This is a genomic window from Pseudomonas sp. C1C7, from assembly GCF_013359595.1.
Taxonomy (GTDB): domain Bacteria; phylum Pseudomonadota; class Gammaproteobacteria; order Pseudomonadales; family Pseudomonadaceae; genus Aquipseudomonas.
This window is the reverse complement of record NZ_JABFMP010000031.1, coordinates 1-83,442: the sequence shown is the minus strand read 5'-3', so window position 1 is coordinate 83,442 and position 83,442 is coordinate 1. Positions and strand designations below refer to the sequence as shown.

The following is an 83,442-nucleotide window of genomic DNA, read 5'->3' as shown; positions in this document are numbered from 1 at the left end:
GATAGGCGAAACCATGGCGGCTGCGCAAAACATGCTCGACGATTTCCGGCACCGACTTGTGCTGGTAGATGCGGTATTGCCGACCCTTGTCGAGCAGGGCCAGACGGGGTTGCAGGGTGACTTGGTAGCGCGCTTCGTCGCGGGAGGCGGACAGGCGTTGCAGGCCAGTGATCACGCCGTGCAGGGTGCGCAGGGGTTTGATCTCGCGCGGCTTCTCCCAGGCGAACACCGGCCGGTTGGTGGGTGGCGGGTGCAGGCTGAAGCGGGCTTGCCTGCCGAGCAGTTGTTCGGCGGCCAGGTCCTGTTCAGTGCTGGTGAATTCGATGTGGTAGAGGAAGGGTTGGCTGAGGTGTTCCTGGCCGTCGAAGGCGAGGATGTCGAGTGGGGTGTCGAGGTTCTCGACCCAGAGTTTGTGGCGGGTGTGGTCGAAGAAGATGGGCAATGGATTGTTCAAGTTGAAACCTCCCTGGAAAGTTCAGGGAGGCTTCATTTCCACCCTGTTTGAGCGCTCGAAAAGCTCTCAAAAAGTAACGAGGGGTGGATATGGGAAATGTCTATATCGCGCGTAGGATCCGTCTCTATGTCTTAGCGCCTTAGCTGTAGGATTTTTCTACTTGTTGTCGAAGATGTCTCTCCTGGGTTGAAAATCGATGATCGCAGCCTCGCTTCGTTCGACAGCTCCTACAGAAAATCAGACCACATCCACCCCGACATGAATCGCATCATGCCGCCAGAACTCCAGATCGCAGTCGATCAGCCGTTCGTGCTGATCGTAATTGACCCGGGCAATGCGCAACCCCGGACTGCCCACCGACACCCGTAACGCCGCGGCCGCGTCCACCGACAAGGCCGTCGGCACGATCTCGAAGCGCACCCGCCCGTAATGCAGGTCGTAGTGCCGCGCATACAGCTCGGTGATCGACTGATTCAGATCGAGCTCTAGAATTCCCGGGAAATACTGCGGGTTCAGGTAGTGCTCGACGTACAGCACCAGCCGCCCATCGATGCGCCGTGAGCGGCAGATCTGGATCACGCTCGACAGCGCCGGCAACTGCAACCAGGCGCAGACCGCCGCCGATGCCGGCTGCAAGCGCGCAGAAATCACCTCGGTGGAGGGCACTCGCCCCTGGGCACTGACCATGGCGTGAAAGTGGCTGCGCTGCATCAGGTTGTAAGCCAGGCGCGGCGGCGAGACGAACCAGCCACGGCGCTCTTCGCGATAGATCTGCCCCTGAGACTCCAACTGCAACAAAGCCTCGCGCACCGTGATCCGCGTCGTCCCGAACAATTCACTGAGCTTGCGCTCGGCCGGCAATTTGCTGCCCGGCGCCAGCAAGCCGTGATCGAGTTGCTCCTGCAACACCTGGCCAATGGCGGTCACCGCTTTTGTTGCCTCATCACGCATCAATGTTACCTATCTGGACTAGACCAGCACCGTTGCGGGGCAGCACCACGCGAAAAACGGGCTTTTTGAACATCCTGCAAGCGTAGGCAGTGCAGATGACTGTGATGTGACAAACAACCGAACGGTCGTGCGTTCACTGCGCGTCAAAGCTTGCAATTAATCGGCCAGGCCCCTTGCACAGCGGGGGTTTGCCGATGGTCTACGCTTACCGGACACCCGCCAGTGCCGGGCAAATAAACGCCGATCCGGGCGACGAACGACATCAAAGTGTCATCGAGGGCCCTTAGATTGGCTCAGGTATTGCTGACCTAGACCAACCACAAACCGCAATCGCAGCGTTGAACACGACCCAAGGAGCTTTGGAATGAAAAAGTTTTTCCTGGCATCACTGTTAGGCTCGACCATTGCCATGTGCACCGCCGCCATGGCGGCAGACGATTTGAAAACCCTGGAAGCCGCTGCGAAAGCGGAAGGCGCCGTCAACAGCGTCGGCATGCCCGATGACTGGGCCAACTGGAAAGGCACCTGGGAAGACCTGGCCAAGAAATACGGCCTCAAACACATCGACACCGACATGAGCTCGGCTCAGGAAATCGCCAAGTTCGCTGCGGAAAAAGACAACGCCAGCGCCGACATCGGCGACGTCGGTGCCGCCTTCGGCCCGATCGCGGTTAAGCAGGGCGTGGTGCAACCTTACAAGCCGACCACCTGGGATCAGGTTCCGGACTGGGCCAAGGACAAGGACGGCAACTGGGCACTGGCCTACACCGGCACCATCGCTTTCATCGTCAACAAGAAGCTGCTGCACGGTTCCGAAGTGCCAACCAAGTGGGCTGACCTCAAGGGCGGCAAGTACAAGGTGTCCATCGGTGACGTGAGCACCGCGGCCCAGGCAGCCAACGGCGTTCTGGCCGCCGCACTGGCCAACGGTGGCGACGAGAAGAACCTGCAACCGGCACTGCTGCTGTTCGCCGACATCGCCAAGCAGGGTCGCCTGTCGATGGCCAACCCGACCATCGCCACCATGGAAAAAGGCGAGATCGAAGTCGGTGTGGTCTGGGACTTCAACGGCCTGAGCTACAAGGCCAAGATGGCCAACCCGGATGACTACGTGGTGCTGATCCCGTCCGATGGCTCGGTGATTTCCGGCTACACCACCATCATCAACAAATACGCCAAGAACCCCAACGCCGCCAAGCTGACCCGCGAATACATCTTCAGCGACGCCGGGCAGATCAACCTGGCCAAGGGCAACGCCCGTCCGATCCGCGCCGAGCACATCACCCTGCCAGCCGACATCAAGGACAAGCTGCTGCCGAACGAGCAGTACAAGAAAGTTACGCCGATCAAGGACGCGGATGCGTGGGAGAAGACCTCCAAGGCACTGCCTCAGAAGTGGAACGAAGAAGTCATTGTCGAGATGAAGTAATGCTTCATCTGTAGGAGCGAGGCTTGCCCGCGAAGAGGGACTGACATTCAACATTTGTGTTGATTGCAAGTCCGCCTACGCGAGCAAGCTTCGCTCCTACAGGTTTCGATTCCTTAATGTTCGCGGAGTGTTTGCCCCTATGAAGCACAACGTCATCCTTGTCGTGCTCGACGGCCTCAACCATGAGGTCGCCCGTCACGCCATGGGGCACCTGCAGGCTTATGTCGGCGCGGGACGCGCAGCGCTCTACAAACTGGAGTGCGCATTGCCGGCCCTGTCCCGACCGCTGTACGAATGCATCCTCACCGGCGTGCCGCCGATCGAGAGCGGCATCGTGCACAACAACGTTTCGCGCCTGTCCAACCAGCGCAGCATTTATCACTACGCCACCGACGCCGGCCTGAAAACCGCTGCGGCGGCCTACCACTGGGTCAGCGAGCTGTATAACCGCTCGCCGTTCGTGGCAGCCCGGGATCGCCACACCGACGATCCGCAACTGCCGATCCAGCACGGGCATTTCTACTGGAACGATCATTACCCTGACTCGCACCTGTTCGCCGACGCGGAAAACTTGCGCCTGCGCCATGCGCCGAACTTCCTGCTGATTCACCCCATGAACATCGACGACGCCGGGCACAAGCACGGCCTCGACACGCCGCAGTACCGCAACAGCGCGCGCTCGGCGGACATCATCATCGCCGACTACCTGCAAGGCTGGCTCGACGCCGGTTACCAGGTGCTGGTGACCGCCGACCACGGCATGAACAACGATCGCTCCCACAACGGCCTGCTGCCTGAAGAGCGTGAAGTGCCGCTGTTCGTCTTCGGCGACGCCTTCAGCCTCGATGCCGGGGCGGCGCCGAAACAGACCGACATCTGCGGCACCGTCTGCGAACTGCTGGGCGCGCCCCACGACAAACCCGTGTGCCGGGAGCTGCTCAAGTGAATGCCATGACTCGCGGCAAATGGCTGGCGGCCTTGTGCCTGGTGCCATTCGCCCTGTTCTTTTTCGTGTTCGAAATCGCCCCGCTGCTGTGGGTGATGATCAACAGCCTGGAATCGGAAGAATTCGGCTGGGGCCTGGCCAACTTCACCAAAATCTTCAGCTCGAAGTTCTATCTGCAGGCGATCCAGTACAGCCTCGAGATCAGTTTCTGGTCCAGCGTGTTCGGCATCATCATCGCGGTGCTCGGCGCTTACTCCCTGCGCCGGGTCGACTCGAAGCTGCGCAACTTCGTCAACGCCTTCGCCAACATGACCAGCAACTTCGCCGGCGTGCCCCTGGCGTTCGCGTTCATCATCCTGCTGGGCTTCAACGGCAGCTTCACCATCATGCTCAAGCAGGCCGGTCTGATTCAGGACTTCAACCTGTATTCGAAGACCGGGCTGATCATTCTCTACACCTATTTCCAGATTCCCCTGGGCGTGCTGCTGCTCTACCCGGCCTTCGATGCCCTGCGTGAAGACTGGCGCGAATCCGCCGAACTGCTGGGCGCCAGCGGCTGGCAGTTCTGGCGGCACATCGGCCTGCCGGTGCTGACCCCGGCACTGCTCGGCACCTTCGTGATCCTGCTGGCCAACGCCCTCGGCGCGTACGCCACGGTGTACGCCCTGACCACCGGCAACTTCAACGTGCTGCCGATCCGGATCGCGGCGATGGTCTCGGGCGACATCTCCCTGGACCCTAACCTGGCCAGCGCCCTGGCCGTGGTGCTGGTGGCGTTGATGACCCTGGTGACCGTCGTGCATCAGTTGCTGTTGAAGAGGAGCTACCATGTCTCGCGCTGAATCGGGCCCAGTCGCTGTCTATCACCGGGTCGTGGTCTATCTGCTGTTCGCCATCCTGTTGCTGCCGCTACTCGGCACCTTCATCTATTCGATCTCCAGCAGCTGGTCGGCCACCATCCTGCCCAGCGGCTTCAGTATCAAATGGTATGTGCAGCTGTGGAGCGATCCGCGTTTTCTCCACGCTTTCGGCCAGTCGCTGCTGGTGTGCATCGGCGCGCTGATCCTGTCGGTGGTGCTGATTCTGCCGCTGTTGTTCGTGGTGCATTACCACTTCCCGAAACTCGATGCGCTGATGAACATACTGATCCTGCTGCCCTTCGCGGTGCCGCCGGTGGTGTCGTCGGTGGGCCTGCTGCAGCTCTACGGTTCGGGGCCGTTCGCCATGGTCGGTACGCCATGGATCCTGATCGGTTGCTACTTCACCGTGGCGCTGCCCTTCATGTACCGGGCGATCACCAACAACCTGCAGGCGATCAATCTGCGCGACCTGATGGACGCCGCCCAACTGCTCGGCGCCAGCACCTTTCAGGCTGCGATCCTGGTGGTGCTGCCGAACCTGCGCAAGGGCCTGATGGTGGCGCTGCTGCTGTCGTTCTCGTTCCTGTTCGGCGAGTTCGTGTTCGCCAACATCCTCGTCGGCACCCGTTACGAAACCCTGCAGGTCTACCTCAACAACATGCGCAACAGCAGCGGCCACTTCACCAGTGCGCTGGTGATTTCCTACTTCTTTTTCGTACTGGTCATGACCTGGGCGGCCAATATCTTGAACAAGGACAAAAGCGAATGAGCTATGTCAGCGTCCAACATCTGCAAAAGAATTACGCCGGCACCACGGTGTTCAGCGACATCAACTGCGAGATCCAGAAAGGCGAGTTCGTCACCCTGCTCGGCCCGTCCGGCTGCGGTAAATCCACGCTGCTGCGCTGCATCGCCGGGCTGACGCCGGTGGACGGTGGCAAGATCCTCCTCGACGGTGTCGACATCGTGCCCCTGAGCCCGCAGAAGCGCGGGATCGGCATGGTGTTCCAGAGCTATGCGCTGTTCCCCAACATGACCGTGGAGCAAAACGTCGCCTTCGGTCTGCGCATGCAGAAGGTCAACGCCGACGACAGCCAGAAACGCGTGGCCGAAGTGCTGCGATTGGTGGAGCTGCAGGACTTTGCCACCCGCTATCCCCATCAGATGTCCGGCGGCCAGTGCCAGCGCGTCGCCCTCGCTCGCTCGCTGGTAACCCGCCCGCGGCTGTTGCTGCTGGATGAGCCGCTGTCGGCGCTGGATGCGCGGATTCGCAAGCACCTGCGCGAGCAGATCCGTCAGATCCAGCGCGAACTCGGCCTGACCACGATTTTCGTCACACACGATCAGGAAGAAGCCCTGACCATGTCCGACCGGATTTTTCTGATGAATCAGGGAAAAATCGTACAAAGCGGCGACGCCGAAACCCTCTACACCGCCCCGGTGGATGTGTTCGCCGCCGGCTTCATCGGCAACTACAACCTGCTGGACGCCGAGAGCGCATCGAAGCTGTTGCAGCGGCCGATCAACCACCGCATCGCGATTCGCCCGGAGGCGATCCAGCTGAGCCTCAACGGCGAGCTGGACGCTCAGGTGCGCAGCCACAGCCTGCTGGGCAACGTGATCCGCTATCGGGTCGAGGCCCGGGGCGTGGAATTGGTGGTGGACGTGCTCAACCGCTCGGGCGCCGATCTGCATCCCGATGGTCAGCGCCTGGCGCTTTCCATCGATCCGACAGCCCTGCGTGAGGTGGCTTGAGAGCAGCTGCAAGCTTCAAGCTTCAAGCTTCAAGCTTCAAGTCGTACACTGCTCGGCAACTCATCCCATTCTTGCAGCTTGAAGCTCACAGCTTGAAGCTGCTCTCACCGAGAGCCCCCCATGTCCCTGGCAATTTTTGATCTGGACGAAACCCTGATCCACGGCGACTGCGCCTCGTTGTGGAGCGAACAGATGGTCCGCCTCGGCTGGGTCGACGGCGAATCCTTCCTGCGTCGCGACAAGGAACTGATGGATGCCTACGGCAGAGGACATCTGGCGATGGAGGACTACATGGCCTTCAGCCTGGAACCCTTGATCGGCCGCACACCAGCAGAGGTCGAGCACCTGGTCGGCCCCTGGGTGGAAGACTTCATCGAACCGATCATCTTCAGCGACGCCACCAAGACCATCGCCGCCCATCGCAAGGCCGGCGACCGCATCCTGGTGATCTCGGCCTCGGGCGTGCACCTGGTCGCCCCGATCGCCGAACGGTTGGGCATCGACGAAATCCTGGGGATCGATCTGGAAGTGGTAAACGGTTTTTACACTGGCAAGACCGTCGGCACCCTGACCTACCGCGAAGGCAAAATCACCCGGTTGCTGGAATGGCTGGATGCCGAAGAAGAAAACCTTGAGGGCGCGAGCTTCTACTCCGACTCACGCAATGATTTGCCGCTGTTGCAGAAGGTGGACTACCCGCACGTGGTCAACCCTGACCCGACGCTGCGTGAGCAGGCCGAGAAGGCGGGCTGGCCGATCCATCTCTGGAAATAGCTATTACAAAACCCTGTGGAAACACTAAACCCTGTGGGAGCGGGCTTGCCCGCGAAGAGGCCGGTACATCCAACATCAATGTCGGCCTGACTGACGCCATCGCGGGCAAGCCCGCTCCCACAGTTTTTTGCCCACAGCTTCTGACGGTGTCAGCCCAGACTCGAATCAATCACCAACACCACCTTCCCCGCCACCGTATTGCTCGCCAACTCGGCAAACGCCGCATCGGCCTCTTCAATCGGGAAGGTTTTGGCCAGTTGCGGACTCAAGCGCTTTTCAGCAAACAACGGCCACACATGCTGGCTCAGATCACTGAACAGATCCGCCTTGAACTGATCACTGCGGCTACGCAAGGTCGAGCCCAGCAGTTGCACGCGCTTGGACAGAATCTGCGCCAAATCCAGCTTGGCCTCGCGCCCCCCCATCAACCCGATCAGCACCCAGCGCCCGTCACCAGCCAGCAGCTTCACGTTCAGCGCCGCATAATGACCACCCACCGGGTCGAGAATCACATCGAACGGCCCCAGCCCGCGCAGTGCCTCCATATCATCCGTGCGCACCACGCCGCCCTGGGCGCCGAGCGCTTCGCAATAGGCCAGGCGCTCGGCAGAGCCGACACTCACCCAGCACGGGTTGCCAAACGCCTTGCACAGCTGAATGGCGGCTGAACCGATGCCACTTGCCCCGGCATGCAGCAATACTTTCTCGCCCGGTTTGAGCGCCGCCAGTTGAAACAGATTCAGCCACACCGTCGCATAGACTTCCGGCACCGCAGCGGCTTCGGCCAGCGTCATTTCGTCGGGAACCGGCAGCACGTGCCGTCCGTCGACGACCACCTCTTCGGCCATCCCGCCCCCGGCCAGCAAGGCGCAAACCCGATCGCCCACCTGCCAGGAAGAGCCCGGCCCGACCTCGCTGATCACCCCCGAACACTCTAGACCGAGCACCTCGCTGGCACCCGGTGGCGGTGGATACAGACCGGCCTTCTGCAACAAATCGGCGCGATTGAGTCCCGCGGCCGCCACTCGAATACGAACTTGCCCTGCATCGCATGCAGGAGCGGGCTGTTCTACCCACGCCACTTGACCGTCAACGCCTTGCAATGCTTTCACAGTGCCTCCATAGTGAGTCTGGACTGAGCCCGAAGCGCTAGCGCCGGGCTTTTTGCATTATGCGACCGGCTCTTGTGGAACCGGCGACTTCAAAGACGGCCTAATATGCGTTATCAATTGTCCCCGCGTCGAATCAACATGAAGCGTTTGTTCCCCAGCACTGCCCTCGCCCTTTTCATCGGTATCGGCCTGCTGCCGTTGTCGAGCAGCTCCTTTGCAGCCAACAGTTGGGACAAGCTCCAACCCGATCGTGACGAAGTCATCGCCAGTCTGAATGTCGTGGAACTGCTCAAGCGCCACCACTACAGCAAGCCGCCGCTGGACGATGCGCGCTCGGTCATCATTTACGACAGCTACCTGAAATTGCTCGATCCGTCGCGCAGCTATTTCATGGCCAGCGACATCGCCGAATTCGACAAGTGGAAGACCCAGTTCGACGACTTCCTCAAGAGCGGCGACCTCAACGCCGGGTTCACCATCTACAAGCGCTATCTGGACCGCGTAAAAGCGCGTCTGGACTTCGCCCTTGCCGAGCTGAACAAAGGCGTCGACAAGATCGACTTCACCACCAGGGAAACCTTGCTGATCGACCGCAAGGACGCCCCTTGGCTCAAGTCCACCGCTGAACTCGACGACCTGTGGCGCAAGCGCGTCAAGGACGAGGTTCTGCGGCAGAAGATCGCCGGCAAGGATCCCAAGCAGATCCAGGAAACGCTGATCAAGCGCTACAAGAACCAGCTGGCGCGACTGGACCAGACCCGTGCCGAGGACATCTTCCAGGCGTACATCAACACCTTCGCCATGTCCTACGATCCGCACACCAACTATCTGTCGCCGGATAATGCGGAAAACTTCGACATCAACATGAGCCTGTCCCTGGAAGGGATCGGTGCCGTGCTGCAGAGCGACAACGATCAAGTGAAGATCGTGCGCCTGGTGCCGGCAGGCCCGGCGGACAAGACCAAACTGGTCGCCCCGGCCGACAAGATCATCGGCGTTGCCCAGGGCAACAAAGAAATGGTCGACGTGGTGGGCTGGCGCCTGGACGAAGTGGTCAAGCTGATCCGTGGTCCGAAAGGCACCGTGGTGCGCCTGGAAGTGATTCCGGCCAGCAACGCGCCGAACGACCAGACCAGCAAGATCGTGCCGATCACTCGCGAAGCGGTGAAGCTCGAAGACCAGGCCGTGCAGAAGTCGGTGCTCAACCTCAAGCAGGATGGCAAGGACTACAAGCTCGGCATCATCGAGATCCCGGCCTTCTATCTGGACTTCAAGGCGTTCCGCGCCGGTGATCCGGACTACAAGAGCACCACTCGCGATGTGAAGAAGCTGCTGACCGAACTGCAGAAAGAGAAAGTCGACGGCGTGGTCATCGACCTGCGCAACAACGGCGGCGGCTCCCTGCAGGAAGCCACCGAGCTGACCAGCCTGTTCATCGACAAGGGCCCGACCGTGCTGGTGCGTAACGCCGACGGCCGTGTCGACGTACTCGAAGATGAAAACCCGGGCGCCTTCTACAAAGGCCCGATGGCGTTGCTGGTCAACCGCCTGTCCGCCTCGGCTTCGGAGATTTTTGCCGGCGCCATGCAGGACTACCACCGCGCACTGATCATCGGCGGCCAGACCTTCGGCAAGGGCACCGTTCAGACCATCCAGCCGCTGAACCATGGCGAGCTGAAACTGACCCTGGCCAAGTTCTACCGCGTATCCGGCCAGAGCACCCAGCACCAGGGCGTACTGCCGGACATCGATTACCCGTCGATCATCGACACTAAGGAAATCGGCGAAAGCGCCCTGCCGGAAGCCATGCCATGGGACACCATCAAGGCGGCGATCAAGCCTGCGGTCGACCCGTTCAAGCCGTACATCACTCAACTCAAGTCCGAGCATGACGTGCGTACGGCCAAGGACGCGGAATTCGTGTTCATCCGCGACAAGCTGGCCCTGGCGCAAAAGCTGATGTCGGAAAAAACCGTCAGCCTCAATGAAGCCGAGCGTCGTGCGCAACACGCCGACATCGAAGCCAAGCAACTGGCCATGGAAAATATCCGTCGCAAGGCCAAGGGCGAAGAGCCGCTCAAAGAGCTGAAGAAGGAAGACGAAGACGCCGCGGCGGCCGAGCCGGACAAGGTCAAACCGGAAGACGACGCCTACCTGAGCGAAACCGGGCGTATCCTGCTGGACTACCTGAAACTCAACACGGCGGTGGCCAAGCACTGAGATGATGGCAATTTAGTGCTGACGCTCCCCGGATCGTCATCAAACAGTCATCATCCTGTCGTGAAATAAAGGACTGGGCATGCTCTCTTAACAAGAGCCCGCCCGGTCCTTTTTTTATCGCCAGAGAACGCCATGACCACAACCGAACAGCTGAGTGCGTTGAGCTCAATTCTGACTCAAGGCGGTTTGCACAGCCTGTTCCAGCCGATCATCAGCCTCTCTGAACGACAGATTCTGGGCTACGAAGCCCTGAGCCGCGGCCCGTCCAACAGCCCGCTGCATTCCCCCATCGCCCTGTTCGCCGTCGCCCGCCAGGCCGGTCGCCTGAGCGAACTGGAAATCGCCTGCCGACAGACCGCCTGCCGCCGTTTCAGCGAACAGCAACTGCCCGGCAAACTGTTCCTCAACGTGTCGCCCGAATCCCTGCTCGAGTCGTCGCATCAGCCCGGCCGGACCCTGCAACTGCTGCAGGACTACGGGATTCCGCCGAGTCAGGTGGTCATCGAACTCACCGAACAGACGCCGATCGACGACTTCCAGTTGCTGCAAAACGCGCTGCATCACTACCGGGCGATGGGGTTTTCCATTGCGCTGGACGACCTCGGTGCGGGCTATTCGAGCCTGCGCCTGTGGTCCGAATTGCGCCCGGATTACGTGAAGATCGACCGGCATTTCATCGACGGCATTCATCAGGATGCGCTCAAGCGCGAATTCGTCGGCTCGATCCTGCAGATCGCCAAGGCGTCACGGGCGCAGGTGATCGCCGAAGGCATCGAATTGCCGGAAGAACTGGCGGTGCTGACGGAAATGGGCGTCGATCTGGTCCAGGGTTATCTGCTCTGCCGCCCCCAGGAACATCCATCACGGGATGCGCGCAGCCTGATGCCGAGGCAGGACAACACCTCAGTGGTCCTGAGCGAAGAAGCCAGCGACCTCAGCGCCCTGCTCAACGATCAGCCCGCCGTGGGCCGCGATACGCCGACGGCGACCGTGCTGGAAGCCTTCCGCCGCCAGGCCAACCTGAACTCGCTGGCGGTGCTGGACGAGCACGGCCAGCCCTGTGGCATCGTCCATCGGCATTCACTCTCGGATGCCCTGCTCAAGCCGTTTGCCACCGACCTGTTCGCCCGCAAGCCCATCAGCCGTTTGATGAGCGATGACTTTTTGGCCGTCGAGATGAGCCAGTCGCTGCAACAGGTCAGCCGCCTGATCACCAGCCGCGCCCGGCAGCGTATCGAAGAAGATTTCATCATCACCCTCAACGGCGGCTATCTGGGCCTTGGCCGGGTAATCGATGTGCTCAAGCTGATCACCGAACTGAAGATCCAGCAGGCCCGCTACGCCAACCCCCTGACCCTGCTGCCGGGCAACGTGCCGATCCAGCAATGCCTGACGCGGCTGCTGCAACAGCAAAGGGAGTCGGTGATCTGCTACGTCGACATCGACAGCTTCAAGCCCTTCAACGACATCTACGGTTACGGACGAGGCGACGAAGTGCTGCTGTGCCTGGCGCAGTGCCTGAACGACCGCGTCGACCCGTCCCGGGATTTCGTCGGCCATATCGGAGGTGATGATTTCCTGCTGGTGCTCGGTCCGGAGGATTGGCGCAAACGTTTGAACCAGCTGCTGGAGGACTTCCAGGGCCAGTGCCGGCGCTTCTACCGCAGCGAACACCTCGAAGCCGGCTGCTTCATCGCCCCCAACCGCCAGGGCGTGCGCCAGGAGTTTCCACTGTTGTCCCTGTCCATCGGCGTGGTGCATTTGCACCCCGATACCTGCACCACGATCGATGCCAGCCAACTGGCGGAAATGGCTTCCCAGGCCAAGCATCACGCCAAGAATGTGCCGGGTTTCAGCGTGCATGTGATTGATAGCCTGGTGGCGTCGGTGCGTGAGGTTGAGGCGCTGGAAGGGCATCGCTGACCGGCCTGACGCCTTCGCGGGCAAGCCTTGCTCCTACAGGGTTTGTGGAGTGTCAGGCATTTTGATGCTGGATGTGCCGGCCTTTTCGCGGGCAAGCCCGCTCCCACAGGTATTGCGCTGTCACAGGCTTCACTCGGTCCCTGTGGGAGCGAGGCTTGCCCGCGAAGAGGCCGGTTCAATCGACACAAACATCCGGCTCTAACTACTCGGTAGCCATCCGCCGCAACCGCCGCCTCACCACATCCAGCACATCACACCCATCGCGCAACGGAATGGCGAGCAGCAGGGCAAAGTCGCTGAGGATGAAGGATTCGCATTCGATCGAGCCGCGCATGGAGAGATTCTCCAGGACCTCCGTCACGGCACGGATTCGATAGCTGGCCGCGTCCATCAGGGCATCGAGCGGCGCGTGGGTGTCGACGAACAGCGTGGGCATGTCGTTGCAGTTGCCGGTCATGGCCATGTAGCGGTTGTCGGGGTTGGGGCTTGGCTTTTCGTAGGGTGGATCGGGAGTCAGTGTTTTCATCGATTTATTCCTAACGTAGAGATGGATGACGCCCACCATCGCTTCCACGCAATGGGTGGCGGCTGTGCACAGGTGTGGAAGACCGGGACGTTAGGCACCCGGCGCGCTCGAAAGCGCCCCGCGCACAGCCACCATGAAACATCGACGATAGAACGCCGAACTGGCGGCACTTGATGCGCCTAACGATAGAGGGCTTCCACACCCTGCCACTGAATGTGCAGTGACATCCCAAAGGCTATCGTCGAGCATCACGCTCCACCAGTTCATGAACTTCGCTACAACTTGAAGGAAACCTCCTACGACGCCGAGCGCGACGGACTTTGCTGGCATTCAGAGGGAAAAGAAGTCAGACAGGGATGAAGATCGCGTAGGGCAATTCGCCAAAGCGCAAACGGTTCGTAGGAATCCGCCCAAATCCCACAGATCATTCAGAGCAATCGCCGTTACTTCATCGAGTCCCGGGCAGCCAGTTCTTCGAGTTTGATCTGCGCCAACGGATGCCCGGCCTTGACCGCAATGCTCCAGAAGCGTGCCGCTTCAACGGGATCGGGCGCCTTGCTGGGGCTGCCGGCGAGGCTGATCACCCCTACCTGGTAGGCCGCCTTGCCATCGCCGGCCAATGCCGCCAGGCGCAGCAGGCGAATGCCTTCTTCCCGGGCGCCCAGGCCGACGCCGCGAAAGGTCAGGATGTGGCCATAGAAGCTCTGGGCGTCGACATCGCCCAGGTTCGCCATGCGCGCGAACTGGCCTTCCATCCAACTCCAGACACGGGGCTGTCGTACGAACCATGGCCAATGAAACAGCCGGCGCGCCAGCCAGTAACCGACCCGCGCCTTGAGTCGCAGAAACACTCAGGCCTCCGCCGATTCGGGGTACTCGTACTCGAACACCCGCACCACCTCCGAGGCATGCCAGGACGCCGCAGCGACCCCGTCGGACGGCCCGGAAAACCGCCCCAGGCGCTCGACACATTCAAAGAAGCCGGTGCGCGGCAAACGACTGGCGCCCTGGCTGATCACCAGCGAACTGCGCAATGGCTGTTCGGCCCGGGCGTCCAGCGCCGCCAGATGCTCCAGCGCGGCGGTCAGGGTCTGCATGGCCGGCGTGGGCAGCTGCAAACGCTCAAGCAGCGCCCGATAAGTCAGGAGGTGACGCTGACGGCGCGCCTGATCCAGCTCGCCCAGCAATCCGTCCCAGTGTTGACGACTGATGCGTACGCTCACGATTCTTCCCTCCACCCCGGCACCGTCATTTCCCAGGCCAGACTGCGACGAATCGCGGCGTCGGGCTGACGCTCGCCACTTTCGATCATGGCCAGATATGACGGGCTGATGCCTACCGTGCGGGCGAGCGCCTCAATGGCGATGCCCTTCCCTTCGCGCAAACTGCGTAATTGATCAAGACCTGGAAGAATCGGGTCCTGGGTCGTCGACTGCGGAGCCGGTGCAGCAGCCGGATGCGACGGTGTTTCGTTGATGCCTGCTGCCTTGAGTAACGCCTGATACTGAGCCCACGGCAGAACCGCATATTCGGGTTCGCCTTCGCGTGTAATTATCTGAATATCCATGACTACCCCGTAGGACAAAAACACTTAGCGAGTCGGCACTTTTCCCTAGAAGTGTAATCCTAACAGCGGCTAAGGTCGCGGGGAGTATCTATATCTGGATCAGGGTTGAGCAACTTAGCGCTTTTTCGGCCCCTGAAGCTGAAGTTGTTCGGGAGTTGCAGGCAGGCGTTCCACGACTACGAGCTTTTCCGGCGACTGGCGTTTGCGCCAGAGGCGAAAGGCTGTGAGTTCATCGTCCAGGACTTTCATCAGCCAACCCAGTACGGCGATGTCATCGAGCATGCCGAACATGGGCAGGAAATCCGGAATCGCATCCACGGGACTGAGGAAGTACATCAGCCCCGCCACCACCGAAACGATCGCCTTGGGACTGATCGCCCGATACTCGCCACGCCAGTAGGCAAGGCAAAGTGCCTGCAACAGGCGCAGATCGTCCTTGAGCTTACCCAGCCGATTACCTTGGCTTGCGCCCTTGGCGGCCACGGCGAACAGCAGGGTCGGCAAGCGCCCACGTGCCAGCAGGCGTCCGGCCAATGGCAGGAAACGAGCAAAATTCCAGGGTGCTTTCATGGGATCCTCCCGCTGAAATGTTATCCACACAAATTGTGGATAACCTTGTGAACAGAGCTGCATTTCACGGCTGAAAGCCCCGCAGCATAAGGGCTGAGCTTAGATCGGGCGTTTTTTACTCATCAAAAAAACCCCAATATTTCATTGACTTGACGGTCAGACGCGGTTAACCGGTCCTACATTGGCTAGGACTTCAGCCTACAGCATCTGTTCGTTTTGTTTACCTTTGCCTAACGTCAGATACAACAACGCCCCGCATGAGCGAGGCGTTGTTTTGAAGCAGGCGCCTATTACTTGGCGACTTCTTCTTTGCTTGGATCTTTGATCGCCAGCAGTTCCAGGTCGAACACCAGCACCGAGTTGGCCGGGATTGCCGGGCTTGGGCTCTGTGCGCCGTAAGCCAGTTCGCTTGGAATGTACAGCTTGTATTTCTCGCCAACGTGCATCAGTTGCAGGCCTTCGACCCAACCCGGGATCACACCGCTGACCGGCAGATCGATCGGGCTGCCGCGCTCGACGGAGCTGTCGAAAACGGTGCCATTGGTCAGCTTGCCGGTGTAGTGAACGGTCACTACGTCAGTCGGCTTGGGCTGAGGACCATCGGCTTTCTTTTCAACTTCGTATTGCAGGCCGGAAGCGGTGGTCACGACACCTGCTTTCTTGCCGTTTTCTTCGAGGAATTTCTTGCCGGCGGCTGCCGACTCTTCACTCATCTTGGCCATGCGCTCTTCGGCACGCTTTTGCAGTGCGGCGAAGGCTTCGACCAGTTCTTCGTCCTTGAGCTTCTGCTCTTTCTTGCCGACGGCGTCTTCGATGCCCTGGGCTACAGCTTTGGAATCCAGATCATCCATGCCTTCCTGAGCCAGGCTCTTGCCCATGTTCAGGCCAATGCCGTAGGAAGCTTTTTGCGCCGGGGTTTTGAGCTCTACGCTGGTTTGCGAGTCGCAACCCGCGAGTACCAGGCTAACCAGGGCCACCGCCGCCGCCAACCGATGCTGTTTCATGCTATTTCCTTGTTCATTCGCCTATAAGGGCAATCGAGTAAAGTCGCGAGCTTATCAGGCGGCCACGACCAATGGCTACCGGCATAAGAGACGTATATTTGCGATAAGTTCAGGTGTTTAAACGCTTTTCGCAGTGTAGATGATGAAACTTCTGTCATCTGACTCTGACAGGAAAAGTTTCGCAACCCGCCAATCTGGCGTGATGGCCACTTGCCGCTCAACTTGTGCTCAGGCATAACGGAAGAATAAATCGACAAGGATGTTCATCTTGCGCCTCTTCTTCCGCTTGCTGATTCTGATCGCAGTTCTGCTTGGCGTTGCTCTGGCGGTGATCCTGTATTACGTCGCCAACCCCAAGCTACCGCTCTGGACCCCGCCCCAGCAGGTGCATTACCTGGATCAGTGGAGCGCGGACGACCGCCAGACCTATTACTTCACCCCTCAGGGCACGCAGGTCAAAGGCTTGCGTTATGACTGGTTCACGGCGCTCGAATTGCCGTTCTCGCAGAACCGTTTTGCCGCGCCGGAGTATCTGGCTCGTTTCGGTTTCCTGATCGACCCCAGCCAAAAGCCTACAGAAAACAACCCGGGAAATTTGCCGGTCGGCTTCGCGCGCCATCAGAATCCCGGCAGCACGGATACATTTCTGGATATTACTTGCGCCGCCTGCCACACCGGCGAGCTGCGTTTCAAAGGTCAGGCGGTGCGGATCGACGGCGGTACCGCGCAGCACGTTTTGCCTTCCAGTGTCCCGACATTGAAAGGTGGCAGTTTCGGACAGGCTTTGGTCGCAAGCCTGGTGTCGACTTACTACAACCCCTGGAAATTCGAGCGTTTCGCCCGCAAGGTCCTGGGCTCCGACTACGACGCGCGCCATGAGCAACTGCGCAAGCAATTCAAACACTCCCTGGATACCTTCCTGAAAGTCGCCTGGAACGACACCCACCGCGGGCTCTACCCGACAGAAGAAGGCCCGGGACGCACCGACGCGTTCGGCCGCATCGCCAACGCCACCTTCGGCGACGCCATTTCCCCGGCCAACTATCGCGTGGCCAACGCCCCGGTGGACTATCCGCAACTGTGGGACATGTGGACATTCGAATGGGTGCAATGGAATGGCTCGGCCAAGCAACCCATGGCGCGCAATGTCGGTGAAGCGCTGGGCGTGGGCGCCACGCTTGATTTCTTCGACAAGAACAGACAGCCGCTGACGGGCGATGACCGTTACCCGTCCAGCGTTCGTGTGCGCGACTTGCACCTGATCGAACAAACCCTGCAACGCCTGGAACCACCTGCCTGGCCGGAAGCGCTGCTGGGCGCCATCGACAAGCCCCTGGCCGCCAAAGGCCGCGCCCTGTTCAGCGAAAACTGCGCCGGCTGCCACGTCCCGCCCGTGACCCAGGGTGAAGGGCGCTACGTACAGCACCTGAAAATGATTCCGGTGGAACACATCGGTACCGATCCGAATGCCGCCGACAACATCGCCAACCATCGCTATGACCTGACGGCGCTGCAATGGAATCAGCAGGAACTGGCAAACCTGGACGTCGAGCCCAAGCCCACCGCGCCGCTGGACCTGAGCCAGATGTCGGTGGCCAAGGGTCTGGCTTACGTCACGGCTTTCGTGGAGAACCGCGCCTATCGCGACGCGGGAGTTACCCCGGCCGAGCGCCCGGACATGGACGGCTTCGGCCTGCCGATCGGTGTCCGCGAACTGCGCGCGTACAAGGCTAGACCGCTGGCCGGCGTGTGGGCCACCGCGCCGTTTCTGCACAACGGTTCGGTGCCGAGCATTTATCAACTGCTCTCGCCGCAGGATGAACGCGCGACCACGTTCTACACGGGCACCCTCGAATACGATCCGCTGCATCTGGGCTATCGCACGGAAGCCTTCACCAACGGCTTTGTGTTCGACACGCGCATCAGCGGCAATCACAACAGCGGTCACGAGTTCCGCGCCGGCAAGCTCGGCAACGGCGTGATCGGCCGTCTGCTGGAACCGCAGGAGCGCTGGGCGCTGATGGAGTACCTGAAAGTGCTCGGTGGCCCGCTCGAGTCGCAATTGCCGTGACCTTTAATACGCTGCAAAAGGATGACCGCATGTTGAAGTCCCTCTGGCTGCGCCTGGGCGCCTTTCTCGGCAAGACGCTGCTCTGGCTGCTGGGGCTTGGATTGCTGGGCTGGGCGTTGGCAACGGCGTGGTTCGCCTGGCAACACCGCGGACCGGTGTCAGCCCAGGAACTGATTCCCGAGGGTGAGGCGGAGATGACCCAGGGAATCATTCAGACCGCCGTGCGCATCGTCGATCAGCACAGGGAAAACACCCGCTATCTGCGCGATGCCCATGCCAAGGCCCACGGCTGCGTGAAGGCGCAGGTGCAGGTGCTGCCGGATCTGGCGGCCGAGATGCGCCAGGGGGTGTTCAGTGAACCGGGGAAAATCTGGCAGGCGACCTTGCGCCTGTCCAACGGCAACGCCTACCCGCAGTTCGACAGCATCCGCGATGCCCGGGGCATGGCGATCAAGCTGCACGATGTGCCGGGCAAGCAGCTACTGAGCGATCAACCTGCGCGTCACGAGCAGGATTTCGTGATGTTCAGTCATCCGAACTTCTTCGTCAGCGATGTGGCCGAGTATCGTCAGAACGTCGCGGCGCAGGCCGATGGCAAGAAGATCATGGCGTTCTTTCCGGGCTGGGACCCGCGCAGCTGGCAGGTCCGTCATCTGTTTATCGCCCTGGCCACGCTCTCCCCTGCCCCGGACAGCCCGACCCGGACCACCTACTTTTCGGTGTCGCCCTACAAGTTCGGCGAGGCCAATGCGAAGTTCCGGGTGATGCCCGACCCTGACAGCTGCCCGGCCTACACGCTGCCGGCGCAGAATCACAAGCTGCCGAACTTTTTGCGCAGTGCGTTGAATCAGCAGTTATCCACAGACCGCACGCCCGCCTGCTTCGTGCTGCAGATCCAGCGCCAGGACGCGAACAAGTACATGCCGATCGAGGACACCAGCATTGAATGGCGTGAGAGTGATGCGCCGTTCGAGACGGTTGCGCGAATCACATTGCCGGCGCAGGACTTCGATTCACCGGCGCAGAACCTGCAATGCGACAATCTGTCGTTCAACCCATGGTTCGGCATAGAGGCGCATCGGCCCATTGGCGGGATCAATCGGCTGCGCAAGGCGGTGTATGAGGCTGTGAGCGATTACCGGCATGCGCGTAATGCCGAGCAGTAAATGCACCGCGCCTGACTCTGTGGGAGCGAGCATGCTCGCTCCTACAGATTTATCGAATTCCAGACAGCAAAAAGCCCGCACTAGGCGGGCTTTCCGTGTGGTGACCTGGCGTTCAGTGTTCCAGGTTACCGAATATGGCGCAGCGGACGGGACTCGAACCCGCGACCCCCGGCGTGACAGGCCGGTATTCTAACCGACTGAACTACCGCTGCGCGTAACACTGAATGCGAATGGTGGGTGATGACGGGATCGAACCGCCGACATTCTGCTTGTAAGGCAGACGCTCTCCCAGCTGAGCTAATCACCCTTCACGTTCGGTGTGGCGCGTATTCTACGGAGCGACCCTACCTCTGGCAAGCACTTTTTCAATTAATTTTTTCATGCCTTCCAAAGGCTTAGAGAAGGGTTGGCCTATGGCACGGCGAAGACAATAATGCCCCCCTTTGTATAAAGGAGAGAGTCACCCCATGTGGTTCAAGAACCTGCTTATCTATCGCCTGACCCAAGATCTGCCTGTTGATGCCCAGGGGTTGGAATCTGCACTGGCCACCAAACTGGCGCGCCCATGTGCAAGCCAGGAGTTGACCACCTACGGTTTCGTCGCCCCCTTCGGCAAGGGCGAAGATGCGCCCCTGGTGAATGTCAGCGGTGATTTCCTGCTGATCAGCGCGCGCAAGGAAGAACGCATCCTGCCGGGTAGCGTGGTGCGTGACGCGGTAAAGGAAAAGGTCGACGAGATCGAAGCCGAGCAAATGCGCAAGGTCTATAAAAAGGAACGCGACCAGATCAAGGATGAAATCATCCAGGCTTTCCTGCCGCGCGCCTTTATCCGTCGTTCCTCGACCTTCGCCGCCATCGCGCCGAAACAGGGCCTGATCCTGGTCAACTCGGCCAGCCCGAAACGCGCCGAAGACCTGCTGTCGACCCTGCGTGAAGTGATCGGCACCCTGCCGGTACGTCCGCTGACCGTGAAAATGGCCCCGACCGCGACCATGACCGAGTGGGTCACCACCCAGCAGGCCGCGAACGACTTCTTCGTGCTGGACGAGTGCGAACTGCGCGACACCCACGAAGACGGCGGCATCGTGCGCTGCAAGCGCCAGGACCTGACCAGCGAAGAAATCCAGCTGCACCTGAGCACCGGCAAAGTAGTCACTCAACTGTCACTGGCCTGGCAGGACAAGCTGTCCTTCGTGCTCGACGACAAGATGGTGGTCAAGCGCCTGAAGTTCGAAGACCTGCTGCAAGACCAGGCCGAACAGGACGGTGGCGACGAGGCTCTGGGGCAGCTGGATGCCAGCTTCACCCTGATGATGCTGACCTTTGGCGATTTCCTGCCGGCGCTGATTGAGGCGTTGGGTGGTGAGGAGACGCCGCAGGGTATCTGATCAACCCTTGATCGGCGGCTGTTTTAAAAGATCGCAGCCTTCGGCAGCTCCTGCATGGGATTCGCATTTCCCTGTAGGAGCTGCCGCAGGCTGCGATCTTTTTTTGTGAGCAGCGTATGCTTAGCTCCCTAACGCTTTTCACATAACAAGGATCAAGCCATGCGTGCATTGGCAGCACTGAGCCGTTTCGTCGGCAATACCTTCGCTTACTGGGTTCTGATTTTCGCCGTCGTGGCGTTTCTGCTACCGGCCTGGTTCATCGGCCTCAAGGGCGCCATCGTGCCGCTGCTGGGCGTGGTGATGTTCGGCATGGGCCTGACGCTCAAACTCGAAGACTTCGCCGCAGTCGCCCGACACCCGTGGCGCGTGGCCCTGGGCGTGGTGGCGCATTTCGTGATCATGCCCGGCGTGGCGTGGTTGCTCTGCCAGGCTTTCCATTTGCCGCCGGAAATCGCCGTCGGCGTGATTCTGGTCGGCTGCTGCCCGAGCGGCACCTCGTCGAACGTGATGACCTGGCTGGCCCGTGGTGATCTGGCGCTGTCGGTGGCCATCGCGGCGGTGACCACCCTGCTCGCCCCGGTGCTGACCCCGGCGCTGATCTGGCTGCTGGCGTCGGCCTGGCTGCCGGTGTCGTTCATGGAGTTGTTCTGGTCGATCCTGCAGGTGGTACTGCTGCCGATCGTGCTGGGTGTCGTGGCCCAGCGCCTGCTCGGTGCTCGCGTTCGCCATGCGGTGGACGTGCTGCCGCTGGTGTCGGTGGTGAGCATCGTGATCATCGTCGCCGCCGTGGTGGCCGCCAGCCAGGCGAAGATCGCCGAATCCGGTCTGTTGATCATGGCCGTGGTGATGCTGCACAACAGCTTCGGTTATCTGCTGGGTTACTTCACCGGCCGCCTGTTCAAGCTGCCGCTGGCCCAGCGCAAATCCCTGGCCCTGGAAGTCGGCATGCAGAACTCCGGTCTTGGTGCTGCGCTGGCCAGCGCACACTTCTCGCCGCTGGCGGCGGTGCCGAGTGCGTTGTTCAGCGTCTGGCACAACATTTCCGGCGCCCTGCTCTCCACCTATTTCCGCCGCATGAGCGAGAAAGACGAGGGTGAAATTGCCGGTCAGCAGGCCACTGACTGATCCGAAAACTTGATCCCCGGATTAATGCTGGGCACTCTATGGCGCAACGCGAGGACGACCTCGCAGCTCTGACGAGTCATTAATCTGGGGACGACCCCGTCAATCGATGGAGGTTTGCATGTCCTGGATCATTCTGTTTTTCGCCGGCCTGTTCGAAGTCGGCTGGGCCGTTGGCCTCAAATACACCGACGGCTTCAGCCGCCCTCTCCCCACCGCCCTCACCGTTGCCGCCATGGCGATCAGCCTTGGCTTGCTGGGTCTGGCCATGAAGGAATTGCCGCTGGGTACGGCCTATGCGATCTGGACCGGCGTGGGTGCCGTGGGTACGGTGATCGCCGGGATCATTCTGTTTGGGGAATCGATGGCGCTGGTGCGGTTGGCCAGTGTGGCGTTGATCGTTGCCGGGTTGGTTGGGCTCAAGGTCAGCGCTTAGGCCACTGGCCTCTTCGCGGGCAAGCCTCGCGCCTACAGGGCAACCACAAAACCTGTGGGAGCGGGCTTGCCCGCGAAGAGGCCGGTCCTGTCACCGACTATCGGACGGTGCCACGCAATTCCCCCACCAACACCTGCAACCTGGCAGGCTGCGCCGCGTCCACGGCCACCGCCTCTCCCGCCACCACAGTCACCCGCGACCACAACCGACGAAACAGCCCCTTGGCCGGATCGCGGCTGAAGAAACTCCCCCACAATCCCTGCAACGCCAAGGGAATCACCGGCACCGGCGTCTCCTCGAGAATCCGCGTCAGCCCGCCCTTGAATTCGCTGATCTCGCCATCGGCGGTCAATTTCCCTTCAGGGAAAATGCACACCAGCTCGCCTTCCTTCAGATAACGGGCAATGCGGGTGAAGGCCTGCTCGTAGATCTGGATATCTTCCTGACGCCCGGCAATCGGAATCGCCCCCGCCGTGCGGAAAACAAAGTTCAGCACCGGCAGGTTGTAGATCTTGTAGTACATGACAAAGCGAATCGGCCTGCGCACCGCGCCGCTGATCAGCAGGGCATCGACGAACGACACGTGGTTGCACACCAGCAACGCCGCGCCGTCATCCGGGATCAGCTGCAGGTTGCGGTGTTCCACGCGATACATGGAATGGCTGAGCAGCCAGATCATGAAACGCATGGTGAACTCGGGGACGATTTTGAAGATGTAGGCGTTGACGCCGATATTCAGCAAAGACACCACCAGGAACAACTGCGGAATCGACAGCTTGGCCATGCTCAGCAGGATGATCGAGACAATCGCCGAGACCACCATGAACAGCGCGTTGAGAATGTTGTTGGCGGCGATCACCCGCGCCCGCTCGTCCTCGGCGGTGCGCGACTGGATCAACGCGTACAGCGGCACGATATAGAAACCACCGAACACGCCCAGGCCGAGGATGTCGAGCAGCACCAGCCAGGCGTGGCCGAAACCGAGAATCTCGATCCAGCCGTGCCCGGCCGCACTCTCGGGAATTGCGCCGGAGTGCCACCACAACAGCAGGCCGAACACCGTCAGGCCGAACGAGCCGAACGGCACCAGGCCGATTTCGACTTTGCGCCCGGACAGCCTTTCGCAGAGCATCGAACCCACGGCGATGCCCACCGAGAACACCGTGAGAATCAGAGTTACGACCGTTTCGTCACCGTGCATCCACTCCTTGGCATAGGCCGGGATCTGCGTCAGGTAAATCGCCCCGACAAACCAGAACCAGGAGTTGCCGACGATCGAGCGCGATACCGCCGGCGTTTGCCCGAGGCCCAGCTTCAGCGTCGCCCAGGACTCACTGAAAATGTTCCAGTTCAGGCGCAGTTGCGGCGTCGCGGCCGCCGCCCGTGGAATGCCGCGACTGGCCAGGTAGCCGAGAACGGCGATGCCGATGATCGCCGTGGAAACTACCGGCGCGTAATGAGTGGAGGACATCATGATCCCGGCGCCGATGGTCCCCGCGAGGATCGCCAGGAAGGTGCCCATTTCCACCAGGCCGTTGCCGCCGACCAGTTCGTCTTCATGCAGTGCCTGGGGCAGGATCGAATACTTCACCGGGCCGAACAGCGCCGAGTGGGTACCCATGGCGAACAGCGCCAGCAGCATCAGCGACAGGTGATCGAACATGAACCCCACCGCGCCCACCGCCATGATGGCGATTTCGCCGAGCTTGATCAGACGGATCAGCGCATCCTTGGCGAACTTTTCCCCGAACTGCCCGGCCAGCGCCGAAAACAGGAAGAACGGCAGGATGAACAGCAGCGCGCACAGGTTGACCCAGATCGAGCGGTCACCCTCGATCGCCAGCTTGTACAGAATGGCCAGGATCAGCGACTGCTTGAAAATGTTGTCGTTGAAGGCACCCAGTGACTGGGTCACGAAGAACGGCAGAAAGCGCCGTGTGCGCAGCAGGTTGAATTGCGAGGGGTGACTCATCGTCCATGTGTCCCTGATTGAGGTAGCAGGTGGCGAAGTATAGAGAGCAGCGTGAATACGTTGATTGGAACGCTTCACGCTGACTCAGGGCCACACATTACCCAATCTTCGACGATTTTATTTCTTCAATCCTGCAATGCACGGCGAGACGAACAGCTCACCGCGCCATGCGCCTTGCAGCGTGCGCTTGCCGACGATCAGCCACATCACCGCCAGCAGGGTCACCAGCACACAACCGAAGACACTGAAAAACGTCAGGTGCAGGGTGCTGGCCAGTTTCAGCGTTGCCAGCGAATAGACGCCCAGGGGGAAGGTGAAACCCCACCAGCCGAGGTTGAACGGAATGCCGGCGCGCAGGTATTTCAGGGTGATCAGCACGGCCATCAGCATCCACCACAAGCCCAAGCCCCACAGCGTGATGCCGGCGACCAGCCCCGTTCCGGCGGCGATTTCACCCACGCCCGGCAAGCCATTGGCGGCGAAGATCGCCGGCGCGTCAGCGCCCAGCAGCAACATCCCCAGCGCACCGGTACCGATCGGCCCCAAGGCCAGCCAGCTCGAAGCGGCCATGTTTTCGTGGGGCAGTTTATGCAGGGCCATGCGCAGCAGCAGAATCGTCAGAATGCTGAACGCCACCGGCAGGGAAAACGCCCAGAGCACATAGCTGGTCACCAGCATCACCAGTTGCCCGTGGGCATCGGCCAGGTGCGGCGCCAGCAGGCCACCGCTGGCGGCCGCCACTTCCGCCGCCACCACCGGCAACAGCCACACGGCGGTCATCTGGTCGATGCTGTGCTCCTGGCGGGTGAACATCATGAAGGGAATCAACACCCCGCACGCCAGGGACAACGCCACATCCAGCCACCACAAGGTTTCAGCCAGGGAAATCACACCCTCGCCCCAGCGCGGCAGGCCGAACACCAGAAAACCGTTGATGATGGTGGCCAGGCCCATGGGAATGGTGCCGAAAAACATCGAAACCGTGGAATGCCCGAAAATTCGCCGTGCCTCATCGAAAAACAGCACCCAGCGCGCGGTGTACAGCGCGGTGAACAACAGGAACAAGCCGATGTTGAACTGCCAGAGGCCTTCGGCGATGGCGTGTAGTACGGGACTGGCTACCGGCAATTGGGCCAGGGCCAGGGCCAGCACCCCGGTGCCCATGGTGGCGGCGAACCAGTTGGGCGTGAACTGGCGAATCACTTCCCGCGGGTGTTGCAGGTGGGTGAGCGGCTTGATGCCGGGTTTGGCGGTGTTGGTGCATGTCATGGTGGGCTCCTGTCCTCTGGTGAGGTGGAGCCCATCATAGATCCGAATCGAATATCGATATAACGGGTAATTTCTCTATAAGTTATCGGTTTTGCAGATAAAACAGATTTAGCTGAATCCGACCTGCATTTACAGGGTCAACCGGCACTGCTGCAAATATTGGCGGCACGCTGACGCATCATCGCCAGCAACGCCCCCAGCGACAGCACGATCAACACCCCGGCATAACCATCGGTGGTCGCCACCAGACCCAAGGTGCGCGCCAGGTTGCCGGCCAGCAACGAAGGCAGGCAGAACGCCAGGTAGCTGAGCACGTAGTACGCCGACATCAGCCCCGCGCGCTCATGGGGCAGCGCCAGTGGAACCAGGGTGCGCACCGTGCCGAGGAAACCGGCGCCAAAGCCGCAGCCGGCGATGAGGGTGCCGATGAAGAACAGTGCGAGGCTGGCGCTGTGGACGCCGATCAGGATCAGCGAGATGCCCACGGGCAGCGAACTCGCGCCGATGCGCAGCCCCAGGCTGGCCGGGCGATTGCGCAGGGTGAAAATCATCAGGGCGCCGGTCATGGTCAAGGTCGCCACGGTCGCGCCGCCGATCAGGTTCGACGTCGATCCGGTGGCCGCGCGCACCAGCGATGGCGCCAGGGAGGCGAAGAAGCCACCCAGCGCCCAGGTCGCGGTGTTGAGCGCCAGCAGGCGCCACAAGGTGGCTCGCGCCTGCACCGGCACATGCAGGGTCGGTCGCAGCGACGCCCATGCGCCGGGCTGTGGCGAGACGCTTTCCGGCAGGCGCCAGACGTAAACCGCCTGCAGCCCGAACAGCACCAGCAGCAGCCAGTAGGTCAGGTGCAAGGGCGCTGGCGCGAATTCGGCCAGCAATCCGCAACCCAGGCCACCAATTGCCATGCCCATCAAAGGTGCCACGCTATTGATCAGCGGCCCTTGCTGGCGGTCGGTATCGAGCAGCGTCGCGCTCAATACCGCGGTGGCCATGCCGGTGGCGAAACCTTGCAGCACCCTGGCGCTGATCAGCCAGGCGACGCTGTCGGCATAGATGAACAGCAGCATGGCCACGATGTTGAGCAGCACCGCTGTGAAAATCACCGGCTTGCGGCCCAGGTGATCGGACAGCGAACCGACCGTCAGCAGCGCCACCAACAGGCTGATGGCGTAGACACCGAAGATCAGCGTCAGGATGGCCGCCGAGAAATGCAGCTGCTCCTGATACAGGTGATACAAGGGCGTCGGCGCCGTGGAGGCTGCGAGAAAACTCAGCAGCGTGATCGCCAGGAACCACAGGCTGGCACGATTTGAAGGGGTACTGGACATGGGAAATGCTCCGCAAAAGCTAATTTTTTGCTTTTGCGGAGTGTGCTACCGATTTGCTCTTAAAGCAAATTCTTTGTGTTAAGGTCCGATCCATGGTTTTTCAGGACCGCAGTCGTCTGCGGCGCCACACAGGAAACACGCAATGACCGCTCCCACATTACGCCCCGGCGGGCGCAGCGCCCGGGTACAGGAATCGATTCATACCGCCGTGCGCGAACTGCTCGAAGAGCAGGACCGCGCCAGCGTGACCGTGCCGCAGATCGCCGCGCGTGCGGGGGTCACGCCTTCGACCATCTACCGGCGCTGGGGCGATCTGGCGGCGCTGCTGGCGGACGTCGCCATGGCGCGCCTGCAACCGGAAACCGAATCGGCCAACACCGGCAGCCTGCCGGGCGACCTGCGGGCCTGGGCCGAACAGTATCTGGACGAGATGAACTCCGAGCCCGGTCGCTGCATGCTGCGCGACGTGCAGGCGAGCCTCAAGCCGGCCTATTGCGCGACGATCATCGGCGGGCAATTGCAGGCCATCCTCAATCGCTATCCCGACCAACCCAACCCGGGCGTGGACCGACTGATCAACCTGATCGCCGCGCCGATCGTGTTTCGCATTCTGTTTGCCGAGGCGCCGCTGGAGGTGGAAGAGCTGCATCGGTTGATCGAGATTGCGTTGAATCAGTGAGGCCGCCATTCGCGAGCAAGCCCGCTCCCACATTGGACCGGTTTTTCTGACACCACTCGGTCAACTGTGGGAGCGGGCTTGCCCGCGAAGAGGCCGGCCCAGGCACCACAAATCCCCCTGACTTCCCCTGCGACACCCCGCCACGCCACGACCTTGGTCGACACTGACTAACCCCTGCCATCGTGCGAGACTGTGCTTGTCCGGGCGGGAGGCCCGGGTGCCTTTGGTTATCCGGAGTTCCCATGTCGCTGTCCAGCGGGTTGATTGCCGCCGTCGCCCTGGCCTATATGGCCATCATGTTCGCCATCGCCTTTTACGGTGACCGTCGCAGCGCGCCGTTGCCACCACGGGTGCGCGCCTGGGTGTACAGCCTGTCGCTGGCGGTGTACTGCACCAGCTGGACCTTCTTCGGCGCGGTGGGCCAGGCGGCCGAACAGCTGTGGTCGTTCCTGCCGATCTACCTGGGGCCGATCCTGCTGCTGATAGGCGCGCCCTGGGTCCTGCAAAAAATGGTGATGATCAGCAAGCAGGAGAACATCACCTCCATCGCCGACTTCATCGCCGCGCGCTACGGCAAATCCCAATCGCTGGCGGTGGTAGTAGCGCTGATCTGCCTGGTGGGCGTGCTGCCCTACATCGCCCTGCAGCTCAAAGGCATTGTGCTGGGGGTGAACCTGCTGATCGGTGCCGGCGCCGACGCCATGGGGGTTCGCGCCCAGGACACCGCCCTGGTGGTGTCACTGATTCTGGCGTTGTTCACCATCGTCTTCGGTACACGCAACCTCGACGCCACCGAACACCACCGCGGCATGGTGCTGGCGATTGCCTTCGAATCCCTGGTGAAGCTGTTTGCGTTCCTGGCCGTCGGCGCCTACGTGACCTACGGCCTGTATGACGGTTTCGACGACCTGTTCGACCAGGCCATGCTCGCCCCGCGGCTGGAGCAATACTGGAAGGAAACCGTGAACTGGCCGTCCATGGTGGTGCAGACAGGGGTGGCGATGATGGCGATCATCTGCCTGCCGCGACAATTCCATGTGACGGTGGTGGAAAACATCGAGCCCCAGGATCTGCGCCTGGCCAAATGGGTATTCCCCGCCTATCTCGCCCTCGCCGCCCTGTTCGTCGTACCGATCGCCCTGGCCGGGCAGATGCTGCTGCCAAGCTCGGTATTGCCGGACTCCTTCGTCATCAGCCTGCCACTGGCCCAGGCCCACCCGGCTCTGGCACTGCTGGCCTTTATCGGTGGCGCCTCGGCGGCCACCGGCATGGTGATCGTGGCCAGCGTCGCGCTGTCGACCATGGTCTCCAACGACATGCTGTTGCCATGGCTACTGCGCCGCAACAACGCCGAGCGTCCGTTCGAAGTGTTCCGCCAGTGGATGCTGTCGGTGCGCCGCGTGACCATCGTGGTGATTCTGCTGCTGGCCTACGTCAGCTACCGCCTGCTGGGCTCGACCGCGAGCCTGGCGACCATCGGCCAGATCGCCTTCGCCGCCGTGACCCAACTGGCACCGGCCATGCTCGGCGCGTTGTACTGGAAACAGGCCAACCGTCGCGGTGTGTTCGCCGGCCTCGCCGCCGGGACCTTCCTCTGGTTCTACACCCTGATCCTGCCGATTGCCGCCCACAGCCTCGGCTTGCCCCTGAGCAATTTCCCGGGTCTTGCCTGGCTGCACAGCAACCCGCTGAACCTGCCGATCACCCCGCTGACCCAGGGCGTGGTGTTGTCCCTGGCCGGTAACTTCACGCTGTTCGCCTGGGTCTCGGTGCTGTCGCGGACCCGGGTTTCGGAACACTGGCAGGCCGGTCGTTTCATCGGCCAGGAAATCAGCGCACGGCCCAGCGCGCGCTCGATGCTGGCGGTGCAGATCGATGACTTGCTGCAACTGGCGGCCCGCTTCGTGGGTGAGGAGCGTGCGCGTCAAAGCTTCATCCGCTTTGCCTACCGCCAGGGCAAAGGCTTCAACCCGAACCAGAACGCCGACAGCGAGTGGATCGCCCATACCGAGCGCTTGCTGGCCGGTGTGCTCGGCGCTTCGTCGACCCGCGCGGTGGTAAAAGCCGCCATCGAAGGCCGGGAGATGCAGCTCGAAGACGTGGTGCGCATCGCCGACGAAGCCTCGGAAGTCCTGCAATTCAACCGTGCGCTGCTGCAAGGCGCGATCGAGAACATCAGCCAGGGCATCAGCGTGGTCGACCAATCGCTGAAACTGGTGGCCTGGAACCGTCGTTACCTGGAGCTGTTCAACTATCCGGACGGTTTGATCAGCGTCGGTCGGCCGATTGCCGACATCATTCGCCACAACGCCGAGCGCGGCCTGTGCGGCCCCGGTGAAGCGGAAGTCCACGTCGCCCGCCGCCTGCACTGGATGCGTCAGGGCCGCGCGCATACTTCCGAGCGACTGTTCCCCAATGGCCGGGTGATCGAGCTGATCGGCAACCCGATGCCCGGCGGCGGTTTCGTCATGAGCTTCACCGACATCACCCCGTTCCGCGAAGCCGAGCAGGCGCTGACTGAAGCCAATGAAAGCCTCGAACAGCGCGTGGCCGAACGAACCCGTGAACTGTCGCAGCTCAACGTTGCGCTGACCGAAGCCAAGGGCAACGCCGAGGCGGCCAACCAGTCGAAAACCCGCTTCCTGGCGGCGGTCAGCCATGACCTGATGCAGCCTCTGAACGCCGCACGGCTGTTCTCCGCAGCGCTCAATCATCAGGAAGACGGCCTGTCCGGCGAGGCGCAAAAACTGGTGCAGCATCTGGACAGTTCGCTGCGTTCGGCCGAAGACCTGATCAGCGACCTGCTGGATATTTCCCGCCTGGAGAACGGCAAGATCAATCCCGACATCAAGCCCTTTGCGCTCAACGAGCTGTTCGACACCCTCGGTGCCGAGTTCAAGGCCCTGGCGGGGGATCAGGGCCTGGAGTTCCGCGTCCGGGGCAGCGCGCTGCGCATCGAAAGCGATATCAAACTGTTGCGGCGGATCCTGCAGAACTTCCTGACCAATGCCTTCCGCTACGCAAAAGGCCCGGTGCTGCTGGGCGTTCGCCGCCATCAGGGCGAGCTTTCACTCGAGGTTTGGGACCGTGGGCCGGGGATTCCGGAAGACAAGCAGCAGGTGATTTTCGAAGAGTTCAAGCGCCTGGACAGCCATCAGACCCGCGCCGAAAAAGGCCTGGGTCTGGGCCTGGCGATTGCCGATGGCCTGTGCCGCGTGTTGGGGCATACCTTGCGTGTGCGCTCATGGCCGGGGCGTGGCAGCGTGTTCAGTATTCGTGTGCCGTTGGCCAAGGCCACCGCTGCGTCGCCGGTCAAGATGGCCGAACTCAATGGCAAATTGCTCGGCGGTGCGCAGGTGCTGTGCATCGATAACGAGGACAGCATCCTGATCGGCATGAACAGCCTGCTGACGCGCTGGGGTTGCCAGGTCTGGACCGCGCGCAATCGCGACGAGTGCGCAGCGCTGCTCGGCGATGGGCTGCGGCCGCAATTGGCGCTGGTGGATTACCACCTGGACGATGGCGAAACCGGCACGGATTTGATGGCCTGGTTGCGTACCCGATTGGGCGAGCCGGTGCCGGGGGTGGTGATCAGCGCCGATGGCCGGCCGGAGACGATGGCCCAAGTGCATGCGGCGGGGCTGGATTACCTGGCCAAGCCGGTGCGGCCGGCGGCGTTGCGGGCGTTGTTGAGTCGGCATTTACCCCTGTAACCGACCTCCTACAGAGGCACGTGTTACTCCGGTAACTCGACCAGCCCGTCGACGTCGGTCATCGCCCGCTCCAGCAAATCCGCCGGCAAACTCTTGCTCGCTCGCGCCCCCAGCAACTTGAGCTGCTCGCTGCGACTGACCAGATTGCCCCGCCCTTCTGTCAGCTTGTTGCGCGCCGCGCTGTAGGCTTTATCCAGCTGCTGCAGGCGATTGCCGACTTCGTCCAGATCCTGAATGAACAACACGAACTTGTCGTACAGCCACCCGGCGCGCTCGGCGATTTCCCGGGCGTTCTGGCTTTGTCGCTCCTGCTTCCACAGGCTGTCGATCACCCGCAGGGTCGCCAGCAAGGTGGTCGGGCTGACGATCACAATGTTGCGGTCGAAGGCCTCCTGGAACAGCGTCGGCTCGGCCTGCAACGCGGCGGAAAATGCCGCTTCGATCGGCACGAACAGCAGGACGAAATCCAGGCTGTGCAAACCGTCGAGTCGCTTGTAATCCTTGCCGGCCAAACCTTTGACGTGGCTGCGCAGGGACAGCACGTGCTGCTTGATGGCGATCTGGCGGATGCCTTCGTCGTCGGCCGCCACGTACTGCTGATAGGCCGTGAGACTGACCTTGGAATCGACCACCACCTGCTTGTCGCCGGGCAGGTAAATGATCACGTCCGGCTGGAAGCGCTCGCCATCCGGGCCCTTGAGGTTGACCTGGGTCTGATACTCGCGGCCCTTTTCCAGGCCGGCATGCTCAAGCACCCGCTCCAGAATCAGTTCGCCCCAGTTGCCCTGGGTCTTCTGGCCCTTGAGCGCACGGGTCAGGTTGGTGGCTTCATCACTCAGGCGCAGGTTGAGCTGCTGCAGGCGCTCCAGCTCCTTGGCCAGCGAGAAACGCTCCCGGGCTTCGGCCTGATAACTTTCCTCGACGCGCTTTTCGAAAGACTGGATGCGTTCCTTCAACGGATCGAGCAATTGCCCCAGGCGCTGCTGGCTGGTTTCGGCAAAACGCTGCTCGCGCTCGTCGAAGATTTTCCCCGCCAGCTCGGCAAACTGCGCCCGCAACTCGTCGCGCGAGCCCTGCAGGTCGTTGAGGCGTTGCTGATGGCTGTCCTGCTGTTCGCGCAGTTCCGCCTTGAGCGAAGCGGCCTGGGCGTCCAGGCGGCGCAATTCGGCGTCTTTGCCGGCCCGTTCGATGTTCCAGGCGTGGGAGGCATCGCGGGCGTCGTCGCGCTCGATCTGCAGCAACTCGACTTCGCGGCGCATGGCGGCAAGATCCGCCTGCTTGGCGGCGTTGGCCTGACCCAGATCGGCGATTTCGTCGCGGCCGGCTTCGAGCTGTGCGTTCAGGCCATCCTGCGCCATTTGCGCCATGGCCAGCCGCTCCTCCAGCAGCGCCACCTCGGCCTGCGCCGTGCCGGTCTTGCGCTGAAGTTGCCAGGCCAGCATCAGTAACGGCAGCGCCGCGCCCGCCAGACCGAGCAATACGCTGGTCAAGTCCATAGCCATAGCCATTCCTGCAATTGAAATAAAGCCTGAAGGTTAACCAAGGCGCTGGTTCTTTGACAGCTCAGCCTTGCACTGCTCAGTCTTCGATCCGGCCCAGTTCCTGTTGTGCACGCTGGTCCCCTGCCCGCGCGGCCTGGCGCAGCAGGTCCTGGCCGATCCGGCGGTCCCGGGCGTTGCCGCACTCGCGGCACATCAACTGGCCGAGGCGGCTTTGTGCCGCCACCACGCCTTCACGGGCCGGTTGCTTGAGCAATCGACCGGCAATGTGTTTGACGCTGGTGTTTTCCCCCAGGCGCGGGCTGTCCAACAGCCACTCCGCGACGCGCATCGAAAAGCGTTTGGTGGGGGCGACAGGGGAACTTTTTGAGGGGGTGGATGCAGAAGATGTACGAAACTTCATAAAGCACTGTGAGCAAATCGCAGGGCGCGCCACTCTACTCTTTTTTTCTTACAGGTAAAGGTGAAAAATTCCCGGCACGCCCGTGCTAGAGCAAGCGCTCGGGACAATCCACAGAAGCTGTGGATAACTCAGTGGACAACCGCCCCTGAAGTCCCGCAAAGCCCTGTGGAATGGGGCCTGCGCTCAAACTGACGATTTTTTCACCAGTTAAAAAAAGCGCTATTTTTCATTGACTTAAATTTTGGTTACAGGCACCCACCGCGCTTGAAGGCTGGATGACAGAGGTGTGACAGACCGCGCAAATAATGTGCACAAGTACCTTCGCGACGGTTATATCGCTGCACTTTTTCAACGCATTTTCGGATTTTTCCTGGGGATAACCCCGGGCAAACCCGCGTTCCAGGCCGCTGCGAATGCTTGAATCAGCGATACCGCCGGTCGGATAGTGAGCCATTTGAGGGCGTGCTGGCTGTGCCCCTCGATTCGTCCCACGGCGCAAAACAAATCCAAGGGTCAGCTTTTTTGGCTAGCACACTTCCCTTCCCCAATACAAACCGGTAGTATGCGCGCCGTTAGTACCAAGCTGAAAATCAATTCCGGTCGAACAAATCCCCCCGGTAAGCCTTCTTCACAGGAAGCCTTGCACCGAAAAAGCGGGATCGACCACCTCGATGGTTTCCAGGTAAATCTTCGCAAGTGCAGCCTTTGAATCGAATGCAAAGGGTGTTGCCAGCCTGCTTACTCTGACCGAACCAACCTGCAAATTGATCAGGATCTTCACCCCGGGCCCAGAACCTTTGCCCTCGATGTGTTGCCTGCCCTCCTAAGTACCTACCTGCCAGCCCAAGCGCGCCAATTCATAGCGCTTCAAACTGGCTGCTTTGTTCCAGTCGGGTTCTTCGTTCGACCAATGGTGGCCGACGTTACTGGAACGTTTTTATTTTGCACGGCTCTTATCCGTGTCGCTTGTAGGAACACCATGACTATGTCTGCTCAAATCCATACCGAGGATGCCATCCGCACCCTGACCAACGCTTTTGCACCGATGAACTGCCTGATCATGGCCGCTCGCAAAGGCTGTTTCAGCTTCACCCTGGTGAACGAACACGGCATCGCCCGTCACAGCGAACGCCTGTACCCCGATCAATACTCCAGCGCCGAACCGCTGCAGGCCGTGATCGAGCGTACCCGTCAGGCCCTGGTCGCCTGAATCGCCAGCAAGGCTGAAACATCAAGGCCCCGCCCCAAAAGCGGGGCTTTTTGTTGCCTGGGATTTCCCGTTTTGCCGTCCGGGGTTAAGCACCAAGGGATATAACGGTTATAACTGGAAGCTGGAAATATTTTAAAAACAGGCCTTTACGCACTGAATATGACACTACACTTCAACTCAAGCGGCCTGAGCCGCTTGCGGCGAGCCTGAGTCGATCCACTGCTGCTAAGCTCCCCCGTTCAGGCCTCGCCGACCAATTCCTGTTTCGAGGGTTTTATGGGTATCGCTGCCAGCGAACTGTGCCGCTATGTGATCCGTCCGACCTTGATCTACCTCGGACGCCATAGCGCAACCGCCGAATCCCTGCTGTTGGGGATCGCCGCCAGCCAGTCGGCCCTGGGTTCAGCGTTGCACGACCGCCGTGGACACGGCCTGTACCGCATCGCCGAACTGCGCCATCAAGCACTCTGGGACCATTACCTGGCGCTCGATCCCGAGCGCGCCAGCCTGGTCCGTGGCCTGGCCAGCCAACACGCCTTCCTCACTGGCCCGCACCTGGAATTGACCGTCAACCTGCGTTACGCCACAGCCATCGCCTGGCTGCTGGTCGAAGAACAGAAAACTCCTCTCCCCGAAGCCGATGATCTGTTGGGAATGGCTCGCATCTGGCGCCAGACCTTCCAGCCCCAAGGACGCCTCAAAGACTTTACCGACGCATGGCAGGCCTGTGTTTCACCGTTGAATCAGGTAGCCTGCTGATCGGATCTGGATCCAAAGATCGCATATCGGGCGTCGAATCTGGTCGGATTGTCCTACAAAACCGCTCTAAATCAAGCGATTCGGCCTATAGCGCCGGGACGAAAATGTTGGTAATTTTCGCCCCGGTGATCACCAGGAGTTCTAATAATGAAAAAAGTAATGCTCAAAACCACCATTAGCCTGGCTGTCGCCATGGCCTCTGCTCAGATTTTCGCAAGCGGCTTCGCCCTCAACGAACAAAGCATCAGCGGTATGGGGACCGGCTTTGCGGGGCGCTCCTCTTCTGCCGACGATGCATCCACCGTATTTGGCAACCCTGCCGGCATGGCTCGCCTGAAACGCGAACAAGTGACTGGCGGCGCTGCATTCATCGACGCACACACTGACATCAGCGATGCCAGCTCCCGTCCGAACGGCGGCACCAACAAAGGTGACATGGTTCCGTTCATGGGCGTGCCGATGGGCTACTACGTCAAGCCAATCGATGATCAATGGGCATTCGGCTTCGGTGTGTACGCACCGTTCGGCCTGGTGACCGACTACGAGAACGGCTTTGCCGGCCGTTACTTCGGCAGCAAGAGCGAAGTGCAGGTCGTGACCCTGCAGCCAACCGTCAGCTACGCGTTCAACGACAAGGTGTCGATCGGCTTCGGTCCGACCATCAACCGTATCGACGGCAAACTGGAATCGAACCTGTCGCTGAACCCGCTGGCGCCGGACGGCAACGTCAAGATCAAGGGTGACGACACCGCTGTCGGTTACAACATCGGCATCATGATCCAGGCGCTGGAAAGCACTCGCCTCGGCCTGACCTATCACTCGAAAGTGAAGTACAAGCTCGAGGGTGATACCAAGGTCAACTACGGCCTGCTCGCCGCACTGGGTCAGAATCCGAGCCAGAAGTTCGACGCTTCCCTGGACATCACCACGCCTGAGTCGGTCGACTTCTCCGTGACTCACCAGCTGAACGACCAGTGGACCCTGTACGCAGGCAGCACCTGGACTCGCTGGAGCCGCCTGAAAGAGATTTCCGTCGAGAACGAAGGCGTACCGGCAGCCCTGGCCGCCCGTGGCTTCGGCACCATCACCGAAGAGCAGAACTGGCACGACACCTGGGCGCACGCCATCGGTGCTTCCTACCAGCTGAACAAGCAGTGGGTACTGCGTACCGGTCTGTCCGTCGACCAGTCGCCGGCCAACAACCAGAACCGCTCCCCACGTATCCCGACTGGCGACCGCACCGTGTTCAGCCTGGGTGCCGGCTGGAGCCCGACCGACGACCTGACCATCGACGTGGCGTACTCCTACCTGAAGGAAGAGGACGTTCACGTGAACAACAACAATGGCCGTCAGGCCTACAGCGCCAAGTATGAAAACTGGGCGAACGGTTTCGGTATCGGTGCGACCTACCGCTTCTGATGAACCGGGCGAGCGTGAAGCGCTCGCCAGTTGAATCAAAAAAGCCCCGGCTCACCAAAGAGCCGGGGCTTTTTCATTTCCTGCAGGAGCGAGTTCACTCGCGATGGACGTCAACGATAACGCTGGCAACCTGATACCCCTCGGTGTTCTGCAGTCCATCGCGAGCAAGCTCGCTCCTACAGGGTCAGGGTTATGGCTTGGAGGCCAGGGCTTTCTCCACAGCCGCAATGAACTGCGGATCATCCGGCTTGGTCAGGCTGGAGAAATTGGCGATCACCTTGCCCTGCCGATCCACCACGTACTTGTAGAAATTCCACTTCGGCGCGCTGCTCTGCTCGGCCAGCACCTTGAACAGGTGCGTCGCATCGCTGCCGCGGACTTTCTGCGGATCGGTCATGGTGAAGGTCACTCCGTAGTTCACGTAGCAGACCTTGGCCGTCTCGGCACCGTCCTTGGACTCCTGCTTGAAGTCGTTGGACGGCACACCAATCACCTCCAACCCCTCCCCTTTGAAGCGTTGATTCAACGCCTCGAGGCTTTTGAACTGCGGTGCAAAACCACAGAAGCTGGCGGTATTGACCACCACCAGCGGCTTGCCGGCAAAGCGCTGGCACAAGTCGATGGATTCATTGGCGCGCAACTTGGGCAAGGAGCCCTGAAGCAATGCCGGGCACTCTTGCGCCTGAGCCAGTCCGGTAAACGCCACCAGTAACGCGGGAACAGCCAACCAGCGCATCTGCATATCGGTGCTTCCTTGTAAGGAATCGTCAGGGACGACGTTACTCGTCCCCACGCTTCACTGGCAAATACTCATGCCCAACTGCATCAACGCCAGCCCGCCCTGATGCCAGCCCCACCACGCCAGGGCCAGCAGCAGGGCGCAGATCGCCAGGACGGTGATACGTGGCCAGAGTCGGTTCATGTCGCGCTCATCTGCGATTGCAGGCGCGCCACCGGGCGCTCGCGCACCGGCCAGTTCAGGGCGGCGGCCATCAGGCTCAAGAGAATTGCTACCTGCCAGATCAAGTCATAACTCCCGGTGTGGTCGTACACCACCCCGCCCAACCAGCCGCCGAGGAACGAGCCGAGCTGATGGAACAGGAACACGATGCCCCCGAGCATGGACAGATTTCGTACACCGAACAAGGTCGCGACGGTGCCATTGGTCAGGGGCACCGTCGACAGCCACAGGAAGCCCATGGCCATGCCGAACAGGTAGGCGCTGGTCGTCGTCACCGGCGCCCACAGGAACAGGGCGATCACCACTGCCCGCAGCAGATACAGGCCGGTGAGCAACTTGGGCTTGGACATGCGCCCGCCCAGCCAGCCCGCGGTGTAGGTGCCGAAGATGTTGAACAGGCCGATCAGGGCCAGCACGGTTGTACCGACGCTGGCCGGCAGGTGTTGATCCACCAGGTACGACGGCAGGTGCACACCGATGAACACCACCTGGAAACCGCAGACGAAAAAGCCGAACGCCAACAGCCAGAACCCCGAATGGGAGCAGGCCTCGCGCAAGGCTTCGGACAACGTTTGCTCATGCCCCATCGCCGGCAGTGGTTTGTCCTTGAGCATGCTCACCAGCGGCACGATCAGCGCCACCAGCAGGCCCAGCGCCAGCAGCGCGGCAGACCAGCCGAGCCAGCCGATCAAACCCAGCGTGCCGGGCAACATGGCGAACTGGCCGAAGGAACCTGCGGCACTGGCGATGCCCATGCCCATGCTGCGTTTCTCCGGCGGCACGGCGCGCCCCACCACGCCAAGGATCACCGAGAACGAGGTGCCCGACAGGCCGATACCGATCAGCAGACCGGCACTCAGGGACAGGGTCACCGCCGAATCGGACATGCCCATGAAAATCAGGCCCAGGGCGTACAGCACGCCACCGATGAGCACCACTTTCGCCGCGCCGAAACGGTCGGCCAGCGCGCCGGTGAAGGGTTGCGCCAGGCCCCAGATCAGGTTTTGCAGGGCGATGGCAAAGGCGAAGACCTCACGGCCCCAGCCGAACTCGGCACTCATCGGCGCCAGGAACAGGCCGAAACCATGTCTGACCCCCAGGGACAGCGCCAGGATCAGCGCACTCCCCAGCAGGACCCAACCGCATGTACGCCACATCGATGTCATTGTTGTTCTCCGATCACGGGTATATACCCGCTTGATATCGAACGAACCGGCCTCATGCCAGTTCGTCCAGCAACTTAAGTAACAGCTCGCGTTTTTCCGCGCCAAGGCGCTCCGCCAGTCGCTGTTGTGCCGCTTCCCAGGCTGGCAGAGCGGCCTTGAGGCGTGCGGCCCCGGCGTCGGTCAGCTGGACGATGCGGTTGCGCATGTCCTCGCCTTCCACCATTTGCACCAGCCCCTCGCCCTCCAGCACCCGCAGATTGCGCCCCAGGGTGCTGCGATCCAGACCCATGGCCTCGGCCAGGGTGGAAATGCTCGGCTGATCCAGGCGCTGCAGATTGCACAGCAAAGAATACTGCGCGACGTTGATCCCGAAGCCATCGAGAGCGCCATCGTAATGCCTGCTGACGCCACGGGCGGCGCGACGCAGGTTGATGCATAAACATTGGGATTCGAGCATGGTGCGTGTATATACCCGTGATTGAAGGATTGCAAATTTATGTTACACGCAAACCCTGCAGGAGCGAGCTTGCTCGCGATGGTCGCCAACGATGACGCTGGGCGCCTGATGCCCCCGCAGCGGTCTTGAGTGCATCACGAGCAAGCTCGCTCCTACAGGGTCAGGGCAATGCCCACCAGGACCATGACTTCAAGCAATTCCAGAAGCGCGCCCGCCGTGTCGCCGGTGGTGCCGCCCAATCGCCGAAGCATCAGATGCCTGAGCCAGACAAACACCAGAACCGCCGACACTACCGCCACTACACCACCGAGCCCCGCAATCAGCACACAGGCCAGCGCACTCACCGCCAGCACCTGCTTGCCCGCCAGACGCGGCAGATGGTCGGCCAGCGCCTGCCCCAGACCACCGGGACGCACATAGGGCGTCGTCAGGAACAACCCCAGCAACGCACTGCGCCCCAGCAGCGGAACAATGATCAGGACCAAAGCGTTGTGGTGCTCGATCAACGCTAACAGCGCGCAAAACTTCAGTAACAACACCAGCACCAGCGTGACCACCGCGATCGGCCCGCTGCGCGGGTCTTTCATGATGGTCAGCGTGCGTTCGCGGTCACCGAAGCCGCCGAGCCAGGCGTCGGCGCTGTCGGCCAGGCCATCCAGGTGCAGCGCGCCGCTGAGCAGCACCCAAACCGTCAGCAACAAGGCGGCATGCAAGAACAGCGGCGTCCCCAGCAACACCCAATTGAGCGCCCAGAGAATGACGCCGAACAGCAGCCCCACCAGCGGATAGAACAGCAACGAACGCCCCAGCTCCTGCGCTGCCGGCATGCCGGGCAGGCGAATCGGCAGGCTGCTGAGAAACTGCAAGGCGATCCAGAACGGCAACATGGTCAGAGCACTTCCCTGAGCGAGCTATCGGCCTCGACCGCCAGCGAAATCAACGCGCCGTGTCCCACTTCGACATTGAGCAACTGCTCACGGGGCAACCCCCGCGCCTGCGCCAGCAACAAGCGCATGACGCCGCCATGGCTGATCAGCAGCACGCGCTGGCCGGCATACGCCGCCTGAACCCGCGCCACGGCCGTCAGCACTCGCGCGGCAAAATCAGCCACCGGCTCGCCCTCGGGCGGGGTAAACGAATAGGGATCGGACCAGAAAAGCCCCAGGGCTTCGGCATCGGTCTCCATCAGTGCCGCGGCGCTCTGCCCTTCCCACGCGCCGAAGTGCAGCTCTTGCAGATTCCGGTCGAACTCCAGCGGCAAATCCAGCTGCCCGGCGAGTTCTTCCGCGAACCGCGCACAACGCTGCAACGGCGAGCTGACCAGACGATCCCACGGACCGCGCTCCATCACCGCCGCCCGCATCTGCTGCCAGCCTTTTTCGGTCAACGCATCATCAAGGCTGCCGCGCAGGCCGCCGCCGAGGTCGGTCTCTCCGTGACGCAGCAGATCCAGACGCAAGGTCATGCCGGACGGTCCGCGACCGCAGCTTCGGCGAACGTCGCCATCTGCCCGTGCAGGTCGCACGCCAGACGCAGCAGCGGCACCGCCAGCGCCGCCCCGCTGCCCTCACCCAAGCGCAGGCCGAGATCCAGCAGCGGCTCGGCGTTCAGGGTTTCCAATACATGTTGATGCCCGGGCTCGGCACCACGATGGCCGAACAACAGCCACGGACGGCATTGCGGATTCAGGCGCACCGCAACCAATGCCGCGACGCTGCAGATGAAGCCATCCACCAGCACGGCGATGCCTTCCTGGGCACAGGCCAGATAGGCGCCCACCAAGGCGGCGATCTCGAAACCACCGAGATTGAACAGGGTTTGCAGGGCATCGCCACGCTGAGCGCCATGCAAGGCCAGCGCACGCTCGATCACCTGCGCCTTGTGGCTCACGCCCGCTGCGTTCAAGCCAGTGCCCGGTCCGGTCAGGTGCACCACAGGGCAATCGAGCAAGGCACAGGCCAGGGCACTGGCGGCGGTGGTGTTGCCGATGCCCATCTCGCCCCCGATGAACAATTGCGCGCCCGCGGCTTTCGCTCGCAGCACGCTGTCACGCCCACCGCCCAGCGCCAGTTCGCCCTGGGCGACGGTCATCGCCGGGCCCTGGACAAAATTCGCCGTGCCCGGCCCGACGTTCAAATGACGCACGCCCGGCAGGTTGAGCGAAGGCGTGACCGTGCCCAGATCGACCACTTCCAGCGAGGCATTCAACTGCCGCGCCAGAACGCTGATCGCCGCACCGCCGTTGACGAAGTTATGCAGCATCTGTCCAGTGACTTCCTGGGGAAACGCCGACACGCCCTCGGCCACTACGCCGTGGTCGCCGGCAAAGATGGCTATCCAGACCTGCTCCAGCGTTGGCTTGATCTGTCCCTGCAAACCCGCCAGTTGCACCGCCACCGACTCCAGCTGACCGAGGGAGCCGGCCGGTTTGGTCAGTTGCTGTTGCCGGGCCTGCGCCTGCTCCAACGCCTGGGCGTCGATCGATTGGCACGGATTCAGCCACCAGGATTGAGTCATAACGCATTTCCTTTCAGAGTCAGGGGCAGGCCGGCAACGGTCAGGACGACTCGCTGACAGCGCTCGGCGAGGGCTTGATGCAGCCAACCGGCTTCATCGACATAGCGGCGAGTCAATTCGCCCAGCGGCACGACACCCATTCCGGTCTCGTTGCTGACAAAAATGATTTCGCCCGGCAGCGAAGCCAGGCATTCGAGCAGCGCGTCACGCTCGGCGCTGAGGCGCTCGTTGTCATCGAGCATCAGCAGGTTGGTCATCCACAGGGTCAGGCAATCGACCAGCAGGCAGTGGTCGGCGCGGGCGCGTTCCCGAAGGACGCGGGCCAGTTGGACCGGCTCTTCGATCAAGCCCCACTCGACCGGGCGTCGGGCGCGGTGATGGGCGACCCGCTCGTTCATCTCGCCGTCCAGAGGTTGGCTGGTGGCGATGTAGGTCACGGCCAGGCCGCTTTCGCAGGCGAGCTTTTCGGCCAGGCGACTCTTGCCGGAGCGGGCGCCGCCGAGGATCAGTTGGAGCATGGTTTATTCCTTCAGCTTTGCGGTGAGGCCACTGCCGTCTTCGCGAGCAAGCCCTCTCCCACAGTTGATCGCGTTCCCATGTGGGAGCGGGCTTGCTCGCGAAGAGGCCGGCAAATTCACCCTAGATTCCACACAGTTCACGCAACAGCCCGGTATCCAGATGCTGCTCCACCAGGTCCGCCAACCGCTCGATATCCCGCTCGCGCAACCCGTGGTAATCCACCTCTTGCACATCCCGCAAACCGGCCCAACGCAACAGCGCGCCACAGGCCGCAGGCGATTCGAACAGGCCATGCAGGTAAGTGCCGAAAATCTGCCCATCAAGGCTCTGCGCGCCATCGCAACGCCCGTCATCGAGCTGCACCGCGGCGTTTTCCAGGGCAACGCCGGTGGTCACGCCGGCATGGATTTCATAGCCACTGACTTCAGCGTTTTCCAGGGCCAGACGCCCACGCACATTGCGCAGCTGCTTCTCCTGCTCGAGCACCGTGTCAAAGGCCAGCAGCCCCAAACCGGCACTGGAACCCGGCGCGCCTTCGAGGCCCAGCGGGTCGTGCACCTGTTCACCGAGCATCTGCAGGCCACCGCAGATCCCCAGCACTTTGCCGCCGTAACGCAGGTGTCGGGAGATTGCCGTGTCCCAGCCGTTGGCCCGCAGATACGCAAGATCGCTGCGCACGCTTTTCGAGCCGGGAAGGATGATCAGATCAGCCGGAGGGATCGCCTGGCCAGGGCCGATGAATTGCAGGTCGACTTGCGGATGCAGGCGCAGCGGGTCGAAATCGGTGTGGTTGCTGATGCGCGGCAGCACCGGCACCACCACTTTCAGCACCTGCTCGGCCTTGTCGGTCTGGCGCTGATCGATGCCGTCCTCGGCCTCCAGGTGCAGGTCCATTACGTAGGGCAGGACGCCGATCACCGGTTTGCCGGTGCGCTGCTCCAGCCAGTCCAGGCCCGGCTGCAACAGGGCGATGTCGCCACGAAAACGGTTGATGATGAAGCCCTTGATCCGCGCCTGCTCGCTCGGCGACAGCAGTTCCAGCGTCCCCACCAGATGCGCGAACACCCCGCCCCGGTTGATGTCGGCGATCAGCACCACCGGGCAGTCCACCGCTTCGGCGAAACCCATGTTGGCGATGTCGCCGGCACGCAGATTGATCTCGGCCGGCGAGCCTGCACCTTCGACCATCACCAGCGGATAGGCCGCGCTCAGCCGCGCATGGGAAGCCAGCACCGCCTGCATGGCGATGGCCTTGTAGTCGTGATAGGCCACGGCGTTCATGGTGGTGACCGCGCGGCCATGGATGATCACCTGGGCACCGGTGTCGCTGTTGGGTTTGAGCAGCACCGGGTTCATGTCGGTGTGCGGTTCCAGGAACGCGGCCTGGGCCTGCACCGCCTGGGCGCGGCCGATCTCGCCACCATCGGCAGTCACCGCGCTGTTGAGCGCCATGTTCTGCGGCTTGAATGGCACCACGCGCACACCCTGGCGCGTGACCCAACGGCACAGCGCCGTCACCAGCGTGCTTTTACCGGCATCGGAGGTGGTGCCCTGCACCATCAACGTCGTCATGAAGCGTCCTTGGCAAAGGCCTCGAAGGCAGCGCTCAGGCGCGCCCAATCGGCGTCGTCGCCCGGCAGGCCGAAACGCAGGCTGCCGGTTTGCGTGAACAGGCGCAGGAGAATGCCGCGCCGGGCCATGAACTCGTACAGATCCTTGGCGCGATCGGTCACCACCCACTGGAACAAGGCGCAACCGCCCTGGGGTTTGAAGCCGTGCAGGTCGAGCAACGTCGCCAGCCGTTCGCTGGCCTCTTCGGTACGCAGCCGTTGCCGCGCATGGCCTTCGGTATCGCGCAGGCAAGCCTGGCCCAGCACCCGGGTCGGACCGCTCACCGCCCATGGCCCGACCTGTTCGGCGAGCAGCCGGAGCAGCTTGCGCTCGGCCAGCACGAAGCCCAGACGCACACCGGCCAGACCGAAAAATTTGCCGAAGGAGCGCAGCACGATCAGCCCGACCTGGTGGGCAAACGGCGCCACGCTCAGCTGCGGCGTGTTGTCCATGAACGCCTCGTCCACCACCAGCCAACCGCCGCGCTGGGCCAGCCGCGAATGCCAGTCGAGCAAACGGCTGGGGCTCAGGCTCAGGCCCGTGGGATTGTTCGGATTGACCACCACCAGCACATCGAGACTGTCGACGAAGAAGTCGACTTCCTGCTCGACCACTTCGCGCACGATGTAGCCGTTGCGACGCCAGGCTTCGGCATGTTCGGCGTAACACGGCGAGAGCACGCCGACCTTGCCGGCCCGGCGCAGGCGCGGCAGCAACTGGATGGCCATTTGCGAGCCGGCCACCGGCAAGGCTTGCAGGGTGCCGTAGTAATCGCAGGCGGCCTGCTCCAGGCCGTCGTCGGTTTCGGGCAGGCGCGCCCAGGCTCGCAGCGGGATCTCGGGAACCGGAAACGGCCAGGGCGCCAGGCCGCTGGACAGATCAAGCCAATCGGCTTCCTCGATGCCGTATTCGAGCGCCGCCTTGCGCAACCGTCCACCGTGCTCAAGCATAGAACTCAGCTCCCACGCAGAGAATCAGCAACCATAACCATACCCCGCGCTGGACCAATTGCCAGCCGCGGTCGATGGAGTCCGCGTCCGCCGGCGCGCCTTCGCCCAGTTGCGGACGCTCGTGCAACTCGCCGTGATAAATCGCCGGCCCGCCCAGCTCCACACCCAGCGCACCGGCGCCAGCAGCCATTACCGGTCCGGCATTGGGGCTGTCCCAGGTCGGGCCCTGAGTACGCCAGCATTTCAACGCCAGACGGGTTTTGCCCAGCAGCGCGTAGGTCAATGCCACCAGACGCGCGGGAATGTAATTGAGGACGTCGTCGATCTTCGCCGCCGCCCAGCCGAAACGCTCGAAGCGCTCGTTGCGATAACCCCACATCGCATCCAGCGTATTGCTCAAGCGATAGAGCACCACGCCCGGCGCACCGGCCACGGCAAACCAGAACAGGGCGGCGAACACCGCGTCACTGCCGTTCTCCAGCACCGACTCGGTGGCGGCACGGGCGACCGCGGTTTCATCCAGCTCGCTGGTCTTGCGACTGACCAGATAACTGACGCGTTTGCGGGCCTCTTCCAGATCACCGCCGCGCAAGGCCTTGGCCACGGGCTCGACATGCTCGCCGAGGCTGCGCATGCCCAGGGCGCAATACAGCGCGAGAATCTCCACGAGCCAGCCGACATAGGGCGCCCACGAAAACGCGGTGGCCAGCAAGGTCAGCGGCAACACCGCGATCACCCAGGCGGTGACACCGTGGCTGCGCCAACCGCGACCACCGGCGTTGAAACGTTGCTCGATGCGCTCGGCAAAACGGCCGAACGCCACCAGCGGATGCCAGCGTTTGGGCTCGCCCAGCAGCGCATCCAGCGCAACCGCGGCGGCACTCAACAACGCCACACTCATGCACGCACTCCCCAATAATTCTCAAACAGCATTTCGTTTAGCCCGCGCTCTTGCGCCCAGCCTTCGAGCACCAGCATCGGCGCCGGATAGAATTCCTTGACCGGTCCCAGGCACAGAATCGCCAACGGCTTGGCACCGGCGGGCAGGCCGAGCAAATCGGCCAGGGCCTGCGGCTCGAACAGCGACACCCAGCCCATCCCCAGCCCTTCGGCACGGGACGCCAGCCACAGGTTCTGGATCGCGCAGGACAGCGAGGCCATGTCCATTTCCGGCAAGGTGCGCCGACCGAAGATATGCCGCTCGCGATCATCCATCAGCGCCGCCACCAGCAGCTCGGCGCAATCGTTGATGCCTTCGACTTTCAGTTGCATGAATTGGTCACTGCGCTCGCCGAGGGCTTCGGCGGTGCGGATGCGTTCTTCCTCCACCAGATCGCGGATCCTGACCCGCAGGTCGCGGTCGCTGATGCGAATGAAACGCCAGGGCTGCATCAGGCCGACGCTCGGCGCCTGGTGCGCGGCCTCGAGCAAGCGCCGCAGCAGTTCGGGCTCGACCGTGCCGCCGCTGAAGTGGCGCATGTCGCGGCGTTCGGCGATGGCTCGGTAGACGGCTGCGCGTTCTTCCTGGCTGAAAGCGTGGTCAGTCATGACTTTTCGCGAGCAGGCTCGCTCCCACGGAAGTCAGGTGTTCCACTGTGGGAGAGGTCAGGTGCTCCTTTGCGGGAGCGAGCCTGCTCGCGATGGCGGCGCCATGATCAGGCGCAAACAGTGCGGCCACCGCCGTCGGATTGGACGGAAAATAAAAATGCACATACGAGGCCGTCATCCGCCCCTCGCGGAAAACCGCCTCCGCCCCGCGTCCGCCATTTGGGCTCAGGCCCCGGGCAATCGGGGTCAGGTCGGTGGTGGTCAGCGAGTGGTGATAGGTGTGCCCGCGCAGCGATCCTTCCGGCAGTTCAACTGCCTGCAAGGCCAGCGCAGCAAGACGCTTCTGCATCACCGCATCGCCCGCCAGCAAGCCCACCAGTTCAGCGCGAGTGCCTTCGACATCGGTCAGCGAATCGAGCAGATAGAGCATGCCGCCACACTCGGCCAGCAGCGGTTTGCCCGCCTCATGGTGCGCGCGGATGGCGTTGAGCATCGAGGTGTTTTGCGACAGCGCCACGTGATGCAGCTCCGGGTAACCACCGGGCAGATACAGGCTATCGGCCTCGGGCAATTGCGCATCGCGGATCGGCGAGAAGAAGCGCAGTTCGGCGCCCATCGCACGCAACACATCCAGGCTCGCGCCATAGGTGAAGGCAAAGGCTTCGTCCCGGGCCACGGCAATGCGCACGCCGGCCAGAAGCGGTTCGGCGGCGATCACTTCGGGGGCGGCAAACTCCACCGCTGGCGGCAGCGCGACTTCGCAACTGCTGGCCAGGGCATCGGCCGCTGCATCCAGACGCAGGTCCAGATCGTTCAACTCGCTGGCCTGCACCAGCCCCAGATGCCGACTCGGCAATTCGATGCCGGTTTCCCGGGACAAGGCGCCGTACCAGCGCAGGCCCTCGGTCAGGCTGCCTTCCAGCAATTGCGCGTGACGCTGGGTGCCGACGCGGTTGGCCAGCACGCCGGCAAACGGCAGGTCCGGCTGATAACGCGCCAGGCCCAGGGCCAGCGCACCAAAGGTCTGGGCCATGGCGGTGCCGTCGATCACGCCCAGCACCGGCACGCCAAAGTGCCGCGCCAGATCTGCGCTGGAGGGCGTGCCGTCGAACAGGCCCATTACCCCTTCGATCAAAATCAGATCGGCAACGCCTGCGGCTTCCCACAACAGGCGTCGGCTTTCCTGCTCGCCGACCATCCACATGTCCAGCTGATACACCGGCGCACCGCTGGCGCGCTCGAGAATCATCGGGTCGAGAAAGTCCGGACCGCATTTGAATACGCGAACCTTGCGCCCCTGGTTGCGGTGCAAACGGGCCAGCGCGGCGGTGACGGTGGTCTTGCCCTGACCGGAGGCCGGGGCGGCGATGAGCACCGCCGGGCAATGACGAGGTGCATTCACAGTTCGACGCCCTTCTGCGCTTTGATCCCGGCCTGGAAGGCGTGCTTGATCATGCCCATCTCGGTGACGGTGTCGGCCAGTTCGATCATCTCCGGCTTGGCGCCGCGACCGGTGACCACCACATGCTGCATGGGCGGGCGGGCCTGCAAATCGCTGAGGACCTGATCAAGATCCAGATAGCCGTGCTTGAGGGCGATATTCAGTTCGTCCAGCACCACCAGGCCGATGGACGGATCGCGCAGCAGTTCCCGGGACACCGCCCAGGCCGCTTCGGCGGCGGCGATGTCACGCTGGCGGTCCTGGGTTTCCCAAGTGAAGCCCTCGCCCATCACGTGAAAGCGCACTTGTTCGGGGAAGCGGCGGAAGAACAATTCCTCGCCGGTGCTGTTGCGACCCTTGATGAACTGCACCACGCCGCACTGCATGCCATGGCCCATGGACCGCGCGAGCATGCCGAACGCCGAACTGCTCTTGCCCTTGCCGTTGCCGGTCAGCACCAGCAGCAGGCCGCATTCGTTGGGGGAGTTGGCGATACGCTCGTCGATCACGGCTTTTTTGCGCTGCATGCGCGCCAGATGACGTTCGTCACGATCAGAAGATTCAGTCATGGGGAGCTCTCCGTTGAGGCAGGAATAACGGCGGGCAGGCACAAGAATAGATAGCGGGAAGCCTGGCATCGCCCACCGTGATGCCATCTGGATGGATCAGGCCGGTCTCCGGGCTCATGAGCGGCTCGCAGCCCGGCTGCGCGCCTTCCCATGTCGTCGACACAGTGGCTCAAGGCGCAGCCTTCACTCATTTACCGTTGCGGGGGCAGCGCCGGGATCGCAGACCTCGATGCATCGCATCGACCACTCACCGGCTTCCCTGTTTCACTCTGTCGGCCATGGCCACAGAGCACCTGAAACAAGCGGCGAAGGTTAGAGGGTTGGGGGTGGAGCGTCAATTAAAGCCGGGGGCCTGATTCGGGAATATCGACTGCTGCTCAATATTCTGACGCCAATCTTGTGCCACACTGTCAGCAGTGATATCAAAGAGCCATAACTCACAGCAATTCACACCAAAATAAAAAGGTGAGCCCCATGCAAGGCATGATCATCAGCAATCCGAAGCTGGAATTCCTGCGCCCGGTGCTGGAGCGCTGGTTTGACTGTATCGATCGCTACAACGCCATCCGTGGCGACAGTGAAACGCCCTACTGGCTGGACGAAAAAGCCAATATCGGGCTGCTCAGCGCGGCCGCATGGATGGCCGAAATCATTACCCTCGAACAATCGCCCACCCGTAAACAGATAGAAGACGGCGAACGCAACGGCCGCGCCGACCTGTTCATCGCCACGCCCGAAGCCCGCGCCTGGCTGCAGGCGACGCAACGCTGGCCGCGGGTCAACAACCTGAACCTGACCCAGCCCCTCTACGACATCACCACCAGTGCCAAGCGGATCAGCTACGCCAGTGACCTGAAGCTCGGCTGCCTGTTCGTCGCGCCACAGAAAACCCAGCACAGCGCCAGCCCCGAAGAATTGCAGGACATGGTCGACGACCTGCAAAAGGAACATACCTGCGCCGTGGCCTGGTATTTCCCCTACGCGTATCGCAAGTTGCACAACGAAGCGGGCCACTATCACCCCGGCATCGCCATGCTGCTCAAGGAAGCGCACGGCTGACCGGTTGAACCATCGCGCAACGAAGCTTCTCTACTGAACAGGTCACTGCATTCATAGGGAAGGTCAGCATGCGCAAGCCCCAGCTCGTTCTCGTCCTCGGTTTCGCCTGCGGGCTCGTCGCCTGCGGTGAAACCTCCAGCCTGCAAGTCTCGGATGGCACCGGCCCCGCGCCGAAGCTGCCGGAACCGAACAAGACCCTTTTTCCGACCATGAACATCGCCCCGGCCATCGGTTGGCCGGACGGCTCAAAACCGGTGGCCGCCAGCGGCACCCAGGTCGCCGCCTTCGCCGACGGCCTGGATCATCCGCGCTGGCTTTATGTACTGCCCAACGGCGACATTCTGGTGGCCGAAACCAATGCTCCCCCCAAGCCCGATGACAACAAGGGCATCAAGGGCTGGATCACCAGGAAAGTCATGGGCCGTGCCGGTGCCGGCACGCCAAGCCCGAACCGCATCACCCTGCTGCGCGACAGCGACCACGACGGCATCGCCGAAACCCGGACGGTGTTCCTGGAAAATCTCAATTCACCGTTCGGCATGACCCTGGTGGGCAACGACCTGTATGTCGCCGACACCGATCGCCTGTTGCGCTTCCACTATGAAAACGGCGCCACCGAGATCAAGTCACCGCCCATCAAGGTGGTGGATCTGCCGGGCGGCACGCTGAATCACCACTGGACGAAAAACGTCATCGCCAGCAAGGACGGCAGCAAGCTCTACGTCACGGTGGGCTCCAATAGCAACGTCGGCGAGAACGGTCTGGACAAGGAAGAAGGCCGCGCGGCGATCTGGGAAGTGGATCGCGCCACCGGCAACCACCGCATCTTCGCCTCAGGGATTCGCAACCCCAACGGCCTGGCCTGGGAACCGTCGACCGGCGCGCTGTGGACCGCGGTCAATGAACGGGACGAAATCGGCAGCGACCTGGTGCCCGACTACATCACCTCGGTGAAGGACGGCGGGTTTTATGGCTGGCCGTTCAGCTACTACGGCCAGCATGTCGACGTGCGCGTCGAGCCACAGAATCCGCAGCTGGTGGCCAAAGCCATCGCCCCGGACTACGCGGTCGGCCCGCACACCGCGTCGCTGGGCCTGACATTCGCCGAAAACAATCGCCTGCCGGCGCAATTCAAGGAAGGCGCTTTCATCGGCCAGCACGGCTCCTGGAACCGCAAGCCGCACAGTGGCTACAAAGTGATCTTCGTGCCCTTCAGTGCCGGCAAACCGGTGGGGCAGCCGGTGGATGTGCTGACGGGGTTCCTCAATGACAAGGAAGAAGCCATGGGTCGGCCGGTGGGTGTGGTGATCGATCAGCAGGGGGATCTGCTGGTGGCCGATGATGTGGGGAACAAGGTTTGGCGGGTTTCGGCGGTTAAATAAACCGAAAAAAGATCGCAGCCTTCGGCAGCTCCCACACGGGATTGATGTACACCCTGTAGGAGCTGCCGAAGGCTGCGATCTTTTCCAACAGTCAATTACCGCTTACGGCAAAGGGTCAGCCCATCCCCCAGCGGCAACAACGACAGATCCACCCGCCCATCCTCCTTCAACGCCCGATTGAGCGACTGAATCGCACGGGTATCAGCACTCTGCGGATTGTCTTCGAGCACCCGCCCACTCCACAGCGTATTGTCGAACACCGCCAATCCACCCACGCGCAGCAAACGCAACGCATGCTCCAGATAAGCCGGGTAGTTGGCCTTGTCGGCATCGATGAACACCAGATCGAACTGCCCCGGCTGATCCAGCTTTTCCAGGGTTTCCAGCGCCGGCGCCAAACGCAGATCAATGCGATCGGCCAGCCCCGCCTCATGCCAGTACCGAAGGGCCGTGGCGTTGTAGTCACCCGGGATATCACAGCAGATCAACGAACCGTCGTCCGGCAATGCCGCCGCCATGCACAGCGCGCTGTAACCGGTGAAGGTGCCGACTTCGAGCACGCGCCGGGCGCCGGTGAGCTTGACCAGCAACGCGAGGAACTGCCCCTGCTCCGGCGCCACCTGCCATTGCGCCGTCGGCAAGGCCTGGGTTTCATCACGCAGGCGCTTGAGCAGCGGTGTTTCGCGCAGGGACACGTCAAGCAGGTACTGATAGAGCGAATCGTCGAGGTTGAGCGTGCGAGCGGTCATGACCACACCCTCCGGGTGTCAGGGATTACGCGCCAGATGCTCCGGTTGCAGGACACGCTTGGCACTCAGGTAGGCTTTCTGCCAATAGGCCTTGGACAAGCTGTCGAGCTTCACGGTGCCACCGGTGGCAGGTGCGTGGACGAAACGCCCTTCACCCACATAGATGCCGGCGTGGCTGACCTGCGAGCCGCCATTGGTGGCAAAGAACACCAGATCACCGGTTTGCAGCCCTTCCTTGCCGACATCCGCGGCCTGCATGCTGATCATCTCCCGGGTGGTGCGCGGCAGGGCAATACCGGTGACATCACGGTAGACATAGCCGATCAGCCCGCTGCAATCGAACCCGGAATCCGGCGTATTGCCGCCCCAGCGATAAGGCGTGCCCACCAGCCCCAGCGCACGAAACAGCACGTCTTCCGCTTCCGGGGAAAACGACTGTGAGGGGCCGAAAACGATGGGAGGACGTACCACCGGCGCAGGTGGCGGCGTACGACTGGCACACGCGCTGAGCAGCGCGGCGAGGAAGATGATTGTGAGGCGGGCCGACATCGACATAAGCAGAGCATCCTGATCTGGCTGCGGCTTTTTTCTGCAACGACGCAGAAAAGAAAACCGCCTGCGCGTCACGCAGGCGGTTTGCCATCATTCATGATCAGAATTCTAGCGCTTATGCGCCAAACTTCAAGTAAGACTTTAAGTTCGCCTTACAGATTGTCTGCTTACTTGCGCGCGGTGACGATTTCCGGCGTTGCAGCAGGCGCCATCGCGAGTGCGCGCTTGGCTTCGATGAAGGATTTGCTCCAGTAGCTGTCGCCCAGGCTATCGATCCGCACACCACCGCTGCGGCGGCTGCTGGAATGGATGAACTGGTTGTCGCCCAGGTAGATACCGGCGTGGCTGACACGATTACGACGACCAGAGGTCGCGAAGAACAGCAGATCGCCCGGCTTGAGCTTGTTGCGCGAAACCAGCGGTGCGTCCACGTTGATCATTTCGCGGGTCGAGCGCGGCAGGTTCATGCCAGCTTCTTCGCGGAACAGGTAACCGATGAATCCGCTGCAATCGAAACCGGCTTCAGAGGTACCGCCGAAACGGTAACGGGTACCGATCAGGGACATGCCGCGTTCGAGGATGCTGTCGGCCAGGGCCGGCAGTTGATAAGACTTGCCATCGGCAAAGGCGGCCAGTTCTTTTTCGGTCGCAACTTCGTCCTGGTAAAGAGAGTCCTGGTAACGAATGGAGGACTGGACGGCGACTGGGTTCTGAACCTGCTGTTGCTGCACCTGCTGCGACACCGGGGTGTGGGCAGCGCAACCGAAAAGCAGGGTAACGAGTGCGAGGGGCACGAGGGGTGCGAAGCGCTTTAGCATGGGCACGACCGTGGCTGATAGTTGTAAAGAAGCCGAGACTATGCCCGCTATCAAACCCATTTGCAAATTCAATCGAACTTTTTGTGACTTTCTTGTTTGTCCCTTACATCTAAGCGCTTAAGCCCATTTTGATCGTTTGCGTAGCCTGCACCGTGCAGGAAAGCGCATTTTCTGGCGCCTGAAATATGCCGGACAGCGCTGCAGCCCGCGATTTTACTGGCTTGGCTACCAGCCCAGGGTTTCTTTAAGGAACGGAATCGTCAGCTTGCGCTGCGCTTGAAGGGAGGCCTGATCGAGGCGTTCGAGCAATTCGAACAGCGCACTCATGCTGCGGGTGCCGCGGGTCAGAATAAAATGCCCGACTTCGTCAGTCAGGTGCAGGCCGCGACGGGATGCGCGCAATTGCAGGGCACGCAATTTGTCTTCATCGGAGAGCGGGCGCATCTGGAAGATCAGCGCCAGGGTCAGGCGGGATTTGAGGTCCGCCAGCTTCACCGGCAGTTCGCGCGGGGAGGTCGACGCAGCGATCAGCAGCCGCCGACCGCTGTCACGCAGACGATTGAACAGATGGAACAGCGCTTCTTCCCAGTCAGCCTTCCCGGCGACCGCCTGCAGGTCATCCAGGCAAACCAGTTCGTACTGCTCCAGGTTGTCGAGAATTTCCACGCCGCGATCCATCAACTCGGCCAGCGGCAGGTAAACCGCCGGCTCCCCCATCTGCTCGAAGCGCAGGCACGCGGCCTGCAACAGATGAGTACGCCCCACGCCGTGTTTGCCCCACAGGTAAATCAGGCTTTCGGTCCAGCCGGCGTCGGCTTCGCACAGTCGCTCGACATAGCCGAGTGCAGCGGCATTGGCGCCTGGGTAGTAGTTGATGAAGGTGGCGTCGTCACGCAGACGCACACCTAGGGGCAGCTGAATCGGTTCCATGCTGACTGAACAGTTCCCAAGGAACCGTTAGTGACCTCTGTGTAAAGTTTGCGAAGTTTATACCCGTGAAGCCGACCGCACAATGCGACACACCACAAGCAAAATCAAAGGTTTGCGTCAGCGCCCCGGTTTCATGACAGTTTCCTTGGCGGTGCCGGCAGCCTAAAGCTCCGGCTCGTCGACACCGCTGTAGATCTCCGAATCCTTGTACAAATCGTGAACATGGCGCACCAGCACCATGATCACCGCCGCCACCGGCAGCGCCAGCAGGATGCCGGTGAAACCGAACAGCTCGCCGCCGGCCAGGATCGCGAAGATCACCGCCACCGGGTGCAAGCCGATGCGATCGCCCACCAGCAACGGCGTCAGCACCATGCCCTCCAGCGCCTGCCCGACCATGAACACCGCAACGATGCCGACCATCGGATACAGATCGCCGCCAAACTGAAACAGGCCGGCGATCAAGGCCGCGCCAATACCGATGACAAAGCCCATGTACGGCACGATGGCCGCCAGCCCGGCGATCAGGCCGATCAACAGACCCAACTCCAGCCCCACCAGCATCAGGCCCGCCGCGTAGATCACGCCCAGCGCCACCATCACCAGCAACTGCCCGCGCACGAAGGCTCCGAGCACTTCATGACATTCGCCGGCCAGCAACACCGCACGCTCCTCGCGATCACGAGGCAGCAGGCTGCGAATCTTGGCCATCATCACGTCCCAATCACGCAGCAAGTAGAAGCTCACCACAGGGATCAGCACCAGGTTCGCCAGCCACGCCATCAGCGCCAGGCCAGAAGCCGTCGCCTGGGTCAGCACCACGCCGACGATGTCGGTGGTCTGCCCCATGTGTTCGCTGATGGCCGCCTTGAGCTTGTCGAACTTCCAGAAACCTTCCGACAGGCCGAACTTCGATTGCGCCCACGGCAACGCGGTGTGCTGCAACCAGTCGAGCATCTGCGGCGCCAGCTCATACAGACGAAACAACTGCTTGGCGAGCATCGGCACCAGCACCAGCAACAGCGCGGTGAAGATCAGGGTGAACAGCGCGAACACCGCGACGACGCCCAGGGTACGAGACAGCCCGGCCTTCTCCAGCCGGTCCACCAGCGGGTCGAACAGATAAGCCAACAACAGCGCCACCAGAAACGGCGACAGGATCGGGTGCAACAACCAGATGAACCCGCAGAGCAGAATCACCCCACCCAACCAGAACCAACGCCGCGTATCACCCATGAACCACTCCATTGCTTCTATATATAGAAAGAAAAACTACCAGCGAAAATACAGCGCGGGTGTGACGGCCGGTGCAGGTGCGGGCGCGGGCGCTGCCGCAGGAGCCGAACCGTCGGCCGCCGGAGCAGCGGGCGCCACCGGAGCCGGCGCAGGCGCTGACACCTCCTGCAACTTGGCCAACGACAATTGCGCGCGCAGCTGTTCGGTACTGCCATTGACCCGATACAGGATCTTGTCGCCGTTCACACTTTGCGGGCGCCCGTTGAAAGGCTCCAGCAGCCGCCCAAGGGCCGCATAGCGCTCAAGGTTCATGCCTTGAACCTCCAGCAACTGCGCGGCCGAAGCCCCGGGTTTGGCGACAAAGCGTGGCGCCAGTCGCTCGTTGACCGCCAGCATCACCGCATCCGCCAGTGCCGCCTGATCGGCGCCCTCGGCAGTGCCCGCCTCTTTCTGGTCACCCAGCCACATGCGCCAATTGGCCTGCCATTTCCCGCCTTCCTCGCGGGCATGCACGGCCAGCAGGGCGTCGGCATTGTAGCGTTCCGATGCGGTGCGCAGCGGCGCAGGATCGGCGCTTTCCAGATTCGGTGCCGTGGCGACGATCTGTTCATTCAGATCCGCCAATGGCAAGCGCAGCGGCAAACCACGGTGTTGCGCCGCACGGCGTAGCGGCGCCGCACTGGCCTGGCCATCGCCGACCAGGCTTGAACCCTCGGTGGAATCATTCAACCACCAGCCCAGGATCGACGGCCGATTGGCGCCCCACATGGCCAGCCCCGCGCGGCGCAACGCCTGTTCGGTGGTGCCTGGATCGAAATCGACTTTCAACACTTCCGGCGGACCGGCGTCGTAGCCGAACTGGCTGATGATCTGCTGCGGGTCCTTGCGGATCGCCGCCAGCCCCGGACTCTGCGCCGCCTTGGGGTCACCGGTCAGGCGCAAAACCAGCGTATCGAGGGCGCGCTGAGTGGCCTGATCGCGCTCCTCCGGCGACTGGCCGTTGACCGGTTCGCGCACCTGATAAAGGCCTTTGACCGTTTCAGCCTGGCTGACCAGGCTGATCAATGACAGACAACCCACAAACAAGAATTTACAAAAACGCATGGAAGATTCCTGACGACAAGAGCGGCTGGAACAGACCGCATGAAAACGTTCGAGCAAGGCTGTGACCATCACCCTGCGCAAAACATTCACACGTCCCGGGTAAGTTTTCGCACTGTCATAACGATAGACGCTTAACGGCGTTACTTTACGCAGGCCTGCAGGATGCCACCATCACGCGCCAATGACGGTTTTTTTATGCCGATATGCCCCTGCCGTCGGCGTGAGGATGGCCGCTGCCCTTCAAGCCTGATAAAATCGCGCGCCTTCGCAGACCGGCAACAGCCGGGCACTTTCGAAATTCGCGTGAGGCAATCGCCCACTTCGATTTCGGCGGCGCCGCTGAACTCGGTCGTTACTCAGAAATTCCCCTAAAGGCCTGGATCATGAGCAAGCAACCCTCCCTGAGCTACAAGGACGCCGGTGTAGACATCGACGCCGGTGAAGCATTGGTCGAACGCATCAAGAGCGTCGCCAAGCGCACTGCGCGCCCGGAAGTCATGGGCGGCCTGGGCGGTTTCGGCGCCCTCTGCGAAATCCCGGCCGGCTACAAGCAACCTGTGCTGGTTTCCGGTACTGACGGCGTCGGCACCAAGCTGCGCCTGGCACTGAACCTGAACAAGCACGACAGCATCGGCATCGACCTGGTCGCCATGTGCGTGAACGACCTGGTGGTCTGCGGCGCCGAGCCACTGTTCTTCCTGGACTACTACGCCACCGGCAAGCTGAACGTCGACACCGCCGCTCAGGTCGTGACCGGTATCGGCGCAGGCTGCGAGCTGTCCGGCTGCTCCCTGGTCGGCGGCGAAACCGCTGAAATGCCAGGCATGTACGAAGGCGAAGACTACGACCTGGCCGGCTTCTGCGTCGGCGTGGTGGAAAAATCCGAAATCATCGACGGCTCCAAAGTCGCTGCCGGCGATGCCCTGCTCGCCCTCCCGTCTTCCGGCCCGCACTCCAACGGCTACTCGCTGATCCGCAAGATCATCGAAGTGTCCGGTGCCGACATCGAGAACACCCAGCTTGACGGCAAGCCGCTGACCGACCTGCTGATGGCCCCGACCCGCATCTACGTGAAGCCGCTGCTCAAGCTGATCAAGGAAACCGGCGCTGTCAAAGCCATGGCCCACATCACCGGTGGCGGTCTGCTGGACAACATCCCGCGCGTACTGCCAACAGGCGCCCAGGCTGTGGTCGACGTGGCGAGCTGGAACCGCCCGGCGGTATTCGACTGGCTGCAAGAGAAAGGCAACGTCGAAGAGAACGAAATGCACCGCGTACTGAACTGCGGCGTGGGCATGGTCATCTGCGTGGCTCAGGAGCACGTTGAAGCTTCCCTGAAAGTGCTGCGCGACGCTGGCGAGCAGCCATGGGTCATCGGCCAGATCGCCACAGCTGCCGAAGGCGCGGCCCAGGTCGAACTGAAGAACCTCAAGGCTCACTGATGCCTGCCACCTGTGATGTTGTGGTGCTGTTGTCCGGCACCGGCAGTAACTTGCAGGCCCTGATCGACAGCACGCGGACCGGCGACAGCCCGGTCCGCATCGCTGCGGTGATCTCCAACCGCACCGACGCCTACGGCCTGCAACGCGCCAGGGACGCGGGTATCGAAACCCGCACCCTGGATCACAAGGCATTCGATGGCCGCGAGGCCTTCGATGCCGCGCTGATCGAACTGATCGACGCGTTCAATCCCAAACTCGTGGTACTGGCCGGCTTCATGCGCATTCTCAGCGCAGATTTCGTACGCCATTACCAGGGTCGCCTGCTCAATATCCATCCCTCGCTGCTGCCCAAATACAAAGGGTTACATACTCATCAGCGGGCGCTGGAGGCCGGCGACGCGGAACACGGCTGCTCCGTGCACTTCGTCACCGAGGAACTCGATGGCGGACCACTGGTCGTACAGGCTGTAATACCGGTAGAGTTGCACGACTCGCCGCAAAGCCTGGCGCAGCGAGTCCATGTTCAGGAACACCTGATCTACCCGATGGCCGTCCGCTGGTTTGCCGAAGGCCGGTTATCGCTCGACGATCAAGGTGCTTTACTGGATGGACAGTTACTCGCGGCCAGCGGCCACTTGATACGAACCTAGGAGACTTTATGCGTCGTGCCCTGCTCTTCGCTTGCGCGCTGCTCGCCCTGCCCTTCGCACAGGCGGCAGACCTTCAACCCTTCTCCGCCAGCTACACCGCCGACTGGAAGCAGTTGCCCATGAGCGGCACCGCCGAACGCAGCCTGACCAAGGAAGCCAACGGCGTCTGGAAGCTCAGCTTCAAGGCTTCGATGATGATCGCCAGCCTGACCGAAGAAAGCACCCTGACCGTCGACAAGGACACCCTGCTGCCACAGTCCTACCACTTCGAACGTGGCGGTCTGGGCAAAGCCAAGAAAGCCGACCTGGACTTCGACTGGGCGGCCAAGAAAGTCACCGGCACCGACCGCGGCGACGCCGTCAACATTCCGCTCAACCGCGGCATGGTCGACAAATCCACCTACCAACTGGCACTGCAGCACGACGTGGCCGCCGGCAAAAAAAGCATGAGCTATCAGGTGGTCGATGATGGCGAAGTCGACACCTACGACTTCCGCGTGCTGGGCTCGGAAAAGGTCGACACCAAGGCCGGCCAGATCGACGCAGTCAAAGTCGAACGCGTACGCGACCCGACACAAAGCAAACGCACCACCGTACTCTGGTTCGCCAAGGACTGGGACTACCTGCTGGTCCGCCTGCAACAGGTCGAAACCGACGGCAAGGAGTACAACATCATGCTCCTGGACGGCAAGGTCAACGGCAAGACAGTCAAAGGCAGCTGAGCCCAAGCCCAATGAAAAGCCCCGCAATCGCGGGGTTTTTTTCGAGCAAAAGATCGCAGCCTCGTTGCACTCGACAGCTCCTGCAGAAGAGCAAGCAGGCCGTCATTGTGGGAGCGGGCTTGCTCGCGAATGCGGCGTGTCATTCAAAGGTGATGTCGCCTAGCCCCAACCCAGCCCCCCCCCCAGGAAAATTGGAACAACAGACAGCACACCCGCTCTATACCTTCAAAGCCGTTTTTGATCGAATGACCAATCCCGATGCCAACGAGGTTCCCCATGACAGTCACCGTCAACACCATCACCGCCGAAGGCCTTCGCCACACCGTACAAATCGATGACCACGAACTCTTCGCCGACGCCCCCGTCACCGCAGACGGCGAAGGTTCGGCGCCGGAGCCGCACGACTACTTCGATGCCGCCCTGGGCACCTGCAAGGCACTGACCCTCAAACTCTACGCAAAGAAAAAGGGCATCCCGCTGACCGGCGTTGGCGTCGAAGTCAAACGCGACAACAGCGAAGAACAAAAAGGCAAATACGCCCTGCACGTCAAACTGACCCTCAAGGGCGTCCTGACCGACGCTCAGCGTGACGAACTGCACCGCGTGGCCGATCGTTGCCCGATCCACAAGCTGATGACCACCAGCGAAGTCAGCATCGAAACCCACCTTTGCGAAGGCGCGTTCAGTCAGTAGCAGCATCGGTTGCGCAAGCGGGTTATGCTCGAGCGCATAACCCGCTCAGCCTGGAACGCACCATGAACACTCCGCTCGTGATCCGCCCCCGCGCAGAAGATGTCGAGGGTCAGCCGATTCTGCGCCCGCTGCCTTCGGCCAAATGCCGCAACGTCGGGCCCTTCGTGTTTTTCGACCACATGCTCGAGACGCGCTATGCCGCAGGCGATGGCATGAACATCCGCCAGCATCCGCACATCGGCCTGTCCACCCTCACTTATCTCTTCGAAGGCCAGCTCCAGCACAAGGACAGCCTGGGCTCGGACCAGGTGGTCAAACCTGGGGACGTCAGCTGGATGACCGCCGGCACCGCCATCGCCCACGTGGAGCGTACCCCCGAAGCCCTCAAGGGCCAGGATTTCACGATGCACGGCCTGCAGATCTGGCTGGCCTCCCCCAAGGAACACGAACAGGGCCCCGGCCACTACAGCCATCATCCTGCGACCACATTGCCGGTCAGCGAGAACCTCGGGGTACAGATTCGAATGATTGCCGGATCAGGCTTTTGCCTGGAATCACCGGTGCCGGTGCTGTCCCCCACGCTGTACGCCGAACTGCACCTGCAAACGGCAACGACCCTGCTGATCCCCACCGAGCATGAAGAACGTGCGCTGTATGTGCTCAGTGGCGAGGTACAGCTCAATGGCGAGCCAGTAGAACCTCATGATCTGGTGGTCCTGCCACCGGGAGAAGAGATGACCTTGTTCGCCGATAGCGACAGTCATGCGGTGCTGTTTGGCGGCGCGCCGCTGGACGGTCCGCGGCGAATCAACTGGAATTTTGTCTCGAGTGATCCAGCCAGGATCGATGAAGCCCGCAAGCGCTGGGCGGCCGGGGATTGGCCAAAGGTGCCGGGGGAATCCGAGCGGATCGAATTGCCCTGAGTCTTGTATTGCCTGTTAGTCAGCCTTCGCGAGCAAGCCCGCTCCCACATTGGAATGCGATCAAATGTGGGAGCGGGCTTGCTCGCGAAGAGGCCCTGTCAGGCGCAGAAAAAATCAGCACCTGACAACCAACTCAGCCCTTGAACACTTCATCCAGCAGATTGTGCATCGAGGTAAACGCCCGCGCGGCAATCTTGGCGTCGTACATCATCATGCCAGGCACCTTGGCGTGCGGGTCAGTGAACGAGTGGAACGCGCCGCCGTAGCTGAGCAGCTGCCAATCCACACCGGCGGCATTCATTTCATCCTCGAACGCCGGCAACTGCTCCTTCGGTACCAATGGATCGGACGCGCCGTGCAGCACCAGCACCTTGCCCTTGATGTTCTTCGCATCCGCCGGATTCGGCGTATCCAGCGTGCCGTGGAACGAAACCGCCGCCTTCACCGGCGCACCGGTACGCGCGAACTCCAACGCGCAGCAACCGCCGAAACAGAAACCGAAGGTCGCCAGCTTCGAAGTATCGACCGCGGCCTCACCCTGCTTCTGCAACTGCTCGAACGCCGCCTGCATGCGCTTGCGCAGCAATGCACGGTCATTCTTCAGGGGCATCATCGCGGCGCCCGCCTCGTCGTTGTTCTGCGGACGAACCGATTGACCATAGATATCGGCGATCAACACCACGTAGCCCTTGGCAGCCACCGATTTGGCGATTTCCTCGGCACCCGCGCCGACGCCCATCCAGTTCGGCGCCATCAACAGGCCGGGACGCGCGCCCTTATGGTCGGCATCGAACGCCACGCGGCTTTCGTAGGGCTGACCGTCAATCTGGTAGGCAACCGAACGTACAGTGATTTGGCTCATTTCTGACTCCTGATTGTTAAATATCAGAATGAAAAAACCCGCCGAAGCGGGTTTTTCCAGAACGCAGTTAAACCGACAGTTCAACCAACAGCTTGTTCAGCCGGCGCACATAGGCTGCCGGGTCTTTCAGGCTGTCGCCGGCCGCCAGGGCCGCCTGATCGAACAGGATGTGCGACAGGTCGCCGAAGCGCTCGTCGCTCTGCTCGTTGTCGAGCTTCTCGATCAGCGGATGGGTCGGGTTGAATTCGAAGATCGGCTTCGAATCCGGCACCTTCTGCCCGCTTGCTTCGAGGATCTGACGCATTTGCAGACCCAGGTCCTGCTCGCCGATGGCCAGGATCGCCGGCGAATCGGTCAGGCGATGGGAAACCCGAACTTCGGCAACGGATTCGCCCAGTGCCGTCTTCAGACGCTCAACCAGACCTTCCTTGGACTTGGCGACTTCTTCAGCAGCCTTCTTGTCCTCTTCCGAATCCAGGTTACCCAGGTCCAGGTCACCGCGCGCCACGTCAACGAAGCTCTTGCCGTCGAAGTCACTGAGGTAGCTCATCAGCCACTCGTCGATGCGGTCGGTCAGCAGCAGCACTTCGATGCCTTTCTTGCGGAAGACTTCCAGGTGCGGGCTGTTCTTGACCTGTGCGTAGGTTTCGCCGGTCAGGTAGTAGATCTTGTCCTGGCCTTCCTTGGCGCGAGCCAGGTACTCAGCCAGACCGACCACTTGCTCGCCGTCGTCACCGCTGGTGGATGCGAAACGCAGCAGACCGGCGATTTTTTCCTTGTTGGCGAAGTCTTCCGCCGGGCCTTCCTTCATGACCTGGCCGAAGTTCTTCCAGAAGCCCTTGTATTGCTCAGGCTCGTTTTTGGCCAGCTTCTCCAGCATGTCCAGCACGCGCTTGGTCAGTGCCGACTTCATGGAGTCGATGATCGGGTCTTTCTGCAGGATTTCCCGCGACACGTTCAGCGACAGGTCGTTGGAGTCGACCACGCCCTTGATGAAGCGCAGGTACAGCGGCAGGAACGACTCGGCCTGATCCATGACGAACACGCGCTGCACGTACAACTTCAGGCCTTTTGGTGCTTCACGCTGGTACAGATCGAATGGCGCACGGGCCGGCACGTACAGCAGCGAGCTGTATTCGAGCTTGCCTTCGACCTTGTTGTGGCTCCAGCTCAGCGGGTTTTCGAAGTCGTGAGCGATGTGCTTGTAGAACTCCTGGTATTCCTCGTCCTTCACGTCAGTGCGAGGACGGGTCCACAGGGCGCTGGCGCGGTTGACGGTTTCCCACTCGACGGCCGGCTTCTCTTCGCCTTCGGCAGCTGCCGCTTCTTTTGGCAGCTCGATCGGCAAGGCGATGTGGTCGGAGTACTTCTTGATGATGTTGCGCAGGCGCCAGCCGTCGGCGAATTCGTCTTCGCCGGACTTCAGGTGCAGCACGATACGGGTACCGCGGTCGGCTTTGTCGACAGTGGCGACTTCGAACTCACCCTCGCCCTTGGACGACCAGTGCACGCCTTCGCTGGCCGGGGTGCCGGCACGGCGGCTGTACACGTCCACCTTGTCGGCCACGATGAACGCGGAATAGAAGCCCACGCCGAACTGACCGATCAGGTGCGAATCCTTTTTCTGGTCGCCCGAGAGGTTTTTCATGAAGTCGGCAGTGCCGGACTTGGCGATGGTCCCCAGGTGGGTGATCACATCTTCACGGCTCATGCCGATGCCGTTGTCTTCGAGAGTGACGGTCTTGGCGTCCTTGTCGAAGCTCACACGGATTTTCAGTTCCGCGCCACCTTCCAGCAACTCAGGCTTGGACAGGGCTTCGAAACGCAATTTGTCTACGGCGTCAGAGGCGTTCGAGATCAATTCGCGAAGGAAGATTTCCTTGTTGGAATACAGCGAATGGATCATGAGGTGCAGCAGCTGCTTTACCTCGGTCTGGAAGCCCAGGGTTTCCTTTTGAGTTTCCACACTCATGGTCATCAAACTCCAATCAGATGGCGTGAGCCGCGACCAAGAGGGTCTGCGGCGGGTTGTCATGTGAGTTGGGGGCTGCATTCAGGATTTCAAGGGCTCCTCCAGTTTGAAATGCGCCCGGGCGGTGGCAATGGGCTCGCCTTCGGTGCTTTGCCAGGCGGTAATCGCCACGTTGCCTACCCGACGCCCCTGGCGGCACACCTGGCATCGGGCCCAGGTATCGCGGAACTGTCCGGCACGCAGGTAATCGAGGGAGAAATCGATGATTTTCGGCACCCCGGGCGAGCCGGTGGTAATCAGCAGGTGCAGCGCGGCGGCCAGCTCCATGAAACCGGCAATCACGCCGCCATGGATCGCGGGCAGCAGCGGGTTGCCGATGTTGTCCTTGTTGGCCGGCAGGCGAAACAGCAGTTCATCGCCCACCCGCGAGCATTCGACGCCGATCAGCGTGGCGTAGGGAATCAGTTGCAACAGCGCGCTGTAGTCGCCCTGCTCATGGGCTTTTTGCAGTTGATCCTGGAAACCGTCTGTCATTTCGCACCTCCGGCGATGGCACCGCCAAAACCCTTGGTACCCTTGATGCCTTTGCCCATGCGCATGAACGTGCCTACGACATGGGCGATGGGCTGTCCGGGGTCGTCCTGATAGGCAAAACCGCGGGCAAAGATCACGTCGGTAGTGACCCGGTAGCATTGGGCGAAACCGTACACATCCTTATGGGGTTCGGCGGCGTGCATGTAGTCGATGCGCAGGTCGAGGGTCGGGCAGACTTCGAACTCCGGCAGTACACAAAGCGTGGACATGCCACAGGCGGTGTCCATCAGCGTGGTAATGGCGCCACCGTGGATCACTCCGGTACTCGGGTTTCCAACGATCTGCTGGCTATAAGGAAGAACTACGGTCAGTCCTTCGTTACTGGCGCTGTGAACTCGCAACCCGAGGACCTGACAATGGCGCAAAGCTGACATGAAGCGAATTGCGCGCTCAAAAATAGGGTTTTCGGCCATCTGATAAAGCTCTTGTTGAATAGTTACGGAATGAAGTAGCCGTTCGCGTAAAAGTTCCGCATTAGAACAAACTTATATATCTGAAGCATTTGAGGAACTTAACACCTGTGGCCGTGCTCGAAAGGCCAGTAGTTATTTTCCATCAGGAGAAACACCCCATGCGTAAGACTTTAGCTATTGCCTTGATGTTGACCGCTTCCCTCGGTCTCGCTGCCTGCGATAAAAAATCCGAGGACAAAGCTCAAGATGCCAATCAACATGCTGAGCAAGCCCAGGAAAAAATGAACGAAGCTCAGGATAAAGTGAACGACGCGGCGAAAGAAAACGCCGAAGCCGCCAAAGCTCAGGCTGAATCGAACGAAGCAGCGGCAAAAGAAGCCGCGCCGGAAGCACCTAAGAACTAATCCGGTTTTTAGCGTGATAAAAGAAAACCCGCCAAGTGCGGGTTTTCTTTTGCCTGCGATTTCTTCCGACATCCGGGCTTAAAGCAAAATCGTTCGAAAAGTCGGACTAATCATCAGCAGTAACGAACAGACTAAGCCCACCAGCCACACCAGGCTTCGTTGCCACGCCAGATCTTTCCAATAGCACAACAAGTAGATAATTCGCGCGACGACAAAGATGATGGCGATCAAATCAATGAGCCAGCCTGCCGTCTGAGTGGTATGCGCCATCAGGACACCCACCGCAAACAGGATGAACGCCTCGATACTGTTCTGGTGTGCCGCCAGCGCCCGGGCGCCAAACCCGGTAAGTTGCCCCTGCTGCTGACGCGGCAGGTGATTGTTGTAACCACCCTGCTCTTTCATGGCCTTGGTCACGGGCATGCGCGCCACGTAGATCAACAAGGCACTGATAAACACACACCAGAACGGAATACTCATCAAGCGGCCTCTTTATTGACCTCGGGCAACGGCGCCTCTGTAGGGGTATAGACCATCACGTCGAGCACGTCGGAATGAAACTCGCGGCGATACAGCACGAACACCACGCCGGCGCTCATCAACATGAACAACCAGGGGCTGACGAACCAGGCCAGCATGCTCATGCCGAAGTAATAGGAACGCAGGCCGAAGTTGAACTGGTTGGCCGCCATGGAGATGACCCGCGCAGCGCGGTTGGCAAAGGCCTTGCGCTCCAGTTCCGAGACATGGCGCTCACCGGCCATCGGCGCCGAGCCCACCAGGATCGCGGCAAAGTTGTACTGACGCATGCACCAACTGAAGGTGAAGAAGGCATAGACGAACACCAGTGCCAAGCAGAGCAACTTGATTTCCGACATGCCCTGGGAGGCTTGCTGGACCATCGGAATATCCGCCAACAGCGACACCGCGCGTTCGGACGAGCCCAGCACCGTCAGGATGCCGGCCAGGATAATCAGGGTGCTGGAAGCGAAGAAGGAAGCGTTGCGCTCCAGATTGCCGATCACACTGGCATCGGCGATGCGGTTGTCACGCAAAAGCATGCGGCGCATCCAGTCTTCGCGATACAGATGCAGCACACTGGCCAGGCAGGCGGTGTCGCGGCCCTTCCAGGTCGCATAACGGGTGTAGCCGCCCCAGCAGATGACGAACCAGAGCGCGGCAAGAATGTGAATCAGGTTGGCTTGGATGAACGACATGCAGTTCCTTGTGATGTGCAGGAGGAAACCGTACCCCTGTGGGAGGGGCGGTGCGACGATTCGACTTGCTCGCGAAAGCGGTGTGTCAGTCAACATTGCCATTGAATGTCATGCCCTCTTCGCGAGCAAGCCCGCTCCCACAATAGATTGGCGTGAAGCAAAAAAATGCCCCGTATCGATTGATACGGGGCATTTTCTTTTTTGCCAGATCGGCCCGCTCGTGACGGGCCGATGAAGCTTAAGCCAGCGCTTCGGCGCGCTTGCCCAGCAGGCGGTCGCAGACCACCGCGACCACCAGGGTCATCACCGACGGCACCAGCCACGCCAGGCCCTGCTCGCTCAGCGGCAGGTGAGCCAGTTGCGCCGGCATCCAGTCCGCCAGACCCGCGCCCTTGAGTGCGTCGATCAGACCGAACAGGAACGACACCAGCATCACCGGGCCGATGATACGGCTCTGCTCATGCCAGAAGTCCTTGCAGAAGCTCAAGGCGACCAGGGCGATGCACGGCGGGTAGATCGCGGTCAGGACGGGGATCGAGAACGCAATCAGCTTGGTCAGGCCCAGGTTGGAAACCAGCAGGGAGAACGCGGCGAGGATGATCACCAGGGTCTTGTAGGACAGTGGCAGTACGCGGCTGAAATATTCGGCGCAGGCGCAGGTCAGGCCTACTGCCGTCACCAGGCACGCCAGGGAGATCAGCACCGCGAGGAAACCGCTGCCGAGCGATCCGAAGGTGTGCTGCACATAAGCGTGCAATACCGCCGCGCCGTTGGTCGCGCCGACGGCCACTTCATGGCTGCCCGAACCCAGGCGGAACAGGCTGATGTACACCAGCGCCAGGCCCACGCCGGCAATCAGACCGGCAATGATCGCGTAACGAGTGATCAGCGCGGGCGACTCAACGCCACGGGAGCGGATGGCGTTGACGATCACGATGCCGAACACCAGTGCGCCAAGGGTATCCATGGTCAGGTAACCATTGATGAAACCCTGGGAGAACGGTGCGGCGACATATTCAGGGGTTGCCTGACCGATGTCACCCGCCGGCAAGGCGAATGCCGCGATGCCCAATACCGCCAGGGCAATGATCTTCAGTGGCGCGAGGAAGCGCCCCACGGTGTCCAGCAGGCGGCCCGGGTAGAGCGAGATGAAGAACACCAGCAGGAAATACACCGAGCTGTACAGGAACAGCGCCAGCGGGCTTTCGCCCGTCAGCGGCGCCAGACCCACTTCGAAAGACACGGTCGCGGTACGCGGCGTGGCGAACAGCGGACCAACAGCCAGGTAGCAGGCCGCGGCCAGCAGACCACCAGCGACTTTGCCGATCGGGCTGCTCAAGGCATCCATGGCGCCCCCGACCTTGGCCAGCGCGACCACAGTGACCACCGGCAGACCTACCGCCGTGACCAGAAAGCCCAGCGCCGCCATCCAGACGTTAGGGCCGGACTGCAAACCGACGATCGGCGGGAAGATGATGTTGCCGGCCCCGACGAACAGGGCAAACGTCATAAAACCAAGTGCCAGGATGTCCTGGCCTTTCAACACTTTCATTAAGGAAATACCACACTACTGAATCGGAATTTAGAGAGGGGTTTCCCTTATGGGTGAGGGAAATGCTGTCGGTCCGTATGGGACTGACCCTTTAGCGCGTAGCTGCCTTGTGGGCGGCGGACGCAAAAATGGCGCGTAGCCTAACGAATTTGGCTGAAAAACGCACTGTTGCAGGGCAAACATTCCGATCTACGACATTTTTTGGTCGCAAAAAGATAGATTCAAGTCTTAAGCCTCAAGCTTCAAGCTTCAAGCTTCAAGCTTCAAGCTTCAAGCTATGAGCCAGGTCGCATTGGTTTCTCTTGCAGCTTGCAGCTCGAAGCCTGCAGCTGCCCCTAAACGACAAAAGCCACCCGAAGGTGGCCTTTGTTTTGGTGAAGAGTCAGCTAAGCCGGAGGCTTACTTGACTTCCCAACCAGTCAGCTCGGCCAGGGCCTTGCCGATGTCTGCCAGCGAACGCACGGTTTTTACGCCTGCGTCTTGCAGAGCAGCGAATTTCTCGTCTGCAGTGCCTTTGCCGCCAGAGATGATTGCGCCAGCATGGCCCATGCGCTTGCCCGGAGGAGCAGTCACACCAGCGATGTAGGAAACAACCGGCTTGGTCACGTTTGCCTTGATGTAGGCAGCCGCTTCTTCTTCAGCCGAACCGCCGATCTCACCGATCATCACGATCGCTTCGGTCTTCGGGTCTTCCTGGAACAGCTTCAGGATGTCGATGAAGTTCGAACCCGGGATCGGGTCACCACCGATGCCGACGCAAGTCGACTGACCGAAACCGGCGTCAGTCGTCTGCTTGACAGCTTCGTAGGTCAGGGTGCCGGAACGGGAAACGATACCGACCTTGCCTGGCAAGTGAATGTGACCTGGCATGATGCCGATCTTGCATTCGCCTGGAGTGATCACGCCTGGGCAGTTAGGGCCGATCAGGGTAACACCCAGCTCGTCGCACTTAACTTTCGCGTCCAGCATGTCCAGGGTAGGAATGCCTTCGGTGATGCAGACGATCAGCTTGATGCCGCCGAAAGCAGCTTCCAGGATCGAGTCCTTGCAGAAAGGAGCCGGAACGTAGATCACGCTGGCGGTGGCGCCAGTGGCAGCTACGGCGTCTTTCACGGTGTTGAACACTGGCAGACCCAGGTGCTCGGTGCCGCCTTTGCCTGGAGTTACACCACCCACCATCTTGGTGCCGTACTCGATGGCTTGCTGGGTGTGGAAGCTACCCTGCGAACCGGTAATACCCTGGCAGATAACTTTGGTGTCTTTATTGATCAGGACGCTCATTACTTGCCCTCCGCAGCTTTAACGACTTGTTGAGCAGCGTCGGTCAGGCTGGTAGCAGCGATGATGTTCAAACCGCTTTCTGCCAGTACTTTAGCGCCCAGTTCAGCGTTGTTGCCTTCAAGACGAACAACAACCGGGATTTTCACGCCGACTTCTTTCACTGCACCGATGATGCCTTCGGCAATCATGTCGCAACGAACGATGCCGCCGAAGATGTTAACCAGTACTGCAGCGACGTTGGTGTCGGACAGAATGATCTTGAATGCTTCGGTAACGCGTTCTTTGGTAGCACCGCCGCCCACGTCGAGGAAGTTGGCTGGCTTGCCGCCGTGCAGGTTGACGATGTCCATGGTACCCATGGCCAGGCCAGCACCGTTGACCATGCAACCGATGTTGCCTTCCAGCGCTACGTAGTTCAGTTCGAACTTGGCAGCGTGCGCTTCGCGCGGATCGTCCTGGGACGGATCGTGGAAAGTCTTCAGCTTAGGCTGACGGTACATGGCGTTGGCGTCGATGTTGATCTTGGCGTCCAGGCAGTGCAGATCGCCGTCAGCCTTGATCACCAGCGGGTTCACTTCCAGCAGGGCCAGATCGTGATCCTGGAACAGTTTGGCCAGACCTGTGAAGATCTTGGCGAACTGGGCAACTTGCTTGCCTTCCAGACCCAGCTGGAAAGCCAGCTCACGACCCTGGAATGGCTGAGCGCCAACCAGTGGATCGATAGTGGCTTTCAGAATTTTTTCTGGAGTGTCGTGAGCGATTTTCTCGATGTCCACGCCACCTTCGGTGGAAGCCATGAACACGATGCGACGGCTCGAACGGTCTACGACAGCGCCCAGGTACAGCTCTTTAGCGATATCAGTGCACGATTCAACCAGGATCTTGGTGACTGGCTGACCATTGGCGTCAGTCTGGTAAGTCACCAGACGCTTGCCCAGCCACTGCTGTGCGAAGGCTTTTGCGTCTTCTTTGTTGCGAACCAGCTTTACGCCGCCCGCTTTACCGCGACCACCAGCGTGGACCTGGGCTTTGACAACCCACTCGCTGCCGCCGATTTTGTCGCAAGCTTCTGCTGCTGCTTCCGGGGTGTCTACCGCGTAGCCTTTGGATACTGGCAGGCCGTACTCAGCGAACAGCTGCTTACCCTGATACTCGTGAAGATTCATGCTTATTACCGTCTTCGTTAGGTACTGCGCATTCGGTGCTGCACCAGAATCAGTGCCGCACCACCTGTGACTGCTGCTTGCGTAGCGTTTCCGGATACCCGGTGCGGCTACGCAAGACTGCGTCCAGCGGACATTCCGCGGTGAGTCTTGCACGCAAGGCTCACGACGGGCCGATACCGCCGTGGTTTCTTATTGTGTCTTAACGCTTCTTGCGGTTGGCAACGTGGATGGCGCCGCCATTCACTGCCAAAGCTGCTTCGTGCAAGGCTTCGGACAGGGTCGGATGGGAGAAAACCATCATGCCCAGGTCTTCAGCGCTGGTGCCGAATTCCATCGCGATCGCGCCTTGCTGAACCAGTTCTGCGGCGCTCGGGCCAATGACGTGAACGCCCAATACGCGGTCAGTCTTGGCATCGGCGATGACCTTGACGAAACCACCGGTATCGTTGGCGGCCATTGCACGACCGGATGCTGCGAACGGGAAGGTGCCGACGTTAACTTCAACGCCTTCAGCTTTCAAGGCCTGTTCGGTTTTACCGACCCACGCGATTTCCGGGTGAGTATAAATAACCGAAGGGATCAGGTCATAGTTCATCTGGGCCTTGTGACCCTTGATGCGCTCGACAACCATGATGCCTTCTTCCGACGCCTTGTGCGCCAGCATCATGCCGCGAACCACGTCACCGATGGCGTAAACGCCCGGTACGCTGGTCGCGCAGTGGTCGTCGACGAACACGAAACCACGCTCGTCGATGGTCACGCCGCTGTCGGCAGCCAGCAGATCAGTGGTCACCGGACGGCGACCAACGGCTACGATCAGCTTGTCGAAAGTGATGGTCTGTTCGCCGTTGGCATCGGTGTAGTTGACGACGACTTCTTCGCCGTTCACTTTCGAGCCGGTCACACGAGCGCCCAGCTTGATGTCCAGACCCTGTTTGGTCAGGGTTTTCAGCGCTTCCTTGGAAACAGCGGTGTCCGCTGCCATCAGGAAGGTGTCCAGGGCTTCCAGGACGGTCACTTCTGCACCCAGACGCGACCATACGGAACCCAGTTCCAGGCCGATCACGCCAGCGCCGATCACGCCCAGACGCTTAGGCACGGTCTGGAATTCCAGAGCGCCGGTGGAGTCGACGATGACTTTCTGGTCAACAGGAGCAGGCGGGATGTCGATCGGACGCGAGCCGGAGGCCAGGATCACGTTTTCGGCTTCGATGACTTCAACCGAACCGTCTGGCTTGGTGACTTCGACTTTCTTGCCGGCCAGCAGTTTGCCGTGGCCCTGGATCGAAGTAACGCCGTTGGCCTTGAACAGGGTGGCAACACCGCCGGTCAGGTTCTTGACGATGCCAGCCTTGCGGCCAACCATCGCAGCGACGTCCATTTTGACTTCGCCGGTGGAGATGCCGTGTACGTTGAAGCTTTCTTTGGCTTCCTTGTACTTCCAGGAGCTGTCCAGCAGCGCCTTGGATGGAATGCAGCCGACGTTCAGGCAGGTACCGCCCAGGGCCAGCTTGCCCTCGCCGTCGGTGTACTTCTCGATGCAGGCGGTGGACAGACCCAGTTGGGCAGCCTTGATGGCAGCTACGTAGCCGCCAGGGCCCGCACCGATCACTACTACGTCAAATTTTTGCGACATTCAAAAAATCCTCTTTAGCAATAAAGCCAGAAGCCGCAAGCCTCAAGCTGCAAGCCGGCTCGAGTGAGCTTGTGGCTTGGAGCCTGGAGCTTGCAGCTGCTCTTTAGATATCCAGCAACAGACGAGCCGGATCTTCCAGCAGGTTCTTGATGGTCACCAGGAAGGTTACAGCTTCTTTGCCATCGATCAGACGGTGATCGTAGGACAGTGCCAGGTACATCATCGGACGGATAACGACCTGGCCGTTGACGGCCATAGGACGCTGGATGATGTTGTGCATGCCCAGGATTGCGGCTTGCGGCGGGTTGACGATCGGAGTCGACATCATCGAACCGAAAGTGCCGCCGTTGGTGATGGTGAAAGTACCACCGGTCATTTCTTCCATCGACAGCTTGCCGTCACGGGCTTTCTTGCCGAAAGTCGCGATGCCGCCTTCGATTTCAGCCAGGCTCATCAGTTCGGCGTTACGCAGAACCGGTACAACCAGACCGCGGTCGCTGGACACGGCAACACCGATGTCGGCGTAGCCGTGGTAAACGATGTCGGCACCGTCGATCGACGCGTTGACAGCCGGGAAGCGCTTCAGAGCTTCGGTGGCCGCTTTCACGAAGAACGACATGAAGCCCAGGCGCACGCCGTTGTGGGACTTCTCGAACAGGTCCTTGTACTTCGAACGCAGAGCCATGACTTCGGTCATGTCCACTTCGTTGAAAGTGGTCAGCATCGCCATGTTCGATTGAGCTTCAACCAGACGCTCGGCAACCTTGGCACGCAGACGGGTCATCGGAACGCGTTTTTCAACGCGGTCACCGGCAGCGAATACCGGAGCGGCAGCAGCAGGAGCAGCAGCCTTGGCAGGCGCGGCAGCTGGAGCGGCTTTCTTGGCGGCAACGGCTGCAACCACGTCTTCCTTGGTCACGCGACCGCCTTTGCCGGTACCGGCAACGGAAGCGATGTTGATACCGTTTTCTTCAGCCAGCTTGCGGGCAGCCGGTGCAGCGACAGGATCGTCTTCGCCGTCGGCAGCAGGAGCAGCAGCCTGAGCGGCGGCTGGAGCAGCAGCAGGTGCTGCGGCGGCAGCGCCACCTTCAACGATCGAGCCCAGCACTTCGTCGGACAGAACGGTGTCGCCTTCGTTCTTGACAATTGCGCCCAGCACGCCGTCGGCAGTCGCCAGTACTTCCAGAACGACTTTGTCGGTTTCGATGTCGACGATCAGGTCGTCACGCTTGACGGCTTCGCCCGGCTTCTTGTGCCAGGTGGCAACGGTGCCGTCGGCAACCGATTCCGGGAAAGTGGGGGCTTTGATCTCGATAGCCATTGTCTGTGGTTCCTTAAATTCGGTTTCAGGTGCGCGAAGGCGTTAAACAGTAAAGGCGTCTTGCAGCAGTTTTTCCTGCTGCTCGGCGTGCATCGATGCGTAACCACATGCAGGTGCGGCGGAAGCCTCACGGCCCGCGTACTCGAGTACTAGAGACTTGTTGAGGTTGGCGACGCTACGACGCAGGTGGTGTTGGCTGCAGTACCAGGCACCCTGGTTCATCGGCTCTTCCTGACACCAGACGGCATGCTTGGCGTTGGTGTAAGGAGCCAGGACTTCCTTCAGGTCGTCCTCAGGGAATGGGTACAGCTGCTCGATACGCACGATGGCGATATCGTCACGGCCTTCGGCACGACGTTTTTCCAGCAGGTCGTAGTAGACCTTGCCGCTACACAGAACAACGCGCTCGACCTTTGCCGGGTCCAGTGCATCGATTTCCGGGATAACGGTCTGGAACGAACCTTCGGCCAGATCTTCCAGAGTCGAGATGGCCAGCTTGTGGCGCAGCAGCGACTTCGGAGTCAGGACTACCAGTGGCTTGCGCAGCGGGCGAATCACCTGACGGCGCAGCAAGTGGTAGATCTGAGCCGGCGTCGTCGGCATGCACACCTGAATGTTGTGCTCGGCGCACAGCTGCAGGTAACGCTCCAGACGCGCCGAGGAGTGCTCAGGGCCCTGACCTTCGTAGCCGTGTGGCAGCAACATGGTCAGACCGCAGAGACGACCCCACTTGTGCTCGCCGCTGGTGATGAACTGGTCGATCACGACCTGTGCACCGTTGGCGAAGTCACCGAACTGGGCTTCCCAGATCACCAGCGCGTTCGGCGTGGTGGTCGAGTAGCCGTATTCGAAGGCCAGTACGGCTTCTTCCGACAGGAACGAGTCGTACAGGTCGAAGCGCGGCTGACCGTCGTACAGGTTCTTCAGCGGAACGTAGGTGCTGGCATCTTTCTGGTTGTGCAGAACAGCGTGACGGTGCGAGAACGTACCGCGGCCGATGTCCTGACCGGTCATGCGGATCGGGTGACCTTCGAACGCCAGGGTCGCGTACGCCATGGTTTCGGCGTAACCCCAGTTGATCGGCAGGCCACCGGCTTGCATCTTCTGACGGTCTTCGTAGATCTTGGCGACCTGACGCTGAACCACGAAGCCTTCCGGAACTTCCAGCAGCTTGGCGGACAGTTCCTGCAGGGTCTTGAGATCGAAGCGAGTGTCGTGACGCGCAGTCCAGGCGTGGCCCAGATACGGACGCCAGTCAACGAACAGCTCTTTGTTCGGTTCCTTGACCAGGCTCTTCACTACGTGCAGACCGTTGTCCAGCGCATTGCGGTATTCATCGACTTTCGCCTGAACACGCTCTGCGTCCATCACACCGCTCTGGGTCAGCTGATCGGCATACAGCTCACGGGTAGTGCGCTGCTTGGTGATCTGCTGATACATCAGAGGCTGGGTGCCGCTAGGCTCGTCCGCTTCGTTGTGGCCGCGACGACGGTAGCAGACCAGGTCGATCACGACGTCACGCTTGAACTGCATGCGGTAATCGATGGCCAGCTGGGTCACGAACAGTACGGCTTCCGGATCATCACCATTCACATGGAGGATCGGCGCCTGGATCATCTTCGCGACGTCGGTGGCATACTCGGTGGAACGCGAGTCCAGCGGGTTGCTGATGGTGAAACCAACCTGGTTGTTGATCACGATGTGCACGGTACCGCCGGTCTTGAAACCGCGGGTCTGCGACATCTGGAAGGTTTCCATCACCACGCCTTGACCGGCGAATGCCGCGTCACCGTGGATGGAGATTGGCAGAACCTTCTCACCGGTCTGATCGTTGCGACGGTCCTGACGGGCGCGAACCGAACCCTCGACCACCGGGGAAACGATTTCCAGGTGGGACGGGTTGAACGCCATGGCCAGGTGAACTTCACCGCCGGTGGTCATCACGTTGGACGAGAAGCCCTGGTGGTATTTCACGTCACCGGAACCCAGCTCGACCTGCTTCTTGCCTTCGAACTCGTCGAACAGCTCACGCGGGTTCTTGCCGAAGGTGTTGACCAGAACGTTCAGACGGCCACGGTGGGCCATGCCGATGACGACTTCCTTGGTGCCGTAGGAACCGGAACGCTGGATCAGTTCGTCGAGCATCGGAATCAGGCTTTCGCCGCCTTCCAGACCGAAACGCTTGGTGCCCGGGTATTTGGTGCCCAGGTATTTTTCCAGGCCTTCACCGGCAGTTACGCGCTCGAGCAGGTGGCCCTTGATGTCCGCCGAATAGGTCGGACGGCCGCGTACGCTTTCCAGACGCTGCTGGAACCACTGGCGCTGCTGCGAATCGGTGATGTGCGTGAATTCAGCGCCGATGGTGCGGCAATATGTCTGCTGCAACGCTTCGTGAATTTCGCGTAGGCTCGCTTCCTCTTTGCCGATGAACAGGTCGCCGGCACGGAAGGTCGTATCAAGATCGGCATTGGTCAAGCCGTAATGATTGATCGACAGGTCTGCGGGTGCAGTGCGCTGCCACAGTCCAAGCGGGTCAAGCTTGGCTGCCTGGTGGCCACGCATACGGTAGGCCTGGATCAATCGCAGCACTTCAACTTGCTTCTTCTCGTGCTCAGTGCTCACGCTTGCGGCGGAAACCGGCTGGGCGCGGCGCTGGTTCTTTGCCAGCAACACGAAATGATCGCGAATTGTGGAGTGCGAAACATCGGTGGCAGAGTTGCTATCGGAAGGCAACTTCTGGAAGTAGGTGCGCCACTCTTCTGGCACAGCGTTAGGGTCGTGCAGGTAGAGCTCATAAAGCTCTTCCACATAGGCAGCGTTACCTCCGGAAAGGTAGGCGCTGTTCCACATGCGCTGCATCACGCTTTCTTGCATGCTTGGTCACCCTCGGTTAGGGGAACACCACCGGCGTCGACACCGAGCAAACTTGCAGAAGTCCGAATGCAGCGACCAAAACAAGCCACTTAGGATCACGCTGATAGTCCGGGTACCAGCCCGGATGCCCCTGCTTGTCTCATTTCTTCAAAATAAGAGCCGCAGCCTTTTGGGCTACTGCTCAGGTTAAAGCTACGGCGCCGGTTGAAGCCTGCGCCGCAGCGTTCCACGGGTACAGCGGTACTGCCTTTTACAGCTGAATCACACGCCGCTGGAGAGCAGCATGTTACGGATGTGACCGATGGCCTTAGTCGGGTTCAGGCCTTTCGGACATACGTTGACGCAGTTCATGATCCCGCGGCAGCGGAATACGCTGAACGGGTCATCCAGCGAAGCCAGACGCTCGGAAGTCTTGGTGTCACGGCTGTCTGCCAGGAAGCGGTACGCTTGCAGCAGGGCAGCTGGGCCCAGGAACTTGTCCGGGTTCCACCAGAAGGACGGGCACGAGGTCGAGCAGCAGGCGCACAGGATGCACTCGTACAGACCGTCGAGCTTTTCACGCTCTTCAGGGGACTGCAGACGCTCGATGGCCGGAGCCGGCGTGTCGTTCTGCAGGAATGGCTTCACCTTCTCGTATTGCTTGTAGAAGATGCTCATATCGACGACCAGGTCACGGATAACCGGCAAACCTGGCAGAGGACGAACGATCAACTTGTTACCTTTTACAACAGCGGACAGCGGCGTGATGCACGCCAGGCCGTTCTTGCCGTTGATGTTCATGCCGTCGGAGCCGCAAACGCCTTCACGGCAGGAACGACGATAGGAGAAACCTTCGTCCTGCTCTTTGATCAGCGCGAGCACGTCCAGCACCATCAGGTCCTTACCACCGGTATCGACCTGGAAATCCTGCATGAACGGCGCAGCGTCCACATCAGGGTTGTAGCGATAAACACTGACTTGCAACATGGCGGTCACCCTTAATAAGTCCGGACTTTAGGTTCGAAAGTCGGAACAGTCTTCGGCGAGAAGTTCACGGCACGCTTGGCAACGCGTTTCTCACCCGGGAAGTACAGGGTGTGGCACAGCCAGTTTTCGTCGTCACGGTCTTCGAAGTCTTCACGGGCGTGAGCACCGCGGGACTCTTTACGTACTTCGGCAGCGATGGCGGTAGCTTCAGCCACTTCCAGCAGGTTTTGCAGCTCAAGAGCTTCGATACGCGCGGTGTTGAACGCCTGCGACTTGTCGTTGATCTTGACGTTGGCGATGCGCTGACGCAGCTCGGCCAGTTGAGCAATACCCTTCTGCATGTATTCGCCGGTACGGAATACACCGAAGTAGTTCTGCATGCAGCTTTGCAGCTCGCGACGCAGAGTTGCCACGTCTTCGCCATCGGTACGGCCGTTCAGGGCGGACAGACGGGCCAGAGCGGTGTTGATGTTGGCTTCGGTAGCGTCGTCGTAGTCGATACCGTCGGTCAGCGCCTTCTCCAGGTGCAGGCCGGCAGCACGGCCGAATACCACCAGGTCGAGCAGCGAGTTGCCGCCCAGACGGTTGGCACCGTGTACCGATACGCAAGCCACTTCGCCTACGGCGAACAGGCCCGGGATGATGGTGTCCACGCCTTCGGCGTCCTGGGTGATCGCCTGGCCATGAATGTTGGTGGCAACGCCGCCCATCATGTAGTGGCAAGTCGGAACGACCGGAACCGGAGCAACAACCGGGTCAACGTGTGCGAAAGTCTTGGACAGTTCGCAGATGCCTGGCAGACGGCTGTGCAGCACTTCCTCGCCCAGGTGGTCGAGTTTGAGCATTACGTGGTCGCCATTCGGACCGCAGCCGTTGCCGGCGATGATTTCTTTAACCATCGAACGGGCAACAACGTCACGACCCGCCAGGTCTTTGGCGTTCGGAGCATAACGCTCCATGAAACGCTCGCCGTGCTTGTTGATCAGGTAACCACCTTCACCACGGCAACCTTCGGTTACCAGTACACCGGCGCCGGCGATGCCGGTCGGGTGGAACTGCCACATTTCGATGTCTTGTACCGGAACGCCCGCACGCAGAGCCATGCCGACGCCGTCACCGGTGTTGATCAGGGCGTTGGTGGTCGAAGCGTAGATACGGCCTGCACCGCCGGTCGCCAGCACGGTGGCTTTCGAACGGATGTAGGAGGTTTCACCGGTTTCGATGCAGATGGCGATAACGCCGACGAACGCGCCGTCGTCGTTCTTCACCAGGTCCACAGCGTAGTACTCGTTCAGGAACGTGGTACCGGCTTTCAGGTTGCCCTGATAAAGGGTGTGCAGCAGCGCGTGACCGGTACGGTCGGATGCCGCGCAGGTACGGGCAGCCTGGCCGCCTTTACCGTAGTCCTTGGACTGACCGCCGAACGGACGCTGGTAGATACGGCCGGTTTCGGTACGGGAGAACGGCAGACCCATGTGGTCCAGTTCGAAAACTGCGGCCGGGCCTTCCTGACACATGTATTCGATAGCGTCCTGGTCACCGATGTAGTCGGAACCCTTGACGGTATCGTACATGTGCCAGCGCCAGTCATCGTTCGGATCCGCGGAAGCGATGGCGCAAGTGATGCCGCCCTGAGCCGATACGGTGTGCGAACGGGTCGGGAACACCTTGGTGATCACGGCAGTCTTGTGACCGCCCTGTGCCAGCTGCAGCGCTGCGCGCATGCCGGCGCCGCCGCCACCAATGATGATGGCGTCGAAAGAAATCGTTGGAATGTTAGCCATGACTCAGATACCCCAGAGAATCTGCACACCCCAGACGAAGTAAGCGAACATCGCAACGCCGCATACTGCCTGGAAGAGGAAACGTACAGCGGTCGCGGACTTGCCGAACGCCATTGGCGTCAGGTAGTCGGTCGCGATGGTCCACATGCCGACCCAGGCGTGAGCGCCGAGGGCAACAAGGGCCAGAAGGCTGAAGATACGCATCCAGTTGCTGGCGAACAGTTCATGCCATTGGGCGTACTCGAGGCCCGGGTGGGCGACGATGTATCCGATCAGGAAAATGAAGTAAGCCGCGAGAACGACCGCAGAAACGCGTTGCGCCATCCAGTCATAGAGGCCCGAACGCGACAGGTTCGTGACGTTAGTTACCATATCCAAACTCCTGCCAGAACGATTACCACCACGGAAACGGCGATAACGATTTTCGAGCCCAGCTTGCCGCCTTCCAGCGTCTCGCCAATGCCCATGTCCATGATCAAATGGCGCACACCGGCTACCAGGTGATACAGCAGAGCGGACAGGATGCCCCAAATCACTAGCTTGGCTAGCGGACTGGTCAGACACGCTTTCACCTGACCGAAGCCTTCCTCGGAGCTCAGCGACTTGTCCAATGCGTAAAGCATGATGGCAAGGCACACGAAGAGGATGACACCGGAGATACGGTGAAGAATGGACGTGTAAGCAGTGACTGGGAGTTTGATGGTCCTTAGGTCTAGGTTTACAGGTCGTTGGCTTTTCACGGCTTTTTTTTCACACTGAAGAGCCCCTAACAATCAGGGCAAAGTTGTTGGGGAGTGCACTGGTCAGGTAACCACCACCCAGGGAGGCGACCCCCAATAAAGCAAGCCCAAAAGCCCTTGGCGGTCGGTGGCCGAGTATAGACAGTTAGGCTACTAATGACAACGGACATACCTTCCCAATACGGCGCATTGCGCAACTCGTATAAAAGGCGTAAATGGCGGGCAATTTCGAGAAAAAAGTACGGTTAAAGCCTTCTGGAGCAAGACTTTAGGCAAATTGACATTCGAATTTATCTCACTATAGTGGTGCGGGCCCTGCGTGGGGGGTCTGTCTGATGATTTCAAGCATGAATAGGAGGCCACATGGCTGACAAAAAAGCGCAGTTGATCATCGAGGGCGCAGCCCCCGTCGAGCTGCCCATTTTAACCGGCACCGTTGGTCCCGATGTTATCGATGTTCGGAGCCTGACGGCCACGGGCCGCTTCACCTTTGACCCTGGTTTCATGTCGACCGCCTCCTGCGAGTCGAAGATCACCTATATTGATGGTGACAACGGCATCCTGCTGCATCGCGGTTACCCGATCGAGCAGTTGGCCGAGAAGTCGGACTACCTGGAAACCTGCTACCTGCTGCTCAACGGCGAACTGCCGACAGCGGAACAGAAGGCCCAGTTCGTCAGCACCGTCAAGAACCACACCATGGTTCACGAGCAGCTGAAGACTTTCTTCAACGGCTTCCGCCGCGACGCTCACCCGATGGCCGTGATGTGCGGTGTAGTCGGCGCCCTTTCGGCCTTCTACCACGACTCCCTGGACATCAATAACCCGCAGCATCGCGAAATCTCCGCGATCCGTCTGGTTGCCAAGATGCCGACCCTGGCAGCGATGGTTTACAAGTACTCCATGGGTCAACCCATGATGTACCCGCGCAACGACCTGTCGTACGCGGAAAACTTCCTGCACATGATGTTCAACACCCCGTGCGAGATCAAACCGATCAGCCCGGTGCTCGCCAAGGCCATGGACCGGATCTTCATCCTCCACGCCGACCACGAGCAGAACGCATCGACTTCCACCGTACGCCTGGCGGGCTCCTCGGGTGCCAACCCGTTCGCCTGTATCGCCGCCGGTATCGCTGCACTGTGGGGCCCTGCCCACGGCGGCGCCAACGAAGCCGTTCTGACCATGCTCGATGAAATAGGCGATGTTTCGAACATCGACAAGTTCATCGCCAAGGCCAAGGACAAGAACGATCCGTTCAAGCTGATGGGCTTCGGTCACCGCGTTTACAAGAACCGCGACCCACGCGCTACCGTCATGAAGCAGACCTGTGACGAAGTGCTGAAGGAACTGGGCATCCAGAACGATCCGCAACTCGAACTGGCCATGCGCCTGGAAGAGATCGCCCTGACCGACCCGTACTTCATCGAGCGCTCGCTGTACCCGAACGTCGACTTCTACTCGGGGATCATCCTCAAGGCGATCGGCATTCCAACCAGCATGTTCACCGTGATCTTCGCCCTGGCGCGGACCGTCGGCTGGATCTCCCACTGGAAAGAAATGCTCTCCAGCCCGTACAAGATCGGCCGTCCACGCCAGCTGTACACCGGCTACGAGTCGCGTGACATCACCAAGCTGGAAGACCGCAAGTAAGATTCATCTTGCTGTAGCGTGTTGAGTTGGACCGGAAACGGCCTCTATCCCCATAGAGGCCGTTTTTGTTTACCCCCGATTCAATCCCCTTCCTCCCCTCCTCCTGCAGGAGCTGTCGAGTGCAACGAGGCTGCGATCTTTTGATCTTCCCTCATGGAAGCAAGATCAAAAGATCGCAGCCTTCGGCAGCTCCTACATTTGCCCGCGATACATCAGCAGCTCGCCATTATTTAGATTCAGTGCGATAACCGCCCAATAAAAATGCCCCAATCTCTCGACCGGGGCATTTGCTTGCCGCTTGAAACTTGCAGCTTGTAACTGCTTTTAGTGCGAAACCGCCCCACTCGCCCCAAGACCGGTCTGCGAGCGAACGAATTGCGGGAAGAACAGCGCCCGCTCGTTGTCGGCCGCAGTCGACTTGTCGGTGATCGAGAAGAACCAGATGCCGATGAAGGCAATGATCATCGAGAACAGCGCCGGGTACTCGTACGGGAAGATCGCCTTCTCGTGATGCAGGATCTGCACCCAGATGGTTGGACCGAGGATCATCAGGCCCACGGCACTGATCAGCCCCATCCAGCCACCGATCATCGCGCCGCGGGTGGTCAGCTTTTTCCAGTACATGGAAAGCAGCAGCACCGGGAAGTTGCAGCTTGCCGCGATAGAGAAGGCCAAGCCCACCATGAACGCGATGTTCTGGCTTTCGAACAGGATGCCCAGGGCAATCGCCAGCACCGCCAGAGCGATGGTGGTGATTTTCGAGACGCGAATCTCATCCTTCTCGTTGGCCTTGCCCTTCTTCACGACACTGGCGTACAGGTCGTGGGACACCGCCGACGCGCCGGCCAGGGTCAGACCGGCAACCACCGCCAGAATGGTCGCGAAGGCTACCGCGGAGATGAAGCCCAGGAAAATGCTGCCACCTACCGCATCGGCCAGGTGCACCGCCGCCATGTTGTTACCACCGATCAGGGCGCCAGCGGCATCCTTGAAGGCCGGGTTGGTGCTGACGAGCAGAATCGCGCCGAAACCAATGATGAAGGTCAGGATGTAGAAGTAACCAATGAAGCCGGTTGCGTACAGCACGCTCTTGCGAGCTTCTTTTGCGTCACTCACGGTGAAGAAGCGCATCAGGATGTGCGGCAGGCCAGCGGTACCGAACATCAGTGCCAGGCCCAGGGAGAACGCGGAGATCGGGTCTTTCACCAGACCGCCAGGACTCATGATCGCTTCACCTTTAGGATGAACCTTGACCGCTTCGGAGAACAGCATGCTGAAGTCGAAGTTGACGTGCTTCATCACCATCAGCGCCATGAACGAAGCGCCGGACAGCAACAGGACTGCCTTGATGATCTGTACCCAGGTGGTCGCCAGCATGCCGCCGAACAGCACGTACATGCACATCAGGATGCCAACCAGGATCACCGCAACGTGGTAATCCAGACCGAACAGCAGCTGGATCAGCTTGCCGGCACCAACCATTTGCGCGATCAGGTAGAACGCCACCACGACCAGGGAACCGCAGGCGGACAGCGAGCGGATCTGGGTCTGGCCCAGGCGATAGGACGCCACGTCGGCAAAGGTGTATTTACCCAGGTTACGCAGGCGCTCGGCGATCAGGAACAGAATGATCGGCCAGCCCACCAGGAAGCCGATCGAGTAGATCAGGCCGTCGTAGCCGGAGGTGAAAACCAGCGCGGAAATACCCAGGAAGGACGCCGCGGACATGTAGTCACCGGCGATTGCCAGACCATTCTGGAAACCGGTGATCTTGCCGCCCGCCGCATAGTAGTCGGCTGCCGACTTGTTGCGTTTGGAAGCCCAGTAGGTGATGCACAGGGTCGCGCCCACGAAAGCGACGAACATCAGGATCGCGGCCACGTTGAGCGGTTGTTTCTGGACCTCGCCGGTCAGGGCGTCAGCCGCCCAGGCGCCAGGTGCGAACGCTGCGATGCTCAAAAGAGCCATTAGACGCCGGATCATTGCTGAGCCTCCTTGAGAATCGCATTGTTCAGGTCGTCGAATTCGCCGTTGGCGCGTCGTACATAGATGCCGGTCAGGATGAAGGCCGAAACAATCAGCCCGACACCGATCGGGATGCCCCAGGTAATCGAGGAATCAGGGCTGATTTTCGACCCCAGAACCTGCGGCCCGTAAGCGATCAGAAGGATGAATCCTGCGTAAAGCCCTAGCATGATCGCCGAAAGAATCCAGGCGAATCGCTCCCTCTTGCTAACCAGCTCCTTGAATCGCGGGCTGTTTTGAATCGAGAGGTAAATGCTGTCGTTCATTGTTTTTATCCTCGCAGCACAGATTATTGTTGGAACGGTATCCACTCTATGCGGCTGCGAGCCGGCTTCCAGACGACCTTAGTCTTAGAACGCCATGACAGAATCGCCAAATTCAAGCACGCTGAAATGAATGTGGGAGCGGGCTTGCTCGCGAAGGCGTCGTGTCAGTCGACATTTACATGCCTGACACAC

The 83,442-nt window shown here is 60.8% G+C and carries 80 protein-coding genes, 2 tRNA genes and 1 riboswitch; of the genes, 27 read left to right on the top strand and 55 right to left on the bottom strand.

From position 1 onward, the window contains the following. A partial coding sequence (locus tag HNO86_RS22860; protein WP_256672724.1) for a contractile injection system protein, VgrG/Pvc8 family occupies window positions 1-454 on the bottom strand: 454 nt, incomplete at its 3' end. 237 nt (window positions 455-691) lie between these two features. Further along, window positions 692-1,405 carry a UTRA domain-containing protein gene (locus HNO86_RS22855; protein ID WP_175379196.1) on the bottom strand — a complete coding sequence of 238 codons (714 nt, stop codon included), beginning with the start codon at window positions 1,403-1,405 and terminating at the stop codon, window positions 692-694. A 364-nt stretch (window positions 1,406-1,769) separates the two neighbouring features. On the opposite strand from HNO86_RS22855, the gene HNO86_RS22850 reads away from it, so the two are divergent. The 6 genes from HNO86_RS22850 (at window position 1,770) to HNO86_RS22825 (ending at window position 7,169) form a co-directional block, all read left to right on the top strand. Further along, window positions 1,770-2,834 carry an ABC transporter substrate-binding protein gene (locus tag HNO86_RS22850; protein ID WP_175379195.1) on the top strand — a complete coding sequence of 355 codons (1,065 nt, stop codon included), beginning with the start codon at window positions 1,770-1,772 and terminating at the stop codon, window positions 2,832-2,834. 139 nt (window positions 2,835-2,973) lie between these two features. Next, complete coding sequence (locus tag HNO86_RS22845) at window positions 2,974-3,780, top strand: alkaline phosphatase family protein (RefSeq protein ID WP_175379194.1); 807 nt, start codon at window positions 2,974-2,976, stop codon at window positions 3,778-3,780. A 5-nt stretch (window positions 3,781-3,785) separates the two neighbouring features. Further along, the gene (locus tag HNO86_RS22840) at window positions 3,786-4,622 is read left to right on the top strand and encodes an ABC transporter permease subunit (RefSeq protein ID WP_175379198.1); all 837 of its coding nucleotides are present in this window, start codon (window positions 3,786-3,788) and stop codon (window positions 4,620-4,622) included. Beyond that, a complete protein-coding gene (locus HNO86_RS22835) occupies window positions 4,609-5,409 on the top strand; it encodes an ABC transporter permease (RefSeq protein WP_175379193.1) in 801 nt (266 codons plus the stop codon). Before HNO86_RS22840 ends, HNO86_RS22835 begins: the two co-directional genes overlap by 14 nt. Continuing rightward, on the top strand, window positions 5,406-6,395 hold the full coding sequence (locus tag HNO86_RS22830) for an ABC transporter ATP-binding protein (protein WP_175379192.1): 990 nt from the start codon (window positions 5,406-5,408) through the stop codon (window positions 6,393-6,395). Before HNO86_RS22835 ends, HNO86_RS22830 begins: the two co-directional genes overlap by 4 nt. Window positions 6,396-6,515: 120 nt before the next feature. Next, window positions 6,516-7,169: an HAD family phosphatase gene (locus HNO86_RS22825; RefSeq protein ID WP_175379191.1), complete on the top strand. Its 654-nt coding sequence runs from the start codon at window positions 6,516-6,518 to the stop codon at window positions 7,167-7,169. A gap of 149 nt (window positions 7,170-7,318) precedes the next feature. Here HNO86_RS22825 and HNO86_RS22820 read toward each other — a convergent pair whose 3' ends face one another. Beyond that, the gene (locus HNO86_RS22820) at window positions 7,319-8,281 is read right to left on the bottom strand and encodes a zinc-binding dehydrogenase (RefSeq protein WP_175379190.1); all 963 of its coding nucleotides are present in this window, start codon (window positions 8,279-8,281) and stop codon (window positions 7,319-7,321) included. Window positions 8,282-8,419: 138 nt separating this feature from the next. Between HNO86_RS22820 and HNO86_RS22815 the strand changes: the two genes are divergently transcribed. Both HNO86_RS22815 and HNO86_RS22810 read left to right on the top strand, forming a co-directional pair. Then, window positions 8,420-10,501, top strand: coding sequence for a carboxy terminal-processing peptidase (locus HNO86_RS22815; RefSeq protein ID WP_175379189.1), 2,082 nt, complete (start codon window positions 8,420-8,422; stop codon window positions 10,499-10,501). A gap of 132 nt (window positions 10,502-10,633) precedes the next feature. Next, the gene (locus tag HNO86_RS22810) at window positions 10,634-12,424 is read left to right on the top strand and encodes a bifunctional diguanylate cyclase/phosphodiesterase (RefSeq protein WP_175379188.1); all 1,791 of its coding nucleotides are present in this window, start codon (window positions 10,634-10,636) and stop codon (window positions 12,422-12,424) included. A gap of 202 nt (window positions 12,425-12,626) precedes the next feature. On the opposite strand, the gene HNO86_RS22805 is transcribed toward HNO86_RS22810, so the two are convergent. The 6 genes from HNO86_RS22805 to HNO86_RS22780 all read right to left on the bottom strand — a co-directional run bounded on the left by HNO86_RS22805 (window position 12,627) and on the right by HNO86_RS22780 (window position 16,091). After that, on the bottom strand, window positions 12,627-12,950 hold the full coding sequence (locus HNO86_RS22805; RefSeq protein WP_175379187.1) for a hypothetical protein: 324 nt from the start codon (window positions 12,948-12,950) through the stop codon (window positions 12,627-12,629). 443 nt (window positions 12,951-13,393) lie between these two features. Then, a complete protein-coding gene (locus HNO86_RS22800) occupies window positions 13,394-13,801 on the bottom strand; it encodes a sel1 repeat family protein (protein ID WP_175379186.1) in 408 nt (135 codons plus the stop codon). Beyond that, window positions 13,802-14,173 carry a hypothetical protein gene (locus HNO86_RS22795; RefSeq protein WP_007898892.1) on the bottom strand — a complete coding sequence of 124 codons (372 nt, stop codon included), beginning with the start codon at window positions 14,171-14,173 and terminating at the stop codon, window positions 13,802-13,804. Then, window positions 14,170-14,517, bottom strand: coding sequence for a helix-turn-helix domain-containing protein (locus HNO86_RS22790; protein WP_175379185.1), 348 nt, complete (start codon window positions 14,515-14,517; stop codon window positions 14,170-14,172). Before HNO86_RS22790 ends, HNO86_RS22795 begins: the two co-directional genes overlap by 4 nt. A 114-nt stretch (window positions 14,518-14,631) precedes the next feature. Then, window positions 14,632-15,087, bottom strand: coding sequence for a YkvA family protein (locus HNO86_RS22785; RefSeq protein ID WP_175379184.1), 456 nt, complete (start codon window positions 15,085-15,087; stop codon window positions 14,632-14,634). Window positions 15,088-15,377: 290 nt separating this feature from the next. Continuing rightward, a complete protein-coding gene (locus tag HNO86_RS22780) occupies window positions 15,378-16,091 on the bottom strand; it encodes an FKBP-type peptidyl-prolyl cis-trans isomerase (RefSeq protein WP_175379183.1) in 714 nt (237 codons plus the stop codon). Window positions 16,092-16,359: 268 nt separating this feature from the next. On the opposite strand from HNO86_RS22780, the gene HNO86_RS22775 reads away from it, so the two are divergent. Both HNO86_RS22775 and HNO86_RS22770 read left to right on the top strand, forming a co-directional pair. Then, entirely contained in the window at window positions 16,360-18,162 is a 1,803-nt protein-coding gene (locus HNO86_RS22775) for a di-heme-cytochrome C peroxidase (protein WP_175379182.1), read from the top strand. A 29-nt stretch (window positions 18,163-18,191) separates the two neighbouring features. Beyond that, window positions 18,192-19,328 carry a catalase family protein gene (locus HNO86_RS22770; protein WP_175379181.1) on the top strand — a complete coding sequence of 379 codons (1,137 nt, stop codon included), beginning with the start codon at window positions 18,192-18,194 and terminating at the stop codon, window positions 19,326-19,328. Between the two features lie 135 nt (window positions 19,329-19,463). On the opposite strand, the gene HNO86_RS22765 is transcribed toward HNO86_RS22770, so the two are convergent. Both HNO86_RS22765 and HNO86_RS22760 read right to left on the bottom strand, forming a co-directional pair. Further along, window positions 19,464-19,540: transfer RNA gene (locus tag HNO86_RS22765), tRNA-Asp, on the bottom strand. 19 nt (window positions 19,541-19,559) lie between these two features. Further along, window positions 19,560-19,635: transfer RNA gene (locus HNO86_RS22760), tRNA-Val, on the bottom strand. Between the two features lie 160 nt (window positions 19,636-19,795). Here HNO86_RS22760 and rdgC point away from each other — a divergent pair. The 3 genes from rdgC to sugE all read left to right on the top strand — a co-directional run bounded on the left by rdgC (window position 19,796) and on the right by sugE (window position 22,274). Further along, window positions 19,796-20,716, top strand: coding sequence for a recombination-associated protein RdgC (rdgC, locus tag HNO86_RS22755; protein WP_175379180.1), 921 nt, complete (start codon window positions 19,796-19,798; stop codon window positions 20,714-20,716). A gap of 159 nt (window positions 20,717-20,875) precedes the next feature. Then, the gene (locus HNO86_RS22750; RefSeq protein WP_175379179.1) at window positions 20,876-21,841 is read left to right on the top strand and encodes a bile acid:sodium symporter family protein; all 966 of its coding nucleotides are present in this window, start codon (window positions 20,876-20,878) and stop codon (window positions 21,839-21,841) included. Between the two features lie 118 nt (window positions 21,842-21,959). Next, entirely contained in the window at window positions 21,960-22,274 is a 315-nt protein-coding gene (gene sugE, locus HNO86_RS22745) for a quaternary ammonium compound efflux SMR transporter SugE (protein WP_110964267.1), read from the top strand. A gap of 97 nt (window positions 22,275-22,371) precedes the next feature. Here the strand turns inward: sugE and HNO86_RS22740 are convergent, their stop codons facing one another. The 3 genes from HNO86_RS22740 to HNO86_RS22730 form a co-directional block, all read right to left on the bottom strand. Beyond that, window positions 22,372-24,246 carry an MFS transporter gene (locus HNO86_RS22740; protein WP_175379178.1) on the bottom strand — a complete coding sequence of 625 codons (1,875 nt, stop codon included), beginning with the start codon at window positions 24,244-24,246 and terminating at the stop codon, window positions 22,372-22,374. Window positions 24,247-24,363: 117 nt separating this feature from the next. Beyond that, window positions 24,364-25,515, bottom strand: coding sequence for a TDT family transporter (locus HNO86_RS22735; RefSeq protein WP_175379177.1), 1,152 nt, complete (start codon window positions 25,513-25,515; stop codon window positions 24,364-24,366). 137 nt (window positions 25,516-25,652) lie between these two features. After that, entirely contained in the window at window positions 25,653-26,843 is a 1,191-nt protein-coding gene (locus HNO86_RS22730) for an MFS transporter (protein WP_175379176.1), read from the bottom strand. Between the two features lie 142 nt (window positions 26,844-26,985). Here HNO86_RS22730 and HNO86_RS22725 point away from each other — a divergent pair, with 142 nt between their 5' ends. Together HNO86_RS22725 and HNO86_RS22720 are read left to right on the top strand one after the other, a co-directional pair. Continuing rightward, complete coding sequence (locus HNO86_RS22725; RefSeq protein WP_175379175.1) at window positions 26,986-27,522, top strand: TetR/AcrR family transcriptional regulator; 537 nt, start codon at window positions 26,986-26,988, stop codon at window positions 27,520-27,522. Between the two features lie 242 nt (window positions 27,523-27,764). After that, a complete protein-coding gene (locus HNO86_RS22720) occupies window positions 27,765-31,235 on the top strand; it encodes a hybrid sensor histidine kinase/response regulator (RefSeq protein ID WP_175379174.1) in 3,471 nt (1,156 codons plus the stop codon). A gap of 23 nt (window positions 31,236-31,258) precedes the next feature. On the opposite strand, the gene rmuC is transcribed toward HNO86_RS22720, so the two are convergent. The 3 genes from rmuC to HNO86_RS22705 all read right to left on the bottom strand — a co-directional run bounded on the left by rmuC (window position 31,259) and on the right by HNO86_RS22705 (window position 33,918). After that, entirely contained in the window at window positions 31,259-32,623 is a 1,365-nt protein-coding gene (gene rmuC / locus HNO86_RS22715) for a DNA recombination protein RmuC (protein ID WP_175379197.1), read from the bottom strand. A gap of 190 nt (window positions 32,624-32,813) precedes the next feature. Further along, window positions 32,814-33,137, bottom strand: a complete 324-nt coding sequence (locus HNO86_RS22710) for a sel1 repeat family protein (RefSeq protein WP_175379173.1) — start codon at window positions 33,135-33,137, stop codon at window positions 32,814-32,816. Window positions 33,138-33,765: 628 nt separating this feature from the next. Continuing rightward, complete coding sequence (locus tag HNO86_RS22705; protein ID WP_175379172.1) at window positions 33,766-33,918, bottom strand: hypothetical protein; 153 nt, start codon at window positions 33,916-33,918, stop codon at window positions 33,766-33,768. A gap of 204 nt (window positions 33,919-34,122) precedes the next feature. Between HNO86_RS22705 and HNO86_RS22700 the strand changes: the two genes are divergently transcribed. The 3 genes from HNO86_RS22700 (at window position 34,123) to HNO86_RS22690 (ending at window position 36,525) form a co-directional block, all read left to right on the top strand. Further along, on the top strand, window positions 34,123-34,347 hold the full coding sequence (locus tag HNO86_RS22700; protein WP_175379171.1) for a hypothetical protein: 225 nt from the start codon (window positions 34,123-34,125) through the stop codon (window positions 34,345-34,347). Window positions 34,348-34,623: 276 nt separating this feature from the next. Then, window positions 34,624-35,106 (top strand): hypothetical protein, encoded by a 483-nt coding sequence (locus HNO86_RS22695; RefSeq protein WP_175379170.1) that lies wholly within the window; start codon window positions 34,624-34,626, stop codon window positions 35,104-35,106. A 147-nt stretch (window positions 35,107-35,253) separates the two neighbouring features. Beyond that, window positions 35,254-36,525, top strand: coding sequence for an OmpP1/FadL family transporter (locus tag HNO86_RS22690; RefSeq protein WP_175379169.1), 1,272 nt, complete (start codon window positions 35,254-35,256; stop codon window positions 36,523-36,525). A gap of 190 nt (window positions 36,526-36,715) precedes the next feature. On the opposite strand, the gene HNO86_RS22685 is transcribed toward HNO86_RS22690, so the two are convergent. From HNO86_RS22685 to cobO, 14 genes are all read right to left on the bottom strand, one after another. Next, window positions 36,716-37,267, bottom strand: a complete 552-nt coding sequence (locus HNO86_RS22685; RefSeq protein WP_175379168.1) for a glutathione peroxidase — start codon at window positions 37,265-37,267, stop codon at window positions 36,716-36,718. Between the two features lie 54 nt (window positions 37,268-37,321). After that, window positions 37,322-37,447 carry a hypothetical protein gene (locus tag HNO86_RS30330; protein ID WP_256672722.1) on the bottom strand — a complete coding sequence of 42 codons (126 nt, stop codon included), beginning with the start codon at window positions 37,445-37,447 and terminating at the stop codon, window positions 37,322-37,324. Further along, window positions 37,444-38,652 (bottom strand): MFS transporter, encoded by a 1,209-nt coding sequence (locus HNO86_RS22680; protein WP_175379167.1) that lies wholly within the window; start codon window positions 38,650-38,652, stop codon window positions 37,444-37,446. Before HNO86_RS22680 ends, HNO86_RS30330 begins: the two co-directional genes overlap by 4 nt. A 52-nt stretch (window positions 38,653-38,704) precedes the next feature. Beyond that, on the bottom strand, window positions 38,705-39,109 hold the full coding sequence (locus HNO86_RS22675) for a MarR family winged helix-turn-helix transcriptional regulator (protein ID WP_175379166.1): 405 nt from the start codon (window positions 39,107-39,109) through the stop codon (window positions 38,705-38,707). A gap of 152 nt (window positions 39,110-39,261) precedes the next feature. Then, window positions 39,262-39,996, bottom strand: coding sequence for an adenosylcobinamide-GDP ribazoletransferase (locus HNO86_RS22670; RefSeq protein ID WP_175379165.1), 735 nt, complete (start codon window positions 39,994-39,996; stop codon window positions 39,262-39,264). A gap of 2 nt (window positions 39,997-39,998) precedes the next feature. Continuing rightward, entirely contained in the window at window positions 39,999-40,574 is a 576-nt protein-coding gene (gene cobC / locus HNO86_RS22665) for an alpha-ribazole phosphatase family protein (RefSeq protein ID WP_175379164.1), read from the bottom strand. Then, the gene (cobT, locus tag HNO86_RS22660; protein ID WP_175379163.1) at window positions 40,571-41,626 is read right to left on the bottom strand and encodes a nicotinate-nucleotide--dimethylbenzimidazole phosphoribosyltransferase; all 1,056 of its coding nucleotides are present in this window, start codon (window positions 41,624-41,626) and stop codon (window positions 40,571-40,573) included. Before cobT ends, cobC begins: the two co-directional genes overlap by 4 nt. Further along, window positions 41,623-42,144 (bottom strand): bifunctional adenosylcobinamide kinase/adenosylcobinamide-phosphate guanylyltransferase, encoded by a 522-nt coding sequence (cobU, locus tag HNO86_RS22655; RefSeq protein WP_175379162.1) that lies wholly within the window; start codon window positions 42,142-42,144, stop codon window positions 41,623-41,625. Before cobU ends, cobT begins: the two co-directional genes overlap by 4 nt. Window positions 42,145-42,265: 121 nt before the next feature. Next, window positions 42,266-43,717, bottom strand: coding sequence for a cobyric acid synthase (locus HNO86_RS22650; RefSeq protein ID WP_175379161.1), 1,452 nt, complete (start codon window positions 43,715-43,717; stop codon window positions 42,266-42,268). Beyond that, on the bottom strand, window positions 43,714-44,706 hold the full coding sequence (gene cobD, locus HNO86_RS22645) for a threonine-phosphate decarboxylase CobD (RefSeq protein ID WP_175379160.1): 993 nt from the start codon (window positions 44,704-44,706) through the stop codon (window positions 43,714-43,716). The genes HNO86_RS22650 and cobD overlap by 4 nt, the downstream gene beginning before the upstream one ends. Then, window positions 44,699-45,607 carry an adenosylcobinamide-phosphate synthase CbiB gene (gene cbiB, locus HNO86_RS22640; protein ID WP_175379159.1) on the bottom strand — a complete coding sequence of 303 codons (909 nt, stop codon included), beginning with the start codon at window positions 45,605-45,607 and terminating at the stop codon, window positions 44,699-44,701. The genes cobD and cbiB overlap by 8 nt, the downstream gene beginning before the upstream one ends. After that, on the bottom strand, window positions 45,604-46,254 hold the full coding sequence (bluB, locus tag HNO86_RS22635; RefSeq protein ID WP_175379158.1) for a 5,6-dimethylbenzimidazole synthase: 651 nt from the start codon (window positions 46,252-46,254) through the stop codon (window positions 45,604-45,606). The genes cbiB and bluB overlap by 4 nt, the downstream gene beginning before the upstream one ends. Beyond that, window positions 46,247-47,656 carry a cobyrinate a,c-diamide synthase gene (locus tag HNO86_RS22630; protein WP_175379157.1) on the bottom strand — a complete coding sequence of 470 codons (1,410 nt, stop codon included), beginning with the start codon at window positions 47,654-47,656 and terminating at the stop codon, window positions 46,247-46,249. Before HNO86_RS22630 ends, bluB begins: the two co-directional genes overlap by 8 nt. Continuing rightward, a complete protein-coding gene (gene cobO / locus HNO86_RS22625; RefSeq protein ID WP_175379156.1) occupies window positions 47,653-48,264 on the bottom strand; it encodes a cob(I)yrinic acid a,c-diamide adenosyltransferase in 612 nt (203 codons plus the stop codon). Before cobO ends, HNO86_RS22630 begins: the two co-directional genes overlap by 4 nt. A gap of 81 nt (window positions 48,265-48,345) precedes the next feature. Then, a riboswitch (cobalamin riboswitch) is annotated at window positions 48,346-48,576 on the bottom strand. A gap of 162 nt (window positions 48,577-48,738) precedes the next feature. Here cobO and HNO86_RS22620 point away from each other — a divergent pair. Continuing rightward, on the top strand, window positions 48,739-49,323 hold the full coding sequence (locus tag HNO86_RS22620; RefSeq protein WP_175379155.1) for a hypothetical protein: 585 nt from the start codon (window positions 48,739-48,741) through the stop codon (window positions 49,321-49,323). Between the two features lie 68 nt (window positions 49,324-49,391). Then, on the top strand, window positions 49,392-50,705 hold the full coding sequence (locus tag HNO86_RS22615) for a sorbosone dehydrogenase family protein (RefSeq protein ID WP_175379154.1): 1,314 nt from the start codon (window positions 49,392-49,394) through the stop codon (window positions 50,703-50,705). Window positions 50,706-50,800: 95 nt separating this feature from the next. On the opposite strand, the gene HNO86_RS22610 is transcribed toward HNO86_RS22615, so the two are convergent. The 6 genes from HNO86_RS22610 to HNO86_RS22585 form a co-directional block, all read right to left on the bottom strand. Continuing rightward, window positions 50,801-51,454, bottom strand: a complete 654-nt coding sequence (locus HNO86_RS22610) for an O-methyltransferase (protein ID WP_175379153.1) — start codon at window positions 51,452-51,454, stop codon at window positions 50,801-50,803. An 18-nt stretch (window positions 51,455-51,472) separates the two neighbouring features. Then, entirely contained in the window at window positions 51,473-52,009 is a 537-nt protein-coding gene (locus HNO86_RS22605) for a C40 family peptidase (protein WP_175379152.1), read from the bottom strand. A 164-nt stretch (window positions 52,010-52,173) separates the two neighbouring features. After that, window positions 52,174-52,824: a C40 family peptidase gene (locus HNO86_RS22600; protein ID WP_175379151.1), complete on the bottom strand. Its 651-nt coding sequence runs from the start codon at window positions 52,822-52,824 to the stop codon at window positions 52,174-52,176. Window positions 52,825-53,049: 225 nt separating this feature from the next. Then, window positions 53,050-53,754: a DnaA regulatory inactivator Hda gene (hda, locus tag HNO86_RS22595; protein ID WP_175379150.1), complete on the bottom strand. Its 705-nt coding sequence runs from the start codon at window positions 53,752-53,754 to the stop codon at window positions 53,050-53,052. A gap of 162 nt (window positions 53,755-53,916) precedes the next feature. Continuing rightward, window positions 53,917-54,990, bottom strand: coding sequence for an AI-2E family transporter (locus HNO86_RS22590; protein WP_175379149.1), 1,074 nt, complete (start codon window positions 54,988-54,990; stop codon window positions 53,917-53,919). Window positions 54,991-55,026: 36 nt separating this feature from the next. Continuing rightward, the gene (locus HNO86_RS22585; protein WP_175379148.1) at window positions 55,027-56,094 is read right to left on the bottom strand and encodes a DUF2066 domain-containing protein; all 1,068 of its coding nucleotides are present in this window, start codon (window positions 56,092-56,094) and stop codon (window positions 55,027-55,029) included. Between the two features lie 383 nt (window positions 56,095-56,477). Between HNO86_RS22585 and purM the strand changes: the two genes are divergently transcribed. From purM to HNO86_RS22560, 5 genes are all read left to right on the top strand, one after another. After that, window positions 56,478-57,536 (top strand): phosphoribosylformylglycinamidine cyclo-ligase, encoded by a 1,059-nt coding sequence (purM, locus tag HNO86_RS22580; RefSeq protein ID WP_175379147.1) that lies wholly within the window; start codon window positions 56,478-56,480, stop codon window positions 57,534-57,536. Next, on the top strand, window positions 57,536-58,186 hold the full coding sequence (gene purN / locus HNO86_RS22575; protein WP_175379146.1) for a phosphoribosylglycinamide formyltransferase: 651 nt from the start codon (window positions 57,536-57,538) through the stop codon (window positions 58,184-58,186). The genes purM and purN overlap by 1 nt, the downstream gene beginning before the upstream one ends. Before the next feature lie 8 nt (window positions 58,187-58,194). After that, complete coding sequence (locus tag HNO86_RS22570; protein ID WP_175379145.1) at window positions 58,195-58,908, top strand: DUF3108 domain-containing protein; 714 nt, start codon at window positions 58,195-58,197, stop codon at window positions 58,906-58,908. Window positions 58,909-59,184: 276 nt separating this feature from the next. After that, window positions 59,185-59,601 carry an OsmC family protein gene (locus HNO86_RS22565; RefSeq protein ID WP_175379144.1) on the top strand — a complete coding sequence of 139 codons (417 nt, stop codon included), beginning with the start codon at window positions 59,185-59,187 and terminating at the stop codon, window positions 59,599-59,601. Window positions 59,602-59,663: 62 nt separating this feature from the next. Then, a complete protein-coding gene (locus HNO86_RS22560; protein WP_175379143.1) occupies window positions 59,664-60,524 on the top strand; it encodes a pirin family protein in 861 nt (286 codons plus the stop codon). A 133-nt stretch (window positions 60,525-60,657) separates the two neighbouring features. Here HNO86_RS22560 and HNO86_RS22555 read toward each other — a convergent pair whose 3' ends face one another. The 4 genes from HNO86_RS22555 to HNO86_RS22540 form a co-directional block, all read right to left on the bottom strand. Further along, on the bottom strand, window positions 60,658-61,386 hold the full coding sequence (locus HNO86_RS22555; RefSeq protein WP_175379142.1) for a dienelactone hydrolase family protein: 729 nt from the start codon (window positions 61,384-61,386) through the stop codon (window positions 60,658-60,660). Window positions 61,387-61,453: 67 nt separating this feature from the next. Continuing rightward, the gene (htpG, locus tag HNO86_RS22550) at window positions 61,454-63,358 is read right to left on the bottom strand and encodes a molecular chaperone HtpG (protein ID WP_175379141.1); all 1,905 of its coding nucleotides are present in this window, start codon (window positions 63,356-63,358) and stop codon (window positions 61,454-61,456) included. Between the two features lie 81 nt (window positions 63,359-63,439). Next, window positions 63,440-63,892 (bottom strand): PaaI family thioesterase, encoded by a 453-nt coding sequence (locus HNO86_RS22545; protein WP_175379140.1) that lies wholly within the window; start codon window positions 63,890-63,892, stop codon window positions 63,440-63,442. Continuing rightward, window positions 63,889-64,365 carry a PaaI family thioesterase gene (locus HNO86_RS22540; RefSeq protein WP_175379139.1) on the bottom strand — a complete coding sequence of 159 codons (477 nt, stop codon included), beginning with the start codon at window positions 64,363-64,365 and terminating at the stop codon, window positions 63,889-63,891. The genes HNO86_RS22545 and HNO86_RS22540 overlap by 4 nt, the downstream gene beginning before the upstream one ends. A 158-nt stretch (window positions 64,366-64,523) precedes the next feature. Between HNO86_RS22540 and HNO86_RS22535 the strand changes: the two genes are divergently transcribed. Continuing rightward, window positions 64,524-64,769: a hypothetical protein gene (locus HNO86_RS22535; protein ID WP_175379138.1), complete on the top strand. Its 246-nt coding sequence runs from the start codon at window positions 64,524-64,526 to the stop codon at window positions 64,767-64,769. Window positions 64,770-64,847: 78 nt separating this feature from the next. Here the strand turns inward: HNO86_RS22535 and HNO86_RS22530 are convergent, their stop codons facing one another. The 12 genes from HNO86_RS22530 to sdhC form a co-directional block, all read right to left on the bottom strand. Continuing rightward, entirely contained in the window at window positions 64,848-65,249 is a 402-nt protein-coding gene (locus tag HNO86_RS22530; protein WP_175379137.1) for an MAPEG family protein, read from the bottom strand. Beyond that, complete coding sequence (locus tag HNO86_RS22525; RefSeq protein ID WP_175379136.1) at window positions 65,249-65,986, bottom strand: DUF599 domain-containing protein; 738 nt, start codon at window positions 65,984-65,986, stop codon at window positions 65,249-65,251. Before HNO86_RS22525 ends, HNO86_RS22530 begins: the two co-directional genes overlap by 1 nt. A gap of 238 nt (window positions 65,987-66,224) precedes the next feature. Further along, window positions 66,225-67,538, bottom strand: a complete 1,314-nt coding sequence (gene brnQ / locus HNO86_RS22520; RefSeq protein ID WP_175379135.1) for a branched-chain amino acid transport system II carrier protein — start codon at window positions 67,536-67,538, stop codon at window positions 66,225-66,227. A 399-nt stretch (window positions 67,539-67,937) separates the two neighbouring features. Continuing rightward, window positions 67,938-68,819, bottom strand: coding sequence for a succinate--CoA ligase subunit alpha (gene sucD / locus HNO86_RS22515; protein ID WP_085723285.1), 882 nt, complete (start codon window positions 68,817-68,819; stop codon window positions 67,938-67,940). Continuing rightward, complete coding sequence (gene sucC / locus HNO86_RS22510) at window positions 68,819-69,985, bottom strand: ADP-forming succinate--CoA ligase subunit beta (RefSeq protein WP_175379134.1); 1,167 nt, start codon at window positions 69,983-69,985, stop codon at window positions 68,819-68,821. The genes sucD and sucC overlap by 1 nt, the downstream gene beginning before the upstream one ends. Window positions 69,986-70,184: 199 nt before the next feature. Next, a complete protein-coding gene (gene lpdA, locus HNO86_RS22505) occupies window positions 70,185-71,621 on the bottom strand; it encodes a dihydrolipoyl dehydrogenase (RefSeq protein ID WP_175379133.1) in 1,437 nt (478 codons plus the stop codon). A gap of 103 nt (window positions 71,622-71,724) precedes the next feature. Continuing rightward, the gene (odhB, locus tag HNO86_RS22500) at window positions 71,725-72,942 is read right to left on the bottom strand and encodes a 2-oxoglutarate dehydrogenase complex dihydrolipoyllysine-residue succinyltransferase (RefSeq protein WP_175379132.1); all 1,218 of its coding nucleotides are present in this window, start codon (window positions 72,940-72,942) and stop codon (window positions 71,725-71,727) included. 42 nt (window positions 72,943-72,984) lie between these two features. Next, the gene (locus HNO86_RS22495) at window positions 72,985-75,816 is read right to left on the bottom strand and encodes a 2-oxoglutarate dehydrogenase E1 component (RefSeq protein ID WP_175379131.1); all 2,832 of its coding nucleotides are present in this window, start codon (window positions 75,814-75,816) and stop codon (window positions 72,985-72,987) included. A gap of 261 nt (window positions 75,817-76,077) precedes the next feature. Then, on the bottom strand, window positions 76,078-76,782 hold the full coding sequence (locus HNO86_RS22490; RefSeq protein WP_175379130.1) for a succinate dehydrogenase iron-sulfur subunit: 705 nt from the start codon (window positions 76,780-76,782) through the stop codon (window positions 76,078-76,080). A gap of 11 nt (window positions 76,783-76,793) precedes the next feature. Beyond that, on the bottom strand, window positions 76,794-78,566 hold the full coding sequence (sdhA, locus tag HNO86_RS22485) for a succinate dehydrogenase flavoprotein subunit (RefSeq protein ID WP_175379129.1): 1,773 nt from the start codon (window positions 78,564-78,566) through the stop codon (window positions 76,794-76,796). Window positions 78,567-78,569: 3 nt separating this feature from the next. Beyond that, a complete protein-coding gene (sdhD, locus tag HNO86_RS22480) occupies window positions 78,570-78,938 on the bottom strand; it encodes a succinate dehydrogenase, hydrophobic membrane anchor protein (protein ID WP_175379128.1) in 369 nt (122 codons plus the stop codon). Then, window positions 78,932-79,306 carry a succinate dehydrogenase, cytochrome b556 subunit gene (gene sdhC, locus HNO86_RS22475; protein ID WP_016773673.1) on the bottom strand — a complete coding sequence of 125 codons (375 nt, stop codon included), beginning with the start codon at window positions 79,304-79,306 and terminating at the stop codon, window positions 78,932-78,934. The genes sdhD and sdhC overlap by 7 nt, the downstream gene beginning before the upstream one ends. 363 nt (window positions 79,307-79,669) lie before the next feature. Here sdhC and gltA point away from each other — a divergent pair, with 363 nt between their 5' ends. Further along, the gene (gene gltA, locus HNO86_RS22470) at window positions 79,670-80,959 is read left to right on the top strand and encodes a citrate synthase (RefSeq protein ID WP_110964314.1); all 1,290 of its coding nucleotides are present in this window, start codon (window positions 79,670-79,672) and stop codon (window positions 80,957-80,959) included. 324 nt (window positions 80,960-81,283) lie between these two features. On the opposite strand, the gene HNO86_RS22465 is transcribed toward gltA, so the two are convergent. Together HNO86_RS22465 and HNO86_RS22460 are read right to left on the bottom strand one after the other, a co-directional pair. Then, the gene (locus tag HNO86_RS22465) at window positions 81,284-82,942 is read right to left on the bottom strand and encodes a cation acetate symporter (RefSeq protein WP_175379127.1); all 1,659 of its coding nucleotides are present in this window, start codon (window positions 82,940-82,942) and stop codon (window positions 81,284-81,286) included. Further along, window positions 82,939-83,250, bottom strand: coding sequence for a DUF485 domain-containing protein (locus HNO86_RS22460; RefSeq protein ID WP_175379126.1), 312 nt, complete (start codon window positions 83,248-83,250; stop codon window positions 82,939-82,941). Before HNO86_RS22460 ends, HNO86_RS22465 begins: the two co-directional genes overlap by 4 nt. Window positions 83,251-83,442: the final 192 nt, after the last annotated feature.

Coding starts and splice junctions, on each gene's coding strand:
- HNO86_RS22855 (WP_175379196.1), bottom strand. CDS start 1,405: ATGCGTGATGAGGCAACAAAAGCGGTGACCGCCATTGGCCAGGTGTTG.
- HNO86_RS22850 (WP_175379195.1), top strand. CDS start 1,770: ATGAAAAAGTTTTTCCTGGCATCACTGTTAGGCTCGACCATTGCCATG.
- HNO86_RS22845 (WP_175379194.1), top strand. CDS start 2,974: ATGAAGCACAACGTCATCCTTGTCGTGCTCGACGGCCTCAACCATGAG.
- HNO86_RS22840 (WP_175379198.1), top strand. CDS start 3,786: ATGACTCGCGGCAAATGGCTGGCGGCCTTGTGCCTGGTGCCATTCGCC.
- HNO86_RS22835 (WP_175379193.1), top strand. CDS start 4,609: ATGTCTCGCGCTGAATCGGGCCCAGTCGCTGTCTATCACCGGGTCGTG.
- HNO86_RS22830 (WP_175379192.1), top strand. CDS start 5,406: ATGAGCTATGTCAGCGTCCAACATCTGCAAAAGAATTACGCCGGCACC.
- HNO86_RS22825 (WP_175379191.1), top strand. CDS start 6,516: ATGTCCCTGGCAATTTTTGATCTGGACGAAACCCTGATCCACGGCGAC.
- HNO86_RS22815 (WP_175379189.1), top strand. CDS start 8,420: ATGAAGCGTTTGTTCCCCAGCACTGCCCTCGCCCTTTTCATCGGTATC.
- HNO86_RS22810 (WP_175379188.1), top strand. CDS start 10,634: ATGACCACAACCGAACAGCTGAGTGCGTTGAGCTCAATTCTGACTCAA.
- HNO86_RS22805 (WP_175379187.1), bottom strand. CDS start 12,950: ATGAAAACACTGACTCCCGATCCACCCTACGAAAAGCCAAGCCCCAAC.
- HNO86_RS22790 (WP_175379185.1), bottom strand. CDS start 14,517: ATGGATATTCAGATAATTACACGCGAAGGCGAACCCGAATATGCGGTT.
- HNO86_RS22785 (WP_175379184.1), bottom strand. CDS start 15,087: ATGAAAGCACCCTGGAATTTTGCTCGTTTCCTGCCATTGGCCGGACGC.
- HNO86_RS22780 (WP_175379183.1), bottom strand. CDS start 16,091: ATGAAACAGCATCGGTTGGCGGCGGCGGTGGCCCTGGTTAGCCTGGTA.
- HNO86_RS22770 (WP_175379181.1), top strand. CDS start 18,192: ATGTTGAAGTCCCTCTGGCTGCGCCTGGGCGCCTTTCTCGGCAAGACG.
- rdgC (WP_175379180.1), top strand. CDS start 19,796: ATGTGGTTCAAGAACCTGCTTATCTATCGCCTGACCCAAGATCTGCCT.
- HNO86_RS22750 (WP_175379179.1), top strand. CDS start 20,876: ATGCGTGCATTGGCAGCACTGAGCCGTTTCGTCGGCAATACCTTCGCT.
- sugE (WP_110964267.1), top strand. CDS start 21,960: ATGTCCTGGATCATTCTGTTTTTCGCCGGCCTGTTCGAAGTCGGCTGG.
- HNO86_RS22740 (WP_175379178.1), bottom strand. CDS start 24,246: ATGAGTCACCCCTCGCAATTCAACCTGCTGCGCACACGGCGCTTTCTG.
- HNO86_RS22735 (WP_175379177.1), bottom strand. CDS start 25,515: ATGACATGCACCAACACCGCCAAACCCGGCATCAAGCCGCTCACCCAC.
- HNO86_RS22730 (WP_175379176.1), bottom strand. CDS start 26,843: ATGTCCAGTACCCCTTCAAATCGTGCCAGCCTGTGGTTCCTGGCGATC.
- HNO86_RS22725 (WP_175379175.1), top strand. CDS start 26,986: ATGACCGCTCCCACATTACGCCCCGGCGGGCGCAGCGCCCGGGTACAG.
- HNO86_RS22720 (WP_175379174.1), top strand. CDS start 27,765: ATGTCGCTGTCCAGCGGGTTGATTGCCGCCGTCGCCCTGGCCTATATG.
- HNO86_RS22710 (WP_175379173.1), bottom strand. CDS start 33,137: ATGAAGTTTCGTACATCTTCTGCATCCACCCCCTCAAAAAGTTCCCCT.
- HNO86_RS22700 (WP_175379171.1), top strand. CDS start 34,123: ATGTCTGCTCAAATCCATACCGAGGATGCCATCCGCACCCTGACCAAC.
- HNO86_RS22695 (WP_175379170.1), top strand. CDS start 34,624: ATGGGTATCGCTGCCAGCGAACTGTGCCGCTATGTGATCCGTCCGACC.
- HNO86_RS22690 (WP_175379169.1), top strand. CDS start 35,254: ATGAAAAAAGTAATGCTCAAAACCACCATTAGCCTGGCTGTCGCCATG.
- HNO86_RS22685 (WP_175379168.1), bottom strand. CDS start 37,267: ATGCAGATGCGCTGGTTGGCTGTTCCCGCGTTACTGGTGGCGTTTACC.
- HNO86_RS30330 (WP_256672722.1), bottom strand. CDS start 37,447: ATGAACCGACTCTGGCCACGTATCACCGTCCTGGCGATCTGCGCCCTG.
- HNO86_RS22680 (WP_175379167.1), bottom strand. CDS start 38,652: ATGACATCGATGTGGCGTACATGCGGTTGGGTCCTGCTGGGGAGTGCG.
- HNO86_RS22675 (WP_175379166.1), bottom strand. CDS start 39,109: ATGCTCGAATCCCAATGTTTATGCATCAACCTGCGTCGCGCCGCCCGT.
- HNO86_RS22670 (WP_175379165.1), bottom strand. CDS start 39,996: ATGTTGCCGTTCTGGATCGCCTTGCAGTTTCTCAGCAGCCTGCCGATT.
- cobC (WP_175379164.1), bottom strand. CDS start 40,574: ATGACCTTGCGTCTGGATCTGCTGCGTCACGGAGAGACCGACCTCGGC.
- cobT (WP_175379163.1), bottom strand. CDS start 41,626: ATGACTCAATCCTGGTGGCTGAATCCGTGCCAATCGATCGACGCCCAG.
- cobU (WP_175379162.1), bottom strand. CDS start 42,144: ATGCTCCAACTGATCCTCGGCGGCGCCCGCTCCGGCAAGAGTCGCCTG.
- HNO86_RS22650 (WP_175379161.1), bottom strand. CDS start 43,717: ATGACGACGTTGATGGTGCAGGGCACCACCTCCGATGCCGGTAAAAGC.
- cobD (WP_175379160.1), bottom strand. CDS start 44,706: ATGCTTGAGCACGGTGGACGGTTGCGCAAGGCGGCGCTCGAATACGGC.
- cbiB (WP_175379159.1), bottom strand. CDS start 45,607: ATGAGTGTGGCGTTGTTGAGTGCCGCCGCGGTTGCGCTGGATGCGCTG.
- bluB (WP_175379158.1), bottom strand. CDS start 46,254: ATGACTGACCACGCTTTCAGCCAGGAAGAACGCGCAGCCGTCTACCGA.
- cobO (WP_175379156.1), bottom strand. CDS start 48,264: ATGACTGAATCTTCTGATCGTGACGAACGTCATCTGGCGCGCATGCAG.
- HNO86_RS22620 (WP_175379155.1), top strand. CDS start 48,739: ATGCAAGGCATGATCATCAGCAATCCGAAGCTGGAATTCCTGCGCCCG.
- HNO86_RS22615 (WP_175379154.1), top strand. CDS start 49,392: ATGCGCAAGCCCCAGCTCGTTCTCGTCCTCGGTTTCGCCTGCGGGCTC.
- HNO86_RS22610 (WP_175379153.1), bottom strand. CDS start 51,454: ATGACCGCTCGCACGCTCAACCTCGACGATTCGCTCTATCAGTACCTG.
- HNO86_RS22605 (WP_175379152.1), bottom strand. CDS start 52,009: ATGTCGATGTCGGCCCGCCTCACAATCATCTTCCTCGCCGCGCTGCTC.
- HNO86_RS22600 (WP_175379151.1), bottom strand. CDS start 52,824: ATGCTAAAGCGCTTCGCACCCCTCGTGCCCCTCGCACTCGTTACCCTG.
- hda (WP_175379150.1), bottom strand. CDS start 53,754: ATGGAACCGATTCAGCTGCCCCTAGGTGTGCGTCTGCGTGACGACGCC.
- HNO86_RS22590 (WP_175379149.1), bottom strand. CDS start 54,990: ATGGGTGATACGCGGCGTTGGTTCTGGTTGGGTGGGGTGATTCTGCTC.
- HNO86_RS22585 (WP_175379148.1), bottom strand. CDS start 56,094: ATGCGTTTTTGTAAATTCTTGTTTGTGGGTTGTCTGTCATTGATCAGC.
- purM (WP_175379147.1), top strand. CDS start 56,478: ATGAGCAAGCAACCCTCCCTGAGCTACAAGGACGCCGGTGTAGACATC.
- purN (WP_175379146.1), top strand. CDS start 57,536: ATGCCTGCCACCTGTGATGTTGTGGTGCTGTTGTCCGGCACCGGCAGT.
- HNO86_RS22570 (WP_175379145.1), top strand. CDS start 58,195: ATGCGTCGTGCCCTGCTCTTCGCTTGCGCGCTGCTCGCCCTGCCCTTC.
- HNO86_RS22565 (WP_175379144.1), top strand. CDS start 59,185: ATGACAGTCACCGTCAACACCATCACCGCCGAAGGCCTTCGCCACACC.
- HNO86_RS22560 (WP_175379143.1), top strand. CDS start 59,664: ATGAACACTCCGCTCGTGATCCGCCCCCGCGCAGAAGATGTCGAGGGT.
- HNO86_RS22555 (WP_175379142.1), bottom strand. CDS start 61,386: ATGAGCCAAATCACTGTACGTTCGGTTGCCTACCAGATTGACGGTCAG.
- htpG (WP_175379141.1), bottom strand. CDS start 63,358: ATGAGTGTGGAAACTCAAAAGGAAACCCTGGGCTTCCAGACCGAGGTA.
- HNO86_RS22545 (WP_175379140.1), bottom strand. CDS start 63,892: ATGACAGACGGTTTCCAGGATCAACTGCAAAAAGCCCATGAGCAGGGC.
- HNO86_RS22540 (WP_175379139.1), bottom strand. CDS start 64,365: ATGGCCGAAAACCCTATTTTTGAGCGCGCAATTCGCTTCATGTCAGCT.
- HNO86_RS22535 (WP_175379138.1), top strand. CDS start 64,524: ATGCGTAAGACTTTAGCTATTGCCTTGATGTTGACCGCTTCCCTCGGT.
- HNO86_RS22530 (WP_175379137.1), bottom strand. CDS start 65,249: ATGAGTATTCCGTTCTGGTGTGTGTTTATCAGTGCCTTGTTGATCTAC.
- HNO86_RS22525 (WP_175379136.1), bottom strand. CDS start 65,986: ATGTCGTTCATCCAAGCCAACCTGATTCACATTCTTGCCGCGCTCTGG.
- brnQ (WP_175379135.1), bottom strand. CDS start 67,538: ATGAAAGTGTTGAAAGGCCAGGACATCCTGGCACTTGGTTTTATGACG.
- sucD (WP_085723285.1), bottom strand. CDS start 68,819: ATGAGCGTCCTGATCAATAAAGACACCAAAGTTATCTGCCAGGGTATT.
- sucC (WP_175379134.1), bottom strand. CDS start 69,985: ATGAATCTTCACGAGTATCAGGGTAAGCAGCTGTTCGCTGAGTACGGC.
- lpdA (WP_175379133.1), bottom strand. CDS start 71,621: ATGTCGCAAAAATTTGACGTAGTAGTGATCGGTGCGGGCCCTGGCGGC.
- odhB (WP_175379132.1), bottom strand. CDS start 72,942: ATGGCTATCGAGATCAAAGCCCCCACTTTCCCGGAATCGGTTGCCGAC.
- HNO86_RS22495 (WP_175379131.1), bottom strand. CDS start 75,816: ATGCAAGAAAGCGTGATGCAGCGCATGTGGAACAGCGCCTACCTTTCC.
- HNO86_RS22490 (WP_175379130.1), bottom strand. CDS start 76,782: ATGTTGCAAGTCAGTGTTTATCGCTACAACCCTGATGTGGACGCTGCG.
- sdhA (WP_175379129.1), bottom strand. CDS start 78,566: ATGGCTAACATTCCAACGATTTCTTTCGACGCCATCATCATTGGTGGC.
- sdhD (WP_175379128.1), bottom strand. CDS start 78,938: ATGGTAACTAACGTCACGAACCTGTCGCGTTCGGGCCTCTATGACTGG.
- gltA (WP_110964314.1), top strand. CDS start 79,670: ATGGCTGACAAAAAAGCGCAGTTGATCATCGAGGGCGCAGCCCCCGTC.
- HNO86_RS22465 (WP_175379127.1), bottom strand. CDS start 82,942: ATGATCCGGCGTCTAATGGCTCTTTTGAGCATCGCAGCGTTCGCACCT.
- HNO86_RS22460 (WP_175379126.1), bottom strand. CDS start 83,250: ATGAACGACAGCATTTACCTCTCGATTCAAAACAGCCCGCGATTCAAG.